Here is a 115,343-nt window from a genome sequence, read left to right on the forward strand (position 1 = left end):
GATCACCCGCCAGAGCGCGTCGGACGGCGCGCCGACCGGCTGGTCGCGCACGTCGGTGTAGACGCTGCCGCCGGACCAGGCCGGGTCGGTCGGCAGCGGTTCCGCGGACGCGTCCCGTCCGGCCGCGCCGGTCCACCGCGTCTCCACCTGCACGTCGCGGACCTTGGCGAGCGCGAGCCGGACCGCCTCGTCGAACGGCGTCGGCTGCCACGACCCGGTGTACCGCGCGATGTCGTTCTCGTGCGCCACGGCGTCGTGGATCAGGCTCTCCACCAGCGGGCGGGCGATCGCGTTCGGGACCGGGGTGATCACGCCGACCCAGTGCGAGGAGAGCCACGGCGTGAGCACGCGGACCGGGAGCAGGCGGCGGCGGGGGAGGCCGGCGACCGCGGCGTACCGCTGCATCATCTCCGCGTAGGTGAGCACGTCCGGGCCGGCGATGTCGAAGCCGCGGTTGACGTCCGGCGGCAGGCTCGCGGCCTCGATCAGGCGGCGCAGCACGTCCCGTACCGCGATGGGCTGGATCTTGTTGTTGACCCACCGCGGCGTGACCATGACCGGCAGCCGCTCGGTCAGGTAGCGCAGCATCTCGAACGACGCGGAGCCGGACCCGATGATCACCGGGGCGCGCAGCACGGCCGTGGGTACGCCGCTGTCCAGCAGGATCCGGCCGACCTCGGCGCGCGAGCGCAGGTGGGCGGAGTGCACGTCGCCGGTCGGGTCCGGGCCGCCGAGGTAGACGATCCGCTGCACGCCCGCTGTCGCGGCGGCCTCGGCGAAGTTGCGGGCCGCGACCCGGTCCATCTCCTCGAAACCGCGCCGGCCGAGCGAGTGGATCAGGTAGTAGGCGACGTCGACGCCCTCCAGCGCGGCGGCGAGCGAGTCCGGCTTGCTGACGTCGCCCTCGGCGATCTCCACCTGGGACGCCCACGGGACGTCGCGCAGACGGTTCGCGTTCCGGGCCAGGCAGCGCACCCGGTAACCGGCCTGGACCAGGCGCGGGGCGAGACGACCGCCGATGTATCCGGTGGCGCCGGTGACCAGGCAGAGTGCATCGGGTTGCATGGGAACCATGATTGCCACCGGGTGACGTGCTAAACGGACCTAGACTCGGGTTCTGACCTGCCTTGTAAAAAGCGGGGTGTGTGCCGTGAACGCGACCTTTTGGGGCCCGGACTTCGACGCCCTGCACGAGACCGATCCGGAGCTCGCCGAGGTGCTGCTCGCCGAGGTGCACCGGCTGCGCGACGGGCTGCAGCTGATAGCGAGTGAGAACCTGACCTCGCCCGCGGTGCTGGCCGCGATGGGTTCCACGCTGAGCAACAAGTACGCGGAGGGCTACCCGGGGCACCGGTACTACGGCGGGTGCGGTCCGGCGGACCGGGCCGAGGAGCTGGCGGTGAGCCGGGCGAAGGACCTGTTCGGCGCGGACCACGTGAACGTGCAGCCGCACTCCGGCACGTCCGCGATCATGGCGGCCTACGCGGCGCTGGTGCAGCCGGGCGACCCGGTGCTGGCGATGGACCTGCCGCTCGGTGGCCACCTCACGCACGGCAGCAAGGTCAACTTCTCCGGGAAGTGGTTCAACCCGATCGGGTACGGGCTGCACCGCGACACCGAGCTGATCGACTACGACGAGGTGCGCGACCTGGCCCGCGCGCATCGGCCCCGCATGATCATTTGTGGCGCCACCGCGTACCCCCGGAACATCGATTTTCGGGTCTTCCGCGAGATCGCGGACGAGGTCGGCGCGTATCTGCTGGTGGACGCCGCGCACTTCATCGGGCTGGTGGCCGGCCGGGCGATCCCGTCGCCGGTGCCGTACGCGGACGTGGTCTGCGCGACCACGCACAAGGTGCTGCGCGGCCCGCGCGGCGGCATGATCCTCTGCCGGGAGGGGCTGTCCGCGCGGATCGACAAGGCGGTCTTCCCGTTCACCCAGGGCGGGCCGCTGATGCACGCGGTCGCGGCCAAGGCCGTCGCGTTCCGCGAGGCCCAGATGCCGGACTTCCAGGGGTACGCCCGGCAGGTGGTCCGGAACGCGCAGGCGCTCGCGTCCGGCCTGGACACCGAGGGCGCGCGGTGCGTGACCGGCGGCACCGACACGCACCTCGCGGTCGCCGACCTCACCGCGCTCGGCGTCACCGGCCGGGACGCGGAGGAACGCTGCGACCTGGCCCGGATCACGCTCAACAAGAACGCGATCCCGTACGACACGCGGAAGCCCACGGTCGCGTCCGGCATCCGGATCGGCACCGCCTGCATCACCACGCAGGGGATGGACGAGGGCAGTTCACGGCAGATCGCGGGACTGATCGGCCGGGCCGTGCGGTCCGACCCGGGCACCGCGGCCGGGCTCGCCGCGCTGCACGAGGTTGCCGACGAGGTCACCGCGCTGGTCCGCCGGTTCCCCGCCTACGCCCGGCCGGCGGCGGTCTGACCTGCTCGCCCACAGGCTCGTCCCGGTCACCGCGGCCAGCACCACCACGATCACGCCGAGGGACAGCACGGTCGGGATCTCCGGCACCCAGGACCAGATGCCGTGCGCCCAGTGCAGCACCAGCTTCACGCCGATGAACGCCAGGATGATGCCGAGGCCGTAGTTGAGGTGCCGCAGCCGGCCCAGCGCGTCGTGCAGCACGAAGTAGAGCGCGCGCAGGCCGAGCAGCGCGAACGCGTTCGTGGCGAGCACCAGGTAGGGGTCCTCGGTGACGCCGTAGACGGCCGGCACCGAGTCGACCGCGAACACGATGTCGGTCATGAAGATCGCGGTGACCACCAGCGCGGCCGGGGTCAGCGCGCGCCGCCCGTCGATCCGGGTGACGAGCTTGAAGCCGTCGTACTCCTTGGTCACCGGCAGCCAGCGGCGGAGCAGCTTGACCGTGCGCATGTCGTCGACGTCGAGCGTCGCCTCCGGACCCTCGCCCGCCTCGCGCAGCACCCGGATCGCGGTCCACACCAGCACGGCGCCGAACAGCAGGAAGACCCAGGTGCCGGTGGCCAGCGCGCCGGCGCCGAGCGCGATGAAGACGGCGCGCAGCACCAGCGCGCCGACGATGCCGTAGAGCAGCACCCGCTGGGCGAGCGCGGGCGGCACCGCGAACGAGGCCAGCAGCAGCATGAAGACGAACAGGTTGTCCACCGACAGCGACTTCTCCACCACGAAGCCGGTCAGGAACTCGATCGCGGGCGTGCCGCCGTACACCCACCAGAGGAATCCGCAGAAGACGAACGGGAGGGCCAGGTAGAACGCGGTCCAGCGGAGCGCCTCGCCCATTGCCACCTCGTGCGGGCGCCGGGTGAGCCAGACGTCCATGGCGAGCAGGGCCAGCAGGCCGATGACGGTGGCGGCCCAGAGGCCGGGGGACGCGATCGAGTCGAGAGGGTGCACGGCAACTCCTCGAACGTTCACCGTCCGAGGTCTCCCCCACCCACGGCTTCGCGGGCGGCCCGCCGGGGACCCTGTCGGAGGATCCGTACTGACCGGCGTGCGCTTCGCGGGGTACTCCCCTCGCTGCGTCGATGGTAGCCGTTTCGACCGCGCTGAATGGTAACCGGATCGCGGGATTTTGGTTACGCTCGGTGGATAGGGTGATCGGAGGTGGCGATGATGCTGCTCGACGTTCTGGTGGCCGTATTCCTGCTGCTCTGCCTCGGCATCAGCTGTGCGGCGATGTCGTCCGGGCACGGCATGCACCGGCGGCACCGGTAGGGGCCGGTATTCTCGCTGGCCGAGGGCGGGTGCCGAGGGCTGGGGAGACGATGATCGTTCGGTTGGGCCACATCTGGTGGCCGCTGGCCGGCACGGCCGTGCTGGCCGTGGTGCTCGCCGTGGTCGGGCAGGTCGTCGACGGCGGCCCCGGACTGCTCGGTGCGCTGCTCGGCGTCGGGCTGCTGGCCGGTGGCTATCTGATGTCCAACCTGGCGCTCGCGTGGGCCGACTCGATCATGCCGAAGCTGGTCCTGACCATCGGGCTGGCCACCTACATCTTCAAAATCACGATGCTCGGCGTGGTGCTGCTCGTCGTGATCGACCAGAACTGGGCCGGCGTCCGGATGACCGCGATCGGGATGATCTGCACCATGCTGATCTGGATAAGCGCGCAGATCTGGTCGTCCATGCGCGCCACCGCGGCCATACGTCCCGGAGCCGTGCCCGACTAGGTCCTTCAGGTGACCGTTGTCGGAAATCAGCGAGTCCCCTCCCGGTTCCGTGTGACGGGGAGTACGGTGTCACACGATGAGCCGGACCCCGCGAGGACCGCACAACTGAGTTGTGCGGGGGGTGAGTCCTAGCTTCCTGCCAGCGACTGATATCGTCGCCGCGTCATGGCCGATGACCCTTCACCCAAAGCTCCTGAGCCCAACTCGGGGGCCGATGCCGGTTGGTCGGCGGTCGGTTACCTGTTGGGCGGCATGATCGTCTGGGGTGGCGCGGGCTGGCTGCTGGATCGCTGGCTCGGCCTGCCGGACGTGGGGCTGCTGATCGGGCTGATCGGCGGCACCATCGCCGGGGTTTATCTGATCGTGAAGAGGCTGGGCGCGTGAACGGCCCCGACCGACGGAGGATGCGTTGAGTAAGTCCCCGCACGTTCTCGCCGCGGAGTTCCCGCCCGGAGTGGAGAGTTTCGACTTCCCGACTCTCATCCCGGCGCTCGAAGGCACGATGTGGGCGCAGGCTTTCACGAAGGTCACGCTGCTGGTGTGGCTCTCGGTGGCCATCCTCATCGTGTTCTTCCTGGTGACCTACCGCAGCCCCAAGATCGTGCCGACCAAGGGCCAGTGGCTGGCGGAGTCGATCTACGGTTTCGTCCGGGACGGCATCGCCAAGGACATCATCGGCAACAAGCACGGCGTGCGGTTCGCGCCGTACCTGGCGACGCTGTTCGTCTTCATTCTTCTGAACAACTTCTGGGGCATCTTCCCGTTCGCCCAGATTTCACCTAACTCGCACATCGCGTTCCCGATCGTGCTCGCCGGCTTCACCTACGTCATCTACATTGCCGTCGGTATCAAGGCGCAGGGGCTCGGGCACTACGTCAAGAACAGCATCTGGGTGTCCGGCGCTCCGCTCTGGGTGCAGCCGATCCTGGTGCCGATCGAGCTGTTCCAGGTGCTGCTGCTGCGCCCGGCCACGCTCGCGATCCGACTCTTCGCCAACATGTTCGCCGGCCACATGATCCTGCTGGTGTTCACGCTCGGTGGTGTCGCGCTGATGAACGCGGAAGCGGTGTTCCTCAAGCCGGTCGCGCTGCTCAGCTGGGCCATGGCGATCGTGATGACGCTGTTCGAGCTGTTCATCCTGGCGCTGCAGGCGTACGTGTTCACGCTGCTGACCGCCACGTACCTGCAGAGCTCGGTGGACCCGGCGCACTGAGGCCGGCGCTCCACGCCACAGCTTTCGCAAAGAAGTAGTTTTCGCCTTAATCGTTCGCGTAACTCGTACGCGGCAACGCAGGAGGAATCGCAAAATGCCACTGGCAGAGATCGCCGGAAACATCAACGTCGTCGGCTACGGCATCGCGGCGCTGGGCCCGGGTATCGGCGTGGGCCTGGTCTTCGCGGCCTACATCCAGGCGACCGCTCGTCAGCCCGAGACCGCCGGCCTGACCCGCGTTTACATGTTCATGGGCTTCGCCGTCGTCGAGGCGCTCGCGCTGCTCGGCCTGGTGCTCGCGTTCGCGCTGGGCGGCTGAACGAACACGTCGACGGTCTCCGCCTCGTCGCGGAGCCGATTCGGTGATCGGCGGGAACGACGCATCACCGGCCAGATGGGAGTGTTATGAACCCTTACATCGCTGCTGAGGAGCACGGCGGCGGCGCCGGCATTCTGCTGCCGCCCGTCTCCGAAATCATCGTCGGTCTCGTCGCTTTCTCCGTGATCCTGTTCGTCCTGGCCAAGTTCGTCTTCCCGCGCATGGAGGAGACGTTCAAGGCCCGGGTCGAGGCCATCGAGGGCGGCATCGCCAAGGCCGAGTCCGCACAGGCCGAGGCGAACGAGCTGCTCGAGCAGTACCGCGCGCAGCTCGCCGAGGCCCGTACCGAGGCCGCCCGGATAAGGGACGAGGCGCGTGCCGACGCCGAGGCGATCCGTCAGGACGTCCTGGCCAAGGCCCGCGAGGAGTCCGACCGCATCATCGCCGCCGGGCAGGAGAACCTGCGCACGCAGCGCGAGCAGCTCGTCCGCGAGCTGCGCTCCGAGATCGGCACGCTCGCCGTGGACCTGGCCGGCCGCATCGTGGGCGAGTCGCTCGCCGACGAGGCGCGCAGCCGGGGCACCGTCGAGCGCTTCATCGCCGAGATCGACGCGCCCGCCGCGTCGGGGGGTCGGCGCTGATGTCGATCGGCAACCGCGAGTCCTATGCCGCGGCGACGGACGAGCTGACCGCGTACGCCGCCACGGCGTCCGCGGCGGACGTCGCCGCGCTGGGCGACGAACTGCTCGCGGTCGCGCGGCTGCTCTCGGGCGAGCCCCGGCTGCGGCGTGCGCTGTCCGACTCGTCCACGCCGGCCGCGCAGCGTGCCGAGCTGGCCGGTGGGCTGCTGACCGGCAAGGTGTCCGCGCCGGCGCTGACGGTGCTGACCGCGACCGTCGCCGCGCGCTGGTCCACGCCGAGCGAGTTCCTGACCGCCGTCGAGCAGATCGGGGTGGACGCGCTGCTGACCAGCGCGTCCGCGGCCGGCGAGCTGGGCGAGGTCGAGGACGAGCTGTTCCGGTTCAGCAAGGTCGTCGCGGCCGAGAAGACCCTCGGTGGCGCGCTCGCTGACGTGTCCGTCCCGGCCGCACGCCGGGCCGAACTGGTCCGCGAGCTGCTGGCCGGCAAGGCGAAGCCGGTGACGGTCCGCCTCGTCGAGGTGGCCCTGTCCGGGTTCGGTGGACGCGGCTTCGTGGCATCGCTGGACCGGCTGATCGAGCTGGCCGCGGACCGGCAGGACCGCGACCTCGCGTACGTGACCGTCGCGCGCCCGCTCGCTGAGGCCGACGAGGCGGCGCTCGCCGCCAAGTTGACCGAGCTGTACGGCCGGGGCGTGTCCCTCAAGGTCACGGTCGACCCGGCGATCGTCGGCGGGATCAGCGTCCGGGTCGGTTCCGACCTGTACGACGGCACGATCCTGCGGCGGCTCACCGAAGCCCGCAAGGCATTCGCCAAGTAGGTCCGTTCCCTCGGAAGCCCCTTCATTACGGTGGGGACGGCACCGAGACGACAGAAGAGAAGGCTGAGGATGGCCGAGCTGACCATCTCCTCGGATGAGATCCGGGGTGCGCTCGAGCGCTACGTTTCGTCCTACACGCCCGAGGTCTCCCGCGAGGAGGTCGGCATCGTCAGCGATGCGGGCGACGGAATCGCACACGTCCAGGGTCTCCCCTCGACGATGGCGAACGAGCTGCTGGAGTTCGAGGACGGCACCCTGGGTGTCTCCCTGAACCTGGAGGCCCGTGAGATCGGTGTCGTCGTCCTGGGCGGCTTCACCGGCATCGAGGAGGGCCAGCCGGTCAAGCGCACCGGCCGCGTGCTCTCCGTCCCGGTCGGTGACGCGTTCCTGGGCCGCGTCGTCAACGCGCTCGGCGAGCCGATCGACGACAAGGGCGACATCGAGGCCGAGGGCTTCCGCGAGCTGGAGCTCCAGGCGCCGAACGTGATGTCGCGGCAGCCCGTGAAGGAGCCGCTGCAGACCGGCATTAAGGCCATCGACGCGATGACCGCGATCGGCCGGGGCCAGCGGCAGCTGATCATCGGCGACCGCAAGACCGGCAAGACCACGGTCGCGCTGGACGCGATCCTGAACCAGCGGGACAACTGGCTCTCCGGCGACCCGAAGAAGCAGGTCCGCTGCATCTACGTCGCGGTCGGCCAGAAGGCCACCACGATCGCCACGGTCAAGGGCATCCTGGAGGAGAAGGGGGCGATGGAGTACACCACCATCGTCGCCGCCCCCGCGGACGCCCCGGCCGGCTTCAAGTACATCGCGCCGTACGCCGGTTCCTCGATCGGCCAGCACTGGATGTACAACGGCAAGCACGTTCTGATCGTCTTCGACGACCTGAGCAAGCAGGCCGAGGCGTACCGCGCCATCTCGCTGCTGCTGCGCCGCCCGCCGGGCCGCGAGGCGTACCCGGGTGACGTCTTCTACCTGCACTCCCGCCTGCTGGAGCGCTGCGCGAAGCTCTCCGACGAGCTGGGTGGCGGCTCGATGACTGGTCTGCCGATCATCGAGACCAAGGCGTCGGACATCTCGGCGTACATCCCGACCAACGTCATCTCGATCACCGACGGCCAGATCTTCCTCGAGGCCGACCTGTTCAACTCCGGTGTCCGCCCGGCCATCAACGTGGGCACCTCGGTGTCCCGGGTCGGCGGCGCGGCGCAGGTCAAGGGCCTCAAGGGCGTGGCCGGCCGGCTGCGTCTCGACCTGGCGCAGTACCGCGAGCTGGAGGCGTTCTCCGCCTTCGCCTCCGACCTGGACAAGGCCTCCCGCGCTCAGCTCGAGCGTGGCGCCCGCCTGGTCGAGCTGCTCAAGCAGCCGCAGTACTCGCCGTACCCGGTCGAGGAGGAGACGATCTCCATCTGGGCCGGCACCACCGGCGAGCTGGACGACGTCCCGGTCGCGGACATCGGCCGCTTCGAGCGTGAGCTGCTGCAGTGGCTGCGCCAGCACCGGTCGGACGTCGTCACCGGCATCGCGACGACGAACAAGCTGTCCGACGAGGCGATCGAGTCGCTGAAGTCCGGCGTGGCCGAGTTCAAGCAGCTGTTTCAGAGCGGCGCCACCGCGAACCGGGTGAACGAGGCTCCGGCCGAGGCGCTCGGCGACGAGCACGTCTCCCGCGAGACGGTCACCCGGCACGTCGACTCGGACGAGAGCTAGTCATGGCCGGTCAGGTACAGGCGCTGCGCCGTAAGGTTCGCTCGGTCCGGTCGACTAAGAAGATCGCCAAGGCGCAGGAGCTGGTCGCCACCAGCAAGATCGCCAAGGCGCAGGAGCGGCAGGCGGCGGCCAAGCCGTACGCGGAGGCGATCACCGGCGTGCTCACCGAGCTCGCCTCGAACGCCACCATCGACCACCCGCTGCTGCAGGCCCGTCCCCGGGTGCTGCGGGCCGGCGTGCTGCTCATCACCAGTGACCGTGGCCTGGCCGGCGCTTACAACGCCAACGCGATCCGGACGGCCGAGGGTCTGATCTCGCGGCTTCGCGCGGACAACAAGGACGTGACGCTGTACGTGGTGGGCCGCAAGGCGCTCTCGTACTACACGTTCCGGAACCGTCCGGTCGAGGCCAGCTGGACCGGGTTCTCCGGCGAGCCCACGTTCGCGGACGCCCGGAAGATCGGTGAGAGCCTGCTGGCGGCCTTCGAGGCCGGCGCGGACGACACGGAGGAGACGTACGGCCCGGACGGCATCCGGGGCGTCGACGAGATCCACATCGTCAGCACCCAGTTCAAGTCGCTGATGACCCAGACCGCGCACTCGCGTTTCCTCGCGCCGATGCACGTCGAGGAGAAGAAGCGGGAGAGCGGTCCGAGCCCGGCGTACGAGTTCGAGCCGGAGCCGGAGGAGATGCTCGGCGCGCTCCTGCCGAAGTACATCAACACGCGGATCTACGCGGCGTTGCTGGACTCGGCGGCGAGCGAGTGGGCGGCCCGCCGGCGGGCGATGAAGAGCGCCTCGGACAACGCGGACGAGCTGCTCAAGACGTACACACGCGAGATGAACTCCGCGCGGCAGGCCGCGATCACCCAGGAGATCAGTGAGATCGTCGGCGGCGCCAACGCGCTGGCGGCGGCGGGAAGTGATGAGTGATGACAGTTAGCGCTGCACCGGTGAACGGTGCGCCCCAGACCGCCGTGGGTCGCGTCGTCCGGGTCATCGGCCCGGTCGTCGACGCCGAGTTCCCGCGTGACGCGATGCCCGACATCTACCAGGCGCTGCACGTCGACGTGACCCTCTCCGAGGGCACCAAGACCCTGACGCTCGAGGTCGCCCAGCACCTGGGCAACAACATCGTCCGGGCCATCTCGATGCAGCCGACCGACGGCCTGGTCCGCGGCGCCGAGGTGCGCGACACCGGTTCGCCGCTGTCCGTGCCGGTCGGTGACGTGACCCGTGGCCACGTCTTCAACGCGCTCGGCGAGTTCCTCAACGCCGACGAGTCGAAGCTCGAGGTGACCGAGCGCTGGCCGATCCACCGGGCCGCCCCGGCGTTCGCCGACCTCGAGCCGAAGACCGAGATGCTGGAGACCGGCATCAAGGTGCTGGACCTGCTAACCCCGTACGTGCGTGGTGGCAAGATCGGCCTCTTCGGTGGCGCGGGCGTGGGCAAGACGGTGCTCATCCAGGAGATGATCATCCGTGTCGCCCGGAACTTCGGCGGTACGTCCGTCTTCGCCGGCGTCGGCGAGCGGACCCGTGAGGGCAACGACCTCATCCTGGAGATGGACGAGGGCGGCGTGCTCGACAAGACCGCGCTGGTCTTCGGCCAGATGGACGAGCCGCCGGGCACCCGCCTGCGGGTCGCGCTGGCCGCGCTGACCATGGCGGAGTACTTCCGCGACGTCCAGAACCAGGAGGTGCTGCTCTTCATCGACAACATCTTCCGGTTCACCCAGGCGGGTTCCGAGGTGTCCACGCTGCTCGGCCGCATGCCGTCCGCCGTGGGTTACCAGCCCAACCTGGCGGACGAGATGGGTCTGCTGCAGGAGCGCATCACCTCCGTCCGGGGCAAGGCCATCACCTCGCTCCAGGCGATCTACGTGCCCGCGGACGACTACACCGACCCGGCGCCGGCCACCACGTTCGCCCACCTGGACGCGACGACCAACCTCGAGCGGTCGATCTCGGACAAGGGCATCTACCCGGCCGTGGACCCGCTGGCCTCCAGCTCGCGGCTGCTCGCGCCGGAGTTCGTCGGCCAGGAGCACTACTCGGTCGCCCGTGAGGTGCAGCGGATCCTGCAGAAGTACAAGGACCTGCAGGACATCATCGCCATCCTCGGTATGGACGAGCTGTCCGAGGAGGACAAGGTCACGGTGGGCCGCGCCCGCCGGATCGAGCGCTTCCTCTCGCAGAACACCTACGCCGCCGAGCAGTTCACCGGCGTCCCGGGTTCGACGGTCCCGCTGAAGGAGACCATCGAGTCGTTCAAGAAGATCTCCGAGGGCGAGTACGACCACTTCCCCGAGCAGGCGTTCTTCATGTGCGGCGGTCTTGAGGACCTGGAGCGCAACGCGCACGAGCTGATGAAGTAGGTTTTCGTCAGGAGAAGGCCCCGCTCCGGCGGGGCCTTCTTTGTCCGTCATATGATTACATTTCGTAAATAATGGGTAACCTTCGGTAATGACGGCCGGGGCGACGACACAACCGAGGTGGGTGCGCTTCTGCGTCTTCCTCGGCGTGGTCCTGCTGGTCCTGAGCGGCCTCGTGATCATCGGGGTCAGCGTGCTCGAGGAGCGCTACCAGGGCCGGGTGGTGACCGCGGACCTGTTCGGCGACACCGGTGACTTCGCGCCGCTGGCCGCCTCCACACCCGGTGGGGTGCGCGTCCGCAGCAGCGAGAGCGCGCCGGACGTGGACCTGGACGGCCCGCTCGACCTGCTGCTGGTCGGCATCGACCCGCGGCCGAACGAGGCGCCGCGGCCGCCGCTGGCCGACGCGATCATGGTGTTGCACGTGGACGCGGCGCACGAGCACGCGTACCTGTTCTCCATGCCACGCGACCTGATCGTGGACATCCCGGCGTTCGCCAAGGCCGGCTACCGCGGCGGGACCGGAAAGATCAACGGCGCGATGGCGTACGGCAGCCGGGTTGCCGCGACCGGGGAACTGGACACCGCGCAGGGCTTCCAGCTGCTGGCCCGCACCGTGGTCGACCGCACCGGCATCCCGCGCTTCGAGGCCGGCGCGATCCTCGACTTCAGCGGCTTCGAGGCGGTGGTGGACGCGCTCGGCGGCGTGGACATGTACGTCGACGAGCGCACGCTCTCCATCCACCGCGCCCCGAACGGCACGCTGCGGCCCGGCTGGGGGCCGCAGAAGACGTACGAGGTCGGCGAGCAGCACATGAGCGGCTGGGAGGCGCTGGACTTCGTCCGGCAGCGCAAGAGCCTGGCCGAGGGCGACTACGCGCGGCAGCGGCACCAGAAGCAGTTCCTCAAGGCCGTGCTGACCCAGGCGACCGGCTCCGGCCTGCTCACCGACCCGCTCCGGCTGGACCGGGTGCTGCGCGCGGCCGGGGAGTCGCTGACGTTCAGCGGCCGCGGTCACGACCTGCTCGACTACGTGGTCGCGCTGCGCCACCTGCGGCCGGACGATCTCACCATGGTCCAGCTGCCCGGCGCGGCGGTCGGGCGCGGCGCCGGTTACCGCGGCGAGCACCTGCTGCCGGTCGCGGACGAGTTCTTCGCGGCGGTCGCGGCCGACCGCGTCGGCGAGTACCTGTCGGAACACCCCGAACTGGTGTCGTGAACAGCGTGTAACGCGTGCCACCCGGGTTGGGTCGTTGCCGGGCGCCCGACTAGACTCGGGCAAATCCCCGGCGGTCCGTCCCCTGGATCACCCGCATCCACCGGTCGGCCGGTTGACGAGGAGTCAGGCGTGGCTAAGCAGCTGCATGTCGAGGTCGTTGCCGTCGAGCAGAAGGTGTGGTCCGGCGAGGCCGAGATGGTCGTCGCCCGCACCACCGAGGGAGAGCTCGGGGTCCTGCCCGGCCACGCTCCGCTGCTCGGCCAGCTCAAGGAGCCGTCCCAGGTCCGGGTCAAGCTCGCCGGCGGCGAGCAGCTCACGTGGGACGTCACCGGTGGATTCCTCTCGATCTCCAAGGCCGGCGTGACGGTCCTTGCCGAAGAGGCCTCCCGCGCTACGGCCCCCGCCGCCGCGGCTCACTGACCGGGCGGCACCGATGCTGATCGTGGAGTGGATCGGAATCGGTGTTCTCCTCCTGCTGCTGGCGGTCGCCGCGCTGGTGCTGCGCCGTGCCCTGTTCATCCGGGCCGGCGGCACCATCCGGCTGAGCGTGCGCACCTCGGTCAGCGTGCCGGAGCGCGGCTGGTCCAACGGGCTCGGCCGGTTCGTCGGCGACGACCTGCGGTGGTACCGGATCTTCAGCTTCGCGCTGCGGCCGAAGCGCACGCTCTCGCGTACCGGCCTGGTGATCGTGTCCCGCCGGTCGCCCGCCGGCCAGGAGGCCTACTCCCTGCCGGCGGATTGGGTGATTTTGCGCTGCTCCGGGCCCGGCCGGGAGACCGTGGAGATCGCCATGGCGGAGACCACGGTCACCGGCTTCCTGTCCTGGCTGGAGTCCGCGCCGCCCGGCGAGGTCTCCACCCGGCTAGCCGCGATGTGACCCGCCCGGCTTCCAGAGCACGTCACCGTCCGGGTTCGCCACCCGGGACAGGATGAACAGCAGGTCGGACAGCCGGTTCAGGTACTTCGCCGGCAGCGTGCCGGTGCGCTCGCCGTCCACCTCGATCAGCGCCCAGGCCGATCGTTCCGCGCGCCGCGCGACCGTGCGCGCCACGTGCAGCAGCGCGGCGCCGGGCGTGCCGCCGGGCAGCACGAACGAGCTGAGCGGCTCCCGGCGCTCGTTGAACTCGTCGCACCAGCGCTCCAGGCGCGTCACGTACGCCTCGGTGACCCGCAGCGGCTCCCACGCCGGGTTCTCCGCGACCGGGTTGCCGAGGTCGGCGCCGACATCGAACAGATCGTTCTGGATCTGCCCGAGCACCGCCCGGATCTCCTCGGTCAGCTCACCCATCGCGACCGCCACGCCGATCGCCGCGTTCGTCTCGTCCACGTCCGCGTAGGCGGCGATCCGCGGCGACGTCTTCGGCACCAGCTCGTTGTCGACCAGCCGGGTGCTGCCCCCGTCACCGGCCTTGGTGTAGATGCGCGTCAGATGAACAGCCATGCCGCCCACCATAGGCCGTGCACCGCGCAGGCGGTTCTCTGCCCGCTTCCGGTGTGCCCACCCTCCCGGTGCGTGACGTTTCCTCGCGGCGGGCCTCGGTCGTGTCCGGGCCGGCGCCCTGCCGGAGGCCGGTGCGCCCGCGGTGCCGTCCGGCCGGTATCTGCCCGGCCCGTATCAGCCGGTGACGTGTGCGGCCCGGCTGACCGGGCACTCCGTGACCGAAATATCGCTATAGCGCAGTCGGGTGTGATGAGCGGGCGCCGCCGGCGTGCGTCGTCGACAGCGACCGTTGTGTGGTCATGGACGTGGTGTCGTCTCGTGTGCCGGGCGGCGGCGGTCCGCGCGGGTGCGTGCTCGGCACGCTGAACGGACGCGGTGGCACCGGGTACCGGTCAGGCGGGAGGCCGCCGGAGAACCACGGCGGCCATACGATGGGGCCGTGGATCAGATCGCGGTGAACGGTGGGGCCCGGCTCGCGGGTGAGGTGCGGGTGGCCGGAGCGAAGAACTCGGCGTTGAAGCTGATGGCGGCCGCGCTGCTGGCGCCGGGGCGGTCGGTGATCACCAACGTCCCACGGATCACCGATATCGCGATCATGGCGGAGGTCCTGGTCCGGTTGGGCTGCACCGTGGACTTCATCGACCCGGACGGCAGCTCACCGGTGCGCGAGGTGGTCATCGACGTGCCGGAGAAGCTGGGCACCGAGGCCGACTACGACCTGGTCCGGCGTCTGCGCGCGTCGATCGCGGTGCTCGGGCCGCTGCTGGCGCGCTGTGGGTACGTCCGGGTGGCGCACCCCGGCGGTGACGCGATCGGCTCGCGCGGCCTGGACATGCACGTGGCCGGCCTGGCCCGGATGGGCGCGGACATCACCGGCGAGCACGGCTTCGTGATCGCGTCCGCGGCCGGTGGGCTGCGCGGCGCCACCATATGGCTGGACTTCCCCAGCGTCGGCGCCACCGAGAACCTGCTGATGGCCGCGGTGCTGGCCAAGGGCGTGACCGAGATCGACAACGCGGCGCGCGAGCCGGAGATCGTGGACATCTGCGCGATGCTGACCGCGATGGGCGCGCGGATCGAGGGTGCCGGCACGTCCACGCTGCGGATCGAGGGTGTCGCGGAACTGCGGCCGGTGGTGCACGCCGCGATCGGCGACCGGATCGTGGCCGGGACCTGGGCGTACGGTGCCGCGATGACGCGCGGGGACGTGACCGTGCGTGGTATCGACCCGGGCTTCCTGGAGATCGCGCTGGACAAACTGGTCACCGCCGGATGCGCGGTGGAGAAGAGCCAGGACTCGTTCCGGGTACGGATGGACGTCCGGCCCACGTCGGTCGACATCGTCACGCTGCCGTACCCGGGGTTCGCCACCGACCTGCTGCCGATGGCGATCGGGCTGGCCGCGGTCAGCGACGGCGCGTCGCTGATCACGGAGAACATCTTCGACGGCCGGTTCATGTTCGTGAACGAGATGGCGCGGCTCGGCGCCGAGATCAAGACGGACGGGCACCACGCGGTGGTCCGCGGGCGGGAGCGGCTGTCCGGCGCGCCGGTCCGGGCCACCGACATCCGCGCCGGCGCCGGGCTGGTGATCGCGGGCCTGTGCGCGGACGGCGTGACCGAGGTCGGCCACGTGCACCACATCGACCGCGGCTACCCGAACTTCGTGGCGGACCTGCGGGCGCTCGGCGTGGCGGTGCACCGGTCCGAGGCGCCGGACGAGCTGGCCTACTGAGCTACTGCGCGGTCAGCCTGCGGGCCCGGGACAGTTCCTCCGGGAACACCAGGATCAGCCGGCGGCCGTCCGGCGCGGACGCGACCGTGGCGCGGATCCCCGCGTTCTGCAGCAGCCGCCGGAACTCCTCGGCCGTGCCGCCGTCGTCCGCGGTCACGACGGGGGTGAGCAGGCCGAAGTCCTGGTCGCCGAGCAGGCCTAGGCCCTCGTCCAGCTCGCGGTCGAGCGCGTGCAGCACGGTGTCGCGCCGCGCGTCGGTGTCCCGGCGGAGCGCCCAGCGCAGCACGCCGCCGAGCAGCAGGCAGAGCGCGAACGCGATGAGGGGCCCGGCCAGGTACCAGCCGGTGCTATCGGGCATGCGCCCATCTTGCCCCGGAAGATCCGCGGCGCACCGGAGGTTTTCCAAAGTCCTTCTCACGTAAGGTTTTCCTTAGTGATCGTTCAAGGGAGGGCATCGTGACGGGACGGCTCGCGGTGGTAGGCGCCGGGCTGATGGGATCGGGTATCGCGCAGGAGGCCGCACGCGCCGGGTGGCAGGTGACGCTGCGCGATCTGGACACACCGGCCGTGGAGCGCGGGCTGTCTGCGATCCGCGCCTCGCTCGACCGGTTCGTCGCCAAGGAACGGATCACCGCCGCGGACGCCGAGGACGCGCTCGCCCGGATCACCACGACCACGGACCTCGCCGAGGCGGCCGCGGACGCGGACGTGGTGGTCGAGGCCGTCTTCGAGCGACTGGACGTCAAGGAGGACGTGTTCCGTACCCTCGACCAGGTCTGCAAGCCCTCCGCGGTGCTGGGCACGAACACCAGCGCGATCCCGGTCACCCGGATCGCGGCCGTCACGTCGCGCCCGGAGTCGGTGATCGGCACGCACTTCTTCTCCCCGGTGCCGATGATGCCGCTGTGCGAGCTGGTCCGCGGCCACCGCACCTCGGACGCGACGCTGGCCACCGCGCGCGCGTTCGCCGAGGCGCTGGGCAAGACCTGCATCGTGGTGGAGCGGGACATCGCCGGCTTCGTCACCACCCGGCTGATCACCGCGCTGGTCGTTGAGGCGGTCAAGCTGGTCGAGGCCGGCGTGGTCTCCGCGGCGGACCTGGACACGGCGTGCCGGCTCGGCTTCGGCCACGCGATGGGCCCGCTCGCCACCGCGGACCTGACCGGCGTGGACGTGCTGCTGCACGCGGCCCGCAACATCCACACCGACTCCGGCGACGCGAAGTTCTTCCCGCCGGAGCTGATGCAGCGAATGGTGGTCGCGGGCGAGCTGGGCCGGAAGAGCGGCAAGGGCTTCTACGACTACTGACGCGGCTCCAGGTGGACCCGCTCACCCTGCGCGCCGAACATGGTGAGCAGCTCCGCGGGCTGGTCACCGGCGCTGCCGATCCAGTGCGGCACCCGGGTGTCGAACTCCGCGGCCTCGCCGGCGCCGAGCACGAACTCCCGCTCGCCGAGCACGAACCGGACGCTGCCGTTGAGCACGTAGAACCACTCGTACCCGTCGTGGGTCTGCGGTTGCGTGGTGGACTCCCGGCCGGCGGGCGGGTAGACGACCTTGTACGCCTGCACGCCGCCGGGCCGCCTGGTGAGCGGCACGATGGTCAGCCCGAACCGCCGGACCGGCCGCAGATGGATGCGCGGGTCACCGGTCGGCGGCGCGTTCACCAGATCATCCAGCGGTACGCCGTGCGCGCGGGCCAGCGGCAGCAGCTGCTCCAGCGTCGGCCGCAGCTTCCCGTTCTCCAGCCGGGACAGCGTGCTCGCGGTCAGCCCGGTCTCGGCGGCCAGCTCGGCCAGTGTGCCGCCGTGCGCGCGGCGCAGCGCCCGCAGCCTGGGGCCGACACCGGCCAGCACGTCCTCGGTGATGTCCATGCCGCCATGATGCGGATCCGCAATTTTTCTTGCAAGGCGGGAAAGCGCGCGGTGATGCTGGCGGCATGGACACCACCACTGACGCCGCGGCTTTCTGGGAGAGGCACTACCGCGGGCGGGCGGCCGGCGGGCGGGTCAACCCGCTGCTCGCCGAGATCGCCGTCCCGCTGCGGCCGGGCACCGCGCTCGACCTCGGGTGCGGCACCGGCGGCGACACGATCTGGCTGGCCCGGCACGGCTGGCGGGTCACCGCGGTCGACATCGCGCACACCGCCGTCGACCGGCTGCGCGCGCACGCGGCCGCGCTGGACCTGACCGGCCGGATCACCGCGGAACGGCACGACCTCGCGGCCGGCTTTCCCGGCGGCACGTTCGACCTGATCTCGGCGCAGTACTTCCACACGCAGTTCCCGCTGGACCGGGCGCGGGTGCTGCGGACCGCGGCGTCCGCGCTGCGTCCCGGCGGCCTGCTGCTGATCGTCGATCACGGCTCCACCGCGCCGTGGTCCTGGAACCAGGACCCGGACACGCACTTCCCCACGCCGGCCGAGGTGGCGGCATCACTCGACCTGGACCCGGCGGGGTGGTCCGTCCTCCGCGCCGACATGCCGCGCCGCCCGGCCACCGGCCCCGGTGGCCGGACCGCCACCGTCACCGACAACGTCCTGCTGATCCAGCGGGCCGCCGGATGACCGCCGGCAAGCCCTCCGGCGGTACGTCCGGCATCCCGCCACGGCCGCCCGGCACCACGACGCGGGACACGGCGGTCGCACCGGCTCCGGCGGTCGCCGGGCCGAGGCGGCGGCCGAGGACGAGGGACGTCGGGCCGGGCTGGACCGATCCGGGGGAGACGGCGACGCTGCGCGGGTTCCTGGACTACCTGCGGAACTCGGTGGTCGAGAAGGTCGCGGACGTGCCGGAACCGGAGGTGCGGGCGGCCGGCGTGCCGTCCGGGACCAGCCTGCTCGGCCTGGTCAAGCACCTGACGGCGGTGGAGCGGTTCTACTTCCTGGGCGAGCCGATCACTAACCTGCGACGCACCATGCGGCCGGCGCGCGGCGAGACGGTCGAGGGTCTGATCGCGGACTACCGGCGGGCGGTCGCGGAGGCCGACGAGGTCATCGACGGCTGGACCGACCTGGCCGGTCCCGCGCCGCGCCCGCCCGGCCGTGGCCTGCCACCCACGCAACGGTGGGTGCTGACCCACATGATCGAGGAGACCGCCCGCCACGCCGGTCACGCCGACATCATCCGCGAGCAGATCGACGGCTCCACCGGCCGCTGACCGGCCCGGGGCCGGGTTCGTGGTGAGCCACGGCGGGACCGGCAGGGAGGAGCGCCAGCGACGACCGATGCCCGCGGGAGCACCGGGAACCGGCCACGCCGGAAGCGGGAAAATCTGCCTTCGAAAGGGTTTTCAGCCCTCGCGAGGGGCGGTCCAGCGGAACGTGGTGAGGCACAGGGCCAGGCCGGCCACGCACCAGAGGGCGAGGACGAGGGCGACGCGGCCGAGTTCCCAGGTGCCGGCGGGCTCCTGGCCGGCGAAGGAGTCGGGGAGGAAGACGTAGCGCAGGCCCTGGCACATCCACTTGAGCGGGAAGACGGCGGAGACGGACTGCATCCAGCCGGGGAGCGCGGTGAAGACCAGGAAGACGCCGGAGGTGAACTGGAGAATCAGCGCGATCGGGGTGACCACGGCGGAGCCGCTGCGCGACGTGCGGGCCAGCGAGGAGATGGCGATGCCGAGCAGCGTGCAGGCGGTGATGCCGAGCAGCGATACCCAGCCGAAGGCCAGCCAGCGGTCCGGGGTGGCGGGGAGGCGGAGGCCGAAGAAGAGCACCGAGATGAGCAGCAGCAGCGCGGTGGTGGCGATGCCGATGGCCAGCACCATCACCACCTTGCCGGCGAAGTAGGTCCACTTCGGCATCGGCGTGCCGCGGTAGCGCTTGAGGACGCCGCGGTCGCGCTCGATCGGGATCCAGATGCCGAGGTTCTGGAAGCTGACGGTCATCAGGCCGGTGGCGATCATGCCGGTCACGAAGTACTGGGTGAGCGTGACGCCGCCGTCGATCTCGGTGCCGCCGAAGATGGCCGCGAAGATCGCCAGCATGATGACCGGGAAGCCGATCGTGAAGACGACGGACTCACGGCTGCGCAGGAACTGCAGGATCTCCAGGCGGCCCTGGCGGAGAGCGAGCTTCACTGGGGGTCCTCCGTCGAGATCATCCGGAGGTAGATGTCCTCCAGCGTGGGGCGGGTGATCGTGAGGCCGGGTACCTCGCCGCCGAACTGCTCCGCGAGCCGGGTGACCAGGGCGGTCGGCGTCGCGGTCCGTTCCTGTCGCGTCGCGCCGTCCGGGTCGCGCCACCGGACCGTGGGCAGTGCGTTCTGCCGTCCGCCGAGGTCGGCGGGGGTGGACACCTCGACCAGGCGGCCGCCGGCGATCACGCCGACCCGGGCGGCCAGCGCCTCGGCCTCGTCCAGGTAGTGCGTGGTGAGCAGGATCGTGGTGCCGCCCGCGTTCAGGTCGCGAATCAGCTCCCAGAACTCGCGTCGCGCCTCCGGGTCGAAACCGGTGGTCGGCTCGTCCAGGAACAGCAGTTCGGGGCGGCCGACGATGCCGAGCGCCACGTCGAGGCGGCGTTTCTGCCCACCGGAGAGCGCATGGGTACGGGCCCGGGCCTTCTCCGCCAGGCCGACGCGCGCGATCACGGCGTCCGGGTCGTCCGCGCCGGAGTAGAAGCCGGCGAAGTGGTGGACGATCTCGCGGACGGTCAGGTTGTCGAACTCGCCGGTGCCCTGCAGCACGATGCCGACCCGGCCCCGCCAGGCGGCGCTCGGTGCGGCCGGGTCCTCGCCGAGCACCTCCACGTCACCGGCACCGCGGCTGCGGAAGCCCTCCAGGATCTCCACCGTGGTGGTCTTGCCGGCGCCGTTCGGGCCGAGCAGCGCGAAGATCTCGCCGGTGCGCACCTCGAGGTCCAGGCCGTTCACGGCGGACACGGCGCCGTAGGACTTGTGCAGGCCGCGCACGGTGATCGCGTTCATGCGGTCCACTATGCGCCGTGCGGTCCAGCGGCGAGCGGGGGGTCGGCCGGGTGTGAGGTTCCGCGGCCGGTTGACCCAGCGGTAACGTGGGATTCTTCGGGGGCCGGGCAGATCAACCTGCGCACTGCCCGGCCCCCGAAGGACTCAGGTGCTTCGTGCGCTCAGTGTGGATGAACTCAGTGCGGTGAACTCAGCGCGGTGAATTCAGTGCGGTGAACTCAGTGCGGTGAACTCAGTGGGCCAGGGCGATGGAGATGCCGGAGGCGGCCGCCATACCGCCCAGCACCAGCAGGCCGATCGCGCCGATGTCCAGGCGGCTGCCGAACAGGCGGTCGAGCAGCGTGGCGGCCAGCGGCAAGCCGGTGAACGGGGCCACGAAGAAGACCGACCAGCCGGCCGTCCGCAGCACCAGCTGCATCGTGGTGTAGCCGCCGCCGAGCGTCACCAGGCCGGCCGCGAACAGTGCGGTGAACGCGGCGGCGGCCGCGCCGACCACCGGCAGCAGCGGCAGCACCCGGCGCGGCGGTGCGGGGCGCGGGATGCCGCGCTTCGCCTGGCTGATCCGCCGGGACGCGCGGTCCAGCAGCGCGAGCGCGCGAGCCTCCGGGACGCTCTGGTCGGGGTAGCCGAGATCCGCGCTCTGCGGCAGCAGCGGCTCGGGCGGTTCGCCGACCCGGGCCGTCCAACCGGGCCGCCGCCGGTGCATCGCGCGCAGCACCGACCAGATCCGGGAGGCCTCGCGGTCCACCCCGGCGACGGACGCGGTGAGCGCGGCGGCACGCCGTTCGGCGGCGGCGGCCACCGCCTCGGCCCGGACCAGCTCGGCGGTCGCGGTGGCGGCGCCGTCGTGGTAGGCCCGCTCGGTCGCGAGCAGGTCCGCGTCCCGGCGGGCGGTGGCCTCGGCGAGCGCGGCGAGCTGCCGGCGGTACTCCTCGGCGCTCACGATCCGGCTCCGGTCACGTCGCCGGCCGCCGCTGAGGTGGTCGCGGCCGGAATGCCGGCCGAGCCGGAACCGGGTGCGGGGCCGGGGGCCGCCGGGGTGGACGGTGGCCGTTCGGCGGCCGGGCCGGGCGGCGCGTAGGGGATGACCATGCGGGGGTGGCGGTCCTCGGAGCGGTCGAAACAGAGTGCCCGGCCCGGCCGTGGGAACCAGGCCGGGCCGCCCGGTGCCGGGCTCAGCGGTGCGAGATCCGGGCCTTGCACGTCCAGCGCGACCCAGGCGCCGATCGCGTCGAAGCGAGCCGCGATGCCGCCGAGGCTGTCCCGCAGCCGGGCCACGGACCGCCACCAGCCGAGAACGTGCACGTGACGTCCCGGGCCCTGATCCAGGATTGTCCGCAGCGGGTCCGCGGCCCGGGAGGAAACCCGGGCGGGCCCGGGGGCCGTGGTCATCGCGGACAGCGGCGGGATCGGGCTGCGGCGAACCGCCACGGCGTCAACCGTGCCCGGGACGCCCGGGGTGTCGGCCGCGCCCGGGGCGCCGGCCGTCGTGGCCGCCGGGGACGTCGTCAGTGCGTCGAGGGCCAGGCCGAGCAGGTAGTGCGGGCCGGTGTGGTCCGGTGATGCGGTGGGCAGGTTCGCCGAGACCGTCGCGAACAGATCCGCCGCCACCGATCCGATGTGGAACGTCGCCGACGGCAGCGCGGCGCGCAGCGGTGCGATCAGCGGTGCCAGTGCCGGGTCGGGGCAGGCGACGCTGAACCGGGCTCCGGGGACCGACGCGGCCAGCGACCGCGCGGCCGAGGCCAGGATCGCGGCCGCCTCCTCGCCGCGGGTGCCGACGATCGCCAGGTTCCGGCCGGGTGCGCGCGGCATCGTCACGTACGCCGGGAGGGCGTCGACGTCGATCGTCTCGCCCACCGCCGCGCGCGGCGGACCGCTGTGAACCGAAAAATCAGGGCACGACGGTACGGCGTCGCCGTCGAACAGCCGCGGTGGTGTCGCGCCCGGCGGCCGCAGACGCCACAGGCGCTCCTGCAACGCGCGCCACGCCTGCCGGTCGCCGGCGTCCGGCAGGCGCGCGATCCGGTTCGCGGACGGCGCGCCGGAATCCGCGTTGATCACCGCGTGGTGGCGCGGGATCACGTCCGCGGCCAGGTTCGTCTCGGCCAGGATGCGGCGGGCCTTGGGCAGCGCGATCCGCAGCGTGAACTGAGCGACCAGCCCGGGGCGGCCCCACAGCGCCTCGATGCCGGACACGTCCTGGCTGGCCAGTACCAGGTGGATGCCCTGCGAGCGGCCGCGCCGGGCCAGGTCCTCGAGCAGCGCGGCGGCCTCCGCGGTGACCGCGTCCCGCGCGCCGAGCAGCAGCTGGAACTCGTCGATCACGGCCACGATCCGCGGCCAGGCGCCGTCCGGGTCCTCGGCGCGCAACTCGGCGAGCTTGCCGGCCTCGTACCGCTTCGCGGCCCGGGCGCGTGTCCGCAACTCGGCCGACAGGTGCCGGAGCAGCGCCAGGCCGAACTCGCGGTCGTCGTTGACGTTGACGCCGGCCAGCCGTACGTGCGGCAGCCAGCTCGGGTCGCGCGGGCTCGGCGCGAACCGGGCGAACGACACGCCCTCCTTGAAGTCGAGCAGGTAGAGCGCCAGCTCGGCGGGGGAGTAGCGGGCGGCCAGCGCGCCCAGCCACGCGTAGATCAGGTTCGTCTTGCCGGAGCCGGACGGGCCGCCGATCAGCGCGTGCGGCGGGTCGTCGCCGAGCGTCACCTCGATCGGCTCGCCGTCCGGGCCGACGCCGATCGGTGCGGTCAGCGCGGCCGCCGCGCTCTCCCGCCAGATCCGCGCCGGGAGCAGATCGGCCAGCAGCGCGGGCGGCGGGCCCGCGCTCAGCGCACCGGCCAGCTTACGGCAGACGGCCGCGGTCTGCTCCGCCGGTGGCGGCGGGTCCAGCCGGACCGGCAGCACACCGGCGGTGTCGCAGTACGCCGCGCGGCCGGTGAGGTGCACGTGTTCGACGTCCGGGTGCTCGGCCAGCGGCACGTCGCGCGCGATCAGGTGCACCCCGGCGGCGACGCCGGTGCGGACCAGCCGGTCCAGTTGCGCGCGCTGCTGCGGGGTCAGGTCCGCGCCGTCGCCGAGCAGCACGGCGAGCCGCCACGGCTCCGGTCGGCGGCCGGGCCGGCCGGCCGGCACGGTCTCGTTGATCCGGCGGACGTGCTCGACCAGCTCGTCCAGCATCGTGGTCAGCCCGCCCGGCCCGACCGAGGTGAGCACGCCGGCCGCGGCCAGCGGCGCGAAACCGGCGAGGCTGCCGCCCAGCCGGTCCGGGTCGTACGCCCAGATGCGCAGGTCGCCGGCTGGCGTGCCGCCGAGCGCGCGGAGCAGCAGGCCGGCGATCAGGCCGTCCGCGGTGGACGCGCGGTGGTGCCGCCCGTCGCCGTCCTCCGGGTCGCGGGTGATCTCCAGGTGCGCGCGGTCGAGCAGCGGGATCAGCGCGGGTACGGTCGGCACGTCCTCGTCCACCGCGATCACGCCGATCCGCAGCAGCCCGGCCCGGCCGGTCACCGCCGGTCGCCAGGCCGGCCAGGGCGCGCCGGCCGGGCCCGGTGCGCACGCGGCGGCGAGCCGGCCGAGCGTGCCGGCGCGCGCGACGGCCTCACCGTGGAAGCGCTCGAAGATCTCGTCGCGCGCGGTCTCCCGGGCCTCGGTGAGCGCCGCCAGGCAGGTGTCGTGCGCGCCGCGGATCACCTCGTACCGCCGGCGGGTCTCGGTCTTGATCTCCTCGGCTCCGGCCTGGGCCGCGCGTGCCAGCCCGCGCGCGGCGGCCACGTCCTGACGGGCCGCGACCAGCATGGACACTCGGGAGGACACGCAGCGATATTACCGATTCGAGCCAATATGTCGGTTCTGCCGGCGTCGTGTCACACGCGGAATCCGGCCGCCCGTGCGGCCGCGCGTTCGGACCGCCGCGCGGATCGGCGCCGGAAGATCCAGACCGCCGCACCGATCAGCAGTACGGCGAAGACCAGCACCAGCGCGGGCAGGAGGATCGCCACGATGGACATGATCACGCTGGTCGCGTCCTCGGCCGTGCTGGCCACCGGCGCGCCGATGCCCGCGGTCGTCGTGTTGATCACCGGCCGGGCCGCCGCCTTCAGCCCGTGCACGCCGAGCGCGATGACCACGCCGGCCACGATCGGCACCCACTGGTTCGACTGGAAGAAGCCGGCCGGATCGGTCACGGTCACCGTCTCCGACCCGGCGCCCGCGCCGAAGACCAGGCCGCCCGCGGTCGGCCGGACCACGGTCTGCACCATGTCGTTGATGTGATCGACCACCGGCACCTTGTCCGCCACGACCTCGATCGCGAGCAGCACGGTCAGGATCGCGATCACCCACCCGTCGGAGAGCCACTGCCAGCCGCTCGGCAGGTTGATGGCCTCGGTGTAGCGGGCGAGCAGGCCCATCGCCAGCATCGGTATGTACGCGTTGAGCCCGGCAGATGCGGCCAGACCGGTACCAGTCAGAACTTCCAGCACATAGAACAGCATGGCACCCATGCGCCACCTCTGCCGTGTTCCGCTACCCTGCTCGGGTGCGTTTGGTGATTGCGAGATGCTCGGTGGACTATGTCGGACGACTCTCGGCGCACCTGCCGCCGGCGACCCGCCTGCTCATGGTGAAGGCGGACGGCTCGGTCTCGATCCACGCGGACGACCGGGCGTACAAGCCGCTCAACTGGATGAGCCCGCCGTGCAAGCTCCAGGAGTCCGAGGGCGTCTGGCGCGTGGTGAACAAGGCCGGCGAGGAACTGCGGATCACGCTGGAGGAGATCTTCCAGGACACGTCGTACGAGCTGGGCGTCGACCCAGGCCTGGTCAAGGACGGTGTCGAGGCGCACCTGCAGGAGCTGCTGGCGGCCAACCCGACCACGTTCGGCGAGGGTTTCACGCTGGTCCGGCGCGAGTTCATGACCGCGATCGGCCCGGTCGACCTGCTCTGCAAGGACGCGAACGGCGGCTCGGTCGCGGTCGAGGTGAAGCGGCGCGGCGAGATCGACGGCGTCGAGCAGCTCACCCGCTACCTGGAACTGATGAACCGTGACCCGCTGCTGGCGCCGGTGGCCGGCATCTTCGCGGCCCAGGAGATCAAGCCGCAGGCGCGGGTGCTGGCCGAGGACCGCGGCATCCGCTGCGTGGTCGTCGACTACGACAAGCTCCGCGGTATCGAGAAGAACGAACTCACGCTGTTCTGATCATCACGTTCCCTCGGGGCCGCTCGGCACCGAGGATGTGAGGCATGACCATACTTCGATCGATCGGCACGGTGTTGCTGGCGGCGGCGCTGACGTTCGTGGGGCAGCCCGCGCACGCGACCTCCACCGCGGCCGCGGTGCCCGGCATCCGCCTGATGCCGATGGGGGACTCGATCACCTACGGCTGGGGCGGTGCCGGCGGCAACGGCTACCGCGCCCACCTCTACCAGGCCCTCGCCGCGGCGGGGGACACCGTGGACTTCGTCGGCACGCAGCGCGACGGTGACGGCGCTGACCCGGACCACGAGGGACACTCCGGCTGGGTGATCGACCAGATCGCCGCGATCGCGACCGGGGTGGTGGCGCAGTACCAGCCGAACGTGGTGGCGCTGCACATCGGCACGAACGACATGAACCGCAACGTCGACCCGTCCGGTGCGCCCCAGCGGCTGGAGGCGCTGCTCGACCGGATCTACGCGGTGGCGCCGTCGACGACGATCCTGCTGGCGCAGATCGTCCCGGCCGCGGACCCGGCCGTGCAGCGGCGGATCGACGCGTACAACGCCGCGGTGGCGTCGATCGTGGAGCGCCGGCGGAACGCGGGCCAGCGCATCGTGCCGGCCGACATGCGCGCGGTCACCACCGCGGACCTGCCGGACGGCCTGCACCCGAACGACACCGGCTACCGCAAGATGGCGACCGCGTTCCACGCGGCGCTGTCGACCGCCCGGAACGCCGGGATGATCGTCGAACCGGGCGCCGGTTCCTGCACCGACGCCGCCGGCCGCTGGATCGCCCGGCCCGGACTCGCGGCCGGCGTGGGCGCGGCGCGGGAGAACGTCCGGTTCGCCGACGTGAGCGGTGACGGCCGGGCCGACTACCTGGTGATGAACGCGCGCGGCGGCTTCGACGCCTGGATCAACGACGGCGGCGACGCGGGCGGCAATCCGGGGTGGACCCGGCACGCGGGCTTCGCGGCCGGTACCGGCGCCGCACCGGCGACCGTGCACCTGGCGGACGTGAGCGGGGACGGCCGGGCCGACTACCTGGTGGTGAACGCGTCGACCGGCGCGGTGGACGCGTGGATCAACGACGGTGGCGACCGGCCCGGTCAGGCGGGGTGGATTGCGCGCGGCCGGATCGCGACCGGCGTGGGCGCGGCCGGCGCCGGCGTCCGGTTCGCGGACCTGGACGGCGACGCGCGGGCCGACTACCTGGTGCTGAACGCGTCGACCGGCGCGGTGAACGCGTGGCTCTACCGGGGCGGGGACGGCCAGGGCGGCTGGGAGGCACGCCCGGCCATCGCCGGCGGCACCGGCACCGGCAGCGTCCGGTTCGCCAACGTCGACTGCGACGTCCGCGCGGACTACCTGGTGCTGAACCCGTCGACCGGCGCGGTGAACGCGTGGCTGAACCGGGGCGGCGACCGTGACGGCGTGCCGGGCTGGGCCGGGCGCGGCCGGATCGCGGGCGGCACCGGCAGCGCGGACGGCGTGGTGCTGGCCGACGTCAACGGCGACGGCCGGGACGACTACCTGGTCGTCGCGCCGAACGGTGCGGTGGACGCCTGGATCAACAACGGTGGCGACCCGGCCTGACGCCCGGGGTCGGTGAGCGGTCCGCCGCTCACCGGCCGCGGCCGTAGAGGGTCTTGACCGCGCGGATCAGCAGGCGTTCGTGGGACGGCTTGCGGAAGAAGGACAGGATCGGCAGTGGGGACGGCAGCCGGCGGACCGTGATGGACTTCGCCACCGCGAACTCGCGCAGGCCGTCCTCGCCGTGGATGCGGCCGAAGCCGGACTCGCCCACGCCGCCGAACGGGAGCGTGGACATGCCGGCGAACGTGAGGACCGAGTTGACCGACGTCATGCCGGAGCGCATGCCGCGGGCCAGCGCGATCGCGCGGCGGTGGCCGAAGACCGCACCACCCAGGCCGTACGGCAGCGCGTTCGCCTTGGCCAGCGCCTCGTCCGCGTCCGCGACCCGGGTGACGGTGAGCGTCGGGCCGAACGTCTCCTCACGGATCGCGGCTGCGTCGTCCGGCACGTCGACCAGCACGGTGGGGTGCACGTACGGCGGCTGCACCGCGTCCGCGCCGCCGACCACCGCGCGGGCGCCGCGGGACAGCGCGTCGTCGATGTGCCGGCGGATGACGTCGATCTGGCCGGGCATGGTGATCGGGCCGAGGTGCGCGTCGTCCGCGCCGACCGTGATCCTCCGCGCGCCCGCGGCGAGCCGCGCGACGAACTCGTCGTGGACCTTCGAGACGACGTAGACGCGCTCGATGCCGACGCAGGTCTGGCCCGCGTTGGACATGCCGCCCCAGAGCGCCGCGTCGACGGCCCGGTCGAGGTCCGCGTCCTCGTCGACGATCATCGCGTCCTTGCCGCCGGCCTCGATCAGCACCGGGGTCAGCGTCTCCGCGCACGCGGCCATCACCCGGCGCGCGGTCGCGGTGGAGCCGGTGAAGCTCAGCTTGCCGACGCCGGACCGGCACAGCGCGGCGCCGGCGTCGCCGAGACCGTGGATCACCTGGTACACCGGGTGTTCCGGCACGGCCTCGGCGAACACGTCGGCCAGCCACTGACCGACCGCGGGCGTGTACTCACTGGGCTTGAAGACGACCGCGTTGCCGGCCGCGAGCGCGTAGCCGATCGAGCCGAGCGGCGTGAGCACCGGATAGTTCCACGGGCCGATCACGCCGACCACACCGTACGGCCGGTACTCCAGGTGCGCTGAGTGCTCGGCGACCAGCGCGCGGGTGCGCACCCGGCGCGGGCCGAGCACGCGTTTCGCGTTGTTCGCCGCCCAGTCGACGTGATCGAGCGCGCTGGCGGCCTCGACCGACGCGTCGAAGAGCGGTTTGCCGGTCTCCCGGTGGACCAGCGCGGTCAGCTCCTCCAGCCGCTGGGCCAGCAGCGTGCGCCAGCGCCGCAGCCGTTCGCGCCGGCCGGTGAACCCGAGGCCGGCCCACCACCGGCCGGCCTCGCGGGCCTGGCGCACCGCGAGCGCCACGTCATCGGCCGTTGCTACGGAGAAGGTGCCGACCGTCTCGCCGGTGGCGGGATTGGTGGACGTCAACTTCCCGTCGTCGATGACGGGCATCCCGGGAGTCATTGGCTGAGCTTAGAGCCGAGAGCTACTCGGAAGTAAGGTGTTCGCGGATGATCCTCTCGGCAACCGTGCCGGGATCCGGCAGTTCACCGCGCTCGTGCAGCCCCACGTAGCGGTCCTTGGCCGGGAACTCCGCGTCCCGCAGCGCGGCCTGCATGTCCGTGTCCATCACGCCGGGGTTCACCGAGGCGACGGTCAGCGGCGGCTCGCGGTGCGCGTTCTCCGCCGCCAGGATCTCCATGAAGAACTCGCCGCCGCGCTTGGCCGCGGAGTATGCGGACCAGTTCTCGATCGTCCGCCCGGCCGCGCCGGACGAGATGAGCAGCACCCGGGCGGTACGGCCGGCGGCCGCGGCCAGGAACGCGTTGGTGAGCAGCATCGGCGCGGTCAGGTTCACCGTGATCGAGGCGGCCAGCTCGTCCGCCGGGAGCGCGCCGACCGGGCCGACCGGCGTGACCTGACCGGCGTTGTGGATCAGCACCACCTCGCCCTCCGGCGCGAACACCGCGCGCAGCTGGTCCGGTGTGGGCAACGTTGAGGGATCACTCAGATTTGCGGTCAATAGTGCGACGCGCGCCGGCTCCTGCAAGGCAAGATCGTCCTGCGCGCCGGTGAACCGCCGGCCGATCCCGACCACCCGGTCGCCGGCCGCGATGACCTGCTCGAACAGCGCGGCACCCAGGCCGCGCGAGACACCCGTGACGAATACGGTCCGCATGCTGTCAGCCGTACCACAGATGGTGGCTCTGTCGGCAACACGACCCGGCGAGGAACCGCGCGCCGCCGCCAGGAACAATCGCGGTCGACGTGATGATGGAGGTGTCCGGTGAGCCGCATCGGCTTCGCCTGTCTGTGGGCTCCGAACCCGATCGCCACCTGGTCGCACATCCCGTGGCACCTGCGCGCGGCGATGCGCGGGCACGCCGAGGTGCCGGACGTGGGCGTGCAGATCCCGCACCGGGCGCAGACCGCGCTGAAGCTGATGCACGTGCGCTGGCGCAACAGCCGTCCGGTCACCACGTGGAAGCAGTCCCGGCTGACCGACGCGTTCCTGCGGCAGGCGATCCAGCGCGGCGCGGACGCGGCGGACGTGGACGCGGTCGTCATGATCCAGGATCTCGCGATCCTGGACCGGCCGTACTTCACGTTCCAGGACATGAGCTTCGACGGGCTGCTGCACATCCAGGAGACGTCCGGCATCCCGCTGTTCCAGCACCTGACCACGACCGAGCTGCGCCGCCGCCGGGAGCGGCAGCTGGAGGTCTACGACAAGGCCGCCGGCGTGATCGCGATGAGCCACTGGCTGGCCCGGAACCTGATCGAGGTGACCGGCGTACCGGCGGAGAAGGTGCACGTGGTGCACCCGGGTATCTCGGCCGGCGCGTCCGTGGAGGGCCCGCTGCCGGCGAAGACCGGCCCGCGCAACCGGCTGCTCTTCGTCGGCCGTGAGTTCCAGCGCAAGGGCGGCGACCTGGTGGTGGCCGCGGTGGAGATCCTGCGCCGAGACTTCGACCCGGAGATCACGCTGACCGTGGCCGGGCCGCGGGAGTGGCCGATGGACGGCGACATCCCGGACGGCGTGACGTTCCTCGGCGAGCGGTCGCTGGCCGAGGTGGCCGGCCTCTACGACACGCACGACCTGTTCGTGCTGCCGAGCCGGCTGGAGGCGTTCGGCATCGTGTTCGCCGAGGCGGCCGCGCGCGGGCTGCCCGCGATCGGGCGGGACGCGTTCGCCATGCCGGAGATCATCCAGCCCGGCGTCTCCGGCGCGCTGGCGTCCGGCGACGACCCGTACGACCTGGCCAAGCTGATCGCGGAGACGCTGGCGGACGACAACCTCTACGCGGAGTGCGCGGCCCGGGCCGGTGACGTCTCGTCCCGCTTCTCCTGGGACCGCGCCGGTGGTGACGTGGTTCGCGCGGTCAACGGCACGCTGGGGCCGCGCTGACCGCCCGCCGGGCATGGGAGACTCGCGCTTAACGTCCGTTAACACAGGAGGCGTGCGCGTTGAACACCATCGGAGTGGTCGGTCTCGGCACGATGGGCGCCGGCATCGTCGAGGTCTTCGCCCGGAGCGGGCTGGACGTCGTGGCCGTGGAGGCCGGTGCGGCGGCGCTGGAACGGGGCCGGGGCATCCTGACCGCCTCGACGGACCGGGCCGTGGCCAGGGGCAAGCTGTCCGCGGCGGACCGGGACGCGCTGCTCGGCCGGGTGCGGTTCGAGGCCGGGCCGGCCGCGCTGCACGACGCCGACCTGGTGATCGAGGCGGTGCCGGAGCGGCTGGACCTGAAGCACGTCGTCTTCGCGGAGCTGGACCGGGTCTGCAAGCCGTCCGCGATCCTGGCCACGAACACGTCCTCGCTGCCGGTCACCGAGATCGCGGCCGGCACCGGGCGGCCGGACCGGGTGATCGGCATGCACTTCTTCAACCCGGCGCCGGTGATGCGGCTGGTCGAGGTGGTCCGGACCGTGGTCACCGCGGACGACGTGGTGGCGGACGTGGCGGCACTCTGCACCCGGCTCGGCAAGCGCGGCGTGACCATCGGCGACCGGGCCGGCTTCATCGCGAACGCGCTGCTCTTCGGCTATCTGAACCAGGCGGTCACGATGCTGGAGAGCGGGCACGTCTCGCGCGAGGACCTGGACGCGGCGATGCGCGTGGGCTGCGGGCTGCCGATGGGCCCGCTGGCGCTGCTGGACCTGATCGGGCTGGACGTCGCGGCCGAGATCCTGGACACGATGTTCCGCCGTGGCGGCCGGAACCGCCGCCACGCGCCGGCGCCGCTGCTCGCGCAGATGGTGACCGCCGGGTTCCTGGGCCGGAAGTCCGGGCGCGGCTTCTACCCGTACGGGACGCAGGAACCGTCAGAAGAGCAGAAGCCGGCCACGGTACGGGACGTCCGCACGGTCGGCATCGTCGGCTCGGCCGCGCTGGCCGGCGCGTTCTCGGCCGCCGGGTTCACCGTGCGGCACGCCGCCGACGCCACCGAGGTGCACCTCCTCTCCGACGCGGACCTCGTGGTGGAGGCGGTCGCGGACGACCTCGCGGCGAAGAAGGCGGTGCTCGTGGCGCTGGACGAGGTGTGCAAGCCGGGCACGGTGCTGGCCACCACCACGGCCACGTTGCCGGTGATCGAGCTCGCGATGGCCACCGGGCGCCCGGCCGACGTGGCCGGGCTGCACGTGGTCAACGACGAGCTGATCGAGGTGGTGCACACGATCCGCACCTCGGCGGAGACGCGGGGCGCCGCGCGCGCCGTGGTGGAGCGGCTGGGCCGGACCGCGGTGTCCAGCCCGGACCGCGCCGGTTTCGTGGTGCGCGCGCTGCTCCACCCGTACCTGAACGACGCGGTCCGCATGCTGGAGGCGAACTACTCGGCCACGGACGACATCGACGCGGCGATGAGGCTGGGCTGCGGCTATCCGGCGGGCCCCTTCGAGATGCTGGACGCGATCGGGCCGGACCAGGTGCTGGCGACCCTGCGGGCGCTCTACCGGGAGTCGCGCGAGCCCGGACTCGCACCGGCGCCGCTGCTGGAGCAGATGGTCGCGGCCGGGCGTTCGTTCCGTACCGTCAACTAGGGGTTGACGCTTTTCGGCGCGTCAACCTATGGTTGACGCATGACTACCGAACCCGTCATCCGGCTCGATGAACTCATCGAGCACGTCAAGAGCCAGCACCCGGACGGCGACCACCTGACCCGGGTCTCCGACGCGATCCTGGTCGGCGAGCACCTCGGCGACCTGTCCGACCACCTGATCGGGCACTTCGTCGACCAGGCCCGGCGGGCCGGTGCGAGCTGGGCCGAGATCGGCCGCAGCCTGGGCGTCAGCAAGCAGGCCGTGCAGAAGCGGTTCGTCGGCGACCCGGCCGGGGTGGTCGACGCCAGCCGGTTCAGCCGGTTCACGCACCGCGCCAAGGTCGTCATGGAGCAGACGGTCAAGGCCGCGCGCGCGGCCGGCAACGACGTGGTGCGCACCGAGCACCTCGTGCTCGGCCTGCTCGACGAGCCGAACTCGCTGGCCGCGATGGCCATCCAGGACCAGGGCGTGTCACTCGCGGACGTGCGGGTCGCGGCCGCAGCCGTGCTGCCGCCGCGGGTCGACGGCGAGCTGCCGGCGCACCTGCCGTTCTCGGCCGGGGCGAAGAAGCTGCTCGACCTGATCGTCCGCGAGGCGCTGCGGCTCGGCCACAACTACGTCGGCACCGAGCACATGCTGCTGGCGCTGCTGGACGAGCACGAGGACGCGGGCGGCGAGGCGCTGCGCGGTCTCGGCCTCACCAAGGAGCGCGCCGAGGCCTGGATCGTCGACGCGCTCGACTCGCTGAAGAAGTAGGACGGACGGTCCGGGACGTGGTGGAAGACGCCCCGGACCCCTTCTTCACTCGTCCGCCAGCGCCGCGACCGGCGCGACGCGAGCCGCGCGTCGTGCCGGGAGCGCGGCCGCGAGCAGCCCGATGACCGCGGCGCTCACCACGACCAGACCGATCCGGGGGTACGGCAGGGAGACCGCGACCCAGGCGTGCGGGATGGACGCGTAGACACCGGCCACGCCGAAGCCGATCCCGAGCGCCACGCCGGCCACGGCCGCGATCAGCGCCAACGTCATCCCCTCGGCCAGCAGGCTCGCGTGCAGCTGGCGCCGGCTCAGTCCGAGCGCCCGGAGCAGCCCGAACTCGCGCGTCCGCTCCAGCACGGAAAGCGTGAGCGTGTTCGTGATCCCGGCGACCGAGATCAGCACCGAGAAGATCACCAGCACGCCGACCACCGCGAGCAGCATGTCCACGGTCCGGCCGATCCGCTCGGCCTGGCTCTGCACGTCGAGCACCACGGCCAGTGGCACGGTGTCGGTCACGGACGCGACCGCGGTGCGCGCGGCCGGCGCGTCCACGTCGTCCGCGGTGAACACCCACAGCCCGTCGCGGACCTCCACGCGCTGCACCTCAGGCAGCGCGGTCAGCCGCGCGGCCAGGTCCGCCGGGAGTCGCTGCCCGTCCGGCGCGGTCACCACGAAGTCGGTCGGGAACCGGCGCTCCAGCTCCGCCGCGGTGCTGGTGGCCAGCGACTGCGCGCCGACCAGGAACGTGGTCACCACCGTGATGCCGACGGTCAGCGCCAGCGCGGTCGCGGCCGCCCGACGCGGCTGCCGCTCACCGGACCGGGCCGCCAACCGCCCGCCGGAGCCGAAGAACAGCAGCGCCGGCCGGACCGCGAGCCGCCAGGCCGGTACGACCAGCACCGGGCCGAGCGCGACCAGCGCCAGCATGGCCGGGAGCGCGCCCGCGGCCGCCAGCACCACGGTGTTGCCCACCGCGCCCGCGCCCACCATCGCGGCCGCGACCAGCGCGAGCAGCGTGCCGGCCAGCGCGCGGCGGCGGGACGTGCCGGCCTCGACCGGCGCGTCCGGGCGGCGCAGCGCCGCGATCGGGGCGAGCCGGGTCGCGCTCCGGGCCGGCCCGATCGCGGCCAGCACGGTCACGCCCACGCCGGTCAGCGCGCCGAGCACCACGGTTTGCGGTGTGACCTGCATGGACGCGGTCATCTGGCCGTTGCCGAGCGACTCCAGACCGGTCGCGCCGAGCCGGCCGGCCAGCAGGCCGAGCCCGAAACCGGCCGCGGACGCGAGCCCGCCGACGATCGCGGCCTCGGCCAGCACCAGCCGGAACAGCTGACCGCGCAGCGCACCGGCGAGCCGCAGCAGCGCCAGCTCCCGCTCCCGCTGCGCGACCAGGATCGCGAACGTGTTGTGGATGACCATCGCGGCCACCACCAGCGCCACCAGCGCGAAGCCGAGCAGGCCGGCGCGCATCATGGTCACGCTGCCGACCTGCGCACCGGCCAGCCGGTCCGCGTACTCGGCACCGGTGATCACCTCGGCGTCCGGCAGTGCGCCCGCGAGCGTGTCCGCGGCCGCGCGCTGGTCCGGGCCGGCGACCCGGATCGCGCCCCAGTCCGCCACGCCGGTCGCGGCGCGAAAGTCCGCGACCGGGAGGAACACGGTGAAGTAGGGGACGCCGTCGGTGAGCGCGCTGATCCGTACCGGGTGCGGCTTCTCCGGGTCGGTGACGAGCGTCAGCGAGTCGCCCGGGGACCAGCCGCGCTCGGCCGCGGTGGCCGCGTCCACCACCGCCTCACCCGGTCCGGGGTACGCACCCGCGGTCAGGCGCAGCGCGGCCAGCTCCGGCCGGCCGGGCAGCGCCCGGACCATGGTCGCGGTCGCGCCGAACACCGAGACCACGCGGCCGTCCGGGCCGAGCACCGGTGACTCCGTGGCGGCCTCACCGGCCGCGTCGGTCACGCCGGGCAGCGCGGCCACCCGGGCCAGGTCCGCGTCGGTGAACCGGCGATCCGCGACCGCGCGGGCGGCCACCGGTCTGGCGTCCCGCGCGGCCTCCTGGTAAAGGCTCGCGGTCATCGTGTCGGTCAGGATCAGCGTGCCGGTCACGAACGCGACCCCGAGCGCGACCGCGAGGGCGGTCAGCAGCAGCCGGGTCCGGCGGGCTCGCAGGCCGGAGAGGAGAACGTTTCGCACACCGTCCGACGCTATGGACGCGCGCGGCCGCGGTCGTCTGTCCCAGGTCGACCGCGCATCCTCCTCAGGTACACATTCAGCGGGCCAGGCCGTTCTGGTACGCGTAGACCACGATCTGCACGCGGTCGCGCAGGCCGAGCTTGGTCAGGATCCGGCTGATGTGCGACTTGACCGTGGTCTCCGCGACGAACAGCTCGGCGGCGATCTCCGCGTTCGACCGGCCGCGCGCGACCAGCAGCAGCACCTCGTGCTCCCGGTCGGTGAGCGCGTTCGCCGGGCCCGGTGTCGCCGTGTCGTCCGGGAGGTACGGCGCGAAGCGCTCCAGCAGCCGCCGGGTGGTGGACGGCGCGACCACGGAGTCGCCGGAGTGCACCACCCGGATCGCGGACAGCAGGTCCTCCGGCGGCGCGTCCTTGAGCAGGAAACCGGACGCACCGGCCCGGATCGCGGCGAACGCGTACTCGTCCAGGTCGAACGTGGTCAGCACCAGCACCCGCGGCGGGTCCGGCAGCGCGCGGATCCGGCGGCACGCGGTCACACCGTCCACCGTGGGCATGCGGACGTCCATCAGCACCACGTCGACCCGGTGCGCGCTGACCGCCTCGATCGCCTCGCCGCCGTCGCCGGCCTCGGCCACCACGGTCAGGTCCGGCTGCGTCTGCAGCAGCATGCGGAAGCCGGTGCGGACCAGCCGCTGATCGTCCGCCAGCAGGATCCGGATCATGCGATCTCCTTGTCGTACGGCAGTTCCGCGCGCACCCGGAAGCCGCGCTCCGGCCCGGGACCGGTCTCCAGCCGGCCACCGGCCGCGGCGACGCGCTCGCGCATGCCGGTTATCCCGTGGCCGCCGGTGTGCTGTTCGCGGCCGGGTGGGGTGCCGGTGTGCTGCTCGCCGTCGGCCGGGGTGCCGGTGTCGGTTATCTCGACGACCAGGGTGGTGCGGCGCCAGGTCAGCGTGACGGCCGCGGTGGTGCCCGAGCCGCCGTGCTTGAGCGCGTTGGTCAGCGCCTCCTGCACCACCCGGTACGCGGTCAGGCCCAGCCCGGCCGTGACCGGTCGCTCCCGGCCGGTGACGGTCAGCGTCGCCGCGACCGGGGCGCCCTCGACCAGCGTCGGGATCGCAGCCACGCCCGGCTGCGGCGCCGGGCCGTCGCCGGAGTCGCTGCGCAGCACGCCGAGCAGGCCGCGCAGTTCGGTCAGCGCCTCCCGGCCGGTCGACGAGATCGTGTCCAGCGCCTCGCGGGTCAGCTCCGGCGCGGAGTCCAGCGCGTACCGGGCGCCGTCCGCCTGCACCACGATCACCGACACGTGGTGAGCCACCACGTCGTGCAGCTCGCGGGCGATCCGCGCGCGTTCCTCCGCGACCGCGGCCCGGTCCAGCGCGCGGCGTTCCCGTTCCAGCCGGTCCGCGCGCTCGGCCAGCTGCTGGTACCAGCGGCGGCGGCTGCGGGCGGCGTCACCCCAGATCCAGCCGACCGCGAGCGGTGCCGCGTAGACGACCCACAGGATCAGTAAGCCACCGGAGGTCAGGTTCACCGTGGTCTGCGCGCCGGTGATCAGCCGGGCCACCACCAGCATCGGCGCGGCCGCGATCCAGAACAGGCCGGACCAGCGGGCCCAGCCCGGCCCGTCCGCCGCGACCGAGTAGAGCACCATCGGCATGGCCAGGTAGACCGGCAGGAAGACGACCGTGTCGGAGACCATGACCAGTGTCAGGCCGGCCGCCAGGACCAGCAGGTACGCCGTACCCGGCCGGTGGTGCCGGAGCACCATGCCGGCCAGCAGCGCGATCATCACCGGCCAGATCAGCACGCCCGCCAGACCGTCCGCGACCAGCGCGAACGGGATCGAGGCCAGGCCGAGCGGCGCGGCCACCAGCCCGGTCAGCACGGACGGGTGTCGCCGAAGCCACGCGTAGACCCGGTGCACCACGCGAGCGTACGTGCCCCGCCCTTACCCTTGATCCCGTGAGCCCGCGCCGCAACCACCGCCGCGATGAGGGCGGCCCGGTCGACCGGGACCGCGCCCGTCAGGGTGTGCAGACCGTGCAGACCTGGAGCGACGGCGAATGGCTGGTCCGCGGCGTCCCACCGACCAACGCGACCAAGGTCTACCGCTGCCCCGGCTGCCAGCAGACCATCCCACCGGGCGTGGCACACATCGTGGCCTGGCCGGCGGACGGACGCGGCGACCTCACCGACCGCCGGCACTGGCACAGCGGCTGCTGGAAGGCACGCGACCGGCGGCACCCGTCCGGTCGCTGAAAGGATTGCTGTCATGCCCCCGATCCGCGCGAACTCGATCCTGCCCGCCCACCGCGAGGACATCGAACTGCACACCGCCGACGGCCTCACGCTGGTCGGCGAGCTGGCCCGCCCACTGGACCGCGACCCGGTCGCCACGCTGATCTGCCTGCACCCGCTGCCCACTCACGGCGGCATGATGGACAGCCACGTGTTCCGCAAGGCCGCATGGCGCCTGCCCGCACTGGCCGGCATCGCCGTGCTGCGCTTCAACACCCGCGGCACCACCAGCACGCGCGGCACCAGCCAGGGCACGTTCGACAACGCCCAGGGCGAGCGCTACGACGTGGCCGCCGCCATCGAGTACGCCGAGTTCGAGGAACTGCCGAACGTGTGGCTGCTCGGCTGGTCCTTCGGCACCGACCTGACGCTCAAGTTCGGCTGCGACCCGTCCGTGACCGGCGCGATCCTGCTCTCCCCGCCGCTGCGCTTCTCCCAGCCCGACGACCTGCGCATCTGGGCCGACACCGGCAAGCCGCTGACCGCGTTGATCCCGGAGTTCGACGACTACCTGCGCCCAGCCGAGGCGGCCTCGCGCTTCGCCGCGATCCCGCAGGCCGAGGTGGTCGGCGTCGACGGCGCGAAGCACCTGTGGGTCGGCGACGCGGAAACCGTTCTCAACGAGGTGGTCAGTCGCGTCGCGCCGGAGGTGCCGGTCCCGCTCCCCACCGATTGGGACGGGCCGATGGAATCCGGCGACTCCAGCGCATACGCGGACCGTACGGTGGCGGCTTTCTCCGACGTTCCGGTAACCGGCCCGGAACAGCGCGAGGGCTGAATTCCCGCCGGCTTCACCGGCGGCCGTTTCCGCCTGCGGCAACAGCGTCGCGCGCCGACCGGACCGGCGTGCGACGGAGTCGTTTTCGTTTCGCTTTTCGTGCCGCGGATTCCGTGGTGACGGTAGGTTTGGCGCAGGCCCCTGAACTGCGGCGGTCAGATGCTCGCCTTCGGGCACCGCACTGACGGCGGGCGTGCGGGAATGCCCGGCGGCGACTCGCGGCGCACACCGTCGCCGGCCGCCGCAGCCTCGGCGTAGGTGCAGCCCCGCACGCGGCGCAGGTGATCGATATGGCCGCGGCGTCTCCCCCGATCGCATTGCTGCTGATCCATTCGGCGAAACTCGTCGCGCGCAGCAGAATAATCCCGCGACTTGATCCGATCGTGCATCATGGCCACTTCCGCAGATGTGAAGAGCTGTAGCTGGCGCATGAAGAGGGCTTGCCACGAAACAGCGATCACTGCCGCCCCGGTAGGCTCATTCGGTCCACATGCGACCGTGCGTAATTCGCAATACGGGACCTTCCCCTCCCGGCGCCAAGGACCCGGGAAGCAAACTCGCCGGACCGAGGGGACGCTGGCGGTACTGGGCAAGGCCGGAGGCCGGCTCGCGGGATGAGGTAGCCGCGGGGCGGGTTGGCGGTGTGACGGAGACCCGGAGTTCGGAGGCGTGATGGCGGAAGGGGGAAGGCCGGGTGCGGGCTCGCAGCCCTCCCCCCGCAGGGATCAGATCTCGTGGACCGGTGGCATATCTCCCGGAGCGGGCCACCCGGACAGCCACGTGGCCCGCTCCGACCACACGTCCCCCCAGTACCCCGCACGCCCCGTCACCCGAGCCCCCGCCGCGCGCAGCGCGATCCCCGCCACCAGCAGCGCCCGCCCCATCCGTGCCCGCCCCGGGGACCAGCGCAGGCGGAGGTACGTGACCTTCCCGCGGAGGACCATGACGCGCTTGCCGACGCTGGTCGACGAGGCGCCGTTGACGTGCAGGACCTTGGCGTCCGGGACCAGGGTGGGTACTGCGCCGGCCGCGGTGGCGCGCTGGGACAGGTCGATGTCCTCGCTGTACATGAAGTAGTCGGGGGTGAAGCCGCCCAGCTGGCTGAAGAGCTCGCGGTCGATCAGGAGGAGGCAGCCGGAGCCGGCCGGCACCGGGCCGGGCCGGGTGCGGGGGTGGGCCGGCAGTTCCTCGGGGTTGAGGAGTGCGGAGCGGCGGAAGAGGGTGGAGAGGCCGGTGGCGAAGCAGAGGTAGCCCCAGAGGCTGGGGAGTGCGTAGACGGAGCGGCCGTCGTCGGTGCCGTGGACGTCGAGGGTGCGGCCGACGTAGACGCGCGGGGCGGGGACGGCGCGCGCGAAGGTCAGGAAGGCGCCGATCACGTCGCCGACCGGTTCGGCGTCCGGGTTGAGCAGCATCAGGTAGTCGCCGGTCGCGTGGGCGGCGCCGGCGTTGACGGCGCGGCCGAAGCCGACGTTCGCGGCCAGCCGGACCACGCGGACCTGGGGGAGTGCGGCGGCGATCGCGTCGGCGGAGCCGTCCGAGGACGCGTTGTCGACCACGATCACCTCGTACGACGCGAGGCTGGGCGTGCCGAGCAGGGTGCGCAGCCCGCGGATGGTGAGTTCGCTCGTGTTGTACGAGACCACCACGACGCTCACGTCGGTCATGCGGAGACTCCCGTCCGGCTCGACTCGTCCCGTTCCCAGGTGGTGCCCGGGGCGCGGCGGGCCTGGATGGCGGCGAGCACGGTCAGCCCGAGGTAGATGACGCCGGCCGGGGCCAGCCACGGCTCGCGCAGCACCACGTCGCGCAGCCAGGACCATCGGTCGGACTGCCGGGTGCCGGCCGAGGATGCGCGCAGCGCCGCGTTGCCGGAGCGGACCCGGCGCAGGCGGCGGAGCAGGTCGGCGGTGCGGCGCGGGGTGGCGACCTCGGCGGCTGCCTCGTCGACGAGCACGCGTTCGTCCGCGCGGAACAGCGAGTCGAGGAAGAGGTCGTCCGCCGTCACGGCCGGGAACTCGGTGAACCGTGACCGGCCGGTGGCGGAGAGTGCGATGACGCCGCGCCCGAACAGGCCGGTGCGGACCGCGGGCAGCCGGTTGTGGATCGCGTAGTACGCGCGGACGGCCAGCGGACGGCCGGTCAGGTCCAGGTCGCGGCGGGGGATCGCGACCGGCGCGCCGGTCCGGCGCAGCGCCTCGGCGAGCCGGTGCACCGCGCCCGGGGTCAGCACCACGTCACCGTCCACATAGATGCGCGGGAAACCGGTGGCGGCGCGGTCGCCCGCGTTCAGTGCCGCGGTCTTCGAACCCTCGGCCAGCTCGATCACGTGCACGTCGCCGCGGCGGCGGGCGATCGTGGCGGTGTCGTCGGTGCAGCCGTTCGGCACCACGATCACCTGCACCCCGGGGCCGGTGACGCGATCGAGGCACCGGTCGAGCATCGCCGCCTCGTTGTGAGCGGGTATCACCACGCTTATCACTCGGAAATTCCTTTCCTGCCACCGCGAACGCGTCAGCCGAGTCTTTCCGCGTGCGCCTGGAAATGGCAAGAAGCTCAACGTTGCGAAACGTGCCCGTCCGGTGCGGCATATCCGATTTTTCGCTCCGCAACGCGTCGCTTGTCGCTTAGCCGACACGCTGTTTGGCTTAGGTGACCTTGTAAACCCGCAGGCCAGGCGGCCAAAGTGGCGTGACGGCCGACAACTTTGAGAACCATCGAACGACGTTGTACGGCCTCGATTTCTACCGTTCGTGGGGAGTGGTTTACGTGGCCAGGGATCAGCGGCCGCACGTCGCGATCATCGTGGTGAATCTGCCCGTGGAACGGGATCGCCGGGTGATCCGCGAGTGCCTCGCGCTGGAGTCCGCGGGCTACCGGGTGACCGCGATCTGCCCGCGTGGACCACAGGCCCTGACGCGGCTCCCGGGCACCCGGGACACCGCGATCCGCTCGTTCCGCCAGCCGTTCGCCGGCTCCGGCGTGCTCAGCTTCGCCGGCGAGTTCGCCTGGTCGTTCCTCTGCGTCACGCTGCACCTGCTCCGGCTGCTGGTCACCGACCGGGTCGACGCGGCCCAGGCATGCAACCCGCCGGACGTGTTCTGGCCGCTGGCGCTGCTGATGCGCCTGATGGGCAAGCCGTTCGTCTTCGACCACCACGACCTCAGCCCGGAGCTCTACCGGGCCAAGACCGACACGCCGAACCCGGTGGTGCTGCGCATCCTCACGGTCTTCGAGCAGCTGTCGATGCGGTGCGCGTCCTGGGTGCTGTCGACGAACGAGTCGTACCGGGAGATCGCGATCGGCCGCGGCGGGCAGGACCCGGCGCGGGTCACCGTGGTCCGCAACGGGCCGGCCAGCAGCGAGATCACGCACGCGGCCGCACCGGAGGCCGGCGGCCGGAAGCGGATCGTCTACCTCGGCGTGATCAACCCACAGGACAACGTACGCGCCGCGGTGCTGGCGGCGTCCCGGCTGGCCGAGATGCGCGGCCGGGACGACTGGGAGATGGTGATCGCCGGGGACGGCGACAGCCTGCCCGAGCTGCGCAGCCTCGCCACCGACCTGGGCCTGGACGACGTGGTGTACTTCGCCGGCTGGCTCGGCGGCGACGAGGTGGACGCGCTGCTGGCGTCCGGCACGATCGGCATCCAGCCGGACCAGCCGGACCCGCTGTCCCACGTCTCGACCATGGCGAAGACCGTGGAGTACGTGGCCCGCGGCCTGCCGGTGGTCGCGGTCGACCTGCTGGAGACGCGGCGCACCGCCGAGGGCGCCGCGGTCTACACGCCGTCCGCGTTGCCGGAGGAGTTCGCGAAGGCGCTGGACGCGCTGCTGGACGACCCGGAGGGCCGGGCGCGGATGCGGGAGATCGGGTTGCAGCGCTTCCACAGCCGGCTGGCATGGGAGCACCAGGCGGCCGCATACCTGTCGGTCTGGTCCCAGCTGGTGCCGATGCCGGCCGTGGCGGAGATCCCCCGGCCGCGGGAGGCGGAGTGGTTCCCGTTCGGCGACGACCACGGCACCGACCACAGCGCCGGCACCGACCGGGCCGCCCGGGGATGACCGTCGGCAGACGACGTGCGCTGATCGTCGGGGTGCTTCTCGTGGCGCTGCTGGCGGTGGCCGCGGTGGCCTACGCCGGCCGGACCGGGTGGCTCCTCGGTGCCGAGGCCGGAGACCAGTACCGGCTGGCGAACCCGGTGCCGCCGTCCGGTGGTGCGACCACGCCGGGCGGCACCGGTGGGCTGGGCGACTCGCCCGCCACCACCGGCTCGCCGGACTCGTCGTCCACCTCGACGTCCGCGCCGGCGCCGTCCCCCGAGGTGGTACGGCCGGGCGAGGGCAGCACCGGGGTGCCGGACGGCGTGACGCTGACCGCCTACACCGGGCCGCTGCGGATCACCAAGGCCGGCACCGTGATCGACGGCAAGCGGATCGACGGGTGCCTGGACGTGCGGGCCCGCGACGTGGTGATCAAGCGGTCGAAACTGACCTGCGGCGGCATCATGATCAAGATCGAGCAGAAGACCGCGAACCTGACGATCGAGGACAGCGACCTGGACGGCGCGCAGACCGGCTTCGTGGCCGGGTACTGGAACTACACGCTGAGCCGGGTGAACGTCTACAACATCGAGGAAGGGCCGCGGGTCGGCAGCAACGTGATCATCGAGGACAGCTGGTTCCACTCGATGCACCCGGCGCAGTCGGACGAGGCGCACCAGGACCTGATGCAGACCAACGGCGGGTCCAACTCCACGATCCGCGGCAACGTGTTCGACGCGACCAGCACCGTCGCGGGCGTGTCGTTCAACGCGGCGTTCCAGGTCGGCGCGGAGTTCGAGCCACTCGAGAACGTGCTGGTCGAGGAGAACTGGTTCAACGGCGGCGGCTACACGGTCAACATCCGCAACGATCCGCAGATCAGCAACGTGCTGTTCCGGAACAACGTCTTCGGGTCCAGGCACGGGTACGGCGCGGTGTCCCGCGCGGACTCACCCGGGATCATCTGGGAGGACAGCAACATCTCCGAGGCCGGCGGCAAGCCGGTCTGGTAGCACGATCGCGTAAGGGCAGGCCCGTGGGTCTGCCCTTACGCGTGCCCGGCGACGGACGCTTCGGTCTGCGACACCACCGCGGAACCGGTGCCCGCGGGAGCACTGGGAAGGTGCCCACGCCGGAAGCGGGAAAATCCGGTTCTAGAAACCGAGGCCGGACGGCAGCGCCGAGGCCAGTTCGAGCGTCGCCCAGCTCAGGCCCATGCCGCCGCTGATCGCCGCGCCGCCGCGGCGCACCGGCCTCAGGTCGCGGGCGCTCTCCAGCGCGCCGCGCACCGCTGACCTCGCCAGTTTGCCCGGGTTCTGCACGGTCCAGCCGGCGAACGCGCGCTGGAGCCGCCGGCGCTGTGTCTCGTCGAGATCCGCGGCCTGGATCGCCTTCCACAGGTGACCCGCGTAATACCAGGTCAGCGCGCGTGGCGCCGGCTCCGAGGTGTAGTCGCGGATGTCCCGGCGCGCGGCCCGGGAGGTGAGCCGGCTGGTGTGCTGGCGGTTCCGGTAGAGCGGCGCCGGGTAGACCACGACCGGGCCCTGCAGCGCCAGCTCCGCGAGCAGCACCCGGTCCGCGTTCCAGAACGGCAGCAACCCGCGGGTACGAGCGATCGCGGCCCGCCGGTAGACGCCGAACACGCTGAAGCAGGAGTGCCGGAACGACGCCAGGTCGCCGAAGCGCACGGCCGGGTCCGGGTCGTCCAGCCGGATCAGCTCGTCCGGGACGCCGAGCGGCGCACCGTGCTCGTCGATCAGCGCGACCTTGGTGAACGCGCCGATCGCGTCCGGCCGCTGGTCGAGCAGCTCCACGCAGCGCTGGAAGTAGGCCGGGTCGTACTCGTCGTCCGCGGCCACCCAGGCGTACAGCTCGGCGCCGCTGAGCGCGAAGACGCGGTTGAAGTTGCCGGGCGCGCCGATGTTCGTCTCGTTGCGCACGTAGCGGAACCGCGGGTCCTCGGCCGCGACGGCCCGCACGATCCGCGCGGTCGCGTCGGTCGACGCGTTGTCACAGATCGTCACCTCGAAGTCGGTGTACGTCTGGCGGCGCAGGCAGTCCAGCACCGACGGCAGATATCGCTCGCCGTTGTGGACCGGCAGGCCGATTCCGAGCCGGGGCATCGTGCGGCCTCCTCGCGTTGGGTGTGGTGCGATGGTTCTACCAGGCGATTCCTAGCCGCCGGAACCCCCGTACCCGCTGGTCTGTCGGGTTTTTGCGGTGGTCCTGGCCGTTCGGCCCCGGCGATTCGCGACCCGGGGCCGCAGTCGCACTCCGAACCGGCATCGGACCTGCGGTTTTCCGCGTTCCCCTCTTAAGATCAACTGCTTACCGTCGTACGTTGTCGCTGCTGGGAGCCTTTCGATGAGTGAAGCCGGGCCGCACAGCAGCGGAACCATCCGCCGGGCCGTGGTCTGGTCCTACGTGCTCACCGGCGGTAACTTCGCGGTGACCGGTGTCGTGACGTTCGTGATGGCCGCGTTCGTGCCACCGGCCGAGTTCGGCGTGATGGCGCTCGCGCTGGTCTGGGTCACGTTCGCACAGATGCTCATGCAGCACGGTCCGGCGCAGGCCGTCATCCAGCGCGAGGACGTGACCGGCCGGCACTTCGACGCCGCGTTCTGGAGCACGCTCGGCCTGGCCACGGCGTTCGCGGCGATCCTGGCCGCGATCGCGCCGCTGTGGGCGATCTGGAACGGCACGCCGACGCTCGCGTACGTGTGCTGGGCGCTCGCGCCGGTGATCGTGCTGAACGCGCTCGGCGTCATCCCGGACGCGATCCTGCGCCGGCGGATGGACATGAAGCGGATCTCGCTGCGCGTGCTCACGGTGGCGCTGATCTCCGGCGTGCTCGGTGTCGGTGCCGCGGTGGCCGGGCTGGGCGTGTGGGCGTACGCGGTGCAGCAGATCAGCATGTCCGCGCTGACCGCGCTGGTGGTCTGGACCGTCACCGAGTGGCGGCCGCGATGGGGCGGCATCGGCCCGGCGCTCGGCGATCTGCGGCGGTTCTCGCTGCACTCGCTGTCCGAGGTGACCGCGTTCTTCGTGTCCAGCCGGATCGACGCGCTGGTGATGGGCGCGTTCTTCGGCCCGGCCGCGATCGGGCTGTACCGGTTCGCGGTGCGGATCGTGGAGATGGTCAACAGCGTGGCGGCCGGCGGGATCGGGCAGGTGTCGCTGGCGGACCTGTCCCGGCTCACGTCCGACCGGGACGCGTTCGGGCGGCGGCTGGGACAGTTCGTGCACGCGGCCGCGATGCTGATGTATCCGGCGCTGGGAATCCTCGCCGCGACCGCCGGGCCGTTGCTGCGGCTGGCGGGCGAGGAATGGGCGCCGGCCGCCGGTGCGCTGCGGGTGCTGTGCGCGGCCGGCGCGATCACGATGCTGGGCAGCATTCTGACGCCGGCCGTGCAGGCGGCCGGGCGGCCGGGCGTGGGTGCGGTGATCGGCTGGGTGGAGGCCGCGGTGGCCGCGATCTCGATCGTGGCGGTCGGGCTGTGGATGCGCGACGCGGCCGTGGGGAGCCAGGTGCTGGCGATCGCGTGGACGGTGTTCGCGGTGCAGGGCGTGATGACGGTGGTGTATGTGTGGGTGGCGCTCTACCGGGTGCTGCGGTTGACGGCCCGGGTGGTGTTGCTGCCATCGTTGCCGCCACTGGTGGCGGGGCTGGCGGCGCTCGGCGCGGGGCTGCTGATCGAGTCGCTGCTCGGCGCCGGCTTCAACGTCTTCCTCGGCCTGCTGCTCACCGGGTTCACCGCAGTGGGCGTGGCGGTGCTGCTGCTGACCGGCCTGGACAGCCGGGCCCGCGGCCTGGTGGTGTCGCTGGTACGCCGCGGCTGACCCGAATCATCGCGGCGCCGGAGGAGCCGATCCGGCTCGATCGAGCGGCGTCGACCGAGCCGAACCGTCAGTTGTACGGCCGGAAGACCGGGGCTACCGGTTTTCCGCGGAGGAAGCCGTTCACGCTGCCCGCGTCCAGCGCCTTCGCGTACACCGCCAGGGCCGCGTCGACCGCCTCGATCGTGCGGTCCACGTCGGTGTCGGTGTGGGCGTAGGAGATGCTGAAGGACGGGGCGATGATGCCGTTCGCGATGAGCTCCTGGAGGAACAGGGTGCGGAACGGCTGGGAGCGCTCGCCGGACGCGTCCTTGGTGAAGTAGATCAGATTGCAGTCGCGGCCCAGCACGCCGACGTGGTCGCTCACGCCGTGCCGGGCGGCGGCCTCGGTGACGCCGGCGGCCAGGCGGGCGCCCTGGCGGTAGAGCGTCTCCACGACCGGCTCGGACGCGTACGTGTCCATCACCGCGATCGCGGCGGCCAGCGCGTGCGTCTCGGCGCCGTGCGTGGTGGAGAGCAGGAAGACGCGTTCCCGGTCGTGCCGCAGGCCGCCGAGTTCCATCACGTCGGGGCGGCCGACCAGAGCGGAGATCGCGAAGCCGTTGCCCATCGCCTTGCCGTAGACCGCGAGGTCGCCGGTGATCTCGTGGACGGCCTGGGCGCCGCGGTCGTGCCAGCGGAAACCGGTCAGCGTCTCGTCGATGACCAGCAGCGCGCCGTGCTCGTCGCAGAGCCGGCGGACCGCGGCCAGGAAGCCGGGCGCGGGCGCGACGGTGGTCTCGGCCTCCATGACCAGCGCGGCGATCCGGCCGGGGTGCTCCGCCAAGACCGCGGCCACGCTGTCCACGTCGTTGTAGCGGAAGCCGGCCGTGAGCGAACGGACCGGGCCCGGCACGCCGCCGGGCATCGCGGTCGCGCCGATGAACCAGTCGTCGGTGGAGAAGAACGGGTGGTCGGTGCAGATCGCGACCATGTCCCGGCCGGTGTGCGCGCGGGCCAGCTTGACCGCGGCGGTGGTGGCGTCCGAGCCGTGCTTGGCGAACTTGACCATCGCGCCGTCGTGCCGGCCGACCAGGGCGAGCAGGCGTTCCGCGGCCTCGACCTCGATCGCGGCGGGGCGGGTGAAGTTGCTGCCGTGCGGGAGCGTGCGCAGCACGGCGTCGACCACCGGCGCGTAGCCGTGCCCGAGCGTGACCGCGCGCAGCCCCATGCCGTACTCGATGAACTCGTTGCCGTCCACGTCCCACACGTGGCAGCCGGCGCCGCGGGCGATGAAGCCGGGCGCGTCCTCCGGGTACTGGTCGTCGCCCTTGGCGTAGGTGTGCGCGCCGCCGGGGATCATGGCGTGCGCGCGTTCCCGCATCTCCCGGGACACGTCGAACCTCATTGCGACTCCTTCTTCAGGGACCCGTCCGCGTTCTCCCACGGCGGCTTCTCCAGCACGCCGCCGGTGACGCGCCGGCGGAGCCTGCCGAGCCGGATACGAGCGCGCCGGGACTGTGCGACCGCGCCGAACGTGGCCGCGCCGGCCACCCGCGTGGTCAGTGGCGCGTCCGCGGTGGCCAGGAACGTGCGCATCACGTCCGCGATCAGCACCTGATGGTCGGCGCCGGGCCGGGCACGCCGGGCCGCCTTGCGCGCCTTCATCGCGAGGCGCGGCTCGTGGTGCGCCATCACGTCGGTGCGGTCGCCGCCGAACGTCATGGCCGGATGCATCCGGCGATAGAACAGCCGCGACGGTACGACCTGGAAGCGCCCCTGCAGGACCAGCTCGGCCACGATCCGGGCGTCGCTGGACAGGTACTGCCCGAGCAGCTTCGTGTTCCGCAGCGCGTCCGTCCGGATCACGCCGAACAGCTCGTTGAGCAGCGACCAGCGCCGCGCGAAGTGGGCGAGCCGCCGGACCGGGCTCGGGTCGGTCAGGTCGAGCCGGTCGTCCCAGTCGCTGATCGGGTTGCCGTCCGCGTCGATGATCACGGTCTGCGGGTATGCGCACACCACGCCGGGGTCCGCGTCCAGCACGGCCACGCACTCGCTCAGCAGCGTCGGCGCCATCAGGTCGTCGTGCGCGGTGAGCCGGAAGTACTCGCCGCGGGCCAGCGACACGACGCGGGCGAAGTTGCCGGCCTCACCCAGGTTCTCGTCGTTGCGGTGGATCCGGAACCGGGGGTCGCGGGCCGCGTACTCCCGGCAGATCTCCCAGGTCCGGTCCGTCGACTGGTTGTCGCAGACCACGACCTCGAAGTCGGTGAAGTCCTGCGCCAGCACGGACTCGAACGCGAGCGGCAGGTACCGCTCCACGTTGTAGGTGGTGACCCCGAGCGTCAGCTTCATGCGATCAGCAGCTCCGCGTCCACGCCGAGCGCGGCCAGCTGCGCCGCGATCTCGGGCCGGTACGCCGGGTTCGTGATGATCACGGCTTTCGGCTGGAGCCTCACCAGCACGTCCGGCGTCTCCACCCGGTGTGCGGTGACCGGCAGGTAGCGTCCCCACTTGCGCGGGTTGACGTCGACCACGGCGGCGAGCTGCCGCGTGCGGTCGGCGAGCGTCAGGAACTGCACGCCGCGTGATCCCGCGCCCCACATGACCGGGTTCGCTCCCTCGGCCACCAGCCGGGCGATCCGCTGCTCCCAGCGGCCGCGCTCCTCGTGGTGCCGCTGGGCGAAACCGGAGACCGCCGCGAGGGTACGGTCCCGGTCGGTAAGCAGAGCTGCGGATGCGCCCGAACCGGGCTTGTTGGCGGAAAGCTCCAGATAGCGGAACATGCCGTGGAAGAACGTGCCGGAGTCCTCGACCGTCCACCCGGCCCGCTCCGCGATCGTGGTCAGCGCGTACGCGTCGAAGTAGGAGACGTGCGGATAGATCACCTCCCACCCGGCCGTGGACAGGTCGTAGCCCGCGTCCGGCACCTCGACGTACCCGTGCACCACCCGGTCGCCGGCGCGTTCACGCAGGTCGAGCAGGAACTCGTACGGGTCCGCGAGGTGCTCGAACCAGTGCCGCGTGGTGAACATGTCGAACTCGGGCAGCGCGGCACCGCGCGGCGCGTATCCGCTGTGGAACACCGCGCCGGACGGGTCCGGCCCGGTCACGCCCGCGTACATCGCGTCGAAGCCGTGCCCGGTCGCGCCGCTCACGTGGCACAGCTCGCGCAGGAACTCGCCCTGTCCGCAGCCGATGTCCAGGATCCGCTTGCCGCGCAACTCGTACCGCCGGGAAAGTCTTTCGCAGAGCTCCGCGGAGAACCGCTGGAACGCCGGCGAGTGGTGCAGGTTCGTGTCCATCGTGGTGTCGTAGACGAGCACCGCGGGATCGAACGCCACGTTCCGCACATAGCCGCAGTTCGGGCAGACCGCGAGCGTCATCTGGCCGACCGGGCTGGCCGCCGCCTCGGCCGCGTCCGCCCAGTGCACGCCGCACAGCACCGGGATCTCGCCGAGGTCGCCGAAGACCGCGAGGCCGGCCGCGCCGCACGCGTCGCAGGTCCTCACGCGGCCACCCAGCGCAGCTCGCCGTCCAGCCGGCCGGCCGCGGTCAGCGCGTTGATGCGCTTCAGCCGCTGGTGCCGCTCGCCCATCAGGTCCGCAAGATCAAGACCGTGCCGGCGGTACGCCTCGACGAGCTGCTCGATGCCCTTCGCGACCGTCCACTGCGGCTGGAACTCCGGCACCTCGGCCGCGACCAGGTCGCAGGTGACCCGGTAGTTGCGCAGGTCGGTGCCCGCGCCCTCGGCGAACGTGACGGTGCCGCCGACCAGGTCCCGCACCAGGTTCGCCACGTCCCGGATCAGGTAGTTCTCCGACGTACGGCCGATGTTGTAGGCCTTTGAGTGAATTCTGGTGCGGTCGACGGAGAGCAGCGCCTCGAACGCGGCCGCGATGTCGTCCGCGTGCACCAGCGGGCGCCACGCGGTGCCGTCGCTCTGCAGCCGCACCTGGCCGGTGTGCAGCGCGTGCCCGACCAGGTCGTTGACCACCAGATCGCCGCGCAGGCGCGGGGAGAAGCCGTACGCGGTGGCGTTGCGCAGGAACGTCGGCGAGAAGTCGTCGTCGGCCAGCCCCAGCAGCCCCTGCTCGGACAGGTACTTCGACTCGCCGTACGGCGTGACCGGGTTGAAGCCCGCGGTCTCGTCCAGCGGCGCGTCGTCCTCGCCCTTGCCGTACAGGCTGCACGAGGAGGAGAACAGGAAGCGCGTCGCACCGGCCGCCTTGGCCGCGCGCGCGAGGCGCAGCGTCGACCGGTGATTCACCTCGTAGGTGAGGTCCGGGTTCAGGTTGCCGATCGGGTCGTTGCAGATCGCGGCCAGGTGCACGACCGCCTCGATCCGCGCGTCGCGCAGCTGGTCCGCGGTGACGTCGCGCAGGTCGCTGCGGATCGCCGGGACCTCGGCCGGCGCCGGGCCGATCAGGCAGTCCGCGAAGAGCCCGACGTCCAGGCCGACGACCTCGTGGCCGGCCGCGACCAGCCGGGGCACGAGCACGCTGCCCAGGTATCCCTCGTGTCCGGTGACGAGGACGCGCATGCTGAACTCCCAGATATCGTCGTGATCTTCCGCAAACACGCTAGCTGCGGAAACTTCGTTTTTCATCCGCCTCAAAGTTGAGCGGAAATCAGTCGTTCGTCAGCCGGGGTGCGGAGCTTCGGACCATCCGGGCCGGATGCGTGAGGCGCCACACCGCGCCGGTCGCGCCGGTCAGCAGCGCCAGCATCGTGCTGTACGTGGTGAAGCCCAGCGAGTCGAACGTGGCCGCCACCGTCACCGCGATCAACTGCACCGCGATCAGGCACGCCGCCAGGTGCCGGTCCTCCGGCCGGGTGGCCCGCCGGTAGGCCAGCACGCCCAGCGTCAGCGCGGTCAGGTGCAGCCCGGCGAGCCCGGCCACGCCCAGCACGCCCATGGTGACCAGGTGCTGCAGCCACTCGTTGTCGACGAAGAAGTAGATCGTCGGGATGAACGTGCCCGGGCCGCGGCCGAAGAACGGTCGCTCCGCGAAGTATTGGAAAATGATCGCGTAGTCGTCGGTCCGGCCGGTGATGCTCGGATCGTCCTTCGCGCCGGTGAACATCGAGATGATCGTGCCGATCAGGCCCGGTTTGACCGCCATCAGCGCGCCGCCGAGCAGGATGCCGAGTCCGGCCAGGTTGATCCGCACCCGCCAGCTCCAGGCCGGCAGCATCGCCAGCGCGCCGACCACCAGCGCGACGATGCCGGTCCGGGACAGCGTCATCGGGATCGCCGCGCCCATCAGCACACCGGCCACGATCGCCCACTGCCGGATCACCTTGCGAGTGCCGAACATCGCGTAGTGCACGGCGAACGGCAGCAGGATCGCCATCACGGTGCTGAACTCGATGTAGTGCTGCGCCGTGCTCGCCACCCGGAAGAAGCCGTCGCCGCGGGACATGAAGCCGAGTTCCTCGCCGTGGTGCAGGACCAGGCCCGGGACCTTGATGTACTTCGTGACGTCGACCGCGAGGCCGGCCTGGAGCAGGCCGATGACCGCCATCACCATGCCGCACCAGACCGAGATCCTCAGCAGGCTGTCCAGCCGGTCCCGGTTCGAGACGCCGTCCGCGCAGACCAGCAGCACGCCGAGGAACGCGGCGGTGCCGATGATCGAGCGGTCGGCCGCGTTCGCCTCCAGCGACGGCAGGCCGCGCAGGTAGCCGGCCGCGTACGCGGAGAGCACCGCGGCCAGGTAGAAGATCGCGGCCCAGCGGACCGGCTGCGGGCCACGCAGCGCCAGGCGGGGGTGCAGCTTGGAGACCAGCCAGCCGAAGAAGAACACCATGCCGAGCAGCAGCGCGGGGCGGCCGAGCGAGCTGAGCTGCTGCACCACCAGGTCCTGCGGGAGCAGCAGGTTCAGCATGACCAGGAGGCTGAGCAGCGCGGCGCCGTCCAGCAGGTGGCGGCGCCCGCGGGTGGTGTAGGTCGAGCCGACCGTGCCGACGTCCTCGAGCAGCGACGGCTCGAGGTCGACCGGATGGTGCAGCGTGGCCGCGGGGCTGCTCAAGGCTTCGTGGCCTCGGTGGGCTCGGCCGCCGGGCGGGACCAGACGGCGTTGGAGAGCGGCAGCACGATCGTGGCGTCCTCGGGCATCGGGCGCGGCTTGCCGGCGGGCTTGGTGGCCTCGTGCGCGGGCTTGCCGCCGTTCGTTCCCGCGGTGGCGCCGCCGTTCGTTCCCGCGGTGGCGCCACCGTTGGTTCCCGCGGCGTTACCGCCGTTGGCCGCCGGGGTAGTCCCGCCGTTGGTTCCCGCGGCATCTCCGCCGGCGCTTCCGGCCGGCTTCTTCGCCAAGCTGATCTGCACCGCGGGCATGGCCGGGAGGGCCGGCTTGCGCATCGGAGGGCTGTAGGACGGCGCCGTGTTCCCGGCCGGGGACCGCTGGTCCTGCGAGGCCGAGGCGCCCGGCGATGCCTGTGTGCCGGCGGACGGCGACGCCGGCGTGGTGCTGTCGGGCGCCGTGGGGCCGCCGGCGGGTGCGGTGCCGCCGGGCGGTGTCGTGCCGACGGGCGGTGCGGTGCCGGCGGACGGCATGGGCGTTTCCCCGGCCGGGCGGCGCTGGCCGTACACCGCGCCGCCTGCCTTCTTCGCCGGCGCCGCCGGCGTCACCTTGACGATCGGGGTCGCCGGGCCGGCCACCACGACCGGCGCGATCCGCTGCGTGCTGGAGATGTCGGCGGCCGGCACCACCGGCGCGATCGGCATGACCGGCGCGATCGTGGTCACCGGCCCGGCCGGGCGCGGCGGGATGATCACCGGTACCGGCGCCGGGATCGCGGCCGCGCCCTCGACCTGCCGGCGGGCCCGGCGGCGAAGGATCGCGTCCACCGAGACCGCCACGCCGATGGTCAGGATCAGCCCGACGCCGAACACGACGACCAGCGCGCGCTTGAGCTTCGTGGTGACCTTCTCGACGCTGTCCGAGTTCTCCAGCGGCAGCGTGGTGATCTTCTCACCGTCCTGCAGCTTGTAGCCCTCCTGCTTGGTGGAGACCTCTTCCTGCACCACCCGGATCAGCGCGGACAGCGCGTCCCGGGCCTGCTGCTCGGTCGGCGAGACCACCTCGATCGAGATGATCGGCGCGTTCGTGTCCAGCGTGGTGACGGTCCACTCGCCGTCGAACCCCTGCGCCGCCAGCGAGTCCGCGAGCGCCTTGCTCTGCAGCCGGATCAGCGTCGCCTCGGCCAGCGCGGACGGCTCCCAGGGGTTGACCTCCTGGGTCGTACCGATCGCGGCCTGGGTGGAGACGGTCGGTGGGATCAGCGTCACGTTGCCGATCGCCTTGTAGTCCGGCTTCACCACGAGCGCCATCCAGACCATGGCGATCACTGTCAGCAGCAACAGCGGCGCGGTCAGGTACCAGCGTCGCCACAGCAGCTTGGCGACATCCGCGAAATCCATGGGGTCCTCTCGAGAATCGATCGGCCGGGGACCGCGTAAATATTTAAATTCCCGGACTCCCGATATGCGCACGGGCCGTGGTGCCTTGATGCCAGAACGCTCGTCAAAGGAGTCTGACCGCGATTCCCGGTCTTTGGCAACCCTCGACAATTCCCGTCGAAAAGGACGTTGTGGCGGTCCGGTGACGTTTCGGTGATCTTCTCCGTTCCACCCGCTTGTCACGTGGCACACTTGCGGCGGAACACTGCAGGTCACAGGCCTGAGTGACGGATTTCTTACTTCCCGTTCCGATGCCCTGGTACCGCTAATTACCGTTGCCGGGTCCTGGTCGTGATCAAGGTGGGAGTTATGGACGCTATCCCGTGCCGGCTGTGCGGAAACGCACTCACCGAGACGTTTGTCGATCTGGGCATGTCACCGCTCTGCGAAAGCTTTCTCCGGGCCGACCAGATCGACGCGCGGGAGTCCTTCTACCCGCTGCACGTACGCATCTGCGCCGAGTGCCTGCTGGTGCAGCTCCCGGCGTACGTGCCCGGCGAGGACATCTTCAGCGACTACGCGTACTTCTCGTCGTACTCCACCTCCTGGGTCGAGCACGCCCGCCGCTACGCCGAGGCGATGACCGAGCGGCTCGGCCTCGGGCCGGACAGCCTGGTCACCGAGGTCGCCAGCAACGACGGCTACCTGCTCCAGCACTTCGTCGCGGCCGGTATCCCGGTGCTCGGCGTCGAACCGGCCGCGAACATCGCCGCGGTCGCGCGGGAGAAGGGCATCCGTACCGAATCGGAATTCCTGGGTGCGGAGACCGGCGCCGCGCTGGCCGCGCGCTACGGCCGCGCGGACCTGGTGGCCGGGAACAACGTCTACGCGCACATCCCGGACCTGGTCGGGTTCAGCGCCGGGCTGGCCGCGCTGGTCAAGCCGGAGGGCCTGGTCACGCTGGAGTTCCCGCACCTGCTGCGGCTGATCGAGCGGAACCAGTTCGACACGATCTACCACGAGCACTACCACTACCTGACGCTGCTGACCGCGCAGCGCGCGCTCGCCACCGCCGGCCTGGCCGTGGTCGACGTGGAGGAGCTCTCCAGTCACGGCGGCTCGCTCCGCGTACACGCGCGGCACGGTGATGCTGCCGGTGAGCCGTCGGCGAACGTGAAGTCGGTGCTGGAGGCGGAGGCCGAGGCCGGGCTGCACACGGTCGCGGGCCACAAGGGCTTCGCGGAGGCGGTCTTCGACGTCAAGCGGGAGCTGGTCGAGTTCCTGCTCACCGCGCGGGCCGAGGGCAGGACCGTGGTCGGGTACGGCGCGCCCGGCAAGGGCAACACGCTGCTCAACCACGCCGGCGTCCGATCCGACCTGCTGGCGTACACGGTCGACCGCAACCCGCACAAGCAGGGCATGTTCCTGCCGGGCACGCACATCCCGATCCACGCGCCGGAGCGCATCGCGCAGGACAAGCCGGACTACGTGCTGGTACTGCCGTGGAACCTGCGCACGGAGATCAGCAAGCAGCTGGCGTACGTGCACGAGTGGGGCGGCCGGCTGGTCTTCCCGATCCCGCACCTCGACGTGGTCTGAGCTTCTCCCGTTACAGAAAGGCAGCACAGCGTGAAGGTCGTCCTCTTCTGCGGTGGTTTCGGCATGCGCATGCGGGAAGGCGCCGCCTCGGCCCCCAAGCCGATGCAGCTGATCGGCGACCGCCCGCTGCTCTGGCACGTGATGCGGTACTACGCCCACTTCGGGCACAAGGACTTCATCCTCTGCCTGGGCTACGGCGCGGCCGCGGTCAAGGACTACTTCCTCCGGTACGACGAGACGATCTCCAACGACTTCACGCTGACCGGCGGCGGCCGCGACATCCGGATGTTCTCCACCGACATCAGCGACTGGAACATCACGTTCATCGACACCGGCCTGCGTGCCACCATCGGCGAGCGGCTGATGAAGGTCCGCGAGCACGTCCAGGACGAGGAGATCTTCCTGGCCAACTACGCGGACACGCTGACCGCCTCGGACCTCTCCGCCAGCATCGCGTCGTTCCGGAACAGCGGTGCCGTGGTCAGCATGCTCGCGGTCCCGCCGGTCTCCACCCACCACGTGGTGGAGATGGGCGACGACGGCCTGGTCACGCGCGTCCGCGAGGTGCGCGACCTGATGCAGTACGAGAACGGCGGATTCTTCGTGATGAAGCCGGACATCTTCGACTATCTGCACGAGGGTGAGGACATGGTCCCGCACGCGTTCGACCGGCTGATCCCCCAGGGCAAACTGCAGGCCCAACGGTACGACGGGTTCTGGCGTGCCGCGGACACGTTCAAGGACCGCGCCGAACTGGAGGAGATGTTCGCCCGCGGCGACTGTCCGTGGATGCTCTGGGACGACAACCGCAACGGCGCCGCCCGTAAGCTCATCATCCCGAGCCAGCCCACCCGGGCCTCGTCGCTCGTGGCCGGCTGATGCGCCCGCTCGCCCTCACCGGCATCCGCTCGCTGGTCGCGCTCGGCGCCCACCCCGACGACATCGAGATCGCCGCCGGCGGCCTGCTCCTCCAGGTCGCCGCCGCCAATCCCGGGCTGGCCGTCCGCTACGTGCTGGCCACCGGCACCCCCGCCCGCCAGGCCGAGGCCCGCGCCGCCGCCACCGCGTTCCTCCCCGGCGCGGATCTCACGTTCGACCTCGGCACACTCCCCGACGGCCGCCTCCCCGCCCACTGGGACGCGGTCAAGGCGCAGGTCGAACGGGCCGCCTGCGAGACGGCACCCGACCTGGTCATCGCCCCGTGGTCCGGCGACGCCCACCAGGACCACCGCCTCCTCGGCGAACTGGCCCCCACCGCGTTCCGCGACGCCCTCGTCCTGAACTACGAGATCCCCAAGTGGGACGGCGACCTGGGCCGCCCCGCTGTCCACATCCCGATGCCGGACGACATCGCGCACCGCAAGGTCGCGCTGCTCCACGAGCACTTCCCCTCGCAGGCATCCCGCGACTGGTGGGACGACGAGGTGTTCCTGGGGTTCGCCCGCATCCGTGGCATGGAGTGCCGCAGTCGCTACGCGGAGGCATTTCATCTGCGGAAGCTCGTTATCCAGCTGCCGTAGGCGCGTACAATCCGACCTATTTGCTGTCTCCCGTCCGGCCGCTCGAGCCGGTAGCGTTCATCTGCCGCTCGTAGGCGTGTGCCGTGCGAGCCCGGCCGCCCGAAAGGTAGAGTTGGGGCGAATTGTGCGCATTAAATCGGGAGTGGGTTTCGTGAACGCCGTCGACATGGCCCAGGAGGCCGACCGGGCACTCCTCGATGTCCGTGCAGTGTCGATGGGCGACCTGGTGACACCGGCGACGCCGGACCTCGACAGTGCTCTCGACCGGGTGCTGCGGGATCTGCCGGCGACCGAGGAGAATCTGGCCGCTTTCGGCAGTGCGCCGTAGGGTTCGAGCCGCCGGACAGGCGTCGTCGCCGGGTGGCCGGCTGCGGCGCCTGTCGGCGTTTCGTGGCATGTCCTCGTCCGAACGGTGGAGTCATTCCGGCTGTGTGCCGCAAATGCGCGTCGTCGCGATCCCGCAGCGATGAAGAAATGCGGCGGCATGTCCAGTCGGCGCCAGTAGATGCACCATTCGTCGCCACGTGTTTACTCCTGTTGGGGCCGTGTAGTTCTATGGAATCCTGTCTCTGACAGAACCTGACGGTTGTTGGCACCGGCAGTGACGTGTTGGCAGTCGTGACCTGGAGCGTGACGAGTGGCCCAAGGAGATTTTGGAGCGGGCGGCTCGGACGGCCCGCGTGCCGAACTCGTCGCCGAGCTGCAGCTGCTCTACCGCGCCGCCGGGCGCCCGGCGTACCGGAGGGTCAGCGCCGCGATCGGTGAGCGCGACGACATGCCGGACACGGTCAGCCACGAGACGGTCAGCGCGATTCTCCGCGGCGAGTGGCTGTCCCGGTGGATCAAGGTGGAGTGCGTGGTCCGGCAGCTCGCCACCATGGCGGTGCACCGGCCGACCCTCGAGTTCGAGGTGCGCCGGTTCCATTCGCTGTGGCTGGCGGCCGACGACGCACAGCGCCGCCGCGATTCGGCCGGCACCGGAACGGCCCTGCCCGGCCCACTGCCCGGCGTGCACCTGCCGGAGGGGCCGTCCGGCGAGGGCCTGCCGCAGCGGAACCCGAGCTTCACCGGCCGGCACGAACTGCTCGACCGGGTGACCAGGGAGCTGGCCGAGGAACCGCTGCGGCCCGTCGTGCTCTACGGACTCGGCGGCATGGGCAAGACGCAGCTCGCGGCGGAGTTCGCGCACCGCCGCCGGACGGACTTCGACCGGATCTGGTGGATCCCGGCCGAGCAGCCCTCGTCCGCGCTGGCCGAGATGACCCGGATCGCGGACCAGCTGGACGTGCTGCCGAGCCGGTCCGCGCAGCAGACCGTGCGCACCGTGCTCAACCGGCTGGAGTCCGGCGGCATCGGGCGCTGGCTGCTCGTCTACGACAACGCGGGCCCGGTCGAGGAGATCGAGTCGTTCATGCCGCGGTCCGGCGGCGACGTCCTCGTCACCACCCGGGACGCCGCGTCCTGGCGGGACCGTGGCCGGCTCGTGGAGGTCGACGTGTTCCAGCGGCCGGAGAGCGTGGAGCTGCTGCGGGAGCGTGGTCACCGCATCTCGTTCTCGGACGCGGAGCGGCTCGCCGACTTCCTCGGTGACATGCCGTTGGCGATGGAACAGGTGGCGGCCATGCAGTCGTACACGCGCACGCCGGTCGGGGAGTACATCGCGCAGCTGGAGAACCGCGCCGCGGTGCTGCTGGCCCAGGGCCGGCCCACCGGCTACTCGGAGACGGTGGCGAGCGCGTTCGGGCTGGCCTACGAACGGCTCCGGCGTGAGTCGTTCGGTGCCGCGCAGCTGCTGGACGTGCTCTCCTGTCTGGCCGCGGAGCCGATCCCGCTGGTTCTGCTGAGCCGGGCGGGTGGCACCGCGATCCCCGACCCGCTCGGCCGGATCCTGGACGATCCGGTGGAGCTGGAGGCGGCGGTCTGGCGGCTCGGCCGATACGGCCTCGTCCGCGTGGGCGAGGACGCGCAACGGGTGGAGGTGCACCGGCTGGTGCAGCTCATCGTGCGGGACGTGCTGAGCTCCGAGGAACTGCGGCTGGCCCGGGCCAGCGCACACCGGCTGCTCAGCCTCGCCAACCCCGGCGAGCCCGGCGATCCCGTCACCTGGGACATGCATTCGCAGCTGCGGCGGCACGTCACGGTGTCCGGCCTGATCGAGAACATGGATCCGGACGCCCGGCGTACCGTGATCGACCAGGCGAGGTACCTGTCGCTCTACGGTGACCCCTCCGAGTCGGTGCGGCTGGCCGGCGAGGCCCTGGCCGCCTGGACGGCGGGCGGCGCCGCGCGGGACGAGCTGACCTACCAGTGTCGCCGTCGGCAGTTGGACGCGCTCTACATGATCGGCGACTACGAGGCCGCGACCGAGGTGGCCGACACGCTGTGGGAGGAGATCCGGGAGGACGGGGCGTTCGCCGCCGACAACGATCTTCGAATCGGCGTCATGGTGCAGGTGGCACGGCAGCGCCGGTCGGCCGGCCGCTACGTCGAGGCCCTCGAGCTGGAGCGCACACGCCTGAAGTCGATGCCCTCGGACGACCAGGCGCGTGTTCTCGGCGGCCGGAGCAACGAGGCGGTGAGCCTGCGGCTGCTCGGCGACTTCGCGGCCGCGCTGGAGATCGACCGGAGCGTGGCGGCGGAGCGGGAGCGGCTCTTCGGTGCCGTCAATTACTGGACGATGCTGTCAGAATCCAATGTGGCCCGCGATCTGTACGGACTCGGCCGGTACCGGGAGGCCCTGGAGATCATGGAGCGGGTCGTCCCGATGGTCCGGCGCGAGCTGGGCGCCCGGCACGACCACGCGCTCATCGGGGCCAGGACGCTGGCGATCGCCGCCCGGAAGACCGGTGACCTGGACCGCGCCCTGGCCGAGAGCCGCGAGCACTACCTCAACTGCCAGGGGACGTACCGGGCCGACCACGAGAACACCCTGGCCGCGGTGATGACGTACGCGAACACGCTGGCCGCCACCGGGCAGCACACGTCCGCCTGGGATCTGGCGACCATGGCGATCCACCGGTACCGGCGCAGCTTCGGCGACCGGAACCCGCTCTCGCTCGCCGCGTCGATAAACCTCGGCATCATCCAGCGGGCCCAGGGCGAGGCGCGGAAGGCGCGGCAGATCGACCGGCTGACGCTGGACGCGCTGCGCCAGACACTCGGGGCGAAGCACCCCTATGCGCTCGCTGCGTCGATGGGGCTGGCGAACGACCTCGCCATGGTGCACGAGGAGGAGTCCGCGGCGGGCCTGCTCGCGGACACGTTCGAGTTGATGTGCGAGGTGCGCGGCGAGGACCATCCGGAGACGCTGACCTGCGCTGCCAACCATGGGCTGCTGGGTGCGCGGTCGGAACGGGTGCCCGGGCTGGCGGAGACTCTCGGTAGGCTGGAGGAGCTCCTCGGGGCGGATCACCCGCACGTGTCGGCCTTGCGGCAGGGGCAGCGAGGCGAGTGCGATGTGGAGCCGCCGCCCACCTAACATTCGTCCGCGGGCGCGGGTCGAGCCGAAGGGACGAGGCGATGGACGGTCCCATTCCGGTCGTGACGAGGCCGCGCTGGCCGGACGCGGAGCTCGACGTCCCGGCGCTGCGGGCGGACGGGTGGCGGCCGACGCCGTTCCGGGACTTCGTGCTCAAGGTCCATCAGCGGTGCAACCTGGCCTGCGACTACTGCTACGTCTACACGATGGCGGACCAGAGCTGGCGGGACCGGCCGATGGCGATGGCGCCGGCGACATGGCGGGCCGCGGCGGGGCGGATCGCGGAACACGCCCGCGACCATGAGCTGTCCCGCGTACGGGTGATCCTGCACGGCGGCGAGCCGCTGCTGCTGGGCACGGCCGGGCTGGAGCCGCTGCTCGCGGACCTGACCGCGGCGATCGCGCCGGTCACGACGCTGGAGGTGCAACTGCAGACGAACGCGCTGCTGCTCGACGTGCCGACACTGCACCTGCTTCAATCCCACGGGGTACGGGTGGGAGTCAGCCTGGACGGGACGGCGGAGGCGAACGACCGTCATCGGCGGTACGCGGACGGGCGGGGCAGCAGCGCCGGCGTCGACCGGGCGTTGCGGCTGCTCACCGCGCCGGAGCACCGGGCGTCCTACGCCGGGCTGCTGGCCACGGTGGACATCACGCAGGACCCGGCCGAGTGCTACGCGCACCTGCGCCGCTACGCGCCACCGGTGCTCGACTTCCTGCTGCCGCACGCGAACTGGGAACATCCGCCGGAATCGCGCGCGGCCGCGCCGTACGGTGAATGGCTGATCAAGGTTTTTGATCTTTGGTACGCCGAGCGGCCGCAGCCGATCCGGATCCGGCTGTTCGAGGACCTGATCCGGCTGATCCTGGGGCGCGGTGGGCGGTCCGAGCAGGTCGGGCTGAGCCCGGTCGCGGTCGCGGTGGTCGAGTCGGACGGCGCGATCGAGCAGGTCGACTCGCTGAAGTCGGCTTATCCGGGCGCGTGCGCGACCGGGCTGACCGTGTTCGGCGACCGGTTCGACGCGGCGTTCACCAACCCCGGCGTGGTGGCCCGGCAGATCGGGCTGCGGGCGCTGTGCGATACCTGCCGGTCCTGCCCGCTGCACACGGTCTGCGGCGCCGGGCACTACGCGCACCGCTACCGGCGTGGAGCGGGTTTCCTCAACCCCACCGTGTACTGCGCCGACATGACCCGGCTGATCCGCCACGTGATCAGGGTGGTCTCGGACGACGTCCAGCAGAGATTGGCGGCCTCACACCGTGACTGACTTCCACCGTCTCAGCGACGACGACTTCGCCGCGCTCGCCACCGGTCTCGGCGGCGCGGACGCGGTCCGCCGGCTCGCGGAGAGCCAGCTGAGCCGCACGCTGCTGCTCCTGCGCTACGTGTGCACGCACTGGCCCGGCCCGGTGCAGCACCGGGACGCGGCGGTGGCCGCGCTGGCGGCGGCGCAGAAACGCAAACCGGAGGTGTACGAGCGGCTGCTCGGCAGCCCGCTGACCGGCGCGTGGGCCGCGGGCGCGGTGCGGCGGCTGCGCGCCCGCTCGGCCGTGGACGCGGACCTCGGCTATCTCGGCGCGCTGGCGGCCGCCGCGGCCGCGGAGACCGGGATCGACGCGTCGACCTGGGGGTACGCGACCGGCGGCGCGCTGACGCTGCCCGGCCTGGGCACGGCACGGCTGCCGGGCGGTCCCGCCGACGGCCCGGTGCGGATCACGGTCACCGGCGGCGCGTCGTCCGTGACGCTGGCGTGCGCGGGACGGCTGCTGCGGGTGCCCGGCGAGGGTGCGTCCTGGGAGCCGGTGCGGGCGCTGGGGGCCGGCGTGACGCTGGAGGACGGTGATCCGTACCGCGACTCCTACCACGCGCCACCGGCCGCGCGGCTCGGCGCGGACGAGGCCGCACGGTGGAGTGACGTGTTCGCGGAGGCGTGGGAGCTGCTCGGGCGGGTGCTGCCGGACCGGGCACCGGAGCTGGCCGCCGGGCTGCGCGTGCTGGTGCCGCTGCACGACGACGGCACCGGCGCGGCGCGCAGCGGCACCGGGCGGGACTCGTTCGGGATGGTCGGGCTGACCCGGCCGCTGTCCGCGGTGGACCTGGTGGTGACGCTGGTGCACGAGTTCCAGCACTCGAAACTGAGCGCGGTGCTGGCGCTGTGCCCGATGTACGCGCCGTCCGGCGCGGAGCGGCACTTCGCGCCGTGGCGCACCGATCCACGGCCGACCGGCGGGCTGTTGCAGGGGGTGTACGCGTTCCTGGGCGTGGCGGACGCGTGGTCGCGGCTGCGCGGGATCGACCCGGAGGCGGAGGCACGGTTCGCCACGTTCCGCGCCGAGGTGCGGGCCGGCTGGGAGGCGCTGGACGGGTCGGCCGAGCTGACCCCGGCCGGTCGGCGCTTCGTGACCGCGATGGGCGCCGCGATCGACGAGCTGGACGCGCGGCCGTTGCCCGTCGTGATCACCCAACGGTCGCGCGATGAGCTGGCGCGCAAACATGAGGCCTGGTCAGTCCGGAACGGACGGTCCTGATCGGAATCCCACGGGGTGCTATTCGTGGCGCAGCGTAGTGATGTTCGTCTGTGAAAGGTGTCGTACGGAGCGTAAGATACTGTCAGAGTGCGTACGAGGCCGCCGAGCACGCGGGGTGCTCCTCACTCGTAACGGCCTCTCGGCGACGATTGCGTCGCACCCGGATCGCGGCGCTTGCTCATGCCCCGGCCGCCAGTGTTGTCGACACCTGCGCGCGATCCCTGGCTCACGAGACAAGGGTGCGGAGGCCTGCATGTTCGAGAACGACCAGGACACGACGGACGATGCTTCGATGCTGGCCGACGTGCGCGCTTTACCGATCGGGGAGTTGGTGGCCGCAGACGCCGCGGACCTCGACGGCGCCCTCGACCACGTGCTTCGAGGGCTGTCGTCGACGGTCGAGAGTCTGGCCGCGTTCGGCAACTCACCCTGACCGTGAGCGGCTCAGGTCGGTGGCGGCTCGATGTCGCACTCGGCTCGCTTGCCGCGACCGATGTCCACGGTCTCCGGGTGGTCCGGGCCCAGCGCCTCGCTCAGTGCCAGGACCGTCTCGTCGAGCAGGGAGCGGCCACCGGCGTCGTTGCCCGTGGCGATACGGTCGAGCGCGGTGTTGGCGGCACAGGCGAGGGTGTAGGGATGCTGGGGCCCCCGAGCGGACCGCGATAGCGCGAGAGTCTTCTCCGACAGATCCCGTGCGGCGGCCAGTTCGTGCGCCTGTACGAGGTTGTTGGCATGGTTGGCGGCGACGCAGAGCGTGTAGCTGTGTTCGTCGCCGAGGCTGCCGGTGAGCGCGCCCAGCGTTCGCTGGTCCAGGTCGAGGGCGTCGCGGTGCTCGCCCAGGGCGCGCAGGATGATGCTCATGTTCGTCGCCGCCGCAAGCGTCAGCGGATGCTCGTCGCCGTAGAGGCGGCGGTATCGGTTCAGCGCGCCCGTGGCGAGATTGCGGGCCTCACCCGGCTGGCCCAGCGTGCGCAGCGTGTTCGCCAGCGTCATCGCGGCGCTCAATGCGTACTCGTGGTCCGGGCCGTACCGCGCCGACACGTCGCGGTAGTTGTTGCGCGCGTAGGTGAGCGCTTCTCCGAACGCACCGGTCTTCCGCAGGGCGATGGCGAGCATGCGGTGCGCCAGAAGCACGTGCGGGTGCCGCTCGCCGATGACGGCGGCGTGCAACGGAAGGAAGTTCCGCTGGAGCTCCAGCGCCTCCGAGTAGCGGCCGAGCCCGTAGAGGTCGCGCGCGAGATTCGACTGCATCAACAGGGTCAGCCAGTGGTTCTCGCCGACCGTTTCCTGCAGCGCGGACAGCACCTCCAGATCCACCTCGTAGGCTTCGCTGAAACGGCTCAGCATCCGCAGGCTGACCGCCCGGTTGCCGAGGACGCGAATGGTCTCGTAGTCGTCGTCGCCGTATGCCGCGCGGTGCCGTTCAACGGTGTCGTCCTCGGAGGCCAGCGCGCCTTGCAGATCGCCCGCGATGCGCAGATCGACGCCGATGCCGGCCAGCGTGAACAGCGTGTGCTCGTGCAGCCGCCCGAAGTCCGGGTTCTGTTCGAACCGGTCGAGGGTCTCGATGTCCAGCGTCTTGGCGCGCTCGGTCATGCCGAGTTGGCGCAGCGCGTTGGCGAGATGCCGGGTGGCGATGAGAGTGTGTTCCCCGTCCGGCCCCAGGTTGGGCGCGGTGCGGTTCTTCTGCCAGACGCTGACCGCGAGTTCCCCGAGCCGCCGCGAACCCTCGGCATCGCCGATGACGTACAGGTACCGGATCTGGTCGATGACCGCCTGGTGTGCTTCGCGCTCGTCGGAGTGCACCAGCCCGGCCGGTTGGAGATGCGGTTCGATCAGCGCGTACGTCGACCAGTTCTCCCGATTGCCCGGTGCCTCCGGATTCGCGGCCGCCAGGATCGCGTGGGCGTTCCGCCGGCTCTGCTCGGCGAGGTCCTCGCTGAGCCCTTCCCGGATGACCAGCTGGACCAGGCGGTGCACCTGGATCGCCTGATCGCCGCCGACCTTCGCCAGGCCGTACTGGCGGAGCGCGCGAATCGTACGGTTCAGTTTGATCGAGTCGCGCAGGACCGAGCCGAGCGGCTGGGAGACGGCGCTGTTCTTTGCGGCGCGAAGCAGGCTCACCGAGAGCGGCTCGGCCCCGAGATATGCGAACAGCTCCAGCAACTGCGCGACCGCGGGTGCCTCCGTACGCAGTCGCTCGAACGCGATGTTGACGAAGGCCGCCACGGTCGTCGGGTAGTTCGCCGGGCGTCCCTCGTCCAGCAGCTCCCGCACGTGGTGATCGAAGAGCTCCAGGTACTCAGAGACGGGCATGCGCGTGGCACGCTGCCAGGACGCCGCCTGATCGAGGGCGAGCGGCAAGTCGCCGAGTTTCTCCGCGAGCCGCTCCGCGTCCTCCCGGGTGATGACGTCGCCCCGCTTGCGGATGAGTTCGACGCTCTCCGGCCGGTCGAAGACGTCCACCTCGATGGCGTCCCACACGCTGGCCCAGGTCTGATTGCGAGAGGTGAGCAACACGTGGCCGCCCGCCGACGGCACCAGGCCGGTGATGTCGTCCGGGTTCAGCGCGTTGTCGTAGACGATCAGCCAGCGCAGACTCGTGGTGGCCAGCGCGTCCATCACCATGATCGCGCTCTGGCGCATGTCCTCGGTCTGCGGCAGGCCGAGCCGCCGGGCCAGCTCGTGCAGTGACTGAAGGACCAGCGACTGCTGCTCGGCGGCGATCCACCAGACCAGGTCGTACTGCTCCTGGTAGCGGTAGACGAACTCGACGGCGAGCTGGGTCTTGCCCACACCGCCCATGCCGTGCAGCGTCTGTGGCAGGACCGAGGCGGCGGATCGCGTCTCCAGCGCCTTGCGCAGATCGGAGAGCAGGGTCTCGCGTCCGGTGAAATCCGGGTTGCGAAGCGGGACGCCTCCCCAGATGCGCACGGGCTCCCGCGCGCCTCCCAGCTCCGTCTCGGTGGCGGGGAGTAGCGAGTGAGCGAGTGCGGGACTGGACAAGGGTTCGGCTTCTCCTTCGTGGCGCGCTGAAGGGCGTCCGATTGGCCCGGCATCCCCGTCAGTGTAGATCTGGTTACTTAACGTGCGCAGCCGAACGAGGTTCCGGAGGGTGGCGGAATGGATCTCCAGACGAGAACTCGGATCCAAGCCGGAGGCTGAGTCGAACCAGGCGTGCAACTCGGTGCCGTTCGGCACCGTCGGGTCGTGCGCCAGCCGCTCGGCGAAACAGGCCAACGGGGCCGGCGCGTCCACCGTGACCGGTAAGCCGTCGATCCACCTGACGATGCCCTCCACATCCGCCCAGTCGGGATCTTCGCTCGGTGAACCGAAGCTCAGGTCGACGGCGGCGGCGGCCAAGGATGCCGGTGAAACGGTGCGGAGAAGCGAGATGAGCCGGGCGTGGTCGGCCGATCCGGGAGAGCCCGGCGGATCAGTCACGATTCCTCCCGTCAGTCCGCTGGCACCCTCCACTCGAAGCGGCAAGAAGGGAACGAACGCGCCCGCGGTCGCCGCGGCCCAATTATCCACATCGGCTTCCATAGTGGATAGCCCGCGGTGCGGTCGTCTTGAGGACAGCAGTGCCGTTCGAATGTCGGAGCGATGATTGCGCAGGGGCCCTCGGACAGGCTCTCATAGCAGGTCACTCTGCACGAGGCGGCTCATCATGGCTGCGAATTCTGACAAAGCGTTGCGTGGGTGTGTCAATATCGGATGACTTATATGCAATTTGCATTGTGGGAGAACGCTGAATGATCACCCGAAGGGGTGCCCGCCCGTACGGTCAGCGGGTGGCCTGGCGGGGGATGAGGACCTCGCGGATGATGATCTGGAGGGCGGCGACCGCGGGAATCGCGACCAGCGCGCCGATGATCCCGAAGAGGGAGACGCCGAGAAGGGCGGCGACGATGGCGGCGACGTCGCTGACCTCGACCGAGCGGCGCATGACCTTGGGATAGATGAGATAGTTCTCGATCTGCTGGTAGAGCAGGAAGAAGACGATGCAGGCGATGCCGATGGGCAGCGACGTGGCCAGGCCGACCAGGCTCACCACGACGGCCCCGAGGGTGGCGCCGATCTGCGGGACCAGGTCACAGATCGCCACCACGATGGCGAGTGCGAACGGGTACGGCAGGCCCACGGTCAGCGCGAACACGAACGTGGACAGGCCGCACAGCAGCGCGATCGCGAGCGCGCCGACCAGGTAGGCGCCGACCTTGGCGAGGATCTCGTCGCCGATCAGCTGGACCCGGGCGCGGCGGGAGGCGGGGACGAGCAGGTAGCCGGCCCGCTTCATTCGCTCGAACGAGGCCAGGAAGTAGATGGTCAGGATGAGCACGGTGAGCACGTTGAAGACCGTGCCGAAGAACAGCCGGGCGCCGCCGAAGACGCCGCCGAAGACGCGTGAGGCGTTCTCCGTGCTGACCAGCGCCTGGACCTTCTCCACCAGGTCGTAGTCCTGGATCAGGTCGCGCAGCGTGCGGCTGCGCTGCAACGCCTCCACGTAGGACGGCAGCTGCTCGACGAAGCCGCCGACCTGGGTGACGATCGGCGGGACCAGCGCGGTGATGCCACCGACGATCAAGCCGACCACGAACAGCACGACCAGCGCCACGGCCAGGCCGCGGGGGACACGCCAGCGCTGCAGGCGCACCACGGCGGGGTGCAGGCCGACCGCGAGGAAGAGCGCGATGAAGACCAGCACCAGTACGGACGACGCGTTGCTGAGGCCGAGGAACACCGCGTACGCCACGGCCAGTCCGAGACCCCCGAGGAACCCGATCAGGAACGGGTTGCGGCGCAGCGGGCGGCCGGGCTCGCCGAACTTCGCCTCGCCGAACGCGCGCTCCGCGTCGGCCCGGCCCATCAGGTGCGCGGGCGCGGGATCGGACGGGATCGGCTCGGGTGGAGCGGTGAGAACCGGGCCGGCGTCCGCCGGGGGAGAAGGCCTCTCGTCCGTTGTCTCGGGCTTCTGGCTCACCTGCACACCTCCAGCGCGCAGCGTATCCGGCGCGCGGTGGCGGTGCCATGAACGACGCGAGGGGCGGCCGTGACCGGCCGCCCCTCGTCCGGTGAACGCTCAGACCGCGGTGGAGGAGTTCGCCTTGAGGCCCTCGGCGGCCTTGCCGTCGCGGGCGTCCGGCGCGGTGGCCCGGGCGGCGGCTGCGGCCGGCACGGTCGGCATGACCGCGGTCGGCGCGGCGGTCGCGTTGCTCAGCGACGCCGGCGGTCCGTCCGTCTGCTTCGGCGCTACCGCGGCGGCCTGCGCCTGCCGGACCGCCTCCGCGGAGATCACTTGCGTGGCGTCGGCCTCGTCCGTGACCCCCGGCGTGGTGCCGGCCCGGTTGGTGATCACCTGTGTGGCGTCCGCCTTGTCGGTGATCACCTGTGTGGTGTCGGCCGACCCGGTCGTGGCCGCCGGTGGCATGTCCTGCTTCGGTTTGCTCTCCCGCTTCGCCGCGGCGGCGGCCTCGGCCAGGTCCTGCTGCGTGAGCACCTGGGTCGCGTCACCGCTCGACGAGCCGTCGCCGGACGAAGTGCCGGCCGGAGAAGTACCGCCTGACGAAGCGCCCGTCTCGGAGGCGCTGGCCGCGTCAGCCGCCGAAGCCTCAGCCGCCGAAGCCTCAGCCGGGGACGCCTTGGACGAGTCGGCCTCGGCTGAAGACGCGGAGGCCGCCGACGGCGCAGACGACCTCGGCGAAGCCGGCGACGCCGAGGAGGCCGCGACCGGGGAACCCGCAGCCGGAGCCGTGGACGACGCAGCGGCCTCGGACGGCGACCCCCCGGCCGAAGCCGCCGGCGCTACCTCCGCGGAAGCCTCGACCTCACCCGCGGCATCGTCCGACCGGTCCGCCGCGTCCGCCGGACCGGCTGCCGCCGCGAGCACCGCCGCCGCCGCCAGCTCCGCCACCCGCTTCGCCTCGCGCTGCACCTGGCGGCGCACGTCGGACGCGTGCCGCTCGGCCGCCTCCGCGGAGCGCTGTGCGTCGGTGAGGCGCTTCAGTTCCGTGGCGAGCTGCTTCTGCACGCCGCTGAGCTTCTCCGCGACCTTGTCCGACTCCTGCTGCGCGGTGATCGTCTGCTCGCGCAGGTCGGCCAGCGCGGACTCGGTCGTGGAGATCTCCTCGCGCAGCCCGGTGAGCTGCTTCTGCGTGGCGGTGACCTCCTGCTGGACCGCGGTGAGCCGCGCGTGCGCCTCGGCCGCCTCCTTGTCCGCCGCCCGCCGGGCCTCGTTGAGCTGCCGTTCCGCATCCGCCCGCTGGTCGGCGATCTGCTTCTCGGCCTCGGCGCGGAGCTGGCTGAGCTCCTGCGCGGCCGCGGTGCGGCGCTGTGCGACCTCGTGCTCGGCCGCGGTGCGCAGCTCGGCCAGTTCGCGCTCGGCCGCGGCGTTGCGCTGGTTGATCTCCTGCTCGACGCTGCTGCGCCAGTGGCTCAGCTCCTGCTGCACCTGGGTGCGCGAGGACTGCACGTACGCCTCGGTCTCGGCGCGGGTGCGCTGCACGTACTGCTTGGTCTGCTCGGTGAGCTGGCGTGCCTCCTGCTGGGCGCGGGCCAGCGCGGCCTGCCCCTCGCTGCGGGCCTTGTCCGCCTCCTCGCGCGCCGCCGCGATCTCCGCCTCGGCCGTGCTCCGGCGCTGCGCGTCGACCTTGTCCTCCTCGGCGCGGCGGGAGGCGAGCGCGATCTCGAAGTCGCGGGCCGCTTCGTGCGCGCGGGTGCGGGCGTCCGCGACCATCCGGTCCGCGTCCTCCCGGGCCTCGTTCAGCACCCGGTCGGCCTCGTTGCGCCGGTCCGCGATGTCCTGCGTCGCCTCGGTGCGGATCGCTTCGGCCTGGTCCTCGGCGAGTGCGAGGATCTGCTCCACGCGCGGCCCGAGGTGCCGGAACGAGACCCGCTCCGGGGTGGCGGCCCGCCGCCGTTGCGCGGCGACCTCGGCCTTCAGCTGCTCGACCTCGCGGGCCATGCGCTGGATCTCGCCGTAGGCCTGCTCTCGCTCGGTGGCGAGCGTGGCGATCTCGGCCTCGGCGCGGGCGACGTACCGATCGACCTGCTTGCGGTCGTAGCCCTTGAACTGTGACTCGAAGGTGGGCTCCGGAGCCATGTTGTCGCCGAGATCGAAGATTTCCCCGCCGTGTGACATGGTTCCATCCTCACACACACGCCGTCCCGTCCGGCCCGGATACACACCCGGCCTGACGGGACGTATGCGCTTCTCAGTGTTGTCGCTTTTTTGGGTGAACTGTCGGGTTCTGCCAAACCCGGCGGACCTACCGTACCAACGAGCCGCCGTAGTCGCAGTTGTTGGAAGCGACGGTCAAAAGTGGTGGTCACACATATGCATCGTCCCGTCACGCGCGGAATTCAACCGGCCTGACGGGACGTATGCGGTGCCGTCCGGGTTCTGCCAAACCCGGCGCGGGGCGGTGCTCAGTTGCCGGCCTTGGCCGGAACCTTGTCGTCGGTGGCGTCGCCGGAGTCCGTGGCCTCGGCCTCGGGCTTGGCGGCGGCGGCCGGAGCGGCGGCGGGTGCGGCGGCGGCCGGCGTGGGGACGATGCCGGCCAGACCCGAGAGCATCTGACCGAGCTGGGACGTGACGGCGTCCTTCTGGCGGGTCAGGTCCTCGACCTCGCGGCGGGCGGCCTGCGTGGTGTGGTCGGCCTCGGTGCGGGCCTCGGTGACCAGGCGGTGCGCCTCGGCACGCGCCTCGTTGATGGTCTTGTCGGAGAGCGCCTTGGCCTTTTCGACGGTCTCGTTCGCGTTGCGCTCGGACTCGACGCGGCGGGCCTCGGCGCGCTGCTCGATCTCCTTGGCGCGGTCCTCGGCGGCGCGGGCGCGCTCCTCGGCCTCGGCGACCATCTTCTGCGTGGCGGCGACCTGGGCGGCGTGCCGCTGCGACTCCTCGCGCTCCGCCTTCTCCCGGCGCTCGGCGAGCTCCAGCGCGAGGGCCTGCAGGTCCTTGTCGCGCTTGTCGCGGGCGTCGGTGAGCATCTTGGTCGCCTCGGCCCGCTTCTCCTCGGCCTCGCGAGCCGCCTTCGCCCGGAGCTGGGTGATCTCCCGCTCGGCGGTGGCGCGCAGCGTGGAGACCTCGCGCTCGACAGTGGACTTCAGCTCCGCGACCTCGTGGGCGGTGACGGTGCGCAGCTGCTTGGTCTCGCGGTCGGCGTCGGCGCGCAGCGTGTCCGCCTCGCGGCGGGCCTGCACGCGGACCTCGGCGGCCTCGCGTTCGGCGTGCGTGCGGACCTGGCCGGCCTCGCGCTCCGCGGTCGCCTTCATCGCGGCGGCCTCGGCGCGGGCCTTGTCGGTGATCTCCCGGGCCTCCAGGCGGGCGGCGGAGAGGATGCCCTCCGACTCGCGCTTGGCCTCGCTGCGGTGATCGTTCGCCTGCTCCTCGGCGAGGCGGAGGATCTGCTCGACCCGCGTCCCGAGACCGGAGAGCGTCGGGCGGTTGTTCTCCTCGAGCTGCTTGTTGGTGTCGGTCAGCTTCTGCTCGACCGAGCTGAGTCGCTGCTCAGCCTGGCGCAGCCGGCGCTGCGCGTCGTTCATCCGCTGCTCGGCCTCGGCCCGCGCCTGCTCCGACTGGTTCAGGGCGGCGACCAGCCGGCCCAGGTGCGCGTCCACCTGGCCGCGGTCGTAACCGCGGAGAACGACCGTGAAGTCGTGCTCGGATTTCGCGCTCTCGAAGAACGCGAGGGAAGAGTCCTGCTGCTGGGGCATTGGGACATACTGGCAGACGTACCCTGGTGCTTCGCAAGAGCGTGCGGGGCATGTCCCGGACCGCTTTCATGGTCAACTCCGCTGGTCACCGGCCTGATCGCCGATTCGGTCCAACAGGGATCGACCACTCGGCGGACGGGGCCGAGCAGGCGCTGCGCTGACGTCGGATATCGGGCCTAATGCCGCACTAACCCCCGTAAGCCCCGACTCGTTGAACTTTGCCCCAAAAAAGAGAAGTTTGCAGACCGGGTGCGAGGCGCTGCGCACGTTAGCACACGGTTAGGTCGCAGGTACACGCCGTTCGGTCACGCCGTCCCGAGACTGGTTTATCTATATGCCGCGCCGCCGGTGCACCCAAGACCACGTAAAAGCCGATCTTCCCGCTTCCGGCGTGGCCACGTTCCGAGTGCTCCCGCGGGCAAACCTCGCCGCCCGGCAAGCCTCCGCTGGCGCTCCGCTTGCCGTCCGGCATCGGAGCCGGTCCCGCACGGCGCGGGAAACCCACGCGACCATCGCCGCACCCACCGTCCCGCGCCGCGCCTTCCACTGCGCCCGCGACGTCCGCATCGGCGGAAGGCCCGGTGCGCGGCGGCACCCGTGACGTGACGCGAGCCCCGCGGCACGAGCTCACGCGGTGCGGTGACGGATGTCGCCTATGAGGCCTGTGACGCAGCGCGGATGCCGCGATGCGAGATCCGCGGCGCGTCTCCGGACCTGCGGTGCGGCGCGGGTGCCGCGGTGGGAATCCGCGGTGCGGTGTGGTGCGAGGCCTGTGGTGCGGCGCGGGTGCCGCGGTGGGAACCTGCGGTGCGGTGTGGTGTGGTGGGAGGCCTGTGGTGCGGCGCGAAGGCTGAGGTGCGAGAGGTGAGGCGGCGGGGGCCGTGGTGCCGTTCGGTCCGGTCACGGCGAGACCCAACAGAGGGCGCCGGCGGCGACCGGCGCCCGCGGGGGCGACGCTGCTGCTTGCTCCCGCCGGGAGGCTGGCCGCGGATGGCCGACCGCGTATACCGGGACGCCACCGGTGCCGGACCGGCCCACGTGCCGGCGGGTGCCACACCCCCGCAATTCCCGGATAGAGCCTCGGCCGCCGCTGTGATTGCACCCGACGCTGGGTCGGTGACTGAATGATCACTCAGGGCTGAGTGGCATCGATCGATGACAGCGAGCTTCAGTCCGCAGGACAAGATTTCATGATATTTCCGGCACCAGCGTCCGGCGTCCGGCGCCCGGTGCCCGGTGCCCGGCTGCAACGGGCCGGTTGCGTGCGCCCGGCGAGCCCGTGGATGGGCGACGGGGTCGGATGCGCGTGGGCGGTAGTGCCGCGCCGGAAGTGGGGGAGTTCGCTCCTGGATGCTTTGAACTTCGGCGGCCGTGACGGGGCACTACTGGTGCGGGGGCGCGGGTTCGACGAGTTCGACCAGGACGCCGCCGGCGTCCTTGGGGTGGACGAAGTTGATCCGGGAGCCGGCGGTGCCGCGTCTGGGTTCGGGGTAGAGGAGGCGGACGCCGCGGGCGCGGAGGGCGGTGCAGGCGGCGTCGACGTCCGCGACGGTGTAGGCGAGTTGCTGGAGTCCGGGGCCGTTGCGGTCCAGGAACTTCGCGATCGTGGAGTCGGGCGTGAGTGGCGCCAGGAGCTGGAGGCGGCCGCCCTCCGGTGCCGGGCCGACGGAGAGCATGGCCTCGCGGACGCCCTGGTCGGCGTTTGTCTCCTGGTGGACGCATCGCATGCCGAAGATCCGGGCGTAGAACTCGACGGCGGCGTCCAGGTCGGCTACCGCGATGCCGACGTGGTCGATGCGAAGAATGCCGATGTCTCCGTGTGTGACGGATCCGGCATCGGGCTGTGAGGTCATGGACGATAGTCTTACCCGAACAAGCGTTAAGGTCAGCGTCGACCCACCCACAGGGACGGTAGCGATGGGATCGGTAATCGTCGGCGGAGCGCGGACCCCGATGGGCCGGCTGCTCGGCAACCTCAAGGACTTGCCCGCCACGAAGCTCGGCGGCGTGGCCATCCGGGCGGCGCTGGAGCGGGGCGGCGTCGATCCGGCCGCGGTCCAGTACGTGATCATGGGCCAGGTGCTGCAGGCCGGTGCGGGGCAGATCCCGGCCCGGCAGGCCGCGGTGGAGGCCGGCATCCCGATGTCGGTGCCGGCGCTGACCATCAACAAGGTGTGCCTCTCCGGGCTGGACGCGATCGCGCTCGCCGACCAGCTGATCCGCGCCGGTGAGTACGACGTCGTGGTGGCCGGTGGCATGGAGTCGATGACGAACGCGCCGCACCTGCTGACCGGCCAGCGGCAGGGCTACAAGTACGGCGACGTGGTGCTCAAGGACCACATGGCGCTGGACGGACTCACCGACGCGTGGGACTGCTGTTCGATGGGCGAGTCCACGGAACGGCACGGCGCCCGGCACGGGATCACCCGCGCGGAGCAGGACGCGTTCGCCGCGGCCAGCCACCAGCGGGCCGCGGCCGCGCAGAAGAACGGGCACTTCGCGGAGGAGATCACGCCGGTCTCGATCCCGCGGCGCACGGGCGAGCCGATCGTGATCAGCGAGGACGAGGGGATCCGGCCGGACACCACGGTCGAGTCGCTGGCCCGGCTGCGGCCCGCGTTCGCGCCGGACGGGACGATCACGGCCGGCAGCGCGTCGCCGATCTCGGACGGCGCGGCCGCGGTCGTGGTGATGTCCAAGGCGAAGGCCGAGGATCTGGGCCTGAGCTGGATCGCGGAGATCGGCGCGCACGGGAACGTGGCCGGTCCGGACAACTCGCTGCACTCGCAGCCGTCGAACGCGATCAACGCGGCGCTGGCCAAGGAGGGCCTGACCGCGGCCGACCTCGACCTGGTGGAGATCAATGAGGCGTTCGCGCAGGTCGGCATCCAGTCCATCCGTGACCTCGGGATCAGCCCCGAGATCGTGAACGTGAACGGCGGCGCGATCGCGCTCGGCCACCCGATCGGCATGTCCGGCGCCCGGCTCGCGCTCACACTGGCGCTGGAACTGCGCCGGCGCGGCGGCGGCGTGGGCGTGGCCGCGCTGTGCGGCGGTGGCGGCCAGGGCGACGCGCTGATCATCAAAGTGCCGTGACGTCACTGCGCCGCAGCCGCGACATCCCGCTGCTGGTCACGCACGCCCGGGACGGCGACCCGCGCGCGGTGGCCCGGCTGATCACGCTGGTCGAGTCCGGCGACCCGGCGCTGCCGGAGATGGCCGCGGCGCTGGCCGCGGACTCCGGGCGGGCCCGGATCGTCGGCATCACCGGCTCGCCCGGCGTGGGCAAGTCCACCACCACGAACGAGCTGGTCCGCGCGCTGCGCAAGCAGGGCCACCGGGTCGGTGTGCTGGCGGTCGACCCGTCCAGCCCGTTCAGCGGCGGGGCGATCCTGGGTGACCGGGTCCGCATGCAGGACCACGCGACCGATCCCGGCGTCTACATCCGGTCCATGTCCAACCGGGGTCATCTGGGCGGGCTGTCCGCCGCGACGCCGCAGGCCGTGCGCGTGCTGGAGGGCGCGGGCTGCGACGTGGTGCTGGTCGAGACGGTCGGTGTCGGGCAGGCCGAGGTCGAGGTCGCGTCGCTGGCGGACACCACGACGGTGCTGCTGGCGCCCGGCATGGGCGACGCGATCCAGGCCGTGAAGGCCGGCATCCTGGAGATCGCGGACGTGTTCGTGGTCAACAAGGCCGACCGGGACGGCGCGGACGCCACCTACCGCGACATCCAGGGCATGATCGCCCTCGGCGAGCGCGCCCCCGGCGAGTGGCGGCCGCAGGTGGTCCGCGCGGTCGCGTCCCGCGCCGAGGGCATCGACGACACGCTGGCCGCGCTGGACAAGCACCACGACTGGCTGGTCGCGCACGGTGAGCTGGACCGCCGCCGCGCGGCCCGCGCCGCCGCCGAGGTCGAGGCGATCGCGCTGGGCACGGTGCGCGCCCGGCTGTCCGCGCTGCGCGGCGGCACCGCGCTGACCGAGCTGGCGGCCGAGGTGGTGGCCGGCCGGCGCGACCCTTACTCCGCCGCGGCGTCCCTGCTGGGGGCCCTCTAAGCGAAACCGGCGCGGTATGCAGCTATGGCCCGCAGCCGGGCGGAGTCGTGCCCGGCTCCGGGATGCGCGGGGCGCGCGGTGGCTGGGATGCGCGGGGCGCGCGGTGGCTGGGATGCGCGGGGCGCGCGGTGGCTGGGATGCGCGGGGCGCGCGGTGGCTGGGATGCGCGGGGCGCGCGGTGGCCGGGATGCGCGGGGGCGCGGTGGCTGGGGCGCGCGGTGGCCGGGATGCGCGGGGGTGCGGTGGCCGGGATGGTCCGTGGGGCAGCGCTTCTGGGTGGGTGTGCGGCGGGTCGTAGGGTGAGGGCGTGCCGAGGCTGGTCGATCATGGGGAGCGGCGGGCCGAGCTGCTGGTGGCGGCCTGGCGGGTGGTCCGGGCGCGCGGCGTGGAGGGCACGACGACCCGGGCGATCGCGGACGAGGCCGGCTGCTCGCTGAGCGTGCTGGCACATTTCCTCGGCGGCAAGGACGACATCCTGGTGGCGGCGCAGGCCGCGATGTACGAGCGGATCGTGGCGCGCGCGTTCCGGCTGGGCGGTGCGCTGGCCGGGCTGGCCGCGCTGCGGGCGGCGCTGGAGGCGGCGCTGCCGTTCGACGACGAGCGGGCGGCGGACGCGCACGTGAACGTGGCGTTCGCCGGGGCGGCGCTGTCCCACCCGCGGCTGGCGGCGTCCCGGCGCGAGTCGCACGTGCAGATCCGGGAGTTGCTTCGGGTCTGCATGCGTGAGGCGCGGGAGCGGGGCGAGCTGCGGCCCGGCGTGATCGACGACGCGGTGATCGACGACTTCATCATCCTGGTCGAGGGCAGCGCGCTGCTCAGCCTGGTGGACGGGTGGGCGGAGGAGGGCCGCGCCGGGCGGCTGACCCGGATCGCGGCCACGTTCGTCGATCGACTGAGTAATCACACAGAAAGAGCTGAGCAGTAGCACAGTCGCTATGAACTGCGTGAACAGCGCATATTGAGCCGCGGGATAGACGCAACTGAGCGACCGCTCAAGGCTGGGCGGCGATCAGGTCGCGGAACCAATGCCAGGACTCCTTCCGGGTCCGGGCCAGCGTGGCCGGGTCGACGTGAATCAGGCCGAAGCGCTCCTCGAACCCGGCCGCCCACTCGAAGTTGTCCAGCGCGGACCACACGTAGTAGCCGCGCACGTCGACGCCGGCCGCCATCGCGTCCAGCACCGCGCGCAGGTGCGCGTCCAGGAACGCGACGCGCCGCCGGTCCGCGACCGGCTCCCGGAACGACGCGCCGTTCTCCGTCACCACCACCGGCGGCAGCGCCGGATACCGGTCCCGCAGCGTGGTGAGGATCGTGGTCAGCCCGGCCGGCGCGATCGCCCAGCCGAAGTCGGTGCGTTCCGCGTCCGGCACCGGCACCGGCGCGAACGGCATCCCGGCCGGGATGTCCACCTCCAGCACGCCGCGGTAGTCCCGGTCCGGCCGCGGCGCCTCGATCCGGGTCGGCTCGTAGTAGTTCACGCCGTAGAAGTCCAGTGGCTCCGCGATGATCGCGAGGTCGCCGTCGCGCACCGGCAGCTGCTCGCCGAACCCCTGCGGGTAGCCGCCACCCAGGACCGGGTCGGCGAACAGCCAGTTGGTCAGCGTGGCGAAGAGCGCGGCGGCCCGCACGTCGTCCTCGGACGAGGACGCGGGCGAGACCGGGAAGTGCTGCGCGGCCACGCCGATCGTGTCCGCACCGGCCGCGCGCAGCGCCCGCACCGCCAGCCCGTGCGCGAGCAGCTGGTGATGCGCCACCGGCAGCGCGTCGAAGCCGAGGCCGCGACCGGGCGCGTGCGAGGTCAGCGCGTACCCGTAGAGCGTCTGCACGCTCATCTCGTTCAGCGTGATCCAGTCGTGCACCCGGTCGCCGAGCCGGCCGGCCAGCACCGCGGCGAAGTCGGCCAGCGCGTACGCGGTGTCCCGGTGCAGCCAGCCGCCCGCGTCCTCCAGCGCCTGCGGAAGGTCCCAGTGGTAGATCGTCGGGACCGGCCGGACGCCGTGCGACAGCAGCGAGTCGACCAGCCGGTCGTAGAAGTCGAGCCCCGCCTTGTTCACCGTGCCGGTCCCGGCCGGCAGCACGCGCGGCCAGGAGAACGAGAACCGGTAGTCGTGCGTGCCGGCCGCGGCGATGTGCGCGACGTCCTCCGCGTACCGGTGGTAGTGGTCGATCGCGACGCGGCCGTCGTCGCCGTGCCGGACCGTGCCCGGCCGCGCCGTGAACACGTCCCAGACGGACGGGCCCTTGCCGTCCAGGTCGAAGGCGCCTTCCACCTGGTACGCCGAGGTGGCCATGCCGAACCGGAAGCCGGCCGGGAACAGCGGGAACGTCATGCACGAGCCTCTTCCCACATCGACACGTACGCCTCGGCGCCGTTCATCAGCTGGCTCCGCAGCCGCGGGCCGTCCGGGCCGGCCTGGCGGATCAGGTCGGTGACCCAGTCCGCGTACAGCCCGTACTGCGGTACGCCGTCGGTGTTCAGGTCGAACGTGCGGGTGCCGAAGACCTGCCGGTCGACGGTGGTGCCGTTGACCGCGGTGAACGGGTACGTCTGCGGCCCGGCGGGCGGGTTGAGCTGCGGCGGCGGCAGCGGGCCGAGGCCGTTGACGTCGGAGCCCATTCCGTACCCGCTGATGGTGTGGTCCTGGGTGTTGGCCCGCCATTCGTCGAGGAACGGGGTCTCGCCGTCGCCCGCGTCCGTGGCCGCGTGCGCGTAACCGGCGACGAAGCCGTCCAGCGCGATGATCCGGCCGACGATCGACGGGTCGGACCAGGAGTGCACGGAGACCACGCCCGGATAGTCCGCGGCCTCGGCGATGTCCAGCACGGCGCGCGCGGTCCGTACCCCCATGTGGTCGATGTGGATGATCATCCCGCGCTCGATCATGCGCTCGACCAGGTATCGGCCCATCGTGGTCAGGCCGCGCGTGTTGCAGATCGGGCCGCTCGGATAGACCGGCAGGATCGTGCCCGGCGGCAGGCCCAGCTCGCCGAGCCGGAGCAGCTCCGCCAGCTCGTCGCTGACCAGCGGCTGCTCGTTGTCGGACGCGCCGGTGCAGGAGTCCGCGGTCCACCAGCGGCCGGTGCTGATCAGGTTGCCGATGTTGACCGCGACGCCGGTCGCGCCGGAGTCGAAGCGGGTGCCGCCGAACGCGTTGTCGAACTTGTGCACCGGGTAGAGACCGCTGACGCCCATCGACTCCAGCTCGTCGAGCCCGGCGTCGACCGCGGCCGTGGTGCAGGTGACGTTGCAGCCGAACAGTTCCGAGCTCTCCACGCCGACCGTGACCGCGAGCTTGCCCTGCGCCGCGATCGCCCGGACCTGCTCCGGCGTGGCCGCGAGCCGGAACCAGCCCTGCCCCGGCCCGCCGCTCTGCGCGTCCACGTAGTCCTGCATCGAGCGCAGGTAGTGGTACTGCGCGCGGATCTGCTCGGTCTCGTCGCAGGACGTGTCCCGGGTCGGGTAGAGGCCGCAGATGATCCGGTTCGCCACCAGCAGCGTGTTGAGCACGCGCTGACCGGACCGCCAGGACCGCTCGATGCCGCGGAAGTACGACTGCTCGTGCAGCAGGCTGTTGTGCTGCGGCCAGTCGCCGAACGTGGGCCAGCCGTCCTCGCGCGAGTCGATCGGGTCGGTGCCCGCGATGATCGCCTCCAGCAGCGCGCCGATGCCGAGCGTGGCGTGCGACGCGCAGCCCTTCAGCGCGACCGCGGGCCCGCCGGCGGCGAACGCGTCGCCGCAGTGCAGGTCGCCGCCGAACGCGTCGGCCGCGGTGAGGTGCGCGTGGCCGTCGATCCAGCCGTTGAGTGTGCCGTCCGCGTTCACGCCGGGCGCGGCGGTGCCGGTCACGCCGGTCGCGATGTCCTGCACCGCGACGCAGCCGGTGGCCGGTGCGGCGGTGAGCGTGACCGGCGCGCTCGCGCCGCCGACCCGGCCCAGGAACGTGCCGAGGTGCTGGCCGGTCGCGGTCGCGGTGAGCTGGTAACGCCCGGCGCCGGTGGTGACCGCGGTCCAGTCGGCCCGGTCACCGTAGGTCTGGCCGGGAAGAACGAAACCCACGACGCTCTGGTACGGGTACGCGCCCGCGGCGTCGCGGACGGTGTAGCGGCCGAGCGCGGTGGCGTCGAACCGGAACCGCTCCGCGGCCGCGATCGAGCCGGTGAAACCGTACCCACCGGAGTTCTTGGTGATGTGGCCGTTCGGAGCGGTGAGCGTGACGCAGTCGTCGTCGAGGTCGTAGGCGGGCGTCGCGGCGGCGGCCCGGGCGGGCGCGGGGACCGCGACCACGAGCAGCAGGGCGGCGAGTGCGGCTTTCAGCGCGGTTCTCGGTGCGTGCGAGGACATGCGGCACCCCTGTCGGTTGGGAGATCATCTGATCCACCAAGGATCACCCAGCATAGGGGCGGCGACGGCCGTACGGAAGGGATAGGGTCCGGTCCATGTCACTGCCGTCCGTGGACGGCGTCACGCTCGGCTATCGCGGCGAGCCGGTGCTGGGCGACCTGCCCGTGACCGCAGGTGAGGAGCCGTCCGGTGGTCGGCGGCAGCGCACCGCGCCGGCCCGCGGGCCGGCGCTGGCCGGTGACGTGCTGCTGGCCGACGAGGTGACCAGTGAGCTGGACGCGGCGAACCGGGCCCGCGTGCTGGAGCTGCTGCGCGCGGAGGCGGAGCGCGGCGCCGCGGCCGTGTTCGCCACGCACGACGCGGAGGCGGCCGCGTTCTGCGACGCGGAGCTGCTCCTGCGGGACGGCAGCGCCGAACCCTTAGCGATCGTTAAGGTTGCGCCCTAGACTGTGCGGCATGGATGCCGAGCAGATCGCCGCCGGACGCGCCCGCTGGCAAGCGCGGTACGACGCGGCCCGCACACGGGACGCCGACTTCACCACGCTCTCCGGCGAGACGGTCGCGCCGCTCTACGGCCCGCCGGACGGCGTGCCCTACCCCGGCTTCGAGCGGATCGGCTGGCCGGGCGAGTTCCCGTACACGCGCGGGCTCTATCCGACCGGCTACCGCGGGCGGGCCTGGACGATCCGGCAGTTCTCCGGGTTCGGCAACGCGCGGCAGACCAACGAGCGGTACCGGATGCTGCTCGCGGCCGGCGGCGGCGGCCTGTCCGTGGCGTTCGACATGCCCACGCTGATGGGGTACGACTCGGACGACCCCAAGGCGCTCGGCGAGGTCGGGCACTGCGGCGTGGCGATCGACTCGGCCGCGGACATGGACGTGCTCTTCGACGGCATCGACCTGGGCGCGGTCACCACCAGCATGACCATCTCCGGGCCCGCCGTGCCGATCTTCTGCATGTACCTGGTGGCGGCCGAGCGGCAGGGCGCCGCGCTGTCCTCGCTGGACGGCACGCTGCAGACGGACATCTTCAAGGAGTACATCGCGCAGAAGGAGTGGCTGTTCGCGCCGGAGCCGCACCTGCGCCTGATCGGTGACCTGATGGAGCACTGCGCCGCGGAGATCCCGCGCTACAAGCCGCTGTCCGTCTCCGGGTACCACATCCGGGAGGCCGGCTCGACCGCGGCGCAGGAGCTGGCGTACACGCTGGCGGACGGTTTCGGGTACGTCGAACTGGGCCTGTCCCGCGGGCTGGACGTGAACCGGTTCGCGCCCGGCCTGAGCTTCTTCTTCGACGCGCACGTGGACTTCTTCGAGGAGATCGCGAAGTTCCGCGCCGCGCGGCGGATCTGGGCGCGCTGGCTGCGCGACGTCTACGGCGCGACCGACGAGCGGGCGCTGTGGCTGCGCTTCCACACCCAGACCGCGGGCGTGTCGCTGACCGCGCAGCAGCCGGTCAACAACGTGGTGCGGACCGCGGTGGAGGCGCTCGCGGCCGTGCTCGGCGGCACCAACTCGCTGCACACGAACGCGCTGGACGAGACGCTCGCGCTGCCCACCGAGGAGTCCGCGGAGATCGCGCTGCGGACCCAGCAGGTCCTGATGGAGGAGACCGGCGTGGCGAACGTGGCCGACCCGCTCGGCGGCTCCTGGTACGTGGAGGCGCTGACCGACCGGATCGAGGCGGCCGCGGAGGAGATCTTCACCCGGATCCGGAACCTCGGGGCGGACGGCACCATCACGTCCGGCATCCTGCGCGGCATCGAGGACGGCTGGTTCACCTCGGAGATCGCGGAGTCGGCGTTCGCGTACCAGGCGGCGCTGGAGAAGGGCGACAAGCGGATCGTCGGCGTGAACGTGCACACCGGGACGGTCGCGAAGGACCTGGAGATCCTGCGGATCTCGCACGAGGTGGAGCGGGAGCAGCGGCGGGTGCTGGCGGCGCGGCGGGCGGAGCGGGACGACGCACTGGTCCGGCGGGTACTGGGCGAGCTGGCGGCGGCCTGCCGGGCCGAGGGGAACCTGATCCCGGCGATGCTCGCGGCGGCCCGGGCGGAGGCCACGCTCGGCGAGATCTGCGGCGTGCTGCGGGACGCGTGGGGCGTCTACCGGGAGCCCGCCCGGTTCTGAACGTTATCCACAGGGGACGTCGCGCCCGCCCGGGATCGCCTATCGTCACAATCACGATCGGCGATCCATGGGGATGGGGGACGTGCTCGGCCCGCGGACCGCCGCGCGGTTCGGGGTGGCCGCCGGCGGTGTCGTCCCTGGTGACGGCCGGTTCGGCGATGTCCCTGCGACGCGCGGTGGAGGAGCGATAGAGGGACCCGCCGATATGTGGCCGGCCCAGCGGCGCGCGGCCAAGGTCCGGCCGGCCGACGTGGAGCCGTTCGAGCGGATCGTCGGCCTGGTCGGGCTCGGCGGCTTCGGCGAGGCCACGGTCGGCGAACTCCCGCCCGGCGCCCAGCAGCGTGCCGCGCTCGCGGCCGGCATGGCCGCCTCACCCGGGCTGCTGCTGGTCGACGAGCCCACGTCCCGGCTGGACCGGTCCGCGCGTGACGAGGTGCTGGACGCGCTGGAGACCGTCAACCGCGAGCGCGGACCGCGATCGTGATGGTCACGCACGACCCGGAGGCCGGCGCGCGGCTCGGCCGGGCGATCACCATCCGGGACGGGCGGATCGGCGCGGAGTGCCGCGACGGGCAGCAGTTCGCGGTGGTCGCGGGCGACGGCACGGTGCAGTTGCCACCGGCGATGCTGGAGAACTACCCGCCCGGCACGCTGCTCGCGGTGGAGAGCGTGGACGGGCAGGTCGTCATGGTCAGCGCGACGCACGAGCCTGTAGGGGACGGCACACCGTGATCGGCGTCCGGTCGGGGCGGCAGTGCGTGTTCGCGTGCGAGACTAGACAACCATGAGCGACCCACGGATCACCTCGTCGATCTTCACCCGCGGCGCGGTCGACCTCGGTGCGCTGCGGAGCACCCCGCAGCCGAGCGCCGCGCCCGCGCCCGCGGCGCGTCCCGCCGCCTCCGCCGCAGCCCCCGCCTCGCCGTCCGGCGCGGTCACCGTCATCGACGTGACCGACGCCGGCTTCCGGACCGAGGTGCTGGAGCGGTCCCTGACCACGCCGGTCATCCTCGACTTCTGGGCCGAGTGGTGCCAGCCCTGCAAGCAGCTGTCCCCGGTCCTCGAGCGGCTCGCCGAGGAGGGCGGCGGCTCCTGGATCCTCGGCAAGGTCGACGTGGATGCCAATCCGGGCCTGGCCCAGGCGTTCCAGATCCAGAGCATCCCGATGGTCGCGGCCGTGGTCGGCGGCCAGCCGGTGCAGGGCTTCCAGGGCGCACTGCCCGAGGCCCAGGTCCGGCAGTACATCGAGGTCGTGCTCAAGGCCGCCGGCGTGCAGGCGCCGCAGCACGAGGACCCGCGGCTGGCCGAGGCCGACGACGCGATGATGGACGGCGACCTGGACGCGGCCGAGGCGGCGTACAAGAAGATCCTCAACGAGTCACCGGCCGACGCGGCCGCCGAGTCCGGGCTGGCCCAGGTCTCGCTGTTCCGCCGGGTGCAGGGCGTCGACCCGGGCGCCACGCTCTCCGTCGCGGCCGGTGCGCCGGACGACGTCAAGGCCCAGCTGCTCGCGGCGGACGTCGAGGTGCTCAGCGGCAACGCGGCCGAGGCGTACGACCGGCTGATCAAGCTCATCCGCCGCGTCTTCGGCGACGAGCGCGAGACGGTGCGCCGCCACCTGCTCTCGCTGTTCACCGTCGCCGGCCCGGACGACCCGGCCGTCGCGAGCGCCCGCCGCGCGCTGGCGAACGCGCTGTTCTAAGAGGCCGCCGCCATGCGCCGGATCGCCGTCCTCGACGCACCCTCCAATCTCGGTCTGCGCCCGCCGACCGAGACGTCGGTGCCGGGCTGCGCCAAGGCGCCGGGCGCGCTGCGGGACGCGGGGCTGCTCCACCGGCTCCGCGCCCGGGACGCCGGGTGCCTCACCCCGCCGCGGTACGACCCGGGCGACTGGCGGCCCGGCGACGGCGTCTGCCACGCACCCTCGATCGGGGCGTACTCGGTGGCGCTCGCCGACCGGATCGGCGCGATCATCGACAACGGCGAGTTCCCGGTGATCCTGGGCGGCGACTGCTCGGTCTCGCTCGGCTCCGCGCTCGCCATGCGGCGTCTCGGCCAGTCCGTCGGCGGGCACGTCGGCCTGATCTTCGTGGACGGGCACTCCGACTTCCGGCATCCCGGCAACGCGTCCTACGTGGGCGCGGCCGCCGGCGAAGGGCTCGCGCTGATCACCGGCCGCGGGCAGGCGGACCTGACCGCGCTGGAGGGCCGGCGGCCCTACTACCGGGACGTCGACGTCGTGGTCGTCGGCATCCGCGCCAACGACGAGTACCGCCTCGACCTGCAGGCCGCCGGCATCGTGACGCGCCCGGTACCGGCGCTGCGCGCGGAGGGCGCACCCCGGTCCGCGCAGTGGGCGCTGGACCAGATCGCCGACTGCGCCGGCTTCTGGGTGCACATCGACGTCGACGTGCTCGACCCGGCCGTGATGCCGGCCGTGGACGCGCCGGAGCCGGGCGGGATCGCGTTCACCGAGCTGGAAGCGCTTCTCGAACACCTCGTGGGTACGCCGCACTGCCTCGGCATGGAGATAACGGTCTTCGACCCGGACTACGACCCGGACGGCTCGTACGCGGCCGAGATCGTCTCGACGGTGGCCGCCGGCATCGAGGCGGCCGGCCGGCTGCTGGCCGCGCCACGGCCGCGGGGCGAGGGCTCGGCGGAACCGTCCGGGCCGGCCGAGTCCGTGACCGCACCGTCCGAGGCGGCCGAGGGCGACCGGGCGGGGATGGAGACGTACGAGGCGCTGGTCGCCCGCGGTGCGGGCGGCTTCACCGGCCTGAGCGGTGCCGGAGGACCGGCCGGCCGGCGCGGCACCGACGGCCGGATCCGCCGGGGCGGCGCGGTCGGGCCGGCCGACCCCGAAGACGCCGCCGGACTCGCCGGTCAGGAGAGCGTCAGTGGGCTTGCCGGTTCTGGCGGTGCTGGTCCGGCGGGTGGTTCCGGTGGCGTCGGTGGGCTTGCCGGTTCCGACGGTGCCGGCTCGGGCGGCGGTTCCGGTGGCGTCGGTGGGTCCGCCGGATCTGGCGGTGCCGGTTCGGCCGGAGGTTCGGGTGGCGCCGGTGGGCCGGCCCGTGAAAGCGGCGGCGAGGCGTCGGCGCCGGTGGACTTCGCCGCCGGCGATGAGCCGCCGGGCGACGCCGGGGACGAGGAGAACGGCGGCGCGGGGCCCGCGGGCAACGAGCGGACCTCCGCGGTGACCACCGGCCGCATCCGCGGGGCGGTGCCGGCGCAGCCCGGCCCTCGCTCGGCCGGTGACTCCGTCCGATTCGGATCGCGCGCCGACGACGGTGATGCGATCGCGCGCGCGGCGGACACGGCGGCCGCGCCCGATCCGGTCGCCGACGCGAGTGACGTCGATCCGGTGGCCCGGCTGCGGTCGCGGCTGACCGACGACCGCGCGCCGCGGGCCCGGCTCAGCACGCGACTGCCCGACGATCACGGCCCGCTGGGGCGGCTCGGTGCACGGCTGACCGACGACGGTGATCCGGTAGCGGGCCTCGGTGCGCGGTTGACCGACGACGGCGGCCCGGTAGCGGGTCGCGGTGCGCGGCTGACCGACGACGGCGGCCCGGGGGCATGGCCAGGGTCGCCGCTGTCCGATGAATCGGACCGACCGGATGTCCGGGCTTCGACGGAAGCCGGGACGAGCGAGTTCTTCGGCGAGGACGCCGGAGACGACGACCACGCATCGGCCGGCGCGCACCCGGACGACGACACCGACGCGTCGATCGTGCCGAACACGATAAGGGCGGCACTGGCCCGCCGCGAGGCGCAGTCGCGCAAACCCAGCCCCACCTCCATAGCCGAGGCCGCGGCACTGGCCAAGGCCAGGTTCGCCGCGGCGGCCGCCGCCGCGGCCGCGAAACCCGAGCCGGAGGACCCGGGCCTGCCGCTCTCCGTCAGCGGGCCGGCGGGCGGCGTCATCCCGGCCCCGCTGACCATCGGCGGACAGCACGTGGACGCATCCCGCCGGACCAGCGGCCAACGCCCCGGAAAACCGGCCAAGCGCACCGACGCCCCCGCCCGCCGCACCGGCTGGGACCTCGACGACCTGACCAGCCGCTCCGGCCTGCTCTCCCCGCGCCGTCCGTCCACTCCCGGCGCCACCGACCCGGACGCCTCCCACCCCGGCAGCCTGCGCCGCCCACCGGCCGACGACGTACCCGCAGGTGAACCCACCAACAGCACCAGCGTCACCAACCCCGACGTGGTACGCCCCGGTGGCCTCCGCCGCCGCCCCCCGAAACAGGGCGGCTCCCTCCGCCGCCCCGCGACCGGCGAACCGGCCACCGGCCCGGACGACTCCGGCTCGGACCCTGAGGACCCCGCCCCGGCCACATCCCACGTCGTGGGCACCACTGCGTCCACGGCCGACGGCGATGCGCCCGCCGAGAGCGGTGCCGTGTCCACGGACAGCGGTGTCACGTCCGCGGCCGACGGCAATGTCCGCGTGGAGCACGGCACTCCGGATGCCATCGCGCCCACCGGCATGCCGGATACAGACCGGAGAACAGCACATAGCGCAGTCGGCGCCGGAACCGAAATCGACGACGACATCTCTTCCGTGCCCCAGCCCGAGGATCCCGCTTCGCGCACCGGCTCCGTGGTGTCCGCCGGAACCGAGGCGACTGCACGATCTCAGGCGGCCGGCGAGGCCGGATTGGCGGCCGAGTCGAAACCGGCCAGCGAAGCTGCGGAGGCCATCGGACCGCGGTCGGCCGGCGCGGCCAAGGCGATCGTCGAGTCGCAGCCGACCGGCGAAGCCGAGAGCGACAGCGGTCCCGAGACTGATCCGGTGGTCGGCGTTGATTCAGGTGCGGATGCCGGCTCTGCCGCGGATTCGTCTCCTAACGAAAATGTTCATCTTGATGAAGCCGAATCGGCGGCGGAGCCCGAGCCGGCCATAGAGCCTGATAGCACCGGGGAGGCTGCGGTGACCGCGGGTTCCGGCCCGGTTGCGGAAGCCGCGGTTGCGGAGCCGGATGCGGTTGCGGATTCCGGCCCGGCTGTGGAAACCGCTGCGGTCGCGGACGCCGATGCCGTGGGGGACGACGCTGCGGATGCCGGTGCAGCTGTGGCTTCTGCCGCGGTGGGGGATGCCGCTGTGGGTACGGAAGCCGATGTGGTCCCGGATGCTGCTGCAGCTGCGGAAGCCGATGTGGCTGACCACGCTGCTGCGGCTGCCGGAGCCGATGTGGTTGCCGACGCTGCTGCGGATGCCGACATGCCCGCGGATGCTGCTGCGGTTGCGGATGTCGATGTAGCTGACGCGGAGGCGGTTGCGGATGCCGATGTGGCTGGCGACGCTGCTGCGGCTGCCGGAGCCGATGTCGCTGGGCACGCTGCTGCGGTCGCTGAACCCGATGTGGTTGCCGACGCAGCTGCGGTTGCCGAAGCTGCCGCGGCTGCGGAAGATCCCGTCGCGGAAGCCGAGGTGGCGCCGACAATCGATGTGGCCGCGGACACTGCCGCGACTGCGGACGCCGCTGCACCTGCAAAACCTGATGTGGCTGCAGAAAGCGATGTTGCTGCGGAACGCGATGTTGCTGCGGAACCCGGTCTGGCTGTCTCCGACCCGGCTGCGGGAGCCGATCCTCCCACGGATCCCCGGCCTGCCACGGACATCGACCCGCAGGCGGAAAGCGACCCGTCCAACGAGGACGCTGCCGCGCAGCCCGACCAGGCGGTCCGAAACGATCCGGACGCGACGAACGGCGACTCGGCGACGGGCGATGCGCCATTGGCAGAAGACCAGGCCGGCGACCGGCCACCGCCTACGGTTCTAGGGCGTCTCCGACGCCTCATCGGCGCGAGTCCCACGCAACCCGGCCCACCGCCGACCGGCCCGGCGCGGCTCCGCCGCGCCAGCCCTGGTTCCGGCGACGCCGACTGACCCGAACCCCCGGCGCGGGAGCTCGAAGGAACCTTCAGCTGTGAAACTCTGGCGGAGGCACTTTCGGGTGCGAGAGCCCGTCGGAGAAGCCTCCGGTTGCGACGCCGTAGCAGAAACCTCCGGGTGTGACACCCCGGAGGAGCCTTCGGGTGCGACACCCTCGGAGGTGCTCGCCCGCGGGGCCGGCCCCCGAGATGGAACGTCGGCTCGGCCGGCGTCCCGCCGCCACTCCTTCATGACCCGAGGCGTCGCCCGCATCATCAGAACGACCGGAGCGACCACGAGACGACGCCCCCGCATCGCCCGCCGCTACAGAGCCGAGAAGAAGTTCTTGACCAGCGGAACCGCGGCTCCGCCGCCCGTGCCGCCCTCCTCGACGAACACCGCGACCGCGATGTCCCCCCGCCACCCCACGAACCACCCGTGGGTCTTGTCCAGGTCCGTGTCGTCGAATTCGGCGGTGCCGGTCTTGCCGTACACCGGGTCGCCCTTGACCGACTTGAGGTCGGTGGCCGTGCCGGCCGTGACCACCTCGCGCATCATCTCCTTCAGCGGCGTCACCGACGTCTCCTTGAGCGGCGCGACCGGTGCGGGTGACCCGGCCGGTGCCGGGTCGATGACGAGTTTCGGCGCGGCGAACGCGCCCCGGGCCACCGCGGCCGTGGCCGCGGCCATCGCCAGCGGGCTGACCACGGTCTTGCCCTGGCCGAACGCGGCCGCCGCGAGTTCGGCGGCGGGCGTGCCGGGGGACACCTTGCCGGTGTACGCCTCCGCGCCCACGTCCCAGGTGCCGCCGATGCCGAGCTGTGCGCTGGCCGCGGCGAGCCCGGGCGCGCCGAGTTTGGCGGACAGCGCGGCGAACGCGGTGTTGCAGGAGCGGGCGAAGCCGGTGTGGAACGGGACCGTGCCGAGCTGCATGTCATACGCGTTGTTGAAGGTCCGGCCGTCGACCGTGAACGTCTTCGGGCAGGCGACCGGGCTGTCCCTGCCGACGATGTTCGCGTCCAGCAGGCCGAGTGCGGAGACCATCTTGTACGTGGATCCGGGCGGCACCTGCGCGGTGAACGCGAGGTTCTCCGCGCCGCCGTTCGGGCCGTTCGCGACCGCCACGATCGACCCGTCCGAGATCTTGATGGCGACCAGTGCGGCCCGCTTCGCCTCCGTGGACACCGCGTCGTCCGCGGCCGTCTGGATCTTCGGGTCCAGCGTGGTCCTGACCGGCTTCCCGGCGGCCGGTTCGGCACGCCACAGCTCGGTGAACGTCGGTTCCCCGGCCGGCGCGGCCTGGGTGATCACCACGGCCTCGCCGGGCGTGCCGCGGAGCTGCTCGTCGTACCGTTCCTGGAGCCCGCCGTGTCCGGTCTGGTCGCCGATCTCGAACACGCCCGGCTTCGCGTCCATGTCCTCCTTGGTCACGTCGCCGACCGTGCCGAGCAGTGCGCGGGCGAACACCCGGGTCGGCGCCAGGAACCGGGTCTCCTCGCGGGTCTGCAGGCCGGGAAGGTTCTCGATCTTTGCCTTGATCTTGGCGTAGTCGGTGTCCCGCAGCGTGGCGACGACCACCTCGTCGTCCGGCTCGGCGGCCTCGACCTCGGCCTTGAGCCCGCTCAGGTCGACGCCGAACTGTTTCATCTCGGTGCCGAGCGTGGCGACGGTGGAGTCCAGCGAGGTGGCGAGCTTCGGGTGGATGCCGACCACGACCACCTTCCGGTCGCTGAAGATCGGGCTGCCGGCGGCGTCCAGGATGGCCGCGCGGGTGCCGGCGATCCGCTGGACGCGCAGCTCGTCCCCCTCCTTGAGCTGTGGGTGGACCACGGCCGGTTCCCAGACCACGCGCCACGCGTCGTCGCCCTTGCTGAGCCGGACCGGCGTCTGGTACTCCCACCGGTGCCCGCCCGGCAGCGTCCAGGTGACCTTCACGTCGCCGGTGGCCAGCGTCTTGTCCTCGGCCGGCTCGGGCGCGCTCAGCTCCGGCGGCGTGTCGGCGAGTTCGCCGGAGAGTGCCCGGATCGCGGCGTTCACGTCCGCCGCGCTCATCGTCTGCCCGGCCGCGGAGACGACGCCGACGCCGTCGAGGTTGCCGGAGCGCCAGCCGGCCAGGAACGCGTTCAGTGTGTCGCCGGGGCCGTCCGAGCCGGAGCACGCGGTGAGCGACGTGCTCGCGAGGACCAGAGCCGTCACGGCGGCCGTACGGAGCCTGAGCATGGTTACCTTCCGACAGGCCGGAATCGATGCCCGCAACGGTAGTGGAGATCGGTTTACAAGTGGTGGACGTCCGGGCGAACCCAAACGATGGGAAACGCGCATCCCCCGTACCCCCGGATGGGTTTGAGGGTTTTCACCAGCGGAAATCCCACTGTGGCAGAGGATGGACCGGTGGCCCGGCCCGATTGGCGGGACACCAGCACAGTCGGGCGGAAGAACTGACGTGCCGAGGGCCTAGGCTCAGGGTCGAGAAACAGACCCACAGCGTGGTGGGGCGAGGGGAGCTGCACCGATGGACCGGCGCCAGGTGACCGGCGGGGACGACAACACCCAGGACGACGAGGGGGCCGTCCCGGCACCCGGGTCCGAGGCGATCGAGTCTGGGGTGAGCGCCCGCGAGGTGGAGGACACCGAGCTCGAGGAGCCCTTGCCGAACGCGGAACGGCTGGTCGCGCAGGCGGTCGCGCTGGCCGGCGACGATCACGACACCGCGAGCCTGGTGGACCGCTTCTGGCGGTTCGCGGCCGACGAGGAGCTGGTCGGCTACACGCCGAAGTCGCTGCTCGACGCCGCGCTCAAGCACCGCGAGCTGGCCGCGCAACGCGTGCCGGGCGAGCTGAAGCTCACCATCGACGAGCTGTCCGAGCAGGGCCACACCGTGATTCAGGTGATCACGGACGACATGCCGTTCCTGGTCGACTCCGTGACCGCGCTGCTGGAGGGGTACCACCTCGACATACACCTGCTGGCTCACCCGCTGCTGGTGGTCCGCCGGGAGCCGCTGGGCGCGCTGACCGAGGTCGCGGCCGAGGTCGAGCCGGACGAGGGCATCGACGGTGACCTGGTCGAGAGCTGGATGCGGATCGACGTCGACCCGGTGCGCGACACGGTCACCCGCGACCAGCTCTACCGGGAGTTGCAGCGGGTGCTCACCGACGTGCGCGACGCGGTCGAGGACTGGCCGCGCATGCGGCAGCGCGCGCTCGACATCGCGGTCGAGCTCGGCGCGGTACGCGACACGCCGGACCGCCCGCCGGTGCCGGAGAAGGACCTGACCGACTCGATCGAGCTGCTGAACTGGCTGGCCGAGGAGCATTTCACGTTCCTCGGCTACCGGGAGTACGAGCTGGTCGACGGCGAGGGCGACGAGAAGCTGCTGCGGGCCACCATGGGCTCCGGGCTGGGCATCCTGCGGGCCGACCAGCAGGCGCCGCGGGTGCTATCCACGATGACGCCGGAGGCGTACGCGAAGGTGCTGGAGAAGCGCCTTCTGATCATCACGAAGGCGAACTCGCGCGCCACCGTGCACCGCTCCGCCTACCTCGACTACATCGGCATCAAGATCTTCAACGCGGCCGGCGAGGTGGTCGGGGAGCGGCGCTTCCTGGGTCTGCTGGCCACGGACGCGTACCGGACCAGCGTGACCGAGCTGCCGGTGGTCAAGCGCAAGGTGGCGGAGATCCTGGAGCGCTCCGGCCTGTCGCCGCGCAGCCACTCCGGCAAGGACCTGATGGCGATCCTGGAGACGTACCCCCGGGACGAGCTCTTCCAGATCAAGGTGGACGACCTCTACCACGCGGTGATCGGTGTGCTGCGGATGGCCGGGCGCCGCCAGCTGCGGCTGTTCCTGCGCCGCGACGGGTACGGCCGGTTCATCTCCTGCCTGATCTACCTGCCGCGGGACCGGTTCACCACGGTCAACCGGTTGCGCATGCAGGAGATCCTGCTCCGCGAGCTCAACGGCGTGGGCGTCGACTACACCACCCGGGTGAGCGAGTCGATGCTGGCCCGCGTGCACTTCATCGTGCGCACCGACCCGGCGAACCCGCCCGGCGTGATCAATGCGGACGCGCTCGCCGAGGACCTGGCCTACGCCACCCGCCTCTGGGACGACGACTTCCGCCTCGTGCTGGACCGTAAGCTCGGCGACGGCCAGGCGAAACGCCTCTTCACGCGGTACGTCGAGGCGCTGCCGGAGAGCTACAAGGACGAGTACAACCCGTACGATTCGGTGCAGGACCTGGCCAAGCTGGAGCTGCTCGAAGAGGCCGGCCAGCTGGAGATGCACCTGTTCCCGAAGGACGACGAGGTCCGGTTCAAGGTCTTCCGGTACGGCGAGCCGATGGTCCTCTCCGACGTGCTCCCGGTGCTGCACTCGCTCGGCGTCCGGGTGCTGGACGAGCGCCCGTTCGAGATCTCGCTCGACCCGGCCTCGGTCTTCCTCTACGACTTCGGCCTGCGGCTGCCCGACTCGCACCGTGCGCTGCAGGAGGTCCGGCCGCATGTGGAGAACGCGTTCGCGGCCGCCTGGCGCGCGGAGGCGGAGGTGGACGGCCTGAACGAGCTGGTGCTCCGGGCCGGCCTCACCTGGCGGCAGGTGGTGGTGCTCCGGGCGTACGCGAAGTACCTGCGCCAGGCCGGGGCGGTCTACTCGCAGGAGTACATGGAGTCCACGTTCGTGCAGTACCCGGCGATCGCGGCGCTGCTGGTCCGGCTGTTCGAGACCCGGTTCTCGCCGTGGCTGCAACTGGGCGAGGCGGAGCGCACCACGCGCGCGGACGCGATCGTCGCCGAGATCACCGAGCGGCTGGACGAGGTGAGCAGCCTCGACCAGGACCGGATCATGCGGTCCTTTCTCACCATGATGCTGGCCACCCTGCGCACCAGCTTCTACCAGCGCGGCAACGACAACCGGCCGAAGTCGTACGTGGCGTTCAAGCTCGACCCGCAGGCGATCCCGGACCTGCCCGCGCCGCGCCCGATGTACGAGATCTTCGTCTACTCGCCGCGGTTCGAGGGCGTGCACCTGCGCTTCGGCGCGGTCGCGCGCGGCGGCCTGCGCTGGTCGGACCGGCGCGAGGACTTCCGCACCGAGATCCTCGGCCTGGTCAAGGCACAGATGGTGAAGAACGCGGTGATCGTGCCGGTCGGCGCGAAGGGCGGTTTCGTCCTGAAGCAGGCGCCCCCGTCGTCCGATCGCGACGCGTTCCTCGCCGAGGGCGTGGCCTGCTACCGGCAGTTCATCGCCGCGCTGCTGGACGTCACGGACAACATCTCCGGCGGCAAGATCGTCCCGCCGCGCGAGGTGGTCCGGCACGACGGCGACGACCCCTACCTGGTGGTCGCGGCGGACAAGGGCACGGCCACGTTCTCCGACATCGCGAACGAGATCTCGGTCGCGGCCGACTTCTGGCTCGGCGACGCGTTCGCGTCCGGCGGCTCGGCCGGCTACGACCACAAGAAGATGGGCATCACCGCGCGCGGCGCCTGGGAGTCGGTCAAGAAGCACTTCCGCGACCTGGGCATCAACACGCAGGCCGAGGACTTCACCGTGGTCGGCGTGGGCGACATGTCCGGCGACGTGTTCGGCAACGGCATGCTGCTCTCCGAGCACATCCGGCTGGTCGCGGCGTTCGACCACCGGCACATCTTCCTCGACCCGACGCCGGACGCGGCCACCTCGTTCGCGGAACGGCAGCGCATGTTCGCGCTGCCGCGCTCCTCGTGGGCCGACTACGACACGTCGCTGATCTCCGCGGGCGGCGGCGTGTTCCCGCGGACCGCCAAGTCCATCCCGGTCTCCGCGGAGGCCGCAGCCGCGCTCGGACTTGCCGGCCCGGCGAATCTGAGCCCGCAGGAACTGATGCGCGCGATCCTGCTCGCCCCGGTCGACCTGCTGTTCAACGGCGGGATCGGCACGTACGTGAAGGCCGCGTCCGAATCGCACGGCGACGTCGGCGACAAGGCCAACGACGGGATCCGGGTCAACGGCGGCCAGCTGCGCGTGCGGGTGGTCGGCGAGGGCGGCAACCTGGGCCTGACCCAGCGCGGCCGGATCGAGTTCGCGCTCACCGGCGGCAAGATCGGCACCGACTTCATCGACAACTCCGCCGGTGTCGACTGCTCCGACCACGAGGTCAACATCAAGATCCTGCTCGGTGGTGCGGTCGCGGACGGCGAACTGTCCGTCGCCGACCGGGATGAGCTGCTGGCCGAGATGACCGACGAGGTCGCCGCGCTGGTGCTCCGGGACAACTACGAGCAGGCCGGTGCGCTCGGCACCGCGTGCGCGCAGTCCCGCTCGCTGCTCCCGGTGCACCGGCGGATGATCTCCGACCTGGTCGCGGCGGGACATCTGGACCGCGAACTCGAGGCGCTGCCCAGCGACGCGGAACTGGACGCGCGCGAGCACGGACTCTCCGCGCCGGAGTTCGCGGTGCTGCTCGCGTATACCAAGATCGTCCTGGAGAAGGAGATCCTGGAGGACCCGATCGCGGACGAGCCGTGGACCGCGGACGTGCTCACCAACTACTTCCCGACCGCGCTCCGCGAACGCTACGCCGACCGCATGCCCGGCCACCGGCTGCGCCGCGAGATCGTCACGACCGTCCTGGTCAACGAGGTGGTCAACCGCGGCGGCACGTCGTTCGTCTACCGCGCGATGGACGAGTCCGGCGCGTCCGCGTCCGACGTCATCCGGGCCTACACCGTGGTCCGCGACGTCTTCGGCCTGCGCGACCTGTGGGCCGCGATCGAGGCGCAGGACAACGTCATCCCGACGTCCGCGCAGATCCTGGTCTACCTGGAGGGCCGCCGGCTGATCGACCGCGCGGTCCGCTGGATCGTCGGCAACCGGCGCTCCCCGCTGGACGTACCCGGCGAGACCGCCCGCCTCCGGGCCGGCATCGCCGCGCTGCTGCCACGCCTGGAACGCCAGCTCCAGGGCGCCGAACTCCAGGCCTTCGAGGCGCGCGTCGCCGAGATGACCGAGCAGCAGGTACCACGCGACCTCGCGGTCTGGGCCACCCGCCTGGTCTACAGCTTCGGCCTGCTCGACATCGTCGAGACCGCGTCCGTCACCGGCCGCGACGTCAACGAGGTCGCCGAGGTCTACTTCGTCATCTCCGAACGCCTCCGCGTCGACGCGCTGCTCTCCAAGGTCTCCGCGCTCCCGCGCAACGACCGCTGGCAGACGCTCGCCCGGATGGCACTCCGCTACGACCTCTACGCCGCCCTGGCCGCGCTCACCGCCGAGGTCCTCCAGTCCTCCGACGACACCATCGCCGCCGAGGACCGCGTCAACGCCTGGGAACAGGCCAACTCCTCCGCGCTGACCCGCGCCCGCAAGTCGATGACCGACTTCGGCGAGTCCGCCGGCGACCTGGCCGCGCTCTCGGTCCTGCTCCGCCAGATCCGCACCCTGGTCAAAACCTCAGCCGCAGGCTGAAAACCTGGAAACCGCCCCGGGGGTACGCGCGTCCGCGCACATCCTCCGGGGCGGCTTCGCCGGTCCGGGGGCCGGACGGCTCAGTGGAGCGCCGATCTCCCGTCGCGGCGCACGTCCCGCCGCGCGCCGCCGCTCCCAGCTCACCGCGACTCCCGCGGTTCGCCATTGGCGGCGGCGCCACCGTTCCCGGCACGCCCCGGCCTTGGCCGCGTTGCTGGTTCCGGCCGAGATAACCGGTCCCGTTGGTGGCATGATCGGGCGCGTCGCGCCCGATATTTCGATATTTAGCGCGGTAGCCCGGCGATGTGCGTGGGCTGGGCCGGGGGCCAAGGGAGATCGACGACACTGAGGTCGTCTTCTGTGGCGTTGGTCGGCGTCGCTTGCATCGCCCCCGCGGTGCCGGAAAGCTGATTGACTCCACTCATCCGAGCATCGGCAAGGAGCGCCACAATGCTGGACAAGCGCCTCTATCACCATCTGGTGGCGTGGCTCGGGCAGTGGCCCCCGCGGCAGGGCCTGGCGGTCGTCGGATCCGAGCGCCGCACGCTCCCCGGCTGGGACGGCAAGATCCACCCGTTCCTCGGCGTCGGCTCACCGTCCACCGGTACCGTGCTGTCCGCCGCGGTACCGCGCGTGCCGGCCCTGCGCGCGCTCACCGACCTGCCGATCGAGGACCTGCTGGCCAAGGTGCCGGACGCGGTCGGCGCACCGGACCGGCAGGCGTTCCACGGCCTGTTCCGCTGGACCACCGACCCCGCCCCGCTGCCCGACGCCGGCGAGTGGACCTCGGTCGGTGACCCGGTGGTGCCGGAGTGGCTGCGCGTCTTCGCGCCCGAGGTGCTCATCCACCGCGATCCGGAGACCGGTGCCTACCTGGCCGGCGTCGGCATCAAGCGGCACGACCAGCACGGCAACGAGATCTCCGTCGGCACCGAGCCGGCCGCCCGCGGCAAGGGCCTGGCCCGCATGCTGGTCGCCCAGGCCGCCCGCCGAATTCTGGACGAGGGCGCGATTCCCACCTACCTGCACGACGTCAGCAACATCGCGTCCTCCAAGGTCGCCGAGAACGCCGGCTTCCCCGACCGCGGCTGGTCCTTCTACGGCTTGGAGGACTGACCGGCAGCGCCCGCACGCCGCCCGCTAAGAGTGATATTTCGGGCGCGGAGCGCCCGATCGCGTTGTAGTGCTGGTCGCGGGTGCTGGCGAGGACGCGAGATGCCCGCTCTGCCGATAAGCCGATATTTCGGGCGTGGAGCGCCGAGTTGAACGCTACGACGCGGGCCTCGGGCGCCGGCGACCGCGGGACTCGGCCGCGCCTGCGGGAGTCGGCCGCGCCTGCGGGAGTCGGCCGCGCCTGCGGGAGTCGGCCGCGCCTGCGGGAGTCGGCCGCGCCTGCGGGAGTCGGCCGCGCCTGCGGGAGTCGGCCGCGTGCGCAGGGTTCGGCCGCGTGCGCGGGGTTCGGTCGCGATGGCGGGACCGGCTGAGACCGCGGGATCCGGTCACTGACTTGCGCATTCAGCCGCGAGTCACCCGGTGAAACGGGCCGCGCCCGCCACCGGGCCATCGGGCCGGGGCAGGCGCGGAACGCGTACCGTGGTGGGTTCTCAGGGTTTGAGCAGCGCAGCTGCGGCCTTGGCCAGCGGCTGGGTGGCGCCGTGCGTGCGGATCACCGCGCACGCGCCGGCCGGGCGCCAGGAGGACGACGGCCAGCCGAGCTCGACGATCACGGTCGGGTGGGTGGCGGCGAGTGACTCGGCGAGCGCGCGGCTGGCCGGGAACCGGTGGATGTGCCGCCCGACCAGGATGATCGGCCGCGCTCCGGCCCGGTCGCACAGCGCCTGCGCCGTGACCTCGGCCGCCGCCACGTGGATGAGGTCGGCGTGCGGCAGGAGACCGCCGAGGCCCCACGGCACCCGGCCCTCGGCCATGTTCGAGGCGGAGCCGAGCTGCACCATGAGTGGCGCGGAGAGGTCCAGCCCGTCGACCGAGCCGTCGATCCGGACCGCGCGGCGGGCGACCGCGTCCGGCAGCGCCGGGTCGACCGGGCCGGTCGCGGCGGGCTGCGCGGTCCACGTGGCGAGCGCGGCGTTGCGGCCGGCCGCGTCCGCGAGCCGGTCGGGGGAGAGGCGGCCGTCCGCGACCGCGGTCACGATCTCGGTGACGATCTCCTCGACCAGGTCGGCGTCGACGTCCGCGCCGATGCAGAGCAGGTCGGCGCCGGCGGCCAGCGCGCGGACCGCGGCCGGTGCGATACCGCCGGCCGCGACGGCCGCGCCCTTCATCTCCAGCGCGTCGGTGATCACCGCACCGGTGAAGCCGAACTCGCCGCGCAGCAGGTCGTGCAGCACGGCGGGGCTGAACGTGGCCGGGTCGTCGCCGGTCAGCACCGGCACCCGGATGTGCGCGGTCATCACGGTCCGCGCGCCCGCGCCGATCGCTGCCTCGAACGGCGGCAGCTCCCGCGTCCGCAGCACGTCCAGCGGCACGTCCACGGTCGGCAGCTCGGTGTGCGAGTCCGCCACCGTGTCGCCGTGCCCGGGGAAGTGCTTGGCGCAGGCGGCGACGCGCGCCTCCTGCAGACCGGCGACCGCGGCCGCGGTGTGCGCCGCGACCAGCGCCGGGTCGGCGCCGAACGAGCGGGTGCCGATCACCGGGTTGTCGTCCGCGGAGTTCACGTCCACGGTCGGCGCGAGGTTGACGTTGATGCCGAGCGCGGCCAGGTCCAGGCCGATCGACCGGTAGATGGCACGCGTCGCCTCCACGTCACCGGCGGCGCCGAGCGCGGCGTTCCCGGGATATGGACTGCCGGTCGCGTGCGCGAGCCGGGTGACGTCGCCGCCCTCCTCGTCGATCGCGAGCAGCACGGACGGGCGGATCTTGCGCAGCGACGCGGTCAGCGCGGCCAGCTGCGCCGGTGTCTCCACGTTGTAGCCGAACAGCGTGAACCCGGCGAGCCCTTCGGCGGCCAGGTCACGGGCCCACTCCGGCGCGACCGGGCCCCGGAACGCCGCCAGCAGCGTGCCCAGCGCCAGGCGCCGCAGCCCGGGATCGATGGTGGTCATCAATTCCCCTCAGTGTCAGCCGGAGACAGCGGCGTCCTGACCGTACGTGGGACCAGGGTGTCAGGGTGTCACAGCTACGCTACGGCTTATTCCAGTCAAGGCTTGCCACAGTAATTGGAAAGTTTCCTAAATACTAGGGGGATGCATGGCCGTCACGCCGAGACCCGGCACGCCGCGGCTGCTCCGCGCCCTGAACGACCGCGCCGCGCTGGAGCTTCTGCTGGCCCGCGGACCGCTCACCCGCGCGCAGCTCGGCGAGATGACCGGGCTCAGCAAGGTCACCGCATCCCAGCTGGTGGAACGGCTGGAGGAACGCGGACTGGTCACCCGGGTGGGTGAGCAGGCCGGCGGACGTGGTCCGAACGCACAGCTCTACGCGGTCACGCCGGGCAGCGCACACGTGGTCGGCGTGGACTTCGGACCGGACCGGGTGGTCGCCGCGTGCGCGGACATCACCGGCGCCGTGATCGGCCGCGCCGAACTGTCCACCAAGGACACCGACGACCCGGTCGGCGTCGTGCACACCGCGGTCGTCCAGGCCGCGACCAGCGCACACGCGGAGATGGCCACGGTGCGCCGGGTGGTCCTCGGCACACCCGGCCTGGTCGAGCCGGACACCGGCGACATCCGGTTCGCCTGGGATCTGCCCCGCTGGCGGCACGGCCTCCGCGACGCGCTCGGCGAGGACCTGCACACACCGATCGCGTTCGCCAATGACGTGAACCTGGCCGCGATCGCCGAGGCGCACGTCGGCGCGGCCCGCGGCGTCGACGACTTCCTGCTGCTCTGGGCGGGCCGCGGCGTCGGCCTCGCGGTCGTCCTCGGTGGCCGGCTGCATCAGGGGTCCACCGGCGCGGCCGGCGAGATCGGCTACCTGCCGGTGCCCGGCGCGCCGATTCCCCGGGACACCGGCAAACGCGGCGCCAAGGGCGCGTTCCAGCTGCTCGCCGGCGCCGAGGCGGTCCGCGCGGCCGGCCGCGAACACGGCTTCCGGGGCGCGTCCGCCGCCGACGTGGTCCGCGCCGCCGTCGCGGCCGGCACCAAGGGCGGCCCGTTCCTGGACGACCTCGCGTCCCGGCTCGCGCTCGGCGTGGCCAGCGCGGCCGTGGTCCTGGACCCACCACTGGTGGTACTGGCCGGCGAGGTCGGCCAGGCCGGCGGCAGCGCACTCGCCGAACGGGTCCAGCACGAGGTCGCGGCCACCACGCTGGTCTCGCCGAAGGTCGTGGTCACCGAGGTGACCGAGGAACCGGTCCTCCAGGGCGCACTCCGGACCGCGCTGGACGCGGTCCGCGACGAGGTCTTCGGCAGCACTGTCTAGCCGCTGACAGTCCTCCGGTCAGCCCACAGCCGCGAGCTGTGGGCCAGGCCGGGGCCGGGCAGATCAAGGTCAAGGACTCCGGGCACCATTGCCCGCTTCCGGCGCGGTCGCCTCCCGCATGCTCCCGGGCACCGGTCGTCGCTGGCGCTCCCCCTGCCGGTGGGTGGGTGGCCGGTCCGGACCGGGCCCCACGTCGATACCGGCTCTAGGCCAGGTTGCTCGACCGCGGATAGGCGTCCGCCGGGTCGGTCAGCACGTTGACCAGGTACGGAACCCCCGCCGCGAACGCCCGCTCCAGCGCCGGCCCGAGGTCGCCCGCCTTGGCCACGGTCTCGCCCGCGCCGCCCAGCGCGCGCACGATGTCGTCGTAGCGCAGTTCCGGCTGGAGATCGGCGGCCACGTCGTACCCGTACATCGCGCGCATCGGGTGTTTCTCCAGGCCCCAGATGCCGTTGTTGCCGACCACGATCACCACCGGAAGGTTCTGCCGGACCAGCGACTCCGCGTCCATCAGGGAGAACCCGGCCGCGCCGTCGCCCATCAGCACGCAGATCTGCCGGTCCGGGTAGCTCACCCGGGCGCCCATCGCGTAGCCCATGCCGGTGCCGAGGCAGCCGTACGGGCCCGGGTCCAGCCAGGTTCCGGGCCGCGCCGGTTCCAGGTAGCGGCCCGCGTACGACACGAAGTCGCCGCCGTCGCCGATCGTGATCGCGTCCGGTTCCAGCACCTTGCGCAGCTCGCCGTAGACCCGGCCCGGCTTGATCGGGTCGCTCTCCGCGGTCATCTCCGCCGCGTGCTTCGCGCCCGCGGCGTCCTCGGTCTCGCGCAGCCCGCGCACCCAGTCGTCGTGCGGCGTACGCGCGCCGGCGTGGTCCGCGAACGCGGTGAGGATCGCCCGCAGGTCACCCGCGGGCGACGCGGCCGGGGTGACGTGCGTGGCCCGCTGCGACGGCGCGTCCACCACGTGCACCACCGTGGCCGCGCCGAAGTCGCCGAAGCCGAGCCGGAAGTCCAGCGGCGTGCCGATCACCGCGACCACGTCCGCGCCCTTCAGCGCGGCCCGGCGGGCCTTCGAGAACGCCAGCCGGTGGCCGGGCGGCAGCGCGCCGCGGCCCATGCCGTTCGTGAACACCGGCACGTCCAGTGCCTCGGCCGCGGCCCGCAGCGCGTCCACGGCGTCACCCGCCCAGACGTCGGATCCAGCGATGATCACCGGCTTCTCGGCGCCGGCCAGCAGCGCGACCGCACGGGACACCTCGTCGGCGTCGGCTTCGCCACGCGGGACGGACGCGGGCGAGATCTCCGCCGAGGCCACCGAGAAGACCACCTCCAGCGGCAGGTCAAGGAACGCCGGCCCGCGGTGCGGCGTCAGTGCCGCGGACAGCGCCGCGCCGATCGCGGCCGGGATCTCCGGCGCGGACGCCACCGTGGCCGCGTGCTTGGTCACCGGCGCCACGATCGGCACGTGGTCGATCTCCTGCAGCGATCCGGAGCCCCAGCGGAACGACGGCGCCCGCCCGCCCAGCACCAGCACCGGCGACCCGTTGAAGAACGCGCTGGTCAGCCCGGACACGCCGTTGGTCACGCCCGGCCCCGCGGTCAGCACGGCAAGGCCGGGCGTGCGGCGCAGTTTCGCCACCGCTTCCGCCGCGAACACCGCGGACTGCTCGTGCCGTACGTCGTAGATCGGGAACCCGGCCTTGTGCGCCGCGTCGTACAGCGGGAAGACATGCCCGCCGGAGAGCGTGAACATCTCCGTGACGCCGTACGCGCGCAGCGCCGCCAGTGCCAGTTCGCCGCCGTGCCCCTCGATCATCGTCATGTGACGCACGTTACCCCGAGGTAACGTCCTCAGGAACCGGTGAATCCGGGTTTCTGCTTCGCCACGAACGCGTCCATCCCGATCTTCTGGTCCCGGGTGGCGAACAGCGACGCGAACAGCTGGCTCTCCCAGGCGAGACCGGCCGCGAGGTCCATCTGGAGCCCGCCGTCGATCGCGGCCTTCGCCGCGCGCAGCGCCAGTGCCGGGCCGTCCCGGAACGCGGACACCAGCTCGACCGCGGTGGCGTGGACGTCGGCCGCCGGCACCACCCGGTCGGCCAGCCCGATCCGCAGTGCCTCGTCCGCGCCCACCATCCGCCCGGTGAAGATCAGGTCCTTGGCGCGGGCCGGGCCGATCAGCCGGGCCAGTCGCTGCGTGCCGCCCGCGCCCGGGATCACGCCCAGCTTGATCTCCGGCTGGCCCAGCTTGGCGTCCTCCGCGACGACCCGCCAGTCGCAGGCCAGCGCGAGTTCGCAGCCGCCGCCCAGCGCGTACCCGGTGATCGCGGCGACGACCGGCTTCGGGATGCGCGCGACCGCGTCGAACGCGCTGGAGAGCGCGCCGGCCCGGGCGCTCATCCGGGCGTAGTCCATGCCGGCCATCTCCTTGATGTCCGCACCGGCCGCGAAGACCTTCTCGCCGCCGTGGACCACCACCGCGCGGACCGTGCCGTCGTCGGCCGCGGCCGTGGCCGCCGCCCGCAGCTCCTCCTGGACCTGCGTGTTCAGCGCGTTCATCGGCGGCCGGTCCAGCCGGATCGTGCCGATGCCGTCCGCGATCTCCAGCCGTACGAACTCGCCCATGAGAATCCCTCCGTCGGGTACTGATCAGACTACGGACCGGAACATCGGGTAAACAGGAAGCATGGTCACGTACTACCGGGACCCGGCGGTGGAGGTAACGTCGGACCGGATAGCGCTCGGCGACCGGGCGTACCCGATCGCCGCCCTGCACCGCGTCTGGCACCGCCGCGGCGCCCGACGCTGGTCCGGCGTCGTCAACCGTGGCGCGCTCGGTGTGCTCATGCTCGGCCCGCTGGTCGCCGCCGCGTTCGGCATTCTGCTCGCGCTGCTGCTCGAGACGTCACTGATGACGACCGCCGCGATCGTTGCCGCGTCCGTGGTCGTCGGCCTGGCCGTCGTCCCGGTCGCCGACCTGCTCCTCGACCGGGTTGACCGCTCCTACGACCGGGGCACCCGCGACCTGGAACTGTGGGCCCTGATCGGCGGCGCCCCGGTCCTGCTCCTGCACAGCACGGACGCCCGCCGCTTCAACCAGATCTACCGCGCCCTCCAGCGCGCCGTCGAGAGCAGCACGGTCACCAGCCGGTAGGCCGCTCAGCCGGTCTCCTCCACCGCGCGCTGGACCGCGCGGTAGATCTGGCCGAACTTCGTCGCGTCGTGGGTCTGCAGGAGCAACACCTGTTCGCCGACGATCTGCGCCCACAGCTCGTGCTGTTCCACGCCGCGGTCGTTGATCCGGTCCAGCATGGTGAGCGGGACCTCCAGCAGCGGTGCGAGCGCGATCGCCAGCACCACGCAGGCGGCCACGCCGAGCGCCAGCACGCCGAGGTTCAGGTCGCCGTCGACCTGGATGAACGGCAGTCCGATCAGGAACAGCGCCAGCAGCACGCCGGGGACGGTGAGCGCCGTGACGATCAGCCAGCGGACCAGGCGCCGGGCCGCGCCGCGCGAGGTGAACCGGCTGCGCGTGTGCCAGACGTACTCCAGTTGCGAGATCGGGTAGGCGGCGGCCTCGACCCGGAGCCGGCTGGAGGTCACCTCGACGCTGTCGTCCCGGTAATAGACCGTCACGCCTATAAGGGAACCTCATTCGCCTACCGGCCGGAAAGTCTCCCAAACCCCCGTCAAGACGTCGCCCGATCGCGCACCATTCTCCTGAACGCTCTTTTCACGTGGGGGTGGTGAGGGCATGAAACGTACAGCCGTGCGGCCGACCGGCATCGAGCGGACGTTCGCCGATCACGAGATCATCGTGACCAAGACGGACATGAAAGGCCTGCTCACGTACGCGAACGACGTATTCTTGCGCCTCTCCGTCTTCGACGAGGAAGAGGTGATCGGGAAGCCGCACAACATCATCCGGCATCCCGACATGCCCCGCGTCGTGTTCAAGCTGCTCTGGGACACGCTGCGCGAGGGCCGGGAGATCTTCGCCTATGTGGTGAACATGGCGTCGGACGGCGCGGAGTACTGGGTGCTCGCCCACGTCACGCCGTCCCGGGACGCGTCCGGCCGGATCGTCGGCTATCACTCGTCCCGGCGCCGCCCGGACCGGTCCGCGGTCAACGCGGTCAAGGAGCTCTACGCCCGGTTGCGCGCCGAGGAGTCGCGGCACCGCAGCCCGTCCGAAGGGCTGGACGCGTCGTGGCGCATGCTCCAGGACGAGCTCGCCGCGCGCGGCCGCACGTACGAGGAGTTCGTCTTCGACCTCACGCTCGGCGCCGCCGGGACGACGCCGGCCACATCGAGCCCGAGCTCGCTGAGCCCGGGCTCCGCCCCGAAGGACGGCCGGCCCAACGCCGGGCCGGCGCACGCGCCGCGCACCGGCGCCACGAACAGGAAACCCATCAAGATCGTGCGGAACGTGACGTCCGGCAGGAACGCGTGAGGCGCCGCTCCAAGGGGCCGGCGCCCGCCGACGGGGAGGCGCTGGCCGTCATCGCCCAGATCTGTGACCGCGCCGCGGCCGGTGACCTGGAGGCGCGGATCCCGCAGCTCGGCGACGACCCGCGGGCCGAGGCCGCCCGCCAGGCCGTGAACCGGCTGCTCGACACCACGGACGCGTTCGTCCGGGAGTCCGGCGCCGCGCTCACCGCGTCCGCCGAGAACCGGTTCCACCGCCGTTTCCTGCCGCGCGGCATGCGCGGCTCGTTCGAGCAGGCCGCCACCACGATCAACCTGGCCAGCGACAACATGAAGGAGGGCGTGCACGCGGTCGACGCGGCCAAGGTGGGCCGGCTGGAGCTCGCCGACCAGCTGGAGTCCGCCGTGCTCACGGTCTCCGAGCAGGTCGCGACCGCGGCCACCGAGATGGGCGCGACCGCGAACAACCTCTCCACGTTCGCCCGGGACGCGGTGGCGGACGCGGAGCGCGGGCTCGGCTCGGTCAGTTCGCTGCGCGACGCGTCCGACCAGATCCGCCAGGCCGTCGACCTGATCACCCAGATCGCGTCGCAGACCCGGCTGCTGGCGCTGAACGCGACCATCGAGGCCGCCCGCGCCGGCGAGGCCGGCCGCGGCTTCAGCGTGGTCGCGAACGAGGTCAAGACGCTCGCCACGGAGACCGCGAACTCCAGCGAGAGCATCATCAACCAGGTCTCCACGGTGCAGGCGGCCGCGGTCGGCGCGATCTCCGTCCTGGAGCGGGTGACCGGCAACATCCGCGAGATGTCCGGCCTGGTCGAGGGCATCGCGGCCGCGGTCGACGGCAGTCACGACGCCAACCAGGCCGGCCTGTCGCAGCTGGCCGAGGTGCTGCGCTCCGAGGTCAGCCGCTTCGTGACCCTGGTCCGCGAGTCCTAGAAGATCAAAATCATCTCGAGGGTACGGATACCCGCGCTCCGTCCCGCTCCGAGACCGGCGACCCGCCCGTCCAGGTGCGCCCCGCGGCGACGCGTCATCAGGCCGGGCGGGCGAAGAGCGCGTCGATGTCCGCCCGGGTCGGCAGCGAGTTGCTGGCGCCGAGCCGGCGCACGCACGCGGCACCGGCGGCACAGGCCCAGCGCACCGCGTCCGACAGCTCCCGCCCCTCGCCCCAGGCCACGGCCAGCGCGCCGGTGAACGCGTCACCGGCCGCGGTCGAGTCCACGGTCTCCACCGCGAACGGCGGCACGCGCAGGTCGGTGCCGTCCCGGTCGACGAAGCAGGCGCCCTCCGCGCCCAGTGTGAGCACGGCCCGGGGCACGTAGTCGAGCAGCGCGCGCGGCTCGTCCCGGCCCTTCCCGGTGATCACCGCGGCCTCACCCTCGTTCACCACCAGCAGGTCCACCGCGTCCAGCAGCTCGGCCGGCAGCTGCCGGGCCGGCGCCGCGTTCAGGATCACCCGCGTGCCGGCCGCGCGCGCGGTGACCGCGGCCTCGGTGACCGTCTCGACCGGGATCTCCAGCTGGCAGACCAGCACGTCCGCGTCCCGGACCGCGGCCAGTTCCGGATCGGTGAGCCGGGTGAACGCCGCGTTCGCGCCGGGTGTCGCGATGATCGAGTTCTCACCCTTGGTGTCGACCATGATGACCGCGACGCCGGACGTGCCGTAGACGATCCGGACCCCGGATGCGTCCACGCCGGACGCGCCGAGCCGGGCCTTCAGCGTCACGCCGAACGCGTCCGACCCGATCGCGCCCAGGAAGCAGGTCTGCGCGCCGGCGCGCGCGGCCGCGATCGCCTGGTTCGCGCCCTTGCCGCCGGGCATCTGCAGGAACTCGGTGCCGAGCACGGTCTCGCCGGGTTGCGGCAGCCGCGGCGCGATCCCGACCAGGTCCATGTTCGCGCTGCCGGCGACGACCACCCGAGTCATCCGCGCACCTCTCGAGAGCAGGATCAGGCCGCGCGGGCGGTGTATCGCCCGGCGGAGCGCTCCACCACCAGCGGCAGGCCGAACGCCTTGGACAGATTGTCGCCGGTGATCACGTCGGTGATCAGGCCTTGCGCCACGACGCTGCCCTCGCGCAGCAGCAGTGCGTGGGTGAAGCCCGGCGGTATCTCCTCGACGTGGTGGGTGACCAGCACGGTGGCCGGTGCGTCCGGGTCCATCGCGAGCGTGGACAGCCGGCCGACCAGGTCCTCGCGTGCGCCCAGGTCCAGCCCGGCGGCCGGCTCGTCGAGCAGCAGCAGCTCCGGGTCGGTCATCAGCGCCCGGGCGATCAGCACCCGCTTGCGCTCGCCCTCGGACAGCGTGCCGAACGTGCGGTCGGCCAGGTGGCCCACGCCGAACTGGTGCAGCAGCGCCCGGCCGCGCGACTCGTCCTGCTTCTCGTAGCTCTCCCGCCAGCGGCCGACCACGGACCAGGCCGCGGTGAGCACGGCGTCGACCACCCGCTCCTCGCCCGGGATCTGCTGGGCCAGGTGCGCGGTGGAGATGCCGATCCGGGTGCGCAGCTCGTTGACGTCGGTGCGGCCGAGCCGCTCGTTCAGCACGTGGACGGTGCCGGTGCTCGGGTGCAGCCGGCCGGAGGCCAGGTTGAGCAGCGTGGTCTTGCCGGCGCCGTTCGGCCCCAGCACGACCCACCGTTCGTCCAGCTCGACCTGCCAGCTCACGTCCCGCAGGAGATGCGTGCCGGAACGCACGACGCTGGCCGACTCCAGGGCGATCACGAGATCCTCAGACACGCTTCCCATCCAACCACGCAACCCCGGCCGGGCCCCGGCTGGGGAAGCGGTCGTCACACCCGGATCCGGTGGTGGACGAACGTGCACGGGCGACGGCCGCCGCGCCGTAGGCTGCCCGCGTGACGACGAGGGGAGACGGATGCCTCCGGTGATCGAGATCGCGGGGCTCCGCAAGGAGTACCGCAGACTGCGCGGTGGCACGCATCGCGCGCTGGACGGGTTCGACATGCTGGTCGAGCCGGGCCAGGTGCACGGCTTTCTCGGGCCGAACGGATCGGGCAAGACCACCACGCTGCGTGCGTTGCTCGGCCTGGTCCGCGCGGACGCCGGCGAGATGCGGATACTCGGGCAGTCCTCGCCGGACACGCTGCCGCAGGTGATCGGCCGGGTCGGCGCGATCGTGGAGAGCCCGCGGTTCTTCGGCAACTTCAGCGGCCGCAAGATGCTGTCGCTGTTGGCCACCGCAGGTGGCGTGCCGCAGACCCGGGTCGAGGAGGTGCTGTCCCAGGTCGGGCTGCGGGACCGCGGCAAGGACCTGATCCGTACCTACTCGCTCGGCATGCGGCAGCGACTGGCCGTGGCGTCCGCCCTGCTCAAGGCGCCGGAGCTGCTGATCCTGGACGAACCGGCGAACGGCCTGGACCCGGCCGGCATCCGGGAGATGCGCGACCTGATCCGCACGCTCGCGGTGCACGGCGTCACGGTGCTGATCTCCAGCCACATCCTGGCCGAGATCCAGCTGATCTGCGACTCGGTCACCATCATCTCGCGGGGCCGGCGCGTGCTGGCCGGGCCGGTCAGCGACGTGCTGGCCAGCTTCGACCACGGCGACTTCCGGGTCCGGGTGGCCGACCTCCCACGCGCCGCGCAGCTGCTCGGCGCGGCCGGCGTGGCGGTCACCGCCGCGCCGGACCACCTGGTCGCGCACCGGGTCACCGAGCCGGCCCGGCTGACCGAGCTGCTCGGCGGCCAGGGCTTGTGGATCTCCGAGCTGGCGCCGCTCACGCCGGACCTGGAGAGCGTCTTCCTGCGGCTCACCGGCACCACACCGGCGCCGGACGGCGCCAATCAGGTGGACGACTCCGTGCTACCGCCGGCGCCGCCGCCCCCGGTCAACGAGTTCTCGTTCCAGCCCGATCCGGCTCCGGAGGTGCCCCGGTGAACCTGCTCCACGCCGAGGCCCGCCGCCTGGTCGCGCGCCGGTTCGTACAGCTGATGGTGGTGCTCCTGATCGGCACCTGCCTGATCGCGGTGGTCAGCACCGTGGCCAGTTCGCACACGCCGACCGATGCGGAGCTGCGCGAGGCCACCGAGCAGGCGGCCACCAACTACGGGTACGCCCGCCAGGACTACGAGATGTGCCGGACCCAGCGGCCCGGCGCGACCTGCGTGGCGCCGGATCCGGCCGACTTCCGGCCGGAGGACCAGCTCTACGGCACGTTCGTCTTCGCCCGCGAGATCAGCGGCCTGGTCTACTTCGTGGCCGCGTTCCTGTCGCTGTTCGGCTTCCTGGTCGGCGCGTCGTTCGTCGGCGCCGAGATGTCCTCCGGCGGCCTGACGAACCTGCTGCTCTGGCGCCCACGGCGGCCGCTCGTGCTGGGCGCGAAGCTGGCCGTGGCGGTAGGCGCGGTGCTCGCGCTCTCGGTCGTGGTGACCGTCGCCTACATCGCCGCGTTCTGGGGCGTGAGCACGGTCAGCGGCTTCTCCGGCGACACCTCCGGCACGTTCTGGCCGGACCTGGTGCTGATCACCGTACGCGCGCTGCTGCTGGTGCTGGGCGCCACCGTGGTCGGGTTCTCGCTGGCCGCGCTGGGCCGGCACACCGCGGCCGCGCTCGGCGTGGTCGCGGCGTACGTGGTGCTGTGGGAGATCGGCCTGCGGATCGTGCTGACCACCGTGGAGACCCCGAAGGCGGACCAATGGATGCTCAGCAGCTATCTGGCCGCGTTCGTGAACGGGCGGGTGACGCTCTGGAACTCCGCCTGCGCGACGCCGGACTGCACCGCCGAGTACGTGCTGACCTGGGTGGACGGCACGCTGGTCGGCGGCGCGGTGACGGTGCTGACCGCGGTGGCCGCGTTCGTACTGACCCAGCGGCGGGACATGGCCTGATACACGACGAGCGTCGCGTCATATATCCGTTTTGCCTGTTTTGGCCGTGCGTCCGGTCGGGCATCAACCGTTCAGCTATAACTGAGGGTCATCGTACGGTTTCTTTTAGTGAAGTCCGGAAAGTCCGACATGATCCTCTCAGTGCCTGATTACGGGCACTCTGAAGGGAGATGTCTGAGATGCGAAGTGTGAAGCGTTCCGTTGCCCTGGCTCTCGTCGCCGTCGCGGCCGGCGGTGCGGTGAGCCTGAGCGCGGCCGGTGCCGCCCAGGCCGCGCCGTCGTTCGAGGCCGCCACGATCGCCGCGGTACACCAGGACCGGGACCGGGACCGGGACCGGGACCACGACTGGGACCGCTGGGACCGCGACCGCGGCCACGGCTGGGGTCACGGGTGGGGCCACAAGCGGGCGAACTGGCAGTACGCCGGCAGCTACCGCAACAAGCGCGCCTGCGAGCGGGTCGCCTGGCTGGGCGAGCGCTCGGACCGCTGGGACGACTCGAAGTGCGTCGGCAGCGGCTGGGGCGTGAAGCTGTTCGTCAAGAAGTACCGCTGGAGCTGAGAAACGACGCGGCCGGGCGTACCCCTCGGGGTGCGCCCGGCCGTTCGGCGTTCCGTCAGGCGTCGCCGTTGCGCAGCTCCGGGTTCTTCGGGTCCTCGTCGCGGCGCAGCTCCTCCTCGCGCCGGCGGAGGTCCTCCTCCCACCGCTCGAACTGCTCCCGGTCGCGGCGTGCCTTGTCCGCGTCCAGCGTGCGCAGGAAGTCCGGGTCGTCGTCCGGCGCGAGCGGCCGGCGCGGTGCCTGTGCACCGCGGTCCGGCCGGGCCCTTCCGGCCATGAACCAGAGGACCGGGCCGGCCACCGGGAGCAGCACGATCACCGCCGCCCACGCCAGTCGCGGCAGGCGGCGGATCTCCTCCGGCTCCGCGGAGAGGCAGCTGATCAGGGCCACGACCGCCATCGCGATCTGCAGCAGGAAGACGAGCGCGAACAGTCGAGCCATGCCGCAATGATGCCGCGCAAAACGGCCGATCGGCAGCCGGAGGCATCAGAGGATCATCAGGACGGCACCGATCAGGGCGTATCCGACCGCCAGAATCGCGCACAGTAGCAGTGTGCGGCCGTTCAGTGAGGTGCGGCCGTGCCGCAGGTCCGCTACCCGGCGCCGCACCACGACCAGCGCGGTCGCGCACGCGGCGAGCGCGGCCAGCGCACCGGCCGCGGCCACCGGCACGCCACCGTCCGAGGTGAGCGCGAGCCGCAACGCCAGCAGCGTGACCGTGGCGAACGACAGCGCGGTCCGCCGCCAGGCCAGCCCGGTCCGGATGATCGGCACGCCCGGCCCGTGCACCGGCTGGGTCATCGGAACGCCTGGAGCAGCAGCGTCGCCGCGAGGACCAGCGCGCCCAGCGTGACGCCGCCGGCCAGCAGCGCCGGGAAGTGCGACGGCGGCAGGTCCTCGTCCAGGCGCATGGCCCGCTCGGTGCGCGTCCAGTGCCGCACCGAGTGGAACGCGACCGCGCCGCCGAGCAGCAGCAGCACCACCGCGATCGTCTCGCGCAGGTACGTCGCCGGCATTCGCGGCAGGAACTGGAACGCGGCCAGCCCGCCCGCCACCAGCGCCAGCCCGGTACGCACCCAGGCGAGGAACGTGCGCTCGTTCGCCAGCGAGAAGCGGTAGTCCGGGGTGGAGCCGACCCGCTGCACGTCCCGGGGATCGAACCAGCTCTTGAGCAGCGCGCGCACGCCACCGACCCTAACCGGCTCGCGTGAACAACCGGGCTGTGATGGGCTGATGAGCGTGACCACACCGGATCTTGACGCCGCCGCCCTGCTCGCCACGTACGACGCCCAGCTGCGGGCACACCTGCCGGACCCGTTGCCGGCCGGCGCGACCGTGGAGCGGGACGGCCCGCTGGTTCGGCTGCGCGGGCTGGACGAGGGCGGGTTCATCACGTACACCGACCTCGGCGGGCTGGACGGCCCGGAACTGGACGCGCTGATCGCCCGGCAGACCGCGCTCTTCACCGAGCTCGGCGAGAGCGTGGAGTGGAAGCTGCACGGCCACGACCTGCCGCGCGACCTGCCGGACCGGCTGACCGCGGCCGGTTTCGCGCCGGAGGAGCGGGAGACCGTGGTGGTCGGCGCGGTCGCGCCACTCGCGGCCGCGGTGCCGGTGGTGCCTGAGGGGGTACGGCTGCGCGAGGTCTCGTCGCGCGCGGAGCTGGACCGGATCGCCCGGCTCGGCGAGACCATCCATCCCGGCACGTCGCGGGAGTGGTGGGCGGACGCGATGGAACGAGAGATCGCGGCCGGTCCGCAGTCGGTCACGATCGTGGTGGCGGAGACCGACGACGAGGCCCGCACACTGGTCTGCGCGGCCTGGATCCGCTACGTCGGCGGCACCGCGTTCGGCACGCTGTGGGGCGGCGGCACGCACCCGGACCACCGGCGGCGCGGCATCTACAAGTCGCTGGTGGCGTACCGGGCCCGGCTCGCCGACCGGCGAGGGTTCACGTTGCTGCAGGTGGACGCGTCGGACGAGAGCCGGCCGATCCTGGAGCGGCTGGGCTTCACGGCACTGACCACCACCACGCCGTACGTCTTCCGGCCGTAACGAAGCTCAGACGCTCCAGAGCGCGCGGACGGCGTCGCGGACGCACTCGTCGCGGAGCCGTCCGCAGACGCAGCGATGATCGTCAGGGCGTTTGCGCCGGTGATGGCCGAACGAGACCAGGCTGTCGAGGAACCACGACTCCGGTGGCGCAATCCGTCGCACCGGGGCGATTTGCACTGACATATCACCACTCCTCCCGCTGGCTCGACTCTAGCGGGTTTCGGGTGCGCGGGGGTGAGGTGTGTCACTCTCCGTACCCGTATCCGACAACCTACTACTAAGTAACATGGGTCGTGGTCAGGTCCACACGCATGGTGGTTGACCCTGGAGACGCAGCCGAGCAAGCCTGAACCAGCCCCCGGCTCACCGCGGGCTCCGGTTCCGGACGAGAATTCGTGACGTCGGGCGAGAACCGTTTAACAGGAGGGTCGTCGAAGCGCGATGAACATTGTGGTACTGGTCAAGCAGGTACCGGACTCCGGTGCCGAACGGTCTCTGCGTGCCGACGACAACACCGTTGACCGCGGTGCGGCGAGCAACGTCATCAACGAGATGGACGAGTACGCGATCGAGGAGGCGCTGCGCCTCACCGAGGCGCACGGCGGCGAGGTCACGGTGCTGACCATGGGCCCGTCCGGCGCCACCGAGTCGATCCGCAAGGCGCTGTCCATGGGCCCGGCCAAGGCCGTGCACATCCTCGACGACGCGCTGCACGGCTCCTGCGCCGTCGCCACCTCCAAGGTGATCGCGACCGCGCTCGGCCGGCTGAACGCGGACGTCGTCCTCTGCGGCTCGGAGTCGACCGACGGCCGCGTCCAGGTGCTCCCGCACATGCTCGCGGAGCGGCTCGGCGTCGCCGCGCTCACCGGCGCGCGCAAGCTGACCGTGGACGGCAGCACGCTGACCGTCGAACGGCAGACCGACGAGGGGTACGAGGTGGTCACCGCCTCGACGCCGGCCGTCGTCTCGGTGTGGGACACGATCAACGAGCCGCGGTACCCGTCCTTCAAGGGCATCATGGCCGCGAAGAAGAAGCAGGTGGAGACGCTGTCCCTCGCCGACCTGGGCGTCGACGCGTCCGAGGTCGGCTTCGCGGGCGCCACCAGCACCGTGGTCGAGCACGCGCAGCGCCCGCCGCGCTCGGCCGGTCAGAAGGTCGTCGACGAGGGCGAGGCCGGCGTCCGGCTGGTCGAGTTCCTCGCCACCGAGAAGTTCGTCTGAGAAGGGGGTACCGAGACATGGCAGAGGTTCTCGTCGTCGTCGAGGCCGCCGCCTCGGGCGTGAAGAAGGTCACGCTGGAGCTGCTCACGCTCGCGCGGCAGATCGGCACGCCGTCCGCGGTCGTGCTCGGCGGGCCCGGCGCCGCGGAGGCGCTCACGCCGAAGCTCGCGGAGTACGGCGCGGAGAAGATCTACGCGGCGGAGAGCGAGGAGATCGACGGCTACCTGGTCGCGCCGAAGGCGACCGTGGTGGCCGAGCTGGTCAAGCGCGTCTCCCCGGCCGCCGTGCTGCTCGCCTCCAGCCAGGAGGGCAAGGAGATCGCGGCCCGGCTGGCGATCAAGCTGGACAACGGTGTGCTCACCGACGCGGTCGGGCTGGAGGCGGACGGCACCGCCACCCAGGTCGCGTTCGCCGGTGCCACCATCGTCAAGTCCAAGGTCACCCGCGGCCTGCCGATCGTGGCGCTCCGGCCGAACTCGCTGACCCCCGCGCCGGCCCCGGCGTCCCCGTCGGTCGAGCCGCTCCCGGTCACCGTGACCGAGACGGACAAGCTGGCGAAGGTGGTCGAGCGGGTCGCGGAGCAGAAGGGTGCGCGCCCGGAGCTCTCCGAGGCGTCCGTGGTCGTCTCCGGCGGCCGTGGCGTCGGCGGCGCGGACGGCTTCAAGCTGGTCGAGGAGCTGGCCGACCTGCTCGGCGGCGCGGTCGGTGCGTCCCGCGCGGCGGTCGACTCCGGTTTCTACCCGCACCAGTACCAGGTCGGGCAGACCGGCAAGACGGTGTCGCCGCAGCTGTACGTCGCGCTCGGCATCTCCGGCGCGATCCAGCACCGGGCCGGCATGCAGACGTCGAAGACGATCGTCGCGGTGAACAAGGACGGCGAGGCGCCGATCTTCGAGCTGGCCGACTACGGCGTGGTGGGCGATCTGAACAAGGTGGTCCCGCAGGCCGCTGAGGAGATCCGCAAGCGCAAGTAGGTCCGTCGGTGTCGGTCTGCCGACACTGATGACGTCCGATCACCGGCGTCCCGGGGCCGGGCACACCTGTCGTGGTGTGCCCGGCCCTTACGTATGTCCTGCTCCCGGCCGGGCTTTGTGGCCGGCGTCGAGTGCTCTTCCCCCGTACCGTGGCAGATCTTGGGTTTTGAGCGGCGGCGCGCAGACTGCGGTCCGGGCCGATGGAGCGAACGGTAAGGACCGGTAGGCTGAGGGGTGATGGCCTACCTGGATCACGCCGCGACCACGCCGATGCTCAGCGAGGCGCTCGAGGCATACGTCGCCACGGCCCGCGAGGTCGGCAACGCGTCGTCGTTGCACGCCGCGGGCCGCCACGCACGTCAGCGCGTCGAGGAGTCCCGGGAACGGATCGGTGCCGCGCTCGGCGCCCGGCCCTCCGAGGTGATCTTCACGAGCGGCGGGACCGAGAGCGACAACCTCGCGGTCAAGGGCATGTTCTGGGCACGCCGCGCGACCGACGCGGCCCGCACGCGGGTGGTCGCCAGTGGTGTCGAGCATCACGCGATCATGGACTCGGTCGACTGGCTGGTCGCGCACGAGGGCGCGGCCGCGGGCTGGCTCGACGCGGACCCGATCGGCCGGATCCGGCCCGCCACGCTCGAGGCCGAGCTGGACGCGTACGGCGACGCGATCGCGATGATCACCGTGATGTGGGCGAACAACGAGGTCGGCACCGTGCAGCCGATCGCGGAGCTGGCCGCGCTCGCGGCCGCGCGCGGCATCCCGTTCCACACCGACGCGGTGCAGGCCGTCGGCCAGGTCCCGGTCGACTTCGGCGCCAGCGGCGCGTCCGCGCTCACCGTCACCGGGCACAAGCTGGGCGGCCCGGTCGGCGTCGGCGCGCTGCTGCTCGGCCGCGACGTCGCGGTCACGCCGCTGCTGCACGGCGGCGGCCAGGAGCGCGACGTCCGCTCCGGCACGCTGGACGCGGCCGGCATCGTCGCGTTCGCGGTCGCGGTCGAGACCGCGGTCAAGAACCAGCAGGAGTACGCGGCCCGCGTCGGCGGTCTCCGCGACCGGCTCGTCGCCGGCGTGCGCGAGGCGGTGCCGGACGCGATCCTGAACGGCGCGCCCGAGGACCGGCTGCCCGGCAACGCGCACTTCTCGTTCCCCGGCTGCGAGGGCGACGCGCTGCTGCTCCTGCTGGACGCGCAGGGCATCGACTGCTCCACCGGCTCGGCCTGCTCCGCCGGTGTCGCGCAGCCGTCGCACGTGCTGGTCGCGATGGGCGCGGACGACGACCGCGCCCGCTCGTCCCTGCGCTTCACGCTCGGCCACACCTCGACCCCGGCGGACGTGGACGCGCTGCTCACCGCGCTGCCCGCCGCGGTCGAGCGGGCCCGCCGGGCCGGGGTGATCAAATCGGTTCTCGGCTGAGCCACTAGTACGGT

The 115,343-nt window shown here is 71.9% G+C and carries 97 protein-coding genes and 3 pseudogenes (1 of these 100 cut by a window edge); 57 read left to right on the forward strand and 43 right to left on the reverse strand.

Translation table 11 applies throughout. From position 1 onward, the window contains the following. Positions 1–1,065, reverse strand: the 5' portion of a protein-coding gene (locus tag J2S42_RS27455) for an SDR family oxidoreductase (protein WP_307243600.1). The gene continues 393 nt to the left of window position 1, outside the view; only the first 1,065 of its 1,458 coding nucleotides appear in the window; its start codon is at positions 1,063–1,065; the stop codon falls past the left edge of the window. Between the two features lie 166 nt (positions 1,066–1,231). On the opposite strand from J2S42_RS27455, the pseudogene glyA reads away from it, so the two are divergent. Further along, positions 1,232–2,359: pseudogene (gene glyA / locus J2S42_RS27460) on the forward strand (serine hydroxymethyltransferase); the annotation flags it as partial. On the opposite strand, the gene J2S42_RS27465 reads toward glyA, so the two are convergent. Next, the gene (locus tag J2S42_RS27465) at positions 2,294–3,391 is read right to left on the reverse strand and encodes a TerC family protein (RefSeq protein WP_307243601.1); all 1,098 of its coding nucleotides are present in this window, start codon (positions 3,389–3,391) and stop codon (positions 2,294–2,296) included. The pseudogene glyA and the gene J2S42_RS27465 sit on opposite strands and share 66 nt — an antisense overlap. Before the next feature lie 371 nt (positions 3,392–3,762). Between J2S42_RS27465 and J2S42_RS27470 the strand changes: the two genes are divergently transcribed. The 12 genes from J2S42_RS27470 (at position 3,763) to J2S42_RS27525 (ending at position 13,338) form a co-directional block, all read left to right on the forward strand. Beyond that, positions 3,763–4,164, forward strand: coding sequence for a Cg1360 family ATP-synthase-associated protein (locus tag J2S42_RS27470; RefSeq protein WP_307243604.1), 402 nt, complete (start codon positions 3,763–3,765; stop codon positions 4,162–4,164). 165 nt (positions 4,165–4,329) lie between these two features. After that, positions 4,330–4,548, forward strand: a complete 219-nt coding sequence (locus tag J2S42_RS27475; protein WP_306834712.1) for an AtpZ/AtpI family protein — start codon at positions 4,330–4,332, stop codon at positions 4,546–4,548. Positions 4,549–4,573: 25 nt separating this feature from the next. Continuing rightward, positions 4,574–5,377 carry a F0F1 ATP synthase subunit A gene (gene atpB, locus J2S42_RS27480; protein ID WP_307243606.1) on the forward strand — a complete coding sequence of 268 codons (804 nt, stop codon included), beginning with the start codon at positions 4,574–4,576 and terminating at the stop codon, positions 5,375–5,377. A gap of 94 nt (positions 5,378–5,471) precedes the next feature. Continuing rightward, the gene (gene atpE, locus J2S42_RS27485) at positions 5,472–5,696 is read left to right on the forward strand and encodes an ATP synthase F0 subunit C (RefSeq protein ID WP_307243607.1); all 225 of its coding nucleotides are present in this window, start codon (positions 5,472–5,474) and stop codon (positions 5,694–5,696) included. 86 nt (positions 5,697–5,782) lie between these two features. Next, positions 5,783–6,337 (forward strand): F0F1 ATP synthase subunit B, encoded by a 555-nt coding sequence (locus J2S42_RS27490; RefSeq protein ID WP_307243610.1) that lies wholly within the window; start codon positions 5,783–5,785, stop codon positions 6,335–6,337. Beyond that, positions 6,334–7,155 carry a F0F1 ATP synthase subunit delta gene (locus J2S42_RS27495; RefSeq protein ID WP_307249062.1) on the forward strand — a complete coding sequence of 274 codons (822 nt, stop codon included), beginning with the start codon at positions 6,334–6,336 and terminating at the stop codon, positions 7,153–7,155. Before J2S42_RS27490 ends, J2S42_RS27495 begins: the two co-directional genes overlap by 4 nt. 69 nt (positions 7,156–7,224) lie before the next feature. Further along, positions 7,225–8,868: a F0F1 ATP synthase subunit alpha gene (gene atpA / locus J2S42_RS27500; RefSeq protein WP_307243612.1), complete on the forward strand. Its 1,644-nt coding sequence runs from the start codon at positions 7,225–7,227 to the stop codon at positions 8,866–8,868. A 2-nt stretch (positions 8,869–8,870) separates the two neighbouring features. Beyond that, the gene (locus J2S42_RS27505; protein WP_307243614.1) at positions 8,871–9,800 is read left to right on the forward strand and encodes a F0F1 ATP synthase subunit gamma; all 930 of its coding nucleotides are present in this window, start codon (positions 8,871–8,873) and stop codon (positions 9,798–9,800) included. Beyond that, the gene (atpD, locus tag J2S42_RS27510) at positions 9,800–11,245 is read left to right on the forward strand and encodes a F0F1 ATP synthase subunit beta (RefSeq protein ID WP_307243616.1); all 1,446 of its coding nucleotides are present in this window, start codon (positions 9,800–9,802) and stop codon (positions 11,243–11,245) included. Before J2S42_RS27505 ends, atpD begins: the two co-directional genes overlap by 1 nt. Before the next feature lie 88 nt (positions 11,246–11,333). Next, positions 11,334–12,461, forward strand: a complete 1,128-nt coding sequence (locus tag J2S42_RS27515) for an LCP family protein (RefSeq protein ID WP_307243617.1) — start codon at positions 11,334–11,336, stop codon at positions 12,459–12,461. Between the two features lie 129 nt (positions 12,462–12,590). Then, on the forward strand, positions 12,591–12,881 hold the full coding sequence (locus J2S42_RS27520; protein ID WP_307243619.1) for a F0F1 ATP synthase subunit epsilon: 291 nt from the start codon (positions 12,591–12,593) through the stop codon (positions 12,879–12,881). 13 nt (positions 12,882–12,894) lie between these two features. Beyond that, positions 12,895–13,338, forward strand: coding sequence for a DUF2550 domain-containing protein (locus tag J2S42_RS27525; protein WP_307243620.1), 444 nt, complete (start codon positions 12,895–12,897; stop codon positions 13,336–13,338). Here the strand turns inward: J2S42_RS27525 and J2S42_RS27530 are convergent. Continuing rightward, a complete protein-coding gene (locus tag J2S42_RS27530; RefSeq protein ID WP_307243622.1) occupies positions 13,324–13,902 on the reverse strand; it encodes a cob(I)yrinic acid a,c-diamide adenosyltransferase in 579 nt (192 codons plus the stop codon). The genes J2S42_RS27525 and J2S42_RS27530 overlap by 15 nt on opposite strands. A 439-nt stretch (positions 13,903–14,341) precedes the next feature. Between J2S42_RS27530 and murA the strand changes: the two genes are divergently transcribed. Further along, complete coding sequence (gene murA, locus J2S42_RS27535) at positions 14,342–15,637, forward strand: UDP-N-acetylglucosamine 1-carboxyvinyltransferase (protein ID WP_307243624.1); 1,296 nt, start codon at positions 14,342–14,344, stop codon at positions 15,635–15,637. 1 nt (position 15,638) lies between these two features. Here the strand turns inward: murA and J2S42_RS27540 are convergent, their stop codons facing one another. Beyond that, complete coding sequence (locus J2S42_RS27540; RefSeq protein WP_307243626.1) at positions 15,639–15,995, reverse strand: hypothetical protein; 357 nt, start codon at positions 15,993–15,995, stop codon at positions 15,639–15,641. Positions 15,996–16,093: 98 nt separating this feature from the next. Between J2S42_RS27540 and J2S42_RS27545 the strand changes: the two genes are divergently transcribed. Further along, complete coding sequence (locus J2S42_RS27545; protein WP_307243628.1) at positions 16,094–16,945, forward strand: 3-hydroxyacyl-CoA dehydrogenase family protein; 852 nt, start codon at positions 16,094–16,096, stop codon at positions 16,943–16,945. Here the strand turns inward: J2S42_RS27545 and J2S42_RS27550 are convergent. Beyond that, positions 16,939–17,511: a helix-turn-helix domain-containing protein gene (locus J2S42_RS27550; protein WP_307243630.1), complete on the reverse strand. Its 573-nt coding sequence runs from the start codon at positions 17,509–17,511 to the stop codon at positions 16,939–16,941. The genes J2S42_RS27545 and J2S42_RS27550 overlap by 7 nt on opposite strands. 65 nt (positions 17,512–17,576) lie before the next feature. On the opposite strand from J2S42_RS27550, the gene J2S42_RS27555 reads away from it, so the two are divergent. Continuing rightward, a complete protein-coding gene (locus tag J2S42_RS27555; RefSeq protein WP_307243632.1) occupies positions 17,577–18,203 on the forward strand; it encodes a class I SAM-dependent methyltransferase in 627 nt (208 codons plus the stop codon). Next, positions 18,200–18,796, forward strand: coding sequence for a DinB family protein (locus tag J2S42_RS27560; protein ID WP_307243634.1), 597 nt, complete (start codon positions 18,200–18,202; stop codon positions 18,794–18,796). Before J2S42_RS27555 ends, J2S42_RS27560 begins: the two co-directional genes overlap by 4 nt. Before the next feature lie 132 nt (positions 18,797–18,928). Here J2S42_RS27560 and J2S42_RS27565 read toward each other — a convergent pair whose 3' ends face one another. From J2S42_RS27565 to J2S42_RS27585, 5 genes are all read right to left on the reverse strand, one after another. Then, entirely contained in the window at positions 18,929–19,714 is a 786-nt protein-coding gene (locus tag J2S42_RS27565; protein ID WP_307243636.1) for an ABC transporter permease, read from the reverse strand. Further along, a complete protein-coding gene (locus J2S42_RS27570) occupies positions 19,711–20,568 on the reverse strand; it encodes an ABC transporter ATP-binding protein (RefSeq protein WP_307243638.1) in 858 nt (285 codons plus the stop codon). Before J2S42_RS27570 ends, J2S42_RS27565 begins: the two co-directional genes overlap by 4 nt. Before the next feature lie 223 nt (positions 20,569–20,791). After that, complete coding sequence (locus tag J2S42_RS27575; protein ID WP_307243640.1) at positions 20,792–21,502, reverse strand: hypothetical protein; 711 nt, start codon at positions 21,500–21,502, stop codon at positions 20,792–20,794. Continuing rightward, positions 21,499–24,369, reverse strand: coding sequence for an FtsK/SpoIIIE domain-containing protein (locus tag J2S42_RS27580; RefSeq protein WP_307243643.1), 2,871 nt, complete (start codon positions 24,367–24,369; stop codon positions 21,499–21,501). Before J2S42_RS27580 ends, J2S42_RS27575 begins: the two co-directional genes overlap by 4 nt. A gap of 50 nt (positions 24,370–24,419) precedes the next feature. Continuing rightward, a complete protein-coding gene (locus tag J2S42_RS27585; protein ID WP_307249064.1) occupies positions 24,420–25,037 on the reverse strand; it encodes a DUF4126 domain-containing protein in 618 nt (205 codons plus the stop codon). 56 nt (positions 25,038–25,093) lie between these two features. Between J2S42_RS27585 and nucS the strand changes: the two genes are divergently transcribed. Together nucS and J2S42_RS27595 are read left to right on the forward strand one after the other, a co-directional pair. Next, positions 25,094–25,753 carry an endonuclease NucS gene (nucS, locus tag J2S42_RS27590; protein ID WP_307243645.1) on the forward strand — a complete coding sequence of 220 codons (660 nt, stop codon included), beginning with the start codon at positions 25,094–25,096 and terminating at the stop codon, positions 25,751–25,753. A 44-nt stretch (positions 25,754–25,797) separates the two neighbouring features. Continuing rightward, positions 25,798–27,351: an SGNH/GDSL hydrolase family protein gene (locus J2S42_RS27595; protein WP_307243647.1), complete on the forward strand. Its 1,554-nt coding sequence runs from the start codon at positions 25,798–25,800 to the stop codon at positions 27,349–27,351. Between the two features lie 28 nt (positions 27,352–27,379). Here J2S42_RS27595 and J2S42_RS27600 read toward each other — a convergent pair whose 3' ends face one another. Then, entirely contained in the window at positions 27,380–28,870 is a 1,491-nt protein-coding gene (locus J2S42_RS27600) for an aldehyde dehydrogenase family protein (RefSeq protein WP_307243649.1), read from the reverse strand. A 22-nt stretch (positions 28,871–28,892) separates the two neighbouring features. Further along, positions 28,893–29,585, reverse strand: a complete 693-nt coding sequence (locus J2S42_RS27605; protein WP_307243650.1) for an SDR family NAD(P)-dependent oxidoreductase — start codon at positions 29,583–29,585, stop codon at positions 28,893–28,895. Between the two features lie 108 nt (positions 29,586–29,693). Between J2S42_RS27605 and J2S42_RS27610 the strand changes: the two genes are divergently transcribed. From J2S42_RS27610 to J2S42_RS27620, 3 genes are read left to right on the forward strand one after another with little or no spacing between them, the layout of a single operon-like run. Then, complete coding sequence (locus J2S42_RS27610) at positions 29,694–30,815, forward strand: glycosyltransferase family 4 protein (protein WP_307243652.1); 1,122 nt, start codon at positions 29,694–29,696, stop codon at positions 30,813–30,815. A 59-nt stretch (positions 30,816–30,874) separates the two neighbouring features. Continuing rightward, positions 30,875–32,449, forward strand: a complete 1,575-nt coding sequence (locus J2S42_RS27615) for a 3-hydroxyacyl-CoA dehydrogenase family protein (protein WP_307243653.1) — start codon at positions 30,875–30,877, stop codon at positions 32,447–32,449. A 39-nt stretch (positions 32,450–32,488) separates the two neighbouring features. Continuing rightward, positions 32,489–33,205 carry a Clp protease N-terminal domain-containing protein gene (locus J2S42_RS27620; protein ID WP_307243655.1) on the forward strand — a complete coding sequence of 239 codons (717 nt, stop codon included), beginning with the start codon at positions 32,489–32,491 and terminating at the stop codon, positions 33,203–33,205. A gap of 45 nt (positions 33,206–33,250) precedes the next feature. Here the strand turns inward: J2S42_RS27620 and J2S42_RS27625 are convergent, their stop codons facing one another. From J2S42_RS27625 to J2S42_RS27635, 3 genes are all read right to left on the reverse strand, one after another. Then, positions 33,251–35,401, reverse strand: coding sequence for an FtsX-like permease family protein (locus J2S42_RS27625; RefSeq protein WP_307243657.1), 2,151 nt, complete (start codon positions 35,399–35,401; stop codon positions 33,251–33,253). Between the two features lie 76 nt (positions 35,402–35,477). Further along, complete coding sequence (locus tag J2S42_RS27630) at positions 35,478–36,125, reverse strand: response regulator (protein WP_307243660.1); 648 nt, start codon at positions 36,123–36,125, stop codon at positions 35,478–35,480. Continuing rightward, positions 36,122–37,330 carry a sensor histidine kinase gene (locus J2S42_RS27635; protein WP_307243662.1) on the reverse strand — a complete coding sequence of 403 codons (1,209 nt, stop codon included), beginning with the start codon at positions 37,328–37,330 and terminating at the stop codon, positions 36,122–36,124. The genes J2S42_RS27630 and J2S42_RS27635 overlap by 4 nt, the downstream gene beginning before the upstream one ends. Before the next feature lie 38 nt (positions 37,331–37,368). Between J2S42_RS27635 and J2S42_RS27640 the strand changes: the two genes are divergently transcribed. Continuing rightward, positions 37,369–37,665: an Rv1322 family protein gene (locus J2S42_RS27640; RefSeq protein WP_307243664.1), complete on the forward strand. Its 297-nt coding sequence runs from the start codon at positions 37,369–37,371 to the stop codon at positions 37,663–37,665. Between the two features lie 13 nt (positions 37,666–37,678). After that, entirely contained in the window at positions 37,679–38,482 is an 804-nt protein-coding gene (locus J2S42_RS27645) for an alpha/beta hydrolase (RefSeq protein WP_307243666.1), read from the forward strand. A 155-nt stretch (positions 38,483–38,637) separates the two neighbouring features. Here the strand turns inward: J2S42_RS27645 and J2S42_RS27650 are convergent, their stop codons facing one another. From J2S42_RS27650 to J2S42_RS27660, 3 genes are all read right to left on the reverse strand, one after another. Next, positions 38,638–38,943 carry a hypothetical protein gene (locus J2S42_RS27650; protein ID WP_307243668.1) on the reverse strand — a complete coding sequence of 102 codons (306 nt, stop codon included), beginning with the start codon at positions 38,941–38,943 and terminating at the stop codon, positions 38,638–38,640. A gap of 264 nt (positions 38,944–39,207) precedes the next feature. Then, the gene (locus J2S42_RS27655) at positions 39,208–40,146 is read right to left on the reverse strand and encodes a glycosyltransferase family 2 protein (RefSeq protein ID WP_307243670.1); all 939 of its coding nucleotides are present in this window, start codon (positions 40,144–40,146) and stop codon (positions 39,208–39,210) included. Next, positions 40,143–40,952, reverse strand: a complete 810-nt coding sequence (locus J2S42_RS27660; protein WP_307243672.1) for a glycosyltransferase family 2 protein — start codon at positions 40,950–40,952, stop codon at positions 40,143–40,145. Before J2S42_RS27660 ends, J2S42_RS27655 begins: the two co-directional genes overlap by 4 nt. Before the next feature lie 296 nt (positions 40,953–41,248). Between J2S42_RS27660 and J2S42_RS27665 the strand changes: the two genes are divergently transcribed. Further along, complete coding sequence (locus tag J2S42_RS27665; protein WP_307243675.1) at positions 41,249–42,544, forward strand: glycosyltransferase family 4 protein; 1,296 nt, start codon at positions 41,249–41,251, stop codon at positions 42,542–42,544. Between the two features lie 41 nt (positions 42,545–42,585). After that, positions 42,586–43,536 carry a hypothetical protein gene (locus tag J2S42_RS27670; RefSeq protein WP_307243677.1) on the forward strand — a complete coding sequence of 317 codons (951 nt, stop codon included), beginning with the start codon at positions 42,586–42,588 and terminating at the stop codon, positions 43,534–43,536. A 141-nt stretch (positions 43,537–43,677) separates the two neighbouring features. Here the strand turns inward: J2S42_RS27670 and J2S42_RS27675 are convergent, their stop codons facing one another. Beyond that, positions 43,678–44,646: a glycosyltransferase family 2 protein gene (locus tag J2S42_RS27675; RefSeq protein ID WP_307243678.1), complete on the reverse strand. Its 969-nt coding sequence runs from the start codon at positions 44,644–44,646 to the stop codon at positions 43,678–43,680. 241 nt (positions 44,647–44,887) lie between these two features. Between J2S42_RS27675 and J2S42_RS27680 the strand changes: the two genes are divergently transcribed. Further along, positions 44,888–46,363, forward strand: a complete 1,476-nt coding sequence (locus J2S42_RS27680; protein WP_307243679.1) for an oligosaccharide flippase family protein — start codon at positions 44,888–44,890, stop codon at positions 46,361–46,363. Positions 46,364–46,430: 67 nt separating this feature from the next. Here the strand turns inward: J2S42_RS27680 and J2S42_RS27685 are convergent, their stop codons facing one another. The 6 genes from J2S42_RS27685 to J2S42_RS27710 all read right to left on the reverse strand — a co-directional run bounded on the left by J2S42_RS27685 (position 46,431) and on the right by J2S42_RS27710 (position 53,765). Next, complete coding sequence (locus tag J2S42_RS27685; RefSeq protein WP_307243681.1) at positions 46,431–47,747, reverse strand: glutamate-1-semialdehyde 2,1-aminomutase; 1,317 nt, start codon at positions 47,745–47,747, stop codon at positions 46,431–46,433. Then, complete coding sequence (locus J2S42_RS27690) at positions 47,744–48,694, reverse strand: glycosyltransferase family 2 protein (RefSeq protein ID WP_307243683.1); 951 nt, start codon at positions 48,692–48,694, stop codon at positions 47,744–47,746. The genes J2S42_RS27685 and J2S42_RS27690 overlap by 4 nt, the downstream gene beginning before the upstream one ends. Further along, complete coding sequence (locus J2S42_RS27695) at positions 48,691–49,851, reverse strand: class I SAM-dependent methyltransferase (protein ID WP_307243685.1); 1,161 nt, start codon at positions 49,849–49,851, stop codon at positions 48,691–48,693. Before J2S42_RS27695 ends, J2S42_RS27690 begins: the two co-directional genes overlap by 4 nt. Continuing rightward, positions 49,848–50,882, reverse strand: coding sequence for an NAD-dependent epimerase/dehydratase family protein (locus tag J2S42_RS27700; RefSeq protein ID WP_307243687.1), 1,035 nt, complete (start codon positions 50,880–50,882; stop codon positions 49,848–49,850). Before J2S42_RS27700 ends, J2S42_RS27695 begins: the two co-directional genes overlap by 4 nt. 88 nt (positions 50,883–50,970) lie before the next feature. After that, positions 50,971–52,374, reverse strand: coding sequence for an O-antigen ligase family protein (locus tag J2S42_RS27705; protein ID WP_307243689.1), 1,404 nt, complete (start codon positions 52,372–52,374; stop codon positions 50,971–50,973). Further along, positions 52,371–53,765, reverse strand: coding sequence for a YveK family protein (locus J2S42_RS27710; protein ID WP_307243691.1), 1,395 nt, complete (start codon positions 53,763–53,765; stop codon positions 52,371–52,373). The genes J2S42_RS27705 and J2S42_RS27710 overlap by 4 nt, the downstream gene beginning before the upstream one ends. Before the next feature lie 348 nt (positions 53,766–54,113). On the opposite strand from J2S42_RS27710, the gene J2S42_RS27715 reads away from it, so the two are divergent. The 8 genes from J2S42_RS27715 (at position 54,114) to J2S42_RS27750 (ending at position 63,303) form a co-directional block, all read left to right on the forward strand. Continuing rightward, positions 54,114–55,343: a class I SAM-dependent methyltransferase gene (locus J2S42_RS27715; protein ID WP_307243693.1), complete on the forward strand. Its 1,230-nt coding sequence runs from the start codon at positions 54,114–54,116 to the stop codon at positions 55,341–55,343. Between the two features lie 30 nt (positions 55,344–55,373). After that, the gene (locus J2S42_RS27720) at positions 55,374–56,222 is read left to right on the forward strand and encodes a sugar phosphate nucleotidyltransferase (RefSeq protein WP_307243694.1); all 849 of its coding nucleotides are present in this window, start codon (positions 55,374–55,376) and stop codon (positions 56,220–56,222) included. Continuing rightward, a complete protein-coding gene (locus J2S42_RS27725; RefSeq protein WP_307243695.1) occupies positions 56,222–56,863 on the forward strand; it encodes a PIG-L deacetylase family protein in 642 nt (213 codons plus the stop codon). Before J2S42_RS27720 ends, J2S42_RS27725 begins: the two co-directional genes overlap by 1 nt. Positions 56,864–57,014: 151 nt before the next feature. Then, positions 57,015–57,191, forward strand: coding sequence for a hypothetical protein (locus J2S42_RS27730; protein ID WP_307243697.1), 177 nt, complete (start codon positions 57,015–57,017; stop codon positions 57,189–57,191). 309 nt (positions 57,192–57,500) lie between these two features. Further along, the gene (gene fxsT, locus J2S42_RS27735; protein ID WP_307243698.1) at positions 57,501–60,341 is read left to right on the forward strand and encodes an FxSxx-COOH system tetratricopeptide repeat protein; all 2,841 of its coding nucleotides are present in this window, start codon (positions 57,501–57,503) and stop codon (positions 60,339–60,341) included. A gap of 41 nt (positions 60,342–60,382) precedes the next feature. Further along, positions 60,383–61,609, forward strand: a complete 1,227-nt coding sequence (locus J2S42_RS27740; RefSeq protein WP_307243699.1) for an FxsB family cyclophane-forming radical SAM/SPASM peptide maturase — start codon at positions 60,383–60,385, stop codon at positions 61,607–61,609. Then, entirely contained in the window at positions 61,602–62,870 is a 1,269-nt protein-coding gene (locus J2S42_RS27745; RefSeq protein WP_307243701.1) for an HEXXH motif domain-containing protein, read from the forward strand. The genes J2S42_RS27740 and J2S42_RS27745 overlap by 8 nt, the downstream gene beginning before the upstream one ends. A gap of 253 nt (positions 62,871–63,123) precedes the next feature. Next, complete coding sequence (locus J2S42_RS27750) at positions 63,124–63,303, forward strand: hypothetical protein (RefSeq protein WP_307243703.1); 180 nt, start codon at positions 63,124–63,126, stop codon at positions 63,301–63,303. Between the two features lie 11 nt (positions 63,304–63,314). On the opposite strand, the gene fxsT (J2S42_RS27755) is transcribed toward J2S42_RS27750, so the two are convergent. The 5 genes from fxsT (J2S42_RS27755) to mce all read right to left on the reverse strand — a co-directional run bounded on the left by fxsT (J2S42_RS27755) (position 63,315) and on the right by mce (position 73,438). Beyond that, positions 63,315–66,314, reverse strand: a complete 3,000-nt coding sequence (gene fxsT / locus J2S42_RS27755) for an FxSxx-COOH system tetratricopeptide repeat protein (RefSeq protein WP_307243705.1) — start codon at positions 66,312–66,314, stop codon at positions 63,315–63,317. A gap of 343 nt (positions 66,315–66,657) precedes the next feature. Then, complete coding sequence (locus J2S42_RS27760; RefSeq protein ID WP_307249066.1) at positions 66,658–67,740, reverse strand: AI-2E family transporter; 1,083 nt, start codon at positions 67,738–67,740, stop codon at positions 66,658–66,660. Between the two features lie 213 nt (positions 67,741–67,953). Beyond that, positions 67,954–70,011 carry a Laminin subunit beta-1 gene (locus tag J2S42_RS27765; RefSeq protein ID WP_307243709.1) on the reverse strand — a complete coding sequence of 686 codons (2,058 nt, stop codon included), beginning with the start codon at positions 70,009–70,011 and terminating at the stop codon, positions 67,954–67,956. Between the two features lie 287 nt (positions 70,012–70,298). Continuing rightward, positions 70,299–71,585: a DivIVA domain-containing protein gene (locus J2S42_RS27770; RefSeq protein ID WP_307243712.1), complete on the reverse strand. Its 1,287-nt coding sequence runs from the start codon at positions 71,583–71,585 to the stop codon at positions 70,299–70,301. Positions 71,586–72,967: 1,382 nt separating this feature from the next. Then, positions 72,968–73,438 carry a methylmalonyl-CoA epimerase gene (gene mce, locus J2S42_RS27775; RefSeq protein ID WP_307243715.1) on the reverse strand — a complete coding sequence of 157 codons (471 nt, stop codon included), beginning with the start codon at positions 73,436–73,438 and terminating at the stop codon, positions 72,968–72,970. Between the two features lie 64 nt (positions 73,439–73,502). On the opposite strand from mce, the gene J2S42_RS27780 reads away from it, so the two are divergent. From J2S42_RS27780 to J2S42_RS27790, 3 genes are all read left to right on the forward strand, one after another. Further along, positions 73,503–74,681 (forward strand): acetyl-CoA C-acetyltransferase, encoded by a 1,179-nt coding sequence (locus tag J2S42_RS27780; RefSeq protein WP_307243717.1) that lies wholly within the window; start codon positions 73,503–73,505, stop codon positions 74,679–74,681. After that, the gene (gene meaB / locus J2S42_RS27785; protein WP_307243719.1) at positions 74,678–75,640 is read left to right on the forward strand and encodes a methylmalonyl Co-A mutase-associated GTPase MeaB; all 963 of its coding nucleotides are present in this window, start codon (positions 74,678–74,680) and stop codon (positions 75,638–75,640) included. Before J2S42_RS27780 ends, meaB begins: the two co-directional genes overlap by 4 nt. A 307-nt stretch (positions 75,641–75,947) precedes the next feature. Beyond that, the gene (locus J2S42_RS27790; protein ID WP_307243722.1) at positions 75,948–76,565 is read left to right on the forward strand and encodes a TetR/AcrR family transcriptional regulator; all 618 of its coding nucleotides are present in this window, start codon (positions 75,948–75,950) and stop codon (positions 76,563–76,565) included. A 67-nt stretch (positions 76,566–76,632) separates the two neighbouring features. Here J2S42_RS27790 and J2S42_RS27795 read toward each other — a convergent pair whose 3' ends face one another. Beyond that, positions 76,633–77,970: a GH1 family beta-glucosidase gene (locus J2S42_RS27795; protein WP_307243725.1), complete on the reverse strand. Its 1,338-nt coding sequence runs from the start codon at positions 77,968–77,970 to the stop codon at positions 76,633–76,635. Continuing rightward, positions 77,967–79,982 carry an amidohydrolase family protein gene (locus tag J2S42_RS27800; RefSeq protein ID WP_307243727.1) on the reverse strand — a complete coding sequence of 672 codons (2,016 nt, stop codon included), beginning with the start codon at positions 79,980–79,982 and terminating at the stop codon, positions 77,967–77,969. Before J2S42_RS27800 ends, J2S42_RS27795 begins: the two co-directional genes overlap by 4 nt. A gap of 176 nt (positions 79,983–80,158) precedes the next feature. On the opposite strand from J2S42_RS27800, the pseudogene J2S42_RS27805 reads away from it, so the two are divergent. From J2S42_RS27805 to J2S42_RS27830, 6 genes and pseudogenes are all read left to right on the forward strand, one after another. Continuing rightward, positions 80,159–80,428, forward strand: a pseudogene (locus J2S42_RS27805) (hypothetical protein); the annotation flags it as partial. Positions 80,429–80,438: 10 nt separating this feature from the next. Continuing rightward, complete coding sequence (gene icmA / locus J2S42_RS27810) at positions 80,439–82,112, forward strand: coenzyme B12-dependent isobutyryl-CoA mutase large subunit (RefSeq protein WP_307243730.1); 1,674 nt, start codon at positions 80,439–80,441, stop codon at positions 82,110–82,112. A gap of 205 nt (positions 82,113–82,317) precedes the next feature. Then, positions 82,318–82,596, forward strand: coding sequence for a hypothetical protein (locus J2S42_RS27815; RefSeq protein ID WP_307243731.1), 279 nt, complete (start codon positions 82,318–82,320; stop codon positions 82,594–82,596). Further along, a complete protein-coding gene (locus J2S42_RS27820) occupies positions 82,593–82,844 on the forward strand; it encodes a hypothetical protein (RefSeq protein WP_307243733.1) in 252 nt (83 codons plus the stop codon). The genes J2S42_RS27815 and J2S42_RS27820 overlap by 4 nt, the downstream gene beginning before the upstream one ends. Positions 82,845–82,896: 52 nt before the next feature. Then, complete coding sequence (locus tag J2S42_RS27825) at positions 82,897–83,814, forward strand: tetratricopeptide repeat protein (RefSeq protein WP_307243734.1); 918 nt, start codon at positions 82,897–82,899, stop codon at positions 83,812–83,814. A gap of 12 nt (positions 83,815–83,826) precedes the next feature. After that, a pseudogene (locus tag J2S42_RS27830) lies at positions 83,827–85,029 on the forward strand (arginase family protein); the annotation flags it as partial. 3,288 nt (positions 85,030–88,317) lie between these two features. Here J2S42_RS27830 and J2S42_RS27835 read toward each other — a convergent pair. Continuing rightward, complete coding sequence (locus J2S42_RS27835) at positions 88,318–90,213, reverse strand: penicillin-binding transpeptidase domain-containing protein (RefSeq protein WP_307243737.1); 1,896 nt, start codon at positions 90,211–90,213, stop codon at positions 88,318–88,320. Between the two features lie 292 nt (positions 90,214–90,505). Here J2S42_RS27835 and J2S42_RS27840 point away from each other — a divergent pair, with 292 nt between their 5' ends. Both J2S42_RS27840 and J2S42_RS27845 read left to right on the forward strand, forming a co-directional pair. Continuing rightward, the gene (locus J2S42_RS27840; protein ID WP_307243739.1) at positions 90,506–95,440 is read left to right on the forward strand and encodes an NAD-glutamate dehydrogenase; all 4,935 of its coding nucleotides are present in this window, start codon (positions 90,506–90,508) and stop codon (positions 95,438–95,440) included. A 450-nt stretch (positions 95,441–95,890) separates the two neighbouring features. Next, the gene (locus J2S42_RS27845) at positions 95,891–96,556 is read left to right on the forward strand and encodes a GNAT family N-acetyltransferase (RefSeq protein ID WP_307243742.1); all 666 of its coding nucleotides are present in this window, start codon (positions 95,891–95,893) and stop codon (positions 96,554–96,556) included. A 488-nt stretch (positions 96,557–97,044) separates the two neighbouring features. On the opposite strand, the gene J2S42_RS27850 is transcribed toward J2S42_RS27845, so the two are convergent. Continuing rightward, positions 97,045–98,502, reverse strand: coding sequence for a glycoside hydrolase family 3 protein (locus J2S42_RS27850; RefSeq protein WP_307243746.1), 1,458 nt, complete (start codon positions 98,500–98,502; stop codon positions 97,045–97,047). A 145-nt stretch (positions 98,503–98,647) separates the two neighbouring features. Between J2S42_RS27850 and J2S42_RS27855 the strand changes: the two genes are divergently transcribed. Continuing rightward, positions 98,648–99,823: an ROK family transcriptional regulator gene (locus tag J2S42_RS27855; RefSeq protein WP_307243749.1), complete on the forward strand. Its 1,176-nt coding sequence runs from the start codon at positions 98,648–98,650 to the stop codon at positions 99,821–99,823. Between the two features lie 205 nt (positions 99,824–100,028). Here the strand turns inward: J2S42_RS27855 and J2S42_RS27860 are convergent, their stop codons facing one another. Continuing rightward, positions 100,029–101,645 carry an acetolactate synthase gene (locus J2S42_RS27860; RefSeq protein ID WP_307243751.1) on the reverse strand — a complete coding sequence of 539 codons (1,617 nt, stop codon included), beginning with the start codon at positions 101,643–101,645 and terminating at the stop codon, positions 100,029–100,031. Between the two features lie 29 nt (positions 101,646–101,674). Further along, positions 101,675–102,448, reverse strand: coding sequence for an enoyl-CoA hydratase/isomerase family protein (locus J2S42_RS27865; RefSeq protein WP_307243754.1), 774 nt, complete (start codon positions 102,446–102,448; stop codon positions 101,675–101,677). Between the two features lie 61 nt (positions 102,449–102,509). Between J2S42_RS27865 and J2S42_RS27870 the strand changes: the two genes are divergently transcribed. Next, positions 102,510–102,977, forward strand: a complete 468-nt coding sequence (locus J2S42_RS27870) for a DUF6232 family protein (RefSeq protein WP_307243757.1) — start codon at positions 102,510–102,512, stop codon at positions 102,975–102,977. A 5-nt stretch (positions 102,978–102,982) separates the two neighbouring features. Here J2S42_RS27870 and J2S42_RS27875 read toward each other — a convergent pair whose 3' ends face one another. Next, positions 102,983–103,459, reverse strand: a complete 477-nt coding sequence (locus J2S42_RS27875; protein WP_307243759.1) for a DUF6232 family protein — start codon at positions 103,457–103,459, stop codon at positions 102,983–102,985. A 118-nt stretch (positions 103,460–103,577) separates the two neighbouring features. On the opposite strand from J2S42_RS27875, the gene J2S42_RS27880 reads away from it, so the two are divergent. Together J2S42_RS27880 and J2S42_RS27885 are read left to right on the forward strand one after the other, a co-directional pair. Further along, positions 103,578–104,276, forward strand: a complete 699-nt coding sequence (locus J2S42_RS27880; RefSeq protein WP_307243761.1) for a PAS domain-containing protein — start codon at positions 103,578–103,580, stop codon at positions 104,274–104,276. Further along, positions 104,273–105,190 carry a methyl-accepting chemotaxis protein gene (locus J2S42_RS27885; protein ID WP_307243764.1) on the forward strand — a complete coding sequence of 306 codons (918 nt, stop codon included), beginning with the start codon at positions 104,273–104,275 and terminating at the stop codon, positions 105,188–105,190. The genes J2S42_RS27880 and J2S42_RS27885 overlap by 4 nt, the downstream gene beginning before the upstream one ends. A 97-nt stretch (positions 105,191–105,287) precedes the next feature. Here J2S42_RS27885 and J2S42_RS27890 read toward each other — a convergent pair whose 3' ends face one another. After that, on the reverse strand, positions 105,288–106,181 hold the full coding sequence (locus J2S42_RS27890; protein WP_307243767.1) for a ribokinase: 894 nt from the start codon (positions 106,179–106,181) through the stop codon (positions 105,288–105,290). A 23-nt stretch (positions 106,182–106,204) separates the two neighbouring features. Further along, complete coding sequence (locus tag J2S42_RS27895) at positions 106,205–107,002, reverse strand: ABC transporter ATP-binding protein (RefSeq protein WP_307243769.1); 798 nt, start codon at positions 107,000–107,002, stop codon at positions 106,205–106,207. Positions 107,003–107,132: 130 nt separating this feature from the next. On the opposite strand from J2S42_RS27895, the gene J2S42_RS27900 reads away from it, so the two are divergent. From J2S42_RS27900 to J2S42_RS27910, 3 genes are all read left to right on the forward strand, one after another. Beyond that, complete coding sequence (locus J2S42_RS27900; RefSeq protein ID WP_307243773.1) at positions 107,133–108,155, forward strand: ATP-binding cassette domain-containing protein; 1,023 nt, start codon at positions 107,133–107,135, stop codon at positions 108,153–108,155. Next, on the forward strand, positions 108,152–109,105 hold the full coding sequence (locus tag J2S42_RS27905) for an ABC transporter permease subunit (RefSeq protein WP_307243776.1): 954 nt from the start codon (positions 108,152–108,154) through the stop codon (positions 109,103–109,105). The genes J2S42_RS27900 and J2S42_RS27905 overlap by 4 nt, the downstream gene beginning before the upstream one ends. 188 nt (positions 109,106–109,293) lie before the next feature. Next, the gene (locus J2S42_RS27910) at positions 109,294–109,665 is read left to right on the forward strand and encodes a hypothetical protein (protein ID WP_307243780.1); all 372 of its coding nucleotides are present in this window, start codon (positions 109,294–109,296) and stop codon (positions 109,663–109,665) included. Between the two features lie 55 nt (positions 109,666–109,720). On the opposite strand, the gene J2S42_RS27915 is transcribed toward J2S42_RS27910, so the two are convergent. From J2S42_RS27915 to J2S42_RS27925, 3 genes are read right to left on the reverse strand one after another with little or no spacing between them, the layout of a single operon-like run. Continuing rightward, entirely contained in the window at positions 109,721–110,104 is a 384-nt protein-coding gene (locus J2S42_RS27915) for a PLD nuclease N-terminal domain-containing protein (RefSeq protein ID WP_307243784.1), read from the reverse strand. 45 nt (positions 110,105–110,149) lie between these two features. After that, entirely contained in the window at positions 110,150–110,464 is a 315-nt protein-coding gene (locus tag J2S42_RS27920) for a DUF202 domain-containing protein (RefSeq protein WP_307243787.1), read from the reverse strand. Beyond that, a complete protein-coding gene (locus J2S42_RS27925) occupies positions 110,461–110,838 on the reverse strand; it encodes a YidH family protein (protein ID WP_370879439.1) in 378 nt (125 codons plus the stop codon). The genes J2S42_RS27920 and J2S42_RS27925 overlap by 4 nt, the downstream gene beginning before the upstream one ends. A gap of 58 nt (positions 110,839–110,896) precedes the next feature. Here J2S42_RS27925 and J2S42_RS27930 point away from each other — a divergent pair, with 58 nt between their 5' ends. Continuing rightward, a complete protein-coding gene (locus tag J2S42_RS27930) occupies positions 110,897–111,718 on the forward strand; it encodes a GNAT family N-acetyltransferase (protein WP_307243791.1) in 822 nt (273 codons plus the stop codon). A gap of 6 nt (positions 111,719–111,724) precedes the next feature. Here J2S42_RS27930 and J2S42_RS27935 read toward each other — a convergent pair whose 3' ends face one another. After that, positions 111,725–111,880, reverse strand: coding sequence for a hypothetical protein (locus J2S42_RS27935; protein ID WP_307243794.1), 156 nt, complete (start codon positions 111,878–111,880; stop codon positions 111,725–111,727). Positions 111,881–112,159: 279 nt separating this feature from the next. On the opposite strand from J2S42_RS27935, the gene J2S42_RS27940 reads away from it, so the two are divergent. From J2S42_RS27940 to J2S42_RS27950, 3 genes are all read left to right on the forward strand, one after another. Beyond that, positions 112,160–112,939: an electron transfer flavoprotein subunit beta/FixA family protein gene (locus J2S42_RS27940; protein WP_307243797.1), complete on the forward strand. Its 780-nt coding sequence runs from the start codon at positions 112,160–112,162 to the stop codon at positions 112,937–112,939. Between the two features lie 17 nt (positions 112,940–112,956). After that, on the forward strand, positions 112,957–113,913 hold the full coding sequence (locus J2S42_RS27945) for an electron transfer flavoprotein subunit alpha/FixB family protein (RefSeq protein WP_307243799.1): 957 nt from the start codon (positions 112,957–112,959) through the stop codon (positions 113,911–113,913). A gap of 237 nt (positions 113,914–114,150) precedes the next feature. Next, on the forward strand, positions 114,151–115,329 hold the full coding sequence (locus J2S42_RS27950; protein WP_307243801.1) for a cysteine desulfurase family protein: 1,179 nt from the start codon (positions 114,151–114,153) through the stop codon (positions 115,327–115,329). The last annotated feature ends 14 nt before the right edge of the window (positions 115,330–115,343 follow it).

The organism is Catenuloplanes indicus (assembly GCF_030813715.1).
GTDB classification, from domain to species: domain Bacteria; phylum Actinomycetota; class Actinomycetes; order Mycobacteriales; family Micromonosporaceae; genus Catenuloplanes; species Catenuloplanes indicus.

Coding starts and splice junctions, on each gene's coding strand:
- J2S42_RS27470 (WP_307243604.1), top strand. CDS start 3,763: ATGATCGTTCGGTTGGGCCACATCTGGTGGCCGCTGGCCGGCACGGCC.
- J2S42_RS27475 (WP_306834712.1), top strand. CDS start 4,330: ATGGCCGATGACCCTTCACCCAAAGCTCCTGAGCCCAACTCGGGGGCC.
- atpE (WP_307243607.1), top strand. CDS start 5,472: ATGCCACTGGCAGAGATCGCCGGAAACATCAACGTCGTCGGCTACGGC.
- J2S42_RS27490 (WP_307243610.1), top strand. CDS start 5,783: ATGAACCCTTACATCGCTGCTGAGGAGCACGGCGGCGGCGCCGGCATT.
- atpA (WP_307243612.1), top strand. CDS start 7,225: ATGGCCGAGCTGACCATCTCCTCGGATGAGATCCGGGGTGCGCTCGAG.
- J2S42_RS27505 (WP_307243614.1), top strand. CDS start 8,871: ATGGCCGGTCAGGTACAGGCGCTGCGCCGTAAGGTTCGCTCGGTCCGG.
- atpD (WP_307243616.1), top strand. CDS start 9,800: ATGACAGTTAGCGCTGCACCGGTGAACGGTGCGCCCCAGACCGCCGTG.
- J2S42_RS27515 (WP_307243617.1), top strand. CDS start 11,334: ATGACGGCCGGGGCGACGACACAACCGAGGTGGGTGCGCTTCTGCGTC.
- J2S42_RS27525 (WP_307243620.1), top strand. CDS start 12,895: ATGCTGATCGTGGAGTGGATCGGAATCGGTGTTCTCCTCCTGCTGCTG.
- J2S42_RS27530 (WP_307243622.1), bottom strand. CDS start 13,902: ATGGCTGTTCATCTGACGCGCATCTACACCAAGGCCGGTGACGGGGGC.
- J2S42_RS27540 (WP_307243626.1), bottom strand. CDS start 15,995: ATGCCCGATAGCACCGGCTGGTACCTGGCCGGGCCCCTCATCGCGTTC.
- J2S42_RS27550 (WP_307243630.1), bottom strand. CDS start 17,511: ATGGACATCACCGAGGACGTGCTGGCCGGTGTCGGCCCCAGGCTGCGG.
- J2S42_RS27555 (WP_307243632.1), top strand. CDS start 17,577: ATGGACACCACCACTGACGCCGCGGCTTTCTGGGAGAGGCACTACCGC.
- J2S42_RS27560 (WP_307243634.1), top strand. CDS start 18,200: ATGACCGCCGGCAAGCCCTCCGGCGGTACGTCCGGCATCCCGCCACGG.
- J2S42_RS27595 (WP_307243647.1), top strand. CDS start 25,798: ATGACCATACTTCGATCGATCGGCACGGTGTTGCTGGCGGCGGCGCTG.
- J2S42_RS27600 (WP_307243649.1), bottom strand. CDS start 28,870: ATGACTCCCGGGATGCCCGTCATCGACGACGGGAAGTTGACGTCCACC.
- J2S42_RS27605 (WP_307243650.1), bottom strand. CDS start 29,585: ATGCGGACCGTATTCGTCACGGGTGTCTCGCGCGGCCTGGGTGCCGCG.
- J2S42_RS27620 (WP_307243655.1), top strand. CDS start 32,489: ATGACTACCGAACCCGTCATCCGGCTCGATGAACTCATCGAGCACGTC.
- J2S42_RS27630 (WP_307243660.1), bottom strand. CDS start 36,125: ATGATCCGGATCCTGCTGGCGGACGATCAGCGGCTGGTCCGCACCGGC.
- J2S42_RS27645 (WP_307243666.1), top strand. CDS start 37,679: ATGCCCCCGATCCGCGCGAACTCGATCCTGCCCGCCCACCGCGAGGAC.
- J2S42_RS27655 (WP_307243670.1), bottom strand. CDS start 40,146: ATGACCGACGTGAGCGTCGTGGTGGTCTCGTACAACACGAGCGAACTC.
- J2S42_RS27675 (WP_307243678.1), bottom strand. CDS start 44,646: ATGCCCCGGCTCGGAATCGGCCTGCCGGTCCACAACGGCGAGCGATAT.
- J2S42_RS27680 (WP_307243679.1), top strand. CDS start 44,888: ATGAGTGAAGCCGGGCCGCACAGCAGCGGAACCATCCGCCGGGCCGTG.
- J2S42_RS27685 (WP_307243681.1), bottom strand. CDS start 47,747: ATGAGGTTCGACGTGTCCCGGGAGATGCGGGAACGCGCGCACGCCATG.
- J2S42_RS27690 (WP_307243683.1), bottom strand. CDS start 48,694: ATGAAGCTGACGCTCGGGGTCACCACCTACAACGTGGAGCGGTACCTG.
- J2S42_RS27700 (WP_307243687.1), bottom strand. CDS start 50,882: ATGCGCGTCCTCGTCACCGGACACGAGGGATACCTGGGCAGCGTGCTC.
- J2S42_RS27710 (WP_307243691.1), bottom strand. CDS start 53,765: ATGGATTTCGCGGATGTCGCCAAGCTGCTGTGGCGACGCTGGTACCTG.
- J2S42_RS27715 (WP_307243693.1), top strand. CDS start 54,114: ATGGACGCTATCCCGTGCCGGCTGTGCGGAAACGCACTCACCGAGACG.
- J2S42_RS27725 (WP_307243695.1), top strand. CDS start 56,222: ATGCGCCCGCTCGCCCTCACCGGCATCCGCTCGCTGGTCGCGCTCGGC.
- J2S42_RS27740 (WP_307243699.1), top strand. CDS start 60,383: ATGGACGGTCCCATTCCGGTCGTGACGAGGCCGCGCTGGCCGGACGCG.
- J2S42_RS27750 (WP_307243703.1), top strand. CDS start 63,124: ATGTTCGAGAACGACCAGGACACGACGGACGATGCTTCGATGCTGGCC.
- J2S42_RS27760 (WP_307249066.1), bottom strand. CDS start 67,740: ATGGGCCGGGCCGACGCGGAGCGCGCGTTCGGCGAGGCGAAGTTCGGC.
- J2S42_RS27765 (WP_307243709.1), bottom strand. CDS start 70,011: ATGTCACACGGCGGGGAAATCTTCGATCTCGGCGACAACATGGCTCCG.
- J2S42_RS27770 (WP_307243712.1), bottom strand. CDS start 71,585: ATGCCCCAGCAGCAGGACTCTTCCCTCGCGTTCTTCGAGAGCGCGAAA.
- mce (WP_307243715.1), bottom strand. CDS start 73,438: ATGACCTCACAGCCCGATGCCGGATCCGTCACACACGGAGACATCGGC.
- J2S42_RS27780 (WP_307243717.1), top strand. CDS start 73,503: ATGGGATCGGTAATCGTCGGCGGAGCGCGGACCCCGATGGGCCGGCTG.
- J2S42_RS27795 (WP_307243725.1), bottom strand. CDS start 77,970: ATGACGTTCCCGCTGTTCCCGGCCGGCTTCCGGTTCGGCATGGCCACC.
- J2S42_RS27800 (WP_307243727.1), bottom strand. CDS start 79,982: ATGTCCTCGCACGCACCGAGAACCGCGCTGAAAGCCGCACTCGCCGCC.
- icmA (WP_307243730.1), top strand. CDS start 80,439: ATGGATGCCGAGCAGATCGCCGCCGGACGCGCCCGCTGGCAAGCGCGG.
- J2S42_RS27815 (WP_307243731.1), top strand. CDS start 82,318: ATGTGGCCGGCCCAGCGGCGCGCGGCCAAGGTCCGGCCGGCCGACGTG.
- J2S42_RS27825 (WP_307243734.1), top strand. CDS start 82,897: ATGAGCGACCCACGGATCACCTCGTCGATCTTCACCCGCGGCGCGGTC.
- J2S42_RS27835 (WP_307243737.1), bottom strand. CDS start 90,213: ATGCTCAGGCTCCGTACGGCCGCCGTGACGGCTCTGGTCCTCGCGAGC.
- J2S42_RS27840 (WP_307243739.1), top strand. CDS start 90,506: ATGGACCGGCGCCAGGTGACCGGCGGGGACGACAACACCCAGGACGAC.
- J2S42_RS27845 (WP_307243742.1), top strand. CDS start 95,891: ATGCTGGACAAGCGCCTCTATCACCATCTGGTGGCGTGGCTCGGGCAG.
- J2S42_RS27850 (WP_307243746.1), bottom strand. CDS start 98,502: ATGACCACCATCGATCCCGGGCTGCGGCGCCTGGCGCTGGGCACGCTG.
- J2S42_RS27855 (WP_307243749.1), top strand. CDS start 98,648: ATGGCCGTCACGCCGAGACCCGGCACGCCGCGGCTGCTCCGCGCCCTG.
- J2S42_RS27860 (WP_307243751.1), bottom strand. CDS start 101,645: ATGACGATGATCGAGGGGCACGGCGGCGAACTGGCACTGGCGGCGCTG.
- J2S42_RS27865 (WP_307243754.1), bottom strand. CDS start 102,448: ATGGGCGAGTTCGTACGGCTGGAGATCGCGGACGGCATCGGCACGATC.
- J2S42_RS27870 (WP_307243757.1), top strand. CDS start 102,510: ATGGTCACGTACTACCGGGACCCGGCGGTGGAGGTAACGTCGGACCGG.
- J2S42_RS27880 (WP_307243761.1), top strand. CDS start 103,578: ATGAAACGTACAGCCGTGCGGCCGACCGGCATCGAGCGGACGTTCGCC.
- J2S42_RS27890 (WP_307243767.1), bottom strand. CDS start 106,181: ATGACTCGGGTGGTCGTCGCCGGCAGCGCGAACATGGACCTGGTCGGG.
- J2S42_RS27895 (WP_307243769.1), bottom strand. CDS start 107,002: ATGGGAAGCGTGTCTGAGGATCTCGTGATCGCCCTGGAGTCGGCCAGC.
- J2S42_RS27900 (WP_307243773.1), top strand. CDS start 107,133: ATGCCTCCGGTGATCGAGATCGCGGGGCTCCGCAAGGAGTACCGCAGA.
- J2S42_RS27915 (WP_307243784.1), bottom strand. CDS start 110,104: ATGGCTCGACTGTTCGCGCTCGTCTTCCTGCTGCAGATCGCGATGGCG.
- J2S42_RS27920 (WP_307243787.1), bottom strand. CDS start 110,464: ATGACCCAGCCGGTGCACGGGCCGGGCGTGCCGATCATCCGGACCGGG.
- J2S42_RS27930 (WP_307243791.1), top strand. CDS start 110,897: ATGAGCGTGACCACACCGGATCTTGACGCCGCCGCCCTGCTCGCCACG.
- J2S42_RS27940 (WP_307243797.1), top strand. CDS start 112,160: ATGAACATTGTGGTACTGGTCAAGCAGGTACCGGACTCCGGTGCCGAA.
- J2S42_RS27945 (WP_307243799.1), top strand. CDS start 112,957: ATGGCAGAGGTTCTCGTCGTCGTCGAGGCCGCCGCCTCGGGCGTGAAG.
- J2S42_RS27950 (WP_307243801.1), top strand. CDS start 114,151: ATGGCCTACCTGGATCACGCCGCGACCACGCCGATGCTCAGCGAGGCG.